The 112,441-nt window shown below is 73.8% G+C and carries 103 protein-coding genes (1 of these 103 cut by a window edge); 42 read left to right on the top strand and 61 right to left on the bottom strand.

Annotation, left to right across the window (positions count from 1 at the left end; all coding sequences use genetic code 11):
* The coding region (locus tag AB0L45_RS28500) for a peptidoglycan recognition family protein (RefSeq protein WP_365844845.1) at window positions 1–1,867 on the top strand (1,867 nt) is incomplete at its 5' end.
* Window positions 1,868–1,910: 43 nt separating this feature from the next.
* Here AB0L45_RS28500 and AB0L45_RS28505 read toward each other — a convergent pair.
* The 5 genes from AB0L45_RS28505 to AB0L45_RS28525 all read right to left on the bottom strand — a co-directional run bounded on the left by AB0L45_RS28505 (window position 1,911) and on the right by AB0L45_RS28525 (window position 9,911).
* Window positions 1,911–2,411 (bottom strand): hypothetical protein, encoded by a 501-nt coding sequence (locus AB0L45_RS28505; protein WP_365844847.1) that lies wholly within the window; start codon window positions 2,409–2,411, stop codon window positions 1,911–1,913.
* A 42-nt stretch (window positions 2,412–2,453) separates the two neighbouring features.
* Window positions 2,454–5,384, bottom strand: coding sequence for an AAA family ATPase (locus tag AB0L45_RS28510; RefSeq protein ID WP_365844849.1), 2,931 nt, complete (start codon window positions 5,382–5,384; stop codon window positions 2,454–2,456).
* A gap of 265 nt (window positions 5,385–5,649) precedes the next feature.
* Complete coding sequence (locus AB0L45_RS28515; RefSeq protein ID WP_365844851.1) at window positions 5,650–7,026, bottom strand: FAD-dependent oxidoreductase; 1,377 nt, start codon at window positions 7,024–7,026, stop codon at window positions 5,650–5,652.
* Window positions 7,027–7,182: 156 nt separating this feature from the next.
* A complete protein-coding gene (locus tag AB0L45_RS28520) occupies window positions 7,183–8,373 on the bottom strand; it encodes a terpene synthase family protein (protein WP_365844853.1) in 1,191 nt (396 codons plus the stop codon).
* A gap of 14 nt (window positions 8,374–8,387) precedes the next feature.
* On the bottom strand, window positions 8,388–9,911 hold the full coding sequence (locus AB0L45_RS28525) for a cytochrome P450 (protein WP_365844855.1): 1,524 nt from the start codon (window positions 9,909–9,911) through the stop codon (window positions 8,388–8,390).
* A gap of 548 nt (window positions 9,912–10,459) precedes the next feature.
* Here AB0L45_RS28525 and AB0L45_RS28530 point away from each other — a divergent pair.
* The 5 genes from AB0L45_RS28530 to AB0L45_RS28550 all read left to right on the top strand — a co-directional run bounded on the left by AB0L45_RS28530 (window position 10,460) and on the right by AB0L45_RS28550 (window position 14,974).
* The gene (locus tag AB0L45_RS28530) at window positions 10,460–10,693 is read left to right on the top strand and encodes a hypothetical protein (protein ID WP_365844857.1); all 234 of its coding nucleotides are present in this window, start codon (window positions 10,460–10,462) and stop codon (window positions 10,691–10,693) included.
* A 65-nt stretch (window positions 10,694–10,758) separates the two neighbouring features.
* Window positions 10,759–11,553, top strand: coding sequence for a DUF2637 domain-containing protein (locus AB0L45_RS28535; protein ID WP_365844859.1), 795 nt, complete (start codon window positions 10,759–10,761; stop codon window positions 11,551–11,553).
* Window positions 11,554–11,982: 429 nt separating this feature from the next.
* Window positions 11,983–12,666 carry a hypothetical protein gene (locus AB0L45_RS28540; protein WP_365844861.1) on the top strand — a complete coding sequence of 228 codons (684 nt, stop codon included), beginning with the start codon at window positions 11,983–11,985 and terminating at the stop codon, window positions 12,664–12,666.
* A gap of 258 nt (window positions 12,667–12,924) precedes the next feature.
* Window positions 12,925–14,139, top strand: coding sequence for an RICIN domain-containing protein (locus AB0L45_RS28545; protein ID WP_365844863.1), 1,215 nt, complete (start codon window positions 12,925–12,927; stop codon window positions 14,137–14,139).
* Window positions 14,140–14,236: 97 nt separating this feature from the next.
* Complete coding sequence (locus tag AB0L45_RS28550) at window positions 14,237–14,974, top strand: leucine-rich repeat domain-containing protein (RefSeq protein ID WP_365844865.1); 738 nt, start codon at window positions 14,237–14,239, stop codon at window positions 14,972–14,974.
* A 17-nt stretch (window positions 14,975–14,991) separates the two neighbouring features.
* Here the strand turns inward: AB0L45_RS28550 and AB0L45_RS28555 are convergent, their stop codons facing one another.
* The 5 genes from AB0L45_RS28555 to AB0L45_RS28575 all read right to left on the bottom strand — a co-directional run bounded on the left by AB0L45_RS28555 (window position 14,992) and on the right by AB0L45_RS28575 (window position 19,452).
* Entirely contained in the window at window positions 14,992–15,231 is a 240-nt protein-coding gene (locus AB0L45_RS28555) for a DUF397 domain-containing protein (protein WP_365844867.1), read from the bottom strand.
* A gap of 70 nt (window positions 15,232–15,301) precedes the next feature.
* Complete coding sequence (locus AB0L45_RS28560; RefSeq protein ID WP_365844869.1) at window positions 15,302–16,498, bottom strand: thiolase domain-containing protein; 1,197 nt, start codon at window positions 16,496–16,498, stop codon at window positions 15,302–15,304.
* Window positions 16,495–17,571, bottom strand: coding sequence for a thiolase domain-containing protein (locus tag AB0L45_RS28565; protein WP_365844871.1), 1,077 nt, complete (start codon window positions 17,569–17,571; stop codon window positions 16,495–16,497). Before AB0L45_RS28565 ends, AB0L45_RS28560 begins: the two co-directional genes overlap by 4 nt.
* Window positions 17,571–18,563, bottom strand: coding sequence for an OB-fold domain-containing protein (locus tag AB0L45_RS28570; RefSeq protein ID WP_365844873.1), 993 nt, complete (start codon window positions 18,561–18,563; stop codon window positions 17,571–17,573). The genes AB0L45_RS28565 and AB0L45_RS28570 overlap by 1 nt, the downstream gene beginning before the upstream one ends.
* An 88-nt stretch (window positions 18,564–18,651) precedes the next feature.
* Window positions 18,652–19,452, bottom strand: coding sequence for a crotonase/enoyl-CoA hydratase family protein (locus AB0L45_RS28575; RefSeq protein WP_365844875.1), 801 nt, complete (start codon window positions 19,450–19,452; stop codon window positions 18,652–18,654).
* A gap of 247 nt (window positions 19,453–19,699) precedes the next feature.
* Between AB0L45_RS28575 and AB0L45_RS28580 the strand changes: the two genes are divergently transcribed.
* Both AB0L45_RS28580 and AB0L45_RS28585 read left to right on the top strand, forming a co-directional pair.
* The gene (locus tag AB0L45_RS28580) at window positions 19,700–21,418 is read left to right on the top strand and encodes an acyl-CoA synthetase (protein ID WP_365844877.1); all 1,719 of its coding nucleotides are present in this window, start codon (window positions 19,700–19,702) and stop codon (window positions 21,416–21,418) included.
* 352 nt (window positions 21,419–21,770) lie between these two features.
* Window positions 21,771–23,036, top strand: coding sequence for a cytochrome P450 (locus AB0L45_RS28585; protein ID WP_365844879.1), 1,266 nt, complete (start codon window positions 21,771–21,773; stop codon window positions 23,034–23,036).
* A 46-nt stretch (window positions 23,037–23,082) separates the two neighbouring features.
* Here AB0L45_RS28585 and AB0L45_RS28590 read toward each other — a convergent pair whose 3' ends face one another.
* From AB0L45_RS28590 to AB0L45_RS28615, 6 genes are all read right to left on the bottom strand, one after another.
* Window positions 23,083–23,679, bottom strand: coding sequence for a chorismate mutase (locus AB0L45_RS28590; protein WP_365845119.1), 597 nt, complete (start codon window positions 23,677–23,679; stop codon window positions 23,083–23,085).
* A gap of 100 nt (window positions 23,680–23,779) precedes the next feature.
* Window positions 23,780–25,408, bottom strand: coding sequence for an adenosine deaminase (locus AB0L45_RS28595; protein WP_365845121.1), 1,629 nt, complete (start codon window positions 25,406–25,408; stop codon window positions 23,780–23,782).
* Between the two features lie 195 nt (window positions 25,409–25,603).
* Entirely contained in the window at window positions 25,604–26,053 is a 450-nt protein-coding gene (locus AB0L45_RS28600; RefSeq protein ID WP_365844881.1) for a hypothetical protein, read from the bottom strand.
* Window positions 26,054–26,334: 281 nt separating this feature from the next.
* A complete protein-coding gene (locus tag AB0L45_RS28605) occupies window positions 26,335–27,441 on the bottom strand; it encodes an RNA polymerase subunit sigma-70 (protein WP_365844883.1) in 1,107 nt (368 codons plus the stop codon).
* Between the two features lie 112 nt (window positions 27,442–27,553).
* The gene (locus AB0L45_RS28610; RefSeq protein WP_365844885.1) at window positions 27,554–27,775 is read right to left on the bottom strand and encodes a hypothetical protein; all 222 of its coding nucleotides are present in this window, start codon (window positions 27,773–27,775) and stop codon (window positions 27,554–27,556) included.
* Between the two features lie 223 nt (window positions 27,776–27,998).
* On the bottom strand, window positions 27,999–28,697 hold the full coding sequence (locus AB0L45_RS28615; protein WP_365844887.1) for an alpha/beta hydrolase: 699 nt from the start codon (window positions 28,695–28,697) through the stop codon (window positions 27,999–28,001).
* A 119-nt stretch (window positions 28,698–28,816) separates the two neighbouring features.
* Between AB0L45_RS28615 and paaK the strand changes: the two genes are divergently transcribed.
* Window positions 28,817–30,172, top strand: coding sequence for a phenylacetate--CoA ligase PaaK (gene paaK / locus AB0L45_RS28620; protein ID WP_365844889.1), 1,356 nt, complete (start codon window positions 28,817–28,819; stop codon window positions 30,170–30,172).
* A 173-nt stretch (window positions 30,173–30,345) separates the two neighbouring features.
* On the opposite strand, the gene AB0L45_RS28625 is transcribed toward paaK, so the two are convergent.
* From AB0L45_RS28625 to AB0L45_RS28645, 5 genes are all read right to left on the bottom strand, one after another.
* Window positions 30,346–31,140 (bottom strand): VOC family protein, encoded by a 795-nt coding sequence (locus AB0L45_RS28625; RefSeq protein ID WP_365844891.1) that lies wholly within the window; start codon window positions 31,138–31,140, stop codon window positions 30,346–30,348.
* A gap of 181 nt (window positions 31,141–31,321) precedes the next feature.
* Entirely contained in the window at window positions 31,322–32,869 is a 1,548-nt protein-coding gene (locus AB0L45_RS28630) for an acyl-CoA synthetase (protein ID WP_365844893.1), read from the bottom strand.
* A 240-nt stretch (window positions 32,870–33,109) separates the two neighbouring features.
* Window positions 33,110–34,663, bottom strand: coding sequence for an acyl-CoA synthetase (locus AB0L45_RS28635; protein WP_365845123.1), 1,554 nt, complete (start codon window positions 34,661–34,663; stop codon window positions 33,110–33,112).
* 44 nt (window positions 34,664–34,707) lie between these two features.
* Entirely contained in the window at window positions 34,708–35,820 is a 1,113-nt protein-coding gene (locus AB0L45_RS28640) for a nitronate monooxygenase family protein (RefSeq protein WP_365844895.1), read from the bottom strand.
* 260 nt (window positions 35,821–36,080) lie between these two features.
* Window positions 36,081–37,673: an NAD(P)/FAD-dependent oxidoreductase gene (locus AB0L45_RS28645; RefSeq protein WP_365844897.1), complete on the bottom strand. Its 1,593-nt coding sequence runs from the start codon at window positions 37,671–37,673 to the stop codon at window positions 36,081–36,083.
* A 153-nt stretch (window positions 37,674–37,826) separates the two neighbouring features.
* Here AB0L45_RS28645 and AB0L45_RS28650 point away from each other — a divergent pair, with 153 nt between their 5' ends.
* On the top strand, window positions 37,827–39,152 hold the full coding sequence (locus AB0L45_RS28650) for a glycoside hydrolase family 27 protein (RefSeq protein WP_365844899.1): 1,326 nt from the start codon (window positions 37,827–37,829) through the stop codon (window positions 39,150–39,152).
* A 191-nt stretch (window positions 39,153–39,343) separates the two neighbouring features.
* Here the strand turns inward: AB0L45_RS28650 and AB0L45_RS28655 are convergent, their stop codons facing one another.
* The 11 genes from AB0L45_RS28655 to AB0L45_RS28705 form a co-directional block, all read right to left on the bottom strand.
* Window positions 39,344–41,587 carry a serine/threonine-protein kinase gene (locus tag AB0L45_RS28655; RefSeq protein WP_365844901.1) on the bottom strand — a complete coding sequence of 748 codons (2,244 nt, stop codon included), beginning with the start codon at window positions 41,585–41,587 and terminating at the stop codon, window positions 39,344–39,346.
* Between the two features lie 136 nt (window positions 41,588–41,723).
* Window positions 41,724–42,977: an acyl-CoA dehydrogenase family protein gene (locus AB0L45_RS28660; protein WP_365844903.1), complete on the bottom strand. Its 1,254-nt coding sequence runs from the start codon at window positions 42,975–42,977 to the stop codon at window positions 41,724–41,726.
* A 224-nt stretch (window positions 42,978–43,201) separates the two neighbouring features.
* Window positions 43,202–43,552 (bottom strand): hypothetical protein, encoded by a 351-nt coding sequence (locus AB0L45_RS28665; RefSeq protein WP_365844904.1) that lies wholly within the window; start codon window positions 43,550–43,552, stop codon window positions 43,202–43,204.
* A 395-nt stretch (window positions 43,553–43,947) separates the two neighbouring features.
* Complete coding sequence (locus AB0L45_RS28670; protein WP_365844906.1) at window positions 43,948–44,373, bottom strand: MarR family transcriptional regulator; 426 nt, start codon at window positions 44,371–44,373, stop codon at window positions 43,948–43,950.
* 30 nt (window positions 44,374–44,403) lie between these two features.
* On the bottom strand, window positions 44,404–46,248 hold the full coding sequence (gene asnB / locus AB0L45_RS28675; RefSeq protein ID WP_365844908.1) for an asparagine synthase (glutamine-hydrolyzing): 1,845 nt from the start codon (window positions 46,246–46,248) through the stop codon (window positions 44,404–44,406).
* 666 nt (window positions 46,249–46,914) lie between these two features.
* Window positions 46,915–47,670: a hypothetical protein gene (locus tag AB0L45_RS28680; RefSeq protein WP_365844910.1), complete on the bottom strand. Its 756-nt coding sequence runs from the start codon at window positions 47,668–47,670 to the stop codon at window positions 46,915–46,917.
* Window positions 47,671–48,054: 384 nt separating this feature from the next.
* Window positions 48,055–48,567: a DinB family protein gene (locus tag AB0L45_RS28685; RefSeq protein ID WP_365844912.1), complete on the bottom strand. Its 513-nt coding sequence runs from the start codon at window positions 48,565–48,567 to the stop codon at window positions 48,055–48,057.
* Entirely contained in the window at window positions 48,554–48,946 is a 393-nt protein-coding gene (locus AB0L45_RS28690) for a transcriptional regulator (protein ID WP_365844914.1), read from the bottom strand. Before AB0L45_RS28690 ends, AB0L45_RS28685 begins: the two co-directional genes overlap by 14 nt.
* Window positions 48,947–49,221: 275 nt before the next feature.
* Complete coding sequence (locus AB0L45_RS28695) at window positions 49,222–51,663, bottom strand: SpoIIE family protein phosphatase (protein WP_365844916.1); 2,442 nt, start codon at window positions 51,661–51,663, stop codon at window positions 49,222–49,224.
* 285 nt (window positions 51,664–51,948) lie between these two features.
* On the bottom strand, window positions 51,949–52,233 hold the full coding sequence (locus tag AB0L45_RS28700; RefSeq protein ID WP_365844918.1) for a CGNR zinc finger domain-containing protein: 285 nt from the start codon (window positions 52,231–52,233) through the stop codon (window positions 51,949–51,951).
* Between the two features lie 244 nt (window positions 52,234–52,477).
* Window positions 52,478–55,096: an alpha-L-arabinofuranosidase C-terminal domain-containing protein gene (locus AB0L45_RS28705; protein WP_365844920.1), complete on the bottom strand. Its 2,619-nt coding sequence runs from the start codon at window positions 55,094–55,096 to the stop codon at window positions 52,478–52,480.
* Window positions 55,097–55,345: 249 nt separating this feature from the next.
* Here AB0L45_RS28705 and AB0L45_RS28710 point away from each other — a divergent pair, with 249 nt between their 5' ends.
* From AB0L45_RS28710 to mmsB, 6 genes are all read left to right on the top strand, one after another.
* On the top strand, window positions 55,346–56,506 hold the full coding sequence (locus tag AB0L45_RS28710) for a mandelate racemase/muconate lactonizing enzyme family protein (RefSeq protein WP_365844923.1): 1,161 nt from the start codon (window positions 55,346–55,348) through the stop codon (window positions 56,504–56,506).
* Window positions 56,503–57,534, top strand: coding sequence for an alcohol dehydrogenase catalytic domain-containing protein (locus tag AB0L45_RS28715; RefSeq protein ID WP_365844925.1), 1,032 nt, complete (start codon window positions 56,503–56,505; stop codon window positions 57,532–57,534). Before AB0L45_RS28710 ends, AB0L45_RS28715 begins: the two co-directional genes overlap by 4 nt.
* 142 nt (window positions 57,535–57,676) lie before the next feature.
* On the top strand, window positions 57,677–58,690 hold the full coding sequence (locus AB0L45_RS28720; protein WP_365844927.1) for a hypothetical protein: 1,014 nt from the start codon (window positions 57,677–57,679) through the stop codon (window positions 58,688–58,690).
* A complete protein-coding gene (gene chvE / locus AB0L45_RS28725) occupies window positions 58,687–59,805 on the top strand; it encodes a multiple monosaccharide ABC transporter substrate-binding protein (RefSeq protein ID WP_365844929.1) in 1,119 nt (372 codons plus the stop codon). Before AB0L45_RS28720 ends, chvE begins: the two co-directional genes overlap by 4 nt.
* A 41-nt stretch (window positions 59,806–59,846) precedes the next feature.
* Window positions 59,847–61,436: a sugar ABC transporter ATP-binding protein gene (locus AB0L45_RS28730; protein WP_365845125.1), complete on the top strand. Its 1,590-nt coding sequence runs from the start codon at window positions 59,847–59,849 to the stop codon at window positions 61,434–61,436.
* A 7-nt stretch (window positions 61,437–61,443) separates the two neighbouring features.
* On the top strand, window positions 61,444–62,685 hold the full coding sequence (mmsB, locus tag AB0L45_RS28735; RefSeq protein WP_365844931.1) for a multiple monosaccharide ABC transporter permease: 1,242 nt from the start codon (window positions 61,444–61,446) through the stop codon (window positions 62,683–62,685).
* Between the two features lie 94 nt (window positions 62,686–62,779).
* Here mmsB and AB0L45_RS28740 read toward each other — a convergent pair whose 3' ends face one another.
* The 4 genes from AB0L45_RS28740 to AB0L45_RS28755 form a co-directional block, all read right to left on the bottom strand.
* On the bottom strand, window positions 62,780–63,043 hold the full coding sequence (locus AB0L45_RS28740) for a DUF5133 domain-containing protein (RefSeq protein WP_365844933.1): 264 nt from the start codon (window positions 63,041–63,043) through the stop codon (window positions 62,780–62,782).
* A gap of 91 nt (window positions 63,044–63,134) precedes the next feature.
* On the bottom strand, window positions 63,135–63,992 hold the full coding sequence (locus tag AB0L45_RS28745) for an SMP-30/gluconolactonase/LRE family protein (protein WP_365844935.1): 858 nt from the start codon (window positions 63,990–63,992) through the stop codon (window positions 63,135–63,137).
* Window positions 63,989–64,762 carry an IclR family transcriptional regulator gene (locus tag AB0L45_RS28750; protein ID WP_365844937.1) on the bottom strand — a complete coding sequence of 258 codons (774 nt, stop codon included), beginning with the start codon at window positions 64,760–64,762 and terminating at the stop codon, window positions 63,989–63,991. The genes AB0L45_RS28745 and AB0L45_RS28750 overlap by 4 nt, the downstream gene beginning before the upstream one ends.
* Before the next feature lie 559 nt (window positions 64,763–65,321).
* Window positions 65,322–66,776, bottom strand: coding sequence for an MFS transporter (locus tag AB0L45_RS28755; protein WP_365844939.1), 1,455 nt, complete (start codon window positions 66,774–66,776; stop codon window positions 65,322–65,324).
* 126 nt (window positions 66,777–66,902) lie between these two features.
* On the opposite strand from AB0L45_RS28755, the gene AB0L45_RS28760 reads away from it, so the two are divergent.
* The 4 genes from AB0L45_RS28760 (at window position 66,903) to AB0L45_RS28775 (ending at window position 69,790) form a co-directional block, all read left to right on the top strand.
* Complete coding sequence (locus AB0L45_RS28760) at window positions 66,903–67,481, top strand: TetR/AcrR family transcriptional regulator (RefSeq protein ID WP_365844941.1); 579 nt, start codon at window positions 66,903–66,905, stop codon at window positions 67,479–67,481.
* A 191-nt stretch (window positions 67,482–67,672) separates the two neighbouring features.
* On the top strand, window positions 67,673–68,665 hold the full coding sequence (gene dhaK / locus AB0L45_RS28765; RefSeq protein ID WP_365844943.1) for a dihydroxyacetone kinase subunit DhaK: 993 nt from the start codon (window positions 67,673–67,675) through the stop codon (window positions 68,663–68,665).
* 130 nt (window positions 68,666–68,795) lie between these two features.
* Complete coding sequence (gene dhaL / locus AB0L45_RS28770; RefSeq protein ID WP_365845127.1) at window positions 68,796–69,377, top strand: dihydroxyacetone kinase subunit DhaL; 582 nt, start codon at window positions 68,796–68,798, stop codon at window positions 69,375–69,377.
* On the top strand, window positions 69,374–69,790 hold the full coding sequence (locus AB0L45_RS28775) for a PTS fructose transporter subunit IIA (protein ID WP_365844945.1): 417 nt from the start codon (window positions 69,374–69,376) through the stop codon (window positions 69,788–69,790). Before dhaL ends, AB0L45_RS28775 begins: the two co-directional genes overlap by 4 nt.
* Window positions 69,791–69,837: 47 nt before the next feature.
* Here AB0L45_RS28775 and AB0L45_RS28780 read toward each other — a convergent pair whose 3' ends face one another.
* From AB0L45_RS28780 to AB0L45_RS28810, 7 genes are all read right to left on the bottom strand, one after another.
* Window positions 69,838–71,625 (bottom strand): complex I subunit 5 family protein, encoded by a 1,788-nt coding sequence (locus tag AB0L45_RS28780; protein ID WP_365845129.1) that lies wholly within the window; start codon window positions 71,623–71,625, stop codon window positions 69,838–69,840.
* A 143-nt stretch (window positions 71,626–71,768) separates the two neighbouring features.
* Window positions 71,769–72,116: a sodium:proton antiporter gene (locus AB0L45_RS28785; protein ID WP_150241198.1), complete on the bottom strand. Its 348-nt coding sequence runs from the start codon at window positions 72,114–72,116 to the stop codon at window positions 71,769–71,771.
* Window positions 72,113–72,889: an MnhB domain-containing protein gene (locus AB0L45_RS28790; RefSeq protein ID WP_365844948.1), complete on the bottom strand. Its 777-nt coding sequence runs from the start codon at window positions 72,887–72,889 to the stop codon at window positions 72,113–72,115. Before AB0L45_RS28790 ends, AB0L45_RS28785 begins: the two co-directional genes overlap by 4 nt.
* Window positions 72,886–73,323, bottom strand: coding sequence for a DUF4040 domain-containing protein (locus AB0L45_RS28795; protein ID WP_365845132.1), 438 nt, complete (start codon window positions 73,321–73,323; stop codon window positions 72,886–72,888). The genes AB0L45_RS28790 and AB0L45_RS28795 overlap by 4 nt, the downstream gene beginning before the upstream one ends.
* Window positions 73,316–73,807, bottom strand: coding sequence for a monovalent cation/H+ antiporter complex subunit F (locus AB0L45_RS28800; protein WP_365844950.1), 492 nt, complete (start codon window positions 73,805–73,807; stop codon window positions 73,316–73,318). The genes AB0L45_RS28795 and AB0L45_RS28800 overlap by 8 nt, the downstream gene beginning before the upstream one ends.
* Window positions 73,804–74,004, bottom strand: a complete 201-nt coding sequence (locus AB0L45_RS28805; protein ID WP_365844952.1) for a hypothetical protein — start codon at window positions 74,002–74,004, stop codon at window positions 73,804–73,806. The genes AB0L45_RS28800 and AB0L45_RS28805 overlap by 4 nt, the downstream gene beginning before the upstream one ends.
* 219 nt (window positions 74,005–74,223) lie before the next feature.
* Window positions 74,224–74,583 (bottom strand): metalloregulator ArsR/SmtB family transcription factor, encoded by a 360-nt coding sequence (locus AB0L45_RS28810; protein WP_365844954.1) that lies wholly within the window; start codon window positions 74,581–74,583, stop codon window positions 74,224–74,226.
* Window positions 74,584–74,745: 162 nt separating this feature from the next.
* Here AB0L45_RS28810 and AB0L45_RS28815 point away from each other — a divergent pair, with 162 nt between their 5' ends.
* The gene (locus tag AB0L45_RS28815; RefSeq protein ID WP_365844956.1) at window positions 74,746–75,132 is read left to right on the top strand and encodes a nuclear transport factor 2 family protein; all 387 of its coding nucleotides are present in this window, start codon (window positions 74,746–74,748) and stop codon (window positions 75,130–75,132) included.
* On the opposite strand, the gene AB0L45_RS28820 is transcribed toward AB0L45_RS28815, so the two are convergent.
* A complete protein-coding gene (locus AB0L45_RS28820) occupies window positions 75,090–76,901 on the bottom strand; it encodes a CocE/NonD family hydrolase (RefSeq protein ID WP_365845134.1) in 1,812 nt (603 codons plus the stop codon). The genes AB0L45_RS28815 and AB0L45_RS28820 overlap by 43 nt on opposite strands.
* Before the next feature lie 210 nt (window positions 76,902–77,111).
* Here AB0L45_RS28820 and AB0L45_RS28825 point away from each other — a divergent pair, with 210 nt between their 5' ends.
* The 3 genes from AB0L45_RS28825 (at window position 77,112) to AB0L45_RS28835 (ending at window position 79,223) form a co-directional block, all read left to right on the top strand.
* The gene (locus AB0L45_RS28825; protein ID WP_365845136.1) at window positions 77,112–77,804 is read left to right on the top strand and encodes a TetR/AcrR family transcriptional regulator; all 693 of its coding nucleotides are present in this window, start codon (window positions 77,112–77,114) and stop codon (window positions 77,802–77,804) included.
* 115 nt (window positions 77,805–77,919) lie between these two features.
* Window positions 77,920–78,462 carry a putative immunity protein gene (locus tag AB0L45_RS28830; RefSeq protein WP_365844958.1) on the top strand — a complete coding sequence of 181 codons (543 nt, stop codon included), beginning with the start codon at window positions 77,920–77,922 and terminating at the stop codon, window positions 78,460–78,462.
* A gap of 173 nt (window positions 78,463–78,635) precedes the next feature.
* On the top strand, window positions 78,636–79,223 hold the full coding sequence (locus AB0L45_RS28835; RefSeq protein WP_365844960.1) for an AAA family ATPase: 588 nt from the start codon (window positions 78,636–78,638) through the stop codon (window positions 79,221–79,223).
* Between the two features lie 62 nt (window positions 79,224–79,285).
* Here the strand turns inward: AB0L45_RS28835 and AB0L45_RS28840 are convergent, their stop codons facing one another.
* Entirely contained in the window at window positions 79,286–79,726 is a 441-nt protein-coding gene (locus AB0L45_RS28840) for a hypothetical protein (protein WP_365844962.1), read from the bottom strand.
* Window positions 79,727–80,014: 288 nt separating this feature from the next.
* On the opposite strand from AB0L45_RS28840, the gene AB0L45_RS28845 reads away from it, so the two are divergent.
* The 3 genes from AB0L45_RS28845 (at window position 80,015) to AB0L45_RS28855 (ending at window position 81,440) form a co-directional block, all read left to right on the top strand.
* On the top strand, window positions 80,015–80,527 hold the full coding sequence (locus AB0L45_RS28845; protein WP_365844964.1) for a DUF5949 family protein: 513 nt from the start codon (window positions 80,015–80,017) through the stop codon (window positions 80,525–80,527).
* Between the two features lie 122 nt (window positions 80,528–80,649).
* Window positions 80,650–80,844: an antitoxin gene (locus tag AB0L45_RS28850; protein ID WP_365844966.1), complete on the top strand. Its 195-nt coding sequence runs from the start codon at window positions 80,650–80,652 to the stop codon at window positions 80,842–80,844.
* 242 nt (window positions 80,845–81,086) lie between these two features.
* Window positions 81,087–81,440, top strand: coding sequence for an STAS domain-containing protein (locus AB0L45_RS28855; protein ID WP_365844968.1), 354 nt, complete (start codon window positions 81,087–81,089; stop codon window positions 81,438–81,440).
* 72 nt (window positions 81,441–81,512) lie between these two features.
* On the opposite strand, the gene AB0L45_RS28860 is transcribed toward AB0L45_RS28855, so the two are convergent.
* On the bottom strand, window positions 81,513–82,466 hold the full coding sequence (locus AB0L45_RS28860) for an aldo/keto reductase (RefSeq protein ID WP_365844970.1): 954 nt from the start codon (window positions 82,464–82,466) through the stop codon (window positions 81,513–81,515).
* Window positions 82,467–82,613: 147 nt separating this feature from the next.
* Between AB0L45_RS28860 and AB0L45_RS28865 the strand changes: the two genes are divergently transcribed.
* The gene (locus AB0L45_RS28865; protein WP_365844972.1) at window positions 82,614–83,561 is read left to right on the top strand and encodes a helix-turn-helix transcriptional regulator; all 948 of its coding nucleotides are present in this window, start codon (window positions 82,614–82,616) and stop codon (window positions 83,559–83,561) included.
* Here the strand turns inward: AB0L45_RS28865 and AB0L45_RS28870 are convergent.
* The 5 genes from AB0L45_RS28870 to AB0L45_RS28890 form a co-directional block, all read right to left on the bottom strand.
* Window positions 83,516–85,051 (bottom strand): aldehyde dehydrogenase family protein, encoded by a 1,536-nt coding sequence (locus AB0L45_RS28870; protein ID WP_365844974.1) that lies wholly within the window; start codon window positions 85,049–85,051, stop codon window positions 83,516–83,518. The two genes, AB0L45_RS28865 and AB0L45_RS28870, sit on opposite strands and share 46 nt — an antisense overlap.
* Window positions 85,052–85,107: 56 nt before the next feature.
* Window positions 85,108–86,520, bottom strand: coding sequence for a DUF1338 family protein (locus AB0L45_RS28875; RefSeq protein ID WP_365844976.1), 1,413 nt, complete (start codon window positions 86,518–86,520; stop codon window positions 85,108–85,110).
* A gap of 24 nt (window positions 86,521–86,544) precedes the next feature.
* The gene (locus tag AB0L45_RS28880) at window positions 86,545–87,783 is read right to left on the bottom strand and encodes an FAD-binding oxidoreductase (protein ID WP_365844978.1); all 1,239 of its coding nucleotides are present in this window, start codon (window positions 87,781–87,783) and stop codon (window positions 86,545–86,547) included.
* Between the two features lie 169 nt (window positions 87,784–87,952).
* Complete coding sequence (locus AB0L45_RS28885; RefSeq protein ID WP_365844980.1) at window positions 87,953–88,669, bottom strand: hypothetical protein; 717 nt, start codon at window positions 88,667–88,669, stop codon at window positions 87,953–87,955.
* A gap of 3 nt (window positions 88,670–88,672) precedes the next feature.
* The gene (locus AB0L45_RS28890) at window positions 88,673–89,254 is read right to left on the bottom strand and encodes an RNA polymerase sigma factor (protein WP_365844982.1); all 582 of its coding nucleotides are present in this window, start codon (window positions 89,252–89,254) and stop codon (window positions 88,673–88,675) included.
* Between the two features lie 345 nt (window positions 89,255–89,599).
* Between AB0L45_RS28890 and AB0L45_RS28895 the strand changes: the two genes are divergently transcribed.
* A complete protein-coding gene (locus AB0L45_RS28895) occupies window positions 89,600–90,424 on the top strand; it encodes an SAM-dependent methyltransferase (protein WP_365844984.1) in 825 nt (274 codons plus the stop codon).
* Window positions 90,425–90,480: 56 nt separating this feature from the next.
* Here the strand turns inward: AB0L45_RS28895 and AB0L45_RS28900 are convergent, their stop codons facing one another.
* Both AB0L45_RS28900 and AB0L45_RS28905 read right to left on the bottom strand, forming a co-directional pair.
* Window positions 90,481–90,681 carry a hypothetical protein gene (locus AB0L45_RS28900; RefSeq protein WP_365844986.1) on the bottom strand — a complete coding sequence of 67 codons (201 nt, stop codon included), beginning with the start codon at window positions 90,679–90,681 and terminating at the stop codon, window positions 90,481–90,483.
* A gap of 124 nt (window positions 90,682–90,805) precedes the next feature.
* Window positions 90,806–91,003: a CsbD family protein gene (locus AB0L45_RS28905; RefSeq protein ID WP_365844988.1), complete on the bottom strand. Its 198-nt coding sequence runs from the start codon at window positions 91,001–91,003 to the stop codon at window positions 90,806–90,808.
* A gap of 231 nt (window positions 91,004–91,234) precedes the next feature.
* Here AB0L45_RS28905 and AB0L45_RS28910 point away from each other — a divergent pair, with 231 nt between their 5' ends.
* Together AB0L45_RS28910 and AB0L45_RS28915 are read left to right on the top strand one after the other, a co-directional pair.
* A complete protein-coding gene (locus AB0L45_RS28910; RefSeq protein ID WP_365844990.1) occupies window positions 91,235–92,350 on the top strand; it encodes a hypothetical protein in 1,116 nt (371 codons plus the stop codon).
* Between the two features lie 213 nt (window positions 92,351–92,563).
* Complete coding sequence (locus AB0L45_RS28915; RefSeq protein WP_365844992.1) at window positions 92,564–93,169, top strand: hypothetical protein; 606 nt, start codon at window positions 92,564–92,566, stop codon at window positions 93,167–93,169.
* Between the two features lie 36 nt (window positions 93,170–93,205).
* Here the strand turns inward: AB0L45_RS28915 and AB0L45_RS28920 are convergent, their stop codons facing one another.
* The 3 genes from AB0L45_RS28920 to AB0L45_RS28930 all read right to left on the bottom strand — a co-directional run bounded on the left by AB0L45_RS28920 (window position 93,206) and on the right by AB0L45_RS28930 (window position 95,248).
* Window positions 93,206–93,688 (bottom strand): NUDIX domain-containing protein, encoded by a 483-nt coding sequence (locus tag AB0L45_RS28920; RefSeq protein ID WP_365844994.1) that lies wholly within the window; start codon window positions 93,686–93,688, stop codon window positions 93,206–93,208.
* 87 nt (window positions 93,689–93,775) lie between these two features.
* Window positions 93,776–94,387, bottom strand: a complete 612-nt coding sequence (locus AB0L45_RS28925; protein ID WP_365844996.1) for a hypothetical protein — start codon at window positions 94,385–94,387, stop codon at window positions 93,776–93,778.
* Window positions 94,388–94,447: 60 nt separating this feature from the next.
* Window positions 94,448–95,248, bottom strand: a complete 801-nt coding sequence (locus tag AB0L45_RS28930; RefSeq protein WP_365844998.1) for an aspartate/glutamate racemase family protein — start codon at window positions 95,246–95,248, stop codon at window positions 94,448–94,450.
* A gap of 129 nt (window positions 95,249–95,377) precedes the next feature.
* On the opposite strand from AB0L45_RS28930, the gene AB0L45_RS28935 reads away from it, so the two are divergent.
* Window positions 95,378–96,535 carry a glycosyltransferase gene (locus AB0L45_RS28935; RefSeq protein WP_365845138.1) on the top strand — a complete coding sequence of 386 codons (1,158 nt, stop codon included), beginning with the start codon at window positions 95,378–95,380 and terminating at the stop codon, window positions 96,533–96,535.
* A 58-nt stretch (window positions 96,536–96,593) separates the two neighbouring features.
* Here AB0L45_RS28935 and AB0L45_RS28940 read toward each other — a convergent pair whose 3' ends face one another.
* Window positions 96,594–97,898: a TerD family protein gene (locus AB0L45_RS28940; RefSeq protein ID WP_365845000.1), complete on the bottom strand. Its 1,305-nt coding sequence runs from the start codon at window positions 97,896–97,898 to the stop codon at window positions 96,594–96,596.
* 258 nt (window positions 97,899–98,156) lie between these two features.
* On the opposite strand from AB0L45_RS28940, the gene AB0L45_RS28945 reads away from it, so the two are divergent.
* From AB0L45_RS28945 to AB0L45_RS28960, 4 genes are all read left to right on the top strand, one after another.
* Window positions 98,157–98,618, top strand: a complete 462-nt coding sequence (locus tag AB0L45_RS28945) for a DUF6643 family protein (protein ID WP_365845002.1) — start codon at window positions 98,157–98,159, stop codon at window positions 98,616–98,618.
* A gap of 112 nt (window positions 98,619–98,730) precedes the next feature.
* Window positions 98,731–99,570 (top strand): MOSC N-terminal beta barrel domain-containing protein, encoded by an 840-nt coding sequence (locus AB0L45_RS28950; protein ID WP_365845004.1) that lies wholly within the window; start codon window positions 98,731–98,733, stop codon window positions 99,568–99,570.
* Between the two features lie 245 nt (window positions 99,571–99,815).
* Window positions 99,816–100,658 carry an MEDS domain-containing protein gene (locus AB0L45_RS28955; protein WP_365845006.1) on the top strand — a complete coding sequence of 281 codons (843 nt, stop codon included), beginning with the start codon at window positions 99,816–99,818 and terminating at the stop codon, window positions 100,656–100,658.
* A gap of 38 nt (window positions 100,659–100,696) precedes the next feature.
* Complete coding sequence (locus AB0L45_RS28960; RefSeq protein WP_365845140.1) at window positions 100,697–101,110, top strand: ATP-binding protein; 414 nt, start codon at window positions 100,697–100,699, stop codon at window positions 101,108–101,110.
* A 45-nt stretch (window positions 101,111–101,155) separates the two neighbouring features.
* On the opposite strand, the gene AB0L45_RS28965 is transcribed toward AB0L45_RS28960, so the two are convergent.
* The gene (locus AB0L45_RS28965) at window positions 101,156–101,896 is read right to left on the bottom strand and encodes a CBS domain-containing protein (RefSeq protein ID WP_365845008.1); all 741 of its coding nucleotides are present in this window, start codon (window positions 101,894–101,896) and stop codon (window positions 101,156–101,158) included.
* 248 nt (window positions 101,897–102,144) lie between these two features.
* Here AB0L45_RS28965 and AB0L45_RS28970 point away from each other — a divergent pair, with 248 nt between their 5' ends.
* Both AB0L45_RS28970 and AB0L45_RS28975 read left to right on the top strand, forming a co-directional pair.
* Window positions 102,145–102,750 (top strand): hypothetical protein, encoded by a 606-nt coding sequence (locus AB0L45_RS28970; RefSeq protein ID WP_365845010.1) that lies wholly within the window; start codon window positions 102,145–102,147, stop codon window positions 102,748–102,750.
* 245 nt (window positions 102,751–102,995) lie between these two features.
* Window positions 102,996–105,455, top strand: coding sequence for a right-handed parallel beta-helix repeat-containing protein (locus tag AB0L45_RS28975; protein ID WP_365845012.1), 2,460 nt, complete (start codon window positions 102,996–102,998; stop codon window positions 105,453–105,455).
* Between the two features lie 7 nt (window positions 105,456–105,462).
* Here AB0L45_RS28975 and AB0L45_RS28980 read toward each other — a convergent pair whose 3' ends face one another.
* The gene (locus AB0L45_RS28980) at window positions 105,463–107,886 is read right to left on the bottom strand and encodes a hypothetical protein (RefSeq protein ID WP_365845014.1); all 2,424 of its coding nucleotides are present in this window, start codon (window positions 107,884–107,886) and stop codon (window positions 105,463–105,465) included.
* Window positions 107,887–108,115: 229 nt separating this feature from the next.
* On the opposite strand from AB0L45_RS28980, the gene AB0L45_RS28985 reads away from it, so the two are divergent.
* A complete protein-coding gene (locus AB0L45_RS28985) occupies window positions 108,116–108,961 on the top strand; it encodes a DeoR/GlpR family DNA-binding transcription regulator (protein ID WP_365845016.1) in 846 nt (281 codons plus the stop codon).
* A gap of 73 nt (window positions 108,962–109,034) precedes the next feature.
* Window positions 109,035–109,526: an SRPBCC family protein gene (locus AB0L45_RS28990; protein WP_365845018.1), complete on the top strand. Its 492-nt coding sequence runs from the start codon at window positions 109,035–109,037 to the stop codon at window positions 109,524–109,526.
* A gap of 91 nt (window positions 109,527–109,617) precedes the next feature.
* Here the strand turns inward: AB0L45_RS28990 and AB0L45_RS28995 are convergent, their stop codons facing one another.
* Window positions 109,618–110,715 (bottom strand): PLP-dependent cysteine synthase family protein, encoded by a 1,098-nt coding sequence (locus AB0L45_RS28995; protein ID WP_365845142.1) that lies wholly within the window; start codon window positions 110,713–110,715, stop codon window positions 109,618–109,620.
* A gap of 304 nt (window positions 110,716–111,019) precedes the next feature.
* Between AB0L45_RS28995 and AB0L45_RS29000 the strand changes: the two genes are divergently transcribed.
* Together AB0L45_RS29000 and AB0L45_RS29005 are read left to right on the top strand one after the other, a co-directional pair.
* Complete coding sequence (locus AB0L45_RS29000) at window positions 111,020–111,310, top strand: hypothetical protein (protein WP_365845020.1); 291 nt, start codon at window positions 111,020–111,022, stop codon at window positions 111,308–111,310.
* A 172-nt stretch (window positions 111,311–111,482) separates the two neighbouring features.
* A complete protein-coding gene (locus tag AB0L45_RS29005; RefSeq protein WP_365845022.1) occupies window positions 111,483–112,031 on the top strand; it encodes an ATP-binding protein in 549 nt (182 codons plus the stop codon).
* Between the two features lie 133 nt (window positions 112,032–112,164).
* Here AB0L45_RS29005 and AB0L45_RS29010 read toward each other — a convergent pair whose 3' ends face one another.
* On the bottom strand, window positions 112,165–112,441 hold the 3' portion of the coding sequence (locus AB0L45_RS29010; protein ID WP_365845145.1) for an SHOCT domain-containing protein. Its footprint extends 29 nt past the window's final position; 277 of the gene's 306 nt are visible here — the last part of the coding sequence; the start codon falls outside the window, past its right edge — the gene reads right to left on this strand; its stop codon occupies window positions 112,165–112,167.

Raw genomic sequence — 112,441 nt, forward strand, 5'->3', positions numbered from 1 at the left:
CGCGGCGGCGCAGCCCGGCGCCGGCTCCCTCCAGCAGGCGTTCGCCGACGCCGCCGCGCGGTACGGCGTGCCCCAGGACGTGCTGCTGGCCGTCGCGTACCTGGAGTCGCGCTGGGACGGGCACGGCGGCGCGCCCAGCGTGTCCGGCGGTTACGGCCCGATGCACCTGACCGACGCCCGTACGGCGCTGGCCGGGCGGCCGCACCACAGCGACGGCGACGAGGACCCGCGCGGTGACGGCTCCCGGGCCCGCAAGCGGGTGCGCGCGGCGCTCCCGGCCGCCGGTGAGCTGCCCGCCAGGCTGCGCACCCTGGAGCGGGCGGCGCGGCTGACCGGGCTGCCCGCCGAACGGCTGCGGCGCGACCCGGCGGCCAACATCCGCGGCGGTGCGGCGCTGCTGGCCGCGGAGCAGCGCCGTCTCGGGCTGCGGACCGCCGATCCGGCCCGCTGGTACGGGGCCGTCGCCCGCTATTCGGGGGCCGACGACGTGCGGACGGCGGCGCGCTTCGCCGACGACGTGTACGACGTGCTGCGGGAGGGCCAGTCCCGTACGACCGATTCGGGCCGGCGGGTGACGCTGCCCGCCTCGCCGGGGCTGCGGGCCGACCGTGCGCAGCTCGGGCGCCTGGGGCTGCGGTCAGCGGCGGCGCCGGCCGGGGCCCGGCTCGAATGCCCGCGTACGGTCTCCTGTGTGTCCGTCCCGGCGCCGTACGAGGAGTTCGGCGACGGTGACTACGGGAACCACGACAAGGCGGACCGGCCGCGGGACCAGAGCGTCGACGCCATCGTCATCCACGACACCGAGGGGTCGTGGGAGACGACGCTGAAGCTCATCAAGGACCCGACGTACGTCTCCTGGCACTACACGATCCGGTCGGCGGACGGGCTGATCGCCCAGCACGTGCCGACGAAGGACGTCGCCTGGCACGCGGGCAACTGGTACGTCAACGCGCACTCCGTGGGCATCGAGCACGAGGGTTTTCTCGCGGCTCCGGACGCGTGGTACACCGAGGCGATGTACCGGGCCTCGGCGCGGCTGGTGCGCTACCTGGCGCACCGGTACGGCCTGCCGCTGGACCGGCAGCACATCATCGGCCACGACAACGTGCCCGGCACGACCCCCGCCACGATCAAGGGCATGCACACCGACCCCGGCCCGTACTGGGACTGGGCGCACTACTTCCGGCTGCTGGGCAAGCCGTTCGCCCGTACGGCGGGCCCCAGGGGCGGCCTGGTCACCATCCGTCCCGATTACGACCGGCACCGGCCCGCCTACACGGACTGCGGGAAGCCGGGGCAGCCGTGCGCGCCGCACGGTTCGACGGCGGTCCGCCTGCACACGGAGCCGAGCGAGAGCGCCCCGCTGGTCAGGGACATCGGTCTGCGGCCGGACGGCAGTCCCTCGACGACCGGGGTGAACGACACCGGCGCCCGGGCCACCACCGGCCAGCGGTACGCGGTGGCGGACCGCCGGGGCGAGTGGACCGCGATCTGGTACCTCGGGCAGAAGGCGTGGTTCCGCAACCCGGCGGAGCAGCCCACCGCGGTCGACGCCAAGGGCCTGGTGATCACGCCGAAGGCCGGCCGGGCGGACATCCCGGTCTACGGCCGGGCGTATCCGGAGGCGGCGGCCTACCCGCCGGGCGTGCCCGTACAGGCCGTCACCCCGCTCCCGTACCAGCTGCTGTCCGGCCAGCGCTACACCGTCGGGAACCGGGTGCGCGGCGAGTACTTCTACGCCCCGACGTACGACGTGTCCCGGCACGCGGTCGTCCGCGGCCAGGACGTGTACTACGAGATCCAGGTGGGGCACCGGGTGGGGTACGTACGGGCGGCGGACGTCGACGTACGGATGTCGAACAAGTAGCACGCGGGAGGCGCCGTGCCCGGAGGGGCGCCGGGCACGGTGCTCAGCCCTGCTGGAACATCTCCGCCGGCAGCGGCTTCAGGAGGGCGTACAGGTCGTCGGTGATCGGGCGGTCCCAGCTGGCGATGGTGACCAGGACGCCGTCGCTGCGGTCGAACTGGGCGCAGGAGATCCGGCCCTCCGAGCACTTGATGCGCTTGACGATCAGCAGGTTGTCGTCGTGCATGACCGGGGTGTCCTCGGTCTCGACGACGGTGACCGGCTCGTCGTTGCCGAGCGCGGCGAGCAGCTGGGCCACCTCGAACGGCACCTGGCCGTCGGCCAGGTCGCGGGCCGGGGAGCCCTCCGGGAGGTTGCCGATGATCATCGCGGGGCCGCGGCCGCCGAACAGGTCGTAGCGCAGGAAGACCCCCTGGCAGCTGCCGTCGGGAGCGGGCAGCAGCCCCGCTCCGAGATTGCCGGGCCAGTCCCCGGGGTCCATGGCGAGGACGTCGAAGTCAGGCCCGGCGGGCGTGGCTGCGCTGCGGCGGCGGAGGAAGGACATACCGCCATCGTACGTGGCCGCCGGCGGCCGGCGGGCCCGGCGTCAACCCGGCGGCGGCCCGTCCGGGGCGGTGCCGTGGGCGGACAACTCCAGCAGCCGGGGCAGGCCCGCGTAGTCCGTGCCCATCTTGCGGCAGACGTTGGACAGCAGGCGGGTGACGACCGGCTCCGGGGTGGCCAGTTCCTCGGCGATGCGGCGGGTGGGCCAGCCCAGGGCGAGCCGTTCGGCGGCCGCCCGTTCCTGGGCGGTGAGTGCTTCGGTGCCGGTGCTGTGGAGCTGGAGCGGGCGCAGTCCGGCCGCGGACAGCTCGTCGCGGGCGCGTTCCGCCAGGCCGTCGGCTCCGCAGTGCACCGCGCCCTCCAGCCCGCGGTAGAGCCGCTCGGCGGCGTCCTGGGGCAGGCCGGCCCGGCGCAGGGCGGCGCCGTGGTCGACCAGGGCCTCGGCCAGCGCGTACCCGGCGGGTGAGTGCTCCAGCTCGCGTACGGCTTCGGCGAGCAGCTTCAGGGCCCGGCCGCCGCCGATCACGGTGGCGGCGCAGTGCAGCGCCTCGCCGACCGCCGTCGCGGTGCCGAACCTGCGGGCGCGCCGTACGCCTTCCTCGGCCAGTGCGACGGCGCGCGGGCTGTCGGTCAGGGCCGTGGCGCGGGCGAGGTGCAGCTGCCAGGGGCACCAGGCGGGGTTGCGCATGCCGCGGGCCTCCAGCCGCCTGCCGACCGCCTTGAGGTGGTGTTCGGCGTGCCGGTGCAGTCCGCGGGCCAGCAGCAGTTCGCTGTAGACGGTGCGGGAGTCGGGGTAGACGACGGCGTTGGGCACGATGTCGCCGTAGCTGAAGTGGTCGGCGAGTTCCTGGGCGTCCTGGATACGGCCGCGGGCGAGCAGGATCTCGATGAGGATGCCGATGGCGTACCACCGGGCGGGCACCGCGCCGCCGACCCGCTCGGCGATCCGCAGTCCCTCGCGGACCAGCGTCTCGGCCTCGGCCAGCGCGCCGCGGCGGTAGCGGATGTAGCCGAGCAGGGCGTGGCCGAAGGCCAGGTGGGCGCCGCGCCAGCCCTTGCGCTCGCATTCGGCCATGCCGCGGGTGAACAGTTCCTCGGCCCGGCCGGGCTGGTCGCAGTACATGAACGTCATGGCGACGGCGACCGGGACCTCGAACCCCCGGTTGTCCTCGGTCCAGCTCAGCCCGCCGATCAGTGCCGCCTCGGCGTAGCGCAGGGCGGTGGCGGCGGGCTCGCCGTGCACCACGCAGTCCCAGGCGCGCAGGCCCAGGACGTAGCGCTCGGCGAGGCCGTCGCCGGCGAGGTGGTCGGCGAGCCGGGCCAGCCTGCGGGAGCGGGCGGCGGAGTCCGGTTCGTCGGCGCGGAAGGCGCTCCAGACGAAGTTCTCGGCCTGCATGCGCAGCCGAGTGGCGGGGATGCTGGTGCGCCGGGCCTCCTCGGCGGCCAGCGCCGCGGCCTCGGCGACCTGGTCGGTGTGGGCGAGTGCCTGGGCCAGCCGGTAGGTGATGGCCTCGCGCAGTTCGGGGTCGACGTCCGGTTCCTCCAGGGCTTCGCGCAGGTAGTTGACGGTGACCTCGGGGGCGGAGAGGAAGGTGGCGGCGCCCAGTTCGAACAGGACGGCGGCGCGGTTCTCGGGTGAGGGCGGTTCCCGCAGGGCGCGGGCCAGGACGCGGCGGGCGGCGTCGGGCGCTCCGGCCCGTACGTACTCCCGCGCGGCCTGGCGCAGCCGGTGCACGACCCAGTCGTCTCCCTGGCAGGGCACCTCCAGCAGGTGCCGGGCGGCGACCGTGGGCCCCAGTCCGGCTTCCACGACGGCTTCGGCGGCCATGTTGTGCATACCGACGCGCAGCGCGGCCGGTACCGCCCGGTGGACGGCGGTGGCGATCAGCGGGTGGGCGAACTGCAGGATGCCGTCGGGGGCCTCGTCCTGGGCCAGGACGCGTGCCTCGCGCAGCTGGGCGACGGCCTGGACCGCGGACTCGGTGCCGAGCGCGGCGACGCCCGCGGTGATGTCGGGGGTGGCGGAGGTGCCCAGGACGGCGACGGCCCAGGCGAGGCGGACGGCGGCGCCGTCGAGCCGGTCCAGCCGGTCGATCAGTCCCTTGCCCTTGACGGCGGAGGCGAGTTCGCGCAGGGCGGTCAGGTCGTCCCGGCCGCCTTCGACGCCGCGGTCGCGGAGTCCGGCGGCGAGTTCGACGGCTTCGAAGGGGTTGCCGTCGGTGACCGCCCAGCATTCGGTGCAGAACTTGTCCTCGGCGCTCTCGCCGATCGCCTCGCGGATGATGCTGGCGATCGCGTCGCAGGTGAGCGGGGTGAGGGTGAAGGGGCGGGTGGCGTGGCGTTCGGCGAGTTTGCGGAAGGGGGCCGCGTCGCGGGGCAGTTCCTCGGGCCGGTAGGCGACCACCACGAGCATCGGGAGGTCCTCGGCCCGGGGCGCGAAGGCGGTGAGCCAGCTCAGGGACTCCTGGTCGGCCCAGTGGGCGTCGTCCAGGATCAGCACGGTGGGCGCCTGCTGCACGGCGAGGCGGGTCACCAGCCAGTCCAGGCCGTCGCGCACACCGGTCGGGTCGGGCACGCTGCCGCCCGCGTCGGCCACCAGGCCGAGGGCCGGGGCGACGATGTCGTACCAGCTGCCCAGGACGGTGCGGGAGGCGGCCTCGTCGTACGCGGCCAGGACCGGCTGCATGAGCTGGCGTACGACGTGGAAGGCCATGCCGTGTTCCTGCTCGCCGCCGCGTGCGGACAGGATGGTGCAGCCGTGCGCGGCGGCGCGGGCGCGGACCTCGGCGAGCAGCGCGGTCTTGCCCAGGCCGGCCGGTGCGGCGAAGGAGAGCAGACCACCGCGCGGTGCGGCGGCGGGGCCGCCGCCAGGGGCGCAGAGCCGGGTCAGCGCCGTCTCCAGGGCTTCGAGTTCGGCGTTCCGTTCGAGCAGGGCACGGCGTGCGTCGCGCACCTGCTCCCATCCGTTGGACATGACTGAATCCGTTCGCCGCGTGGGTGCTCCCGCCCGCCGCGAGTGCGGGCCCGTACCGGCCGCACTCTGCCTGCGATAGCGCAGAGCGTACGCCCATACGGACCCGCGGTAACCAGGATGAGTGACATGCTGCACACCGGCGGCCGGGGCGTGCTATAAGCGCCCGCGCACGGCCGTTCCGGCCCGTCCGGGACACTCGCGAGCAGCCACTCCTGCGGACGCGTCAGGCCTGTTCCGAGCAGGGTCGGGCCGCCCGGCACGCAGGTCAGCGGCGGACCGGCGTGAGCGCTCCTTCGGTACGCAGCCGGGTCACGAGGTTGCGGGCGGCCCGCTCCCCGGAGCAGACGCTGCTGTTGGTGGTGGAGTGGCCCAGCATGTCGCCGCCCGCGAGCTGGACGCGGCCGTGTGCGTCGCATCCGGCCGCGAAGCGGGCGATGGCGCGGTAGTCCCCCGGCCGCCGGCCGATCAGGCACGGGGAGACGCGCCAGATGTGCGTCATCGTGGTGTGCCGTTCCAGTTCGGGCAGGACGCCCATCCGCCGGACGCCGGCCAGGACGTGGTCCACCACCTTGTCGTCCCCCAGGTCCCAGTTGCGGTCCGACCAGGCGCCGCGCAGGTGGGTCATGACCAGTCCGGTCCCGGCGGGTACGCGCTGCGGCGAGAGGTTGTGCTCCAGTACGAAGGCGCAGAGGTCGGGGTGTTCGACACGGGAGGCCTGCACCAGCATCGCCCGTTCCGCCGTCGGGCGGTCCAGCCCGAAGGCGACGTGGATGCTGCGCGCGTACGGCGCGTCGTCCAGGAACTCCCGCTGGTCGGGCGTCAGTTGCCCGTACAGGGGTGGTACCTGCGGTGGCGGTACGGCCAGCACGCAGGCGGCGGCGGTCTCCAGGTGCTCGGGCTCGCCCGGCCGGTGCCAGGTGACCGCCACCTCGTCCCCGCGGTCCTCGACCGAGGTGACCTGGGCGCGGTGTTCGACGGTGAGCTGCCGGGCCAGCCCCTTGGGCAGGAAGCCGACGCCTTCCTTGGAGGTGAAGAAGCCGCCGCCGCAGAGGATGACGTCGATGAAGACGAACGGCATCGCGGCCGAGACCTCTTCCGGCTCGCCCAGGCACAGGCCGGAGACGAGCGGGTCGAGCAGGTACTCCAGGGTCTCGGGCCGCAGGCCGCGGCGGGTGGCGTACTGGTGGACGGACTCGAAGTCGGCCGCCGCCATCGGGGACATGTCGTGCGGCGTCAGCAGCGGGCGCACGCGGCGGTAGTCGCGCAGCAGCTTGGCGACGTCGCCGAGGGGGAAGCTGGTCAGCAGTCCGCCGGTGGCCAGCTGCCGGCGGGAGCCGAGGCGGACCCGGTCCACCCGGCCGCCGCGGACCAGGCCGAACAGGTCGCTGCCGGGGACCACCTCGCCGGCCAGGCCGGCCGCGGCGGTCAGGCGGATCAGTTCGCGGTAGCTGTGGATGAGGATGGTCGCCGCGCGGTTGACGGCGAATCCGGAGACGTCGACGGTGGCCATCCGGCCGCCGATCAGCTCCGGCGGGCCGCTCTCCAGGACGACGGTCTCGCAGCCGGCCTGCTGGAGCCGGAAGGCCGCGGACAGGCCGGCGATACCGCCGCCCACCACGACGGCACGGGGCTGTGCACTCACAACGGTTCACCCTTCCTGCCGGTGCCCGGCCGCGCCCGCGGGGCGCCGGCCCGGGTGCCGGGACGTGGGGACAAGGCCGAAGGGTCCGAGGGGGCCGCCGGGAACGGGCCGGCCCCCGTGGACCGCGGAGCCGGAGGGGCGCGGGCGCCCCGGGGCTCACATCACGGGGCTCAGCTGGTCCCACCACCACGCGACCGGGCGCAGCGGCAGCGCTTCGAGACTCCCATCGCTGGGCGAGTCCGCCCAGACGCCGAACGCGGGTGCCGGATCGGGGGCGGCGCCCGGGTCGGACCGGTAGCGCGGGGTCACGGCGCTGTAGTCCAGGTTTCCCCGGATGAAGTGGTCCAGTTGTCCGAGGTAGCACCGCACCTCGGGAGCGGCCCGCACGGCGGTCCGGTCGCGCAGGGTGACGTACAGGCACATCAGGCGGTCGTGCAGGGCGGCCGCCCGGACCATGGCTTCCTGGGGCGGTACGCGCAGTTCGTGCTCCAGGACGCCGACGAGGTTGGATTCCAGGGACTGCTCCTTGACCTCACGGTGGTACGAGTACACGTCGTTGGCGAAGGTGACCAGTGCCGACGCGATCTGTGTCAGCGCTCGTATTCGGGGTGTCTCGGCCTCCTCGGTGGGCAGTGAGGTGCCCTCCGCCATCTCGATGACGGCGATGGACGCCTTGGTGCCGCGGTCGCGCGGGCCGATGACGAAGTAGTCCTCCAGGCTCGGTACGGTGCCCGAGGCCCGCTGGCCCATGCCGACGCAGGCGGCCAGAAACCATTCGGCGACGCCGTCGACCCAGCGCCGTACGACCGTGCCGGAGGCGTGCCGCCGGTAGCGGTGCGAGACCTCGCCGAAGGCCGCGGTGTAGGGGTCGGCCTTCTTGTCGTCGGTGGTCTCGGGGTGGTCGGCCCCGTGGATGACCTGGACGGCCATCGGGAGGAAACGTTCCGGGTTCCGGCTGAAGAGCCCGCCGTCCAGGTAGACGTCGTCCAGCAGCAGGCCCAGGCAGGACCAGTCGGCCCCGATCTGCAGCGGGTCGGTGGCGCCGTCGGGCGCGATCCGGCAGGCCCACTCGGCGGTGCGGTTGGCCAGTACCTGTGCGTGGTGGAAGTCGTCGTCGCAGAAGCCGAACTGCGCCATCCAGTCCACCACCCGCCGCTCGATGACGGCGGTCTCGTGGTGCGGCGCCGCCGGGATGGGGCAGAAGAGCTGGGGGACGACGACGGAGGCGGCTGCCGCTGCCGCTGCCGGGTCCGGGCCGGTCTCCGGCCGGTCCCCGGACAACGGGACCGCGGACGGGCGGGCGGCGGGAATCTCGTGATGCGGGGCGCCGTAGCCTGTTGCCTGCATGGTTCTCTCCATGTTCACGGTGCTTGAGGTGGCACTGCCGGCGCTGCGCCGCCGTCCGGCCTGCCGCGGGGCTCGCAGACCATGGGCAGCGGGCCCGGGCTCAGCACGGCCGCCGGGACCGGTCGTACGGTCCTGGGGGACGGCGGGCGCAGGCGCCAGCGCGCGGCGATGGCGGCAAGGGCGAGCACGGCTTCGGTCATCGCGAAGTGGTCGCCGATGCACTTGCGGTTGCCGGCGGCGAACGGGAGCATCGCACCGCTCGGAACGCTTCCCGCGCGTTCCGGCAACCATCGGTCGGGGTCGAACCGCTGGGGGTCGGGGAAGGCCTTCGGGTCCTGGTGCAGGACGTACGCGCTGTACAGGACGGTGCTTCCCGGTGCCAGCCGGTGGCCGGCCAGGGTGGTCTCGGTGGTGGTGACGCGGGTCAGCGCCCAGCCGGGCGGGTACATGCGCAGGGCTTCGGTGACCACGCGCCGGGCGTGGCCGAGCCGGGGCAGGTCTTCGGGGCCGGGCGGGCGGCCGGCGAGCACGGTGTCGACTTCGGCGTGCAGCCGGCGTTCCTCCTCGGGGTGGGCCGACAGCAGGTGGAGGGTCCAGGCGAGGGCCAGCGCGGTGGTCTCGATGCCGGCCACCAGGAAGGTCATCAGCTGGTCGTGGGCCTCTCGGTCGGTGAGCGGTTCCTCGGCGTGGGGTGCCTCCCGGGTGGCGGGGCGGCCGGGTGCCGGGGCGTGGGTGCCGTCCGGTGCCGCGTCGCCGCCGGTCGCGGGGCCGCCGTCGTCCGTGGCTTCGAGGAGTGTGGCCAGCAGGTCGTCGTGTCCGGTGGGGTGGGCGCGGCGTTCGGCGATGATGCCGTCGATGATGTGGTGCAGCCGGGACAGGGCCCGGTCGAAGCGGCGGTTGCCGGGGGTGGGGAGCTTGTAGAGGGGGCCGAGCGGGGCGACCGCGCGCAGCAGCACGCCGCGCATGGCGGTCGCCAGGCAGGCGCGGACCTCGGCCGCGATGCCCTGGTCGAGGGAGGTGGACATCAGCACGCCGGTGGTCACCCGGGCCGAGAGGTCCAGCATCGTGTCGGTGACGTCCAGGATCTGGCCCGGCCGCCACTCCCGTACGGCGGCGCCGATCTCGGCGCTCATCACGGTCGCGTAATCGGCGATCCGGGACGGCCGGAAGCAGGGCTGGGCCAGCCGGCGCTGCCGGCGGTGCGCGCCCTGGGGGCAGGTGACCAGGCCGTTGCCGAGCACCATGCGCATCGTGTCGTACAGCGGCCCGCCTTTGTCGTACGTGCGCGGGTCCATGAGGATCTGCTGCACCAGGGCCGGGTCGCAGGCCAGCCACACGCGCTGCGGTCCGAGCCGGATCGCGACCAGGTCGCCGTGGGCGGGCAGCGAGGCGAGGAATTCGAGCGGGCGCCGCCACAGCGGGAGCGCGTGTCCCAGCAGCGGGACGCCGCCGGGTGCCGTCGAGACGATCCAGGTGTCCGGCGCGGCGGCCGCGGGGCCGTGCGGTGCGCGGACGCCCGCCTCTCCAGGTATTCCCATCGGGGACCACCTCGTTGTTCGGCCGGTGTCCCGGGCCGTCGTCGAACGGGCCCGGGAGCGGCGGGGACAGGGAGATGTGACGCACCATTACCTACCCGGGCCGCCCTGCTGGTCCCATGGACATACTTTCTGGAGGGGGCGCGTCGGAGTGGGGGTCAGCTCACCGGAGCGGCCTACGCTGAAACGGTACGGCGCGCGCCGGAGCCGCTCCGACGTCGGCAGTAACGTTTCGCTCCCGAGGTGGGCGCCGTTGGGCGCACAACCGTTCGCGCAGCAGCGGCCGTGCGCCGGGGCCGTCCGCCCCCACACACCGTTCCACGCCGTGGTGGCGTACGGCGGGAGCGGATGGTATAGGGGCGCCCGCTCCGGTGGCCGCCGGCCGGCCCGGCGTACGGTGCCGGCGCCGGCCCGGAGGTGAATCATCCACCTTTCCGATCACCTCCTCTTCGTACCCTCCACGTCTGCTTGAGTTCACTTGGACCCGCCGGACCCGGAAACCCGTCCCTTTGTCCCGGCATTTTCGTTCCGCATGTATGCCTGACACTCCTGTGGATCAGCCGGTACGACGTCTCGGCCGGCGCTTCTTCAAGCCCGTTGGCATCTCCGACTCCCCCGCAACCGACCGGCCGCAGGCCGAAGCGGAATGCGAAAGGGAATACTTCCGCCCGGAACTCTCCGCCGATCTGCTGGACCGCCTCGGCGCGGAACTCGACCGGATCAAGGCGACGCTGTGGTCGCAGCAGACCGAAGCCGAGTACGGCGCCGGGCCCCGGCGGTGCTGAGGGCGGCCCGCGCCGCCTGACAGCCCGGGCCTCGACGCCGCCGCCCAGCCCGCAGGGAAGTTGCCGTGTACGATCCCCCCACCCTCCACCTGCTGATGCCGTCCACCGCCGACGGGTACCGGATCCCCGCCCAAGTCACCTCCGAGCCCGACCTGACGGCCGCGTTCGGCCTCGCGGACGGTCCCCTCTTCCGCGACCAGCCGGCCCACGAGAGCCTGGCCGACGCCTACGACGCCTACGCGGCGGCACCGATGGTCGTGCCCGACGACCTCGACGCCGAACTGGCGCAGCTGCTGGACACCGCCGAACAGCCGCCCGTCGCCGCCGACCTGCCGGTCTCCGAGCGGCACAGCCACCGCAAGCCGTCCCTCCTGCGCGCCGCCCGCGAGGGCCGGGAGGGCGGCACCCGGTCCTGGCGGCGCACGCTGAGCCTGGTCACCGTCACCCTGACGTCCGTGATCGTGGTGGCGGTCGCCCTGCTCGCCGCGGTGGCGTCCTATCCGCCGCTGCGGGCCCTGGCCGGCGAGGCCACGTCGCCGCGCATCGCCCAGCTGTGGCCGCTGCTGGTCTACGGGCCGTGGATGGCCGCCATCCTGTCCATCCTGCGGGCCCGCACCCACCGGCGCCGCACCGCCCACTCGTGGTGCGTCGTGATCTTCTTCGCGGCGGTGGCCACGGTGCTGTGCATCGCCAAGGCGCCCACCACCCCGGCGGGCATCACCGTGGCGGGGCTGCCGCCGGTGACCGTGCTCCTCTGCTTCCACCAGCTCATCCGCCAGCTCGACCCCGGACCGCCGGCGGCGGCCACCCGGCACGCGTACTCCCACCGCGGCGCCCACCGGCACCGTTCCGGCCGCTGACCCCGGCAGCCGTCCGCGGCCCCGGCGTCCTCCACGTGGAGGACGCCGGGGCACGGCGGTCCTCGCCTTCTGTTTTTCCGGTCCTTGTCCTTTCACCGTGCCGCGGCTCCGAACGGCCACGGAACAACGCGTCGCGGCGATTTTCCTCGCGCTGCCGGATTTCCGTCACCGGCCGGTCGGCTGATATTCAGATCAGCCTTCCGGGCGGGTCTGCTGCGCCGTGTCCGGGAATTCCGGCGGCGTTTCGGACGGCCGTACGCGGGTGCCCCGGCAGCACTGACCGCCTACGCCCCCCATGCGCCCGGCTGTCCGGAGGAAACTCCACCGCAGAAACGTTGTTTGAGCCGGCCGAGCGTATCCGGTAATTCCGTTGTTCGTTGGTGGAGGCGTGAACCCGTGCGTCCGTGCCCGACGAAGGAGTGAGCAGCGATGGCAGTGAGTTGGGCGAAGAGAATCGCTGTCACGGAGCCCGCCCCGAAGCCCGTCCGCTACGCCCGGTACCTGGCGCCGCACTGGCAGGGTCTGCTCCGGGTGGACAGTGAGAACGGGATCGGCATCGTGCCGGCCGTCGCGTTCTTCGGCGTGCTCGCCTCGGTCCTTTTCGGCGCGGGCGGCGCGGGGGTGGCCCTGCTGGTCGGCGCGGCCATGGAGCGCGACCACATGGCGCGGGCGTGGGTGACGTTCGACCTGGTGGCGGCCGCGGCGCTGTCCCTCTCGTACTGGCTCGTCGGCCGGTACGGCCTGCGGTTCTACGACATCGACCCGGCCACCAACGACCTGTGGCGGCTGATCACCGTCGCCAACACCGCCTGGCGGTCGCTGCCCCGGGCGCACCGTACGGCCCAGAAGCCGCGGCTGCGCGCCGTGAACACCGCCGCCCGCATCCTGCTGGCCGACCCCGAGGACACCCGTACGCACCAGATGCTGCACGCCCACGCGGACGTGCTGCGGCACCTGGCCACCACGGTCCTGGCGGATCCCCAGCAGGGCCAGCCGCCGGAGCCCCCCGCCGGGTACGCGTCGCGGGCCGTCGACCCGGCTCCGCGCGCCGAGCACGGCCCCGCCCAGGCGAACTCGCTGGAGCGCGCCCGCTCCATTCCCCACCAGCACTGAGGTCACGGTCCCCAGGGCGCCGCCGCGCGGGTGGCGGGCGTCTTTCCTGCGTGCTGTTCCGGCCGTTGCTGAGGTGCCGACCGGAGCGGTGGAGCGGGGCTGCCGCGAATCGCGCCTTGTGGGCGGTGCGCACCCGGCCGGGGACCGGGATCTGACCTTGGCCGGGTCCGTGGCCGCACCGTCGCGCCCCGGGGAGCGGGCTCCTAGGGTGGGACGCCGGAACCGGAACTCTTTTCCGTCCGCTCCCAGGAGGTCCCCGTGAGCGTCAGCGCCAAGGGCACGTACCTGATCAAGAACGTGAGCAGCGGCCTGTACCTGACCGTCAAGGGCCACACCAAACAGTCCCCAGCGGACATCGTCCAGGAGCGGCTGTACGACTGGCCGCAGCGGGCCGCCCAGGCATGGCGGCTGGAGTCCGCGCCGGGCGGCGAGCGCACCTTCCGGATACAGAACCAGCACAGCGGCGGGTACCTCCAGGTCCGCAGGTGCGGCAAGGACAAGGGCACGCCCCTGGTCCAGGAGCACCTGGAGGAGAACACCCCGGCGTACCGCAGCCAGTCGTGGCAGCTCGTCGACGAGGACCCGTACCGCATCGCCAACCTGCACAGCGGCCTGTGGGTCAACGTCCGCGACAACGCCGCGGGGCCGGGCGCGGTGATCGACCAGTCGACGGAGAACACCGGCGCCTACCGCACCGCCGAGCAGTGGACCTTCGAGCCGGTCGAGGCGCGCGGCAGCGACCCGGTCTTCGACGCGCTGTCCGGGCTGCTGGTGGAGCCGGGCGGCGGCATCATCTCGACCGTCACGCACGTCTTCAAGGCGTCGCTGGAGGCCGCCGGGGGTGTCTTCGGGACCGTCGCCAAGTACGTGCCGGGCGACACCACGCCCTACGTACGGTTCGAGGGGTTCCGCGGTGACGAGGTGATCCGCTTCTCCTCGCGCAACCGGGTCGAGGAGGCACCGCGCAAGATCAGTACGCGGTTCCCGCACCTGCCCAAGGAGTTCCACGGCGGCTTCGACTTCGTCACGCGGGCCCCGCGGCACAGCGGCCGGACGTACCTGGGGATCAAGGGTGACCTGACGGTCGCCTTCTCCGACAAGGGCGACGACGGCATCGACCGGACCGAGGAGTACTTCCCGTCCCGCGAGCTGGAGCCGTACGGCCGGGTGCTGGAGGCGGCGCCGGCCCGGCCCGACGACTCGCAGTACCTGCTGTTCTGCGAGCAGGCCACGGTGCTGATCGACGGCCGGTTCCGCGCGCCGGACCTCCGCGAGGTGCAGCCGGTGCCGCTGGACCAGCTGCCCAAGGGCTGGCAGGCCCCGGACGCGCTGGCCTCCGCCACCGTGGGCGACGAGGTGCACTTCTTCGCCACCAAGGGCACCGAGTACACCGTCTTCACCCTGCGCGACCTCGTCCAGGGGCCCGCGCCGGTCCTGCACGCCTACCCGTTCCTGCTGGGGCTGTGGGCGTGACGCAGCGGCCCCGTGCGGCCGGGTGACCGGCGGCCGTCTCCGTCCGGTCATCCGGTCCGCCCGCTCCGGCGGGCGGGCGGGCGCCTAGTCTGCGGGCATGACCTACACTCAAGGCTCCGCGCAGGTGCTCAACCACTGGAAGGCGGGGCTGCGTTCGGTGCCTGCCGAGGTCTGGGCGCGTACCGGGCTGCGGGTGCTGATCCTCGCGGACAACGGGCTGACCGTACTGCCGCCCGAGATCGGCGGGATGCGCGCGCTGCACACGCTCGACCTCGGCCACAACGCGCTCACGGACCTGCCCGAGCAGATCGGGAACCTGACCGGCCTCACCCGCTTCCTGTACCTGCACGACAACCGGCTCACCGGGCTCCCGGCGGCCCTCGGCAAGCTGGACCGGCTCGGCTACCTCAACATCGGGGAGAATCCGCTCGGCCGGCTTCCCGAGTCGCTCGGCGGCATGGCCTCGCTGCACGAACTCCGCGCACAGCACGCGGCTCTCACGGACCTCCCGGCCTCCCTCGGCCGGCTCGCACACCTGCGGGAGCTGTGGCTGCGCGGCAACCGTCTGGCGGGGCTGCCCGCCGCCATGAGCCGCCTCCGGGCCCTACGGGAACTGGAGCTGCGGGAGAACGCGCTCGCTCAGGTCCCGGAGGCCCTGCGCGGGCTCCCGTCGCTGCGCCGGCTCGACCTGCGCGGCAACCGCCTGCACGGCGTACCGCACTGGCTGGCCGAGCTGCCGTGCCTGGAGAAGCTGGACCTGCGCTGGAACTCCGTGGACCACGACGCACCGCCGCTGCGCGCGCTGCGCGAGCGCGGCTGTGTCGTCCTGGCCTGAGAGCGCCTCCACAGACGTCAGGTGAGGTCGAACTCCCCCTCCCGGGCGCCGAGGACGAAGCCGCGCCACTCGGCCGGTGTGAAGACCAGCGCGGGCACTTCCGGGGTGCGCCGGTTGCGCATCGCGATCCAGCCCTCGACGAAGGCCACCTGCACGTCCCCCATCCCCTGGCTGCTGGACTGCCACGCGGCGCCGGTCAGGTCGAGCTCCGGCCTGCTCCCGTCCGCGAGCCGCTGTTCCATGATGCCCTCGGCCACGTCGCTGCTCCTCCCGGTTCGGCGTCGCGGTCAGCCTAGTCACCCCGCCCGGTGTCGGACAGGGCGCGCTTCAGGTGGCGGGCGGCTCGGCGCCGACCAGCCACATCGAGAAGAACTGGGAGCCGCCTCCGTACGCGTGGCCCAGGGCCCGGCGCGCGCCGGGGACCTGGTGTTCCCCTGCCTGTCCGCGTACCTGGAGCGCCGCCTCGGCGAAGCGGATCATGCCGGAGGCGCCGATGGGGTTGGCGGAGAGCACCCCTCCGGAGGGGTTGACGGGCAGGTCGCCGTCGAGTTCCGTCACGCCCGACTCGGTGAGTTTCCAGCCCTCACCCGGCGCGGCGAAGCCCAGGTTCTCCAGCCACATCGGCTCGTACCAGCTGAAGGGCACGTACATCTCGACCGCGTCGATCTCCCGGCGCGGGTCGGTGATCCCGGCCTGCCGGTACACCGCCGCCGCGCAGTCCTTGCCGGCCTGTGGGGAGACGAAGTCCTTGCCGGCGAAGAGGGTCGGCTCGCTGCGCATCGCCCCGCCGTGCACCCAGGCGGCGGGCCGGGGTGCCCGCCGCGCGCCCGCCCGGTCGGTCAGGACCATCGCGCAGGCACCGTCCGAGGACGGGCAGGTCTCGGAGTAGCGGACCGGATCCCAGAGCATCGGGGACGCCTGGACCTTGGCGAGCGTGATGTCGTGTTCGTGGAGGTGCGCGTACGGGTTCTTCAGCGCGTTGCGGCGGTCCTTGTACGCGACCAGGGAGCCGACCGTGGCGGGCGCGCCCGTACGCCGCATGTACGCGCGTACGTGCGGGGCGAAGAATCCGCCCGCGCCGGCCAGCAGCGGCTGCTGGAACGGTACCGGCAGCGACAGCCCCCACATCGCGTTGGACTCGGACTGCTTCTCGAAGGCCAGGGTCAGCACGGTGCGGTGCACGCGGGCGGCGACGAGGTCGGCCGCGACCAGCGCGGTGGAGCCGCCGACCGAGCCGGCGGTGTGCACGCGCAGCATCGGCTTGCCCACCGCGCCGAGCGCGTCGGCCAGGTACAGCTCGGGCATCATGACGCCCTCGAAGAAGTCGGGGGCCTTGCCGATGACCACGGCGTCGATGTCCTGCCAGGTCAGTTCGGCGTCGTCGAGGGCGCGTCGGGCCGCCTCGCGCACGAGCCCGGCCAGGGAGACGTCGCGGCGCGCGGCGACGTGCCGGGTCTGGCCGATGCCGATGACGGCGACCGGTTCCTTGCGGGCGGTGGTCCGGGACGCTCCGGCCTCGCTCATCGCGGTTCCCCTTCGAGTACGGCGACCAGGTTCTGCTGGAGGCAGGGCCCCGAGGTGGCGTGGGCCAGGGCCCGCCGCGACGCGCCGTCGCGGATGCGCGCCGCGGCCTCGCCGATCCGGATCAGGCCGGTGGCCATCATGGGGTTCGCGGCGAGGGCGCCGCCGGACGGGTTGATCCGTACCGCGTCGTCCAGCCGCAGCGCCGTGCGGAGCACCACCTCCTGCGAGGTGAAGGGCGCGTGCAGTTCGGCGGTGTCCACCGGCCGTTCGAAGGCTCCGGCGCGTTCCGCGGCGAGCCGGGTGGAGGGCGAGTCGGTGAGGTCCCGTACGCCGAGTCCGTGGGCCTCGACGCGGTGGTCCATGCCGTGGATCCAGGCGGGCCGGTCGCACAGCCGCCGCGCGGTGTCACCGGCCGCGAGGACCACGGCGGCGGCGCCGTCGGTGACCGGCGGGCAGTCACCGGTGCGCAGGGGCCGGACGGCGTACGGGCCGTGCCGTACGGTGCCGCTGAGCCGGGCGTGCGGAGGGGCCGCGGCGTCGGCGCGGCGGCGGGCCGCGATCCCGGCCAGCGCCGCCTCGTCCGTGTCGCCCGCGTCGATGAGGGCCTGGGCCTGGAGGGCGGCCAGGGAGACGGAGTCGGGCCACAGGGGCGCGAGGTAGTACGGGTCGAGCTGGCGGGTGAGCACGTCGCGGACCTCGCCGGACGAGGACTTGCCGTACGCGTACACGAGCGCCGTCTCCGCGTCGCCGGTCAGCAGCTTGACCCACGCCTCGTACAGCGCCCAGGCGCCGTCCGTCTCGACGTGCGACTCGGCGATGGGCGGCCAGGCACCGACGCTGTCCAGCGCCATGGTGAACGAGAAGGCCCGCCCGGCCAGGTAGTCCGACGACCCGGAGCAGGTGAAGTCGATCTCCGCGGCCCGCAGCCCGGCCTGGCCCAGGGCGTCCTGGAGCACCGGCAGCAGCAGTTCGGCCTCGGAGATCTCGGCGGTGTCACGGGTGGGGTCGCTCTGCGCGAAGGCGACGACCGCGATCTCGCGGGGCGGCCCGGCCGTTGTGTGGCTCGCGGGCATCAGACCAGCTCCTTGTAGCTGTCATAGGCGGCGTCCGGTTCGCCGGTGGGCCGGTAGTGGTCCGGGTAGCGGCCGTCGTCGCGCCACACCGGTTCCACTCGCAGGCCCATGCGGACCTCGTCGTACGGGATGCCGCCGATCCGGGCGTGCAGGGCCAGGTCGGCGCCGTCCAGGGCGATGTGCGCGTAGACGTACGGCACGTCGATGTCGAGGTTCTTCGCCTTGATGTTGACGATGCAGAAGGTGGTGACGGTGCCCCTGGGACCGACCTCGACCTGGTCGCGGGTGGCCACGCCGCAGGTGGGGCAGGCGCCGCGGGGTGGTACGTACACCTTCCGGCAGGAAGGGCAGCGCTCGCCGACGGTGCGGTGCCCGGCGAGGGCGGCGAGGTAGCGGGACTGGGCGCGGCCGGGCGAGTAGGTGTAGTCGAGGCGGGCGGGGGCGACGATGCCGGTGACGGGGTCGGGGAACTCGCCGCTGTGCGGGACGGGTTCGGTGGCTGCGTCACTGTGCGGGGTAGGTTCAGCGGCCGTCGCGGTCTCGTACGGCTCGAAGCACGCGATGTCGGTGATGGCGCCGGTGCGCTCGGGCGCCCAGCGGACGCGTACCCGCATCCCGGTGTGCACGGCTTGCGGCCCGGGTGCGTCCAGGGCGTGCAGCAGCGCGGTGTCCGCTCCGTCGAGGCGGACCAGCGCCCAGGCGAACGGCGTCTCCAGCGGCTGGTTGCGGCGCGGTGCCGGGTTCCAGGCCCAGGTGGTGACGGTGCCGGTGGCGCCGACCTCGACGAGGTCGCGCAGTTCCTCGGCCGTGGCCGGATCGTACTCGACGGGCGGCACCAGCACCCGCCCGTCCCCGGTCCGCACACCCAGCACGACCCGCTCGCGCAGCCCGGTGAGGAAGGCGCTCTGTACGGGCCCGAGGGACCGGGTGAAGGGGAACTCGACGACGAGCGGGGCCGACAGCACATCGGGGGTGCGGGAGGTCGGGGTCATGCGGGGCTCCTCGCTTCCGTACGGGGTCGGGCGCGGCGGGGCGGAGCGGCAGGCCGGCGGGGCGGACCGGCAGGCCGGCCGGCCAGGGTCAGGCGCGCCGGAAGACGGGCGGGCGCTTCTCGGCGAAGGCGCGGGCGCCTTCCTTGGCGTCGGCCGTGTCGAAGACCGGCCAGCCGCGTTCCAGCTCGGCCTTGAGCCCGTCCTCCTCGGTCATCGCCGCGGTCTCGTGGACGGACGCCTTGACCGCCTCCACGGCGAGCGGGCCGCACGCGTTGATCTGCGCGGCGATCTCCAGGGCCGTGCCGAGCGCGTCGCCGTCCGGCACGACGCGCCCGATCAGCCCGATGCGTGCGGCCTCCTCCGCGCTGTACGGGCGCCCGGTGAGCAGCATCTCCAGGGCGTGGGTGCGCGGAATCTGGCGGGGCAGCCGGACCGTCGACCCGCCGATGGGGAACAGTCCGCGCCGTACCTCGAAGAGCCCGAACGTGGCGCTCCGCCCGGCCACCCGGATGTCGGTGCCCTGGAGGATCTCCGTACCGCCGGCGACGCACGGCCCTTCGACGGCGGCGATGACCGGCTTGCGCGGGCGGTGGTGGCGCAGCATGGCCTTCCAGTGCAGGTCCGGGTCGGCCTTCAGGCGCTCGCGGTACGGCTCGCCGTCCATGCCCCGCCCGGCCAGCGCCTTGAGGTCCATGCCGGCGCAGAAGGCGCCGCCCGCGCCGGTGAGGACGACCGAGCGCACGCTGTCGTCCTCGTCGGCGGTGACCCAGCCGTCGTACAGGCCCACCAGCATCGGCAGGGAGAGCGCGTTCTTCGCCTCCGGCCGGTCGAGGGTGAGCACCAGGGTCGCGCCGTCGCGTGCCACGGTGAGGTGTTCGGTCCCGCCCATGCGTCCTCCTGTCCGTACGGTCGTACGGTCGCGAGCCGTGCGGTACCGGCCGGGCCGCCTGCGGGCCGTACGCGCCCGCCGCCGGCCGGCGGCCGTCCGCCCGGAACGTAGAACAGGTTGCAGTAGCCCGGAGCCGACTTCAAGAGATTCCTGACAGTCAGTCAGTTTCCGTCGCCCGGCCCCTTCCCCCGTGCGGCGCGCGGCGCTCTAATGACCGCGAGCCGACGCCGCCCGTTCTGGAGGAGACGTGGAATACAACCTCGCCGATCTGTTCGAGTCGGTCGTCGACACGGTTCCCGGACGCGAGGCGCTGGTCTTCCTCGACCATCCGGGTACGGGCGCGGAGCGCCGGCTCACGTACGCGGAGCTGGACCGCGCCGCCAACCGCCTCGCCCACCACCTGCACGACCACGGCGTCACCCCCGGCGCGCACGTCGGCCTGCACCTCTACAACGGCGTCGAATACCTCCAGACCCTGTACGCCTGCCTGAAGATCCGCGCCGTCCCGGTCAATGTGAACTACCGCTACGTCGAGGACGAACTGGCCTACCTCTACCGGGACGCCGACCTCGTGGCCCTGGTCTTCGACGCCGAGTTCACCGGCCGGGTCGCCGCCGCCCTGCCGCACGCGGAGCGACTGCGCCACCTGGTGCGGGTGGGCACGCCGCCCGCGGACGCCCCGGAGCCCGCCGTCGCACCGGTGCCGTTCACGGACGCCGAGGCCTCCGGGGCGCCGGACCACGACTTCGCCCCGCGCTCCGGCGACGACCGGCTCGTCATCTACACCGGCGGCACCACCGGGATGCCCAAGGGCGTCCTCTGGCGGCACGAGGACATCTTCTTCTCCGGCATGGGCGGCGGCGCGCCGACCGGCGAACCCGTACGGCGCCCCGAGGAACTGGCCGAACGCGTCGCCGCCGGCGGCGACGGGCTCGTCTTCTTCCCCACGCCCCCGCTGATGCACGGCACCTCCACCCTCACCGCCTTCATCGCCTTCCACTTCGGGCAGAAGGTGGTCCTGCACCGCAAGTTCGTACCGGAAGAGGTGCTGCGCACCATCGAACGCGAGAAGGTGACCAGCGTCTCGCTGGTCGGCGACGCGATGCTGCGCCCGCTCGCGGACGCGCTGGCGGGTCCGCTCAAGGGCACCGACTGTTCCTCGCTGTTCAGCGTCAGCAGCTCCGGGGCGGTCCTCTCGGAGACCGTACGGGCCCAGTTCGCCGCCCTGGTGCCGGGCGCCCTGCTGCTCAACAACTTCGGCTCCTCCGAGTCCGGCTTCAACGGCACCGCCACCGAGGACTCGGGCCCCGGCCGGGGCTTCCGGTTACGCGTCAACGCGCACACGGCGGTGGTCGACCCCGCCTCCCCGGTCCCCGTGCGGGTGGCGGCGGGCGAGGTGGGGCGGCTCGCGCTCCGCGGGCACGTACCGCTCGGTTACTACAACGACCCGCGCAAGACCGCCGAGACGTTCTTCGAGGCGGACGGCGAGCGGTGGGTGCTGCTGGGCGACATGGCGACCGTCGACGAGGCGGGTGTCGTCACCGTCCTCGGCCGGGGCTCGCAGTGCATCAACTCGGGCGGCGAGAAGGTGTACCCGGAGGAGGTGGAGCAGGCGCTGAAGGCGCATCCGGACGTGTACGACGCGCTGGTGGCCGGGGTGCCGGACGAGCGGTGGGGCAGCCGGGTGGCCGCCGTCGTACAGCTCCGGGACGGGGCCGCGCCGCTGGGCCTGGAGGCCGTGCAGCGCCACTGCCGTGCACGGCTGGCCGGCTACAAGATCCCGCGGTCGGTCGTCTTCACCGAGCACATCCAGCGCTCCCCGAGCGGGAAGGCGGACTACCGGTGGGCCAAGGCGGTGGCTTCGGAGGAGGCTTCGGGGGCGAGGGCTCCGAAGGAGGAGCCTTCGGGGGCGAGGGCTCCGGAGGAGGGGGCTTCTGAGGCGGACGGTCGTGAGGCGCGGGGTTGACGAGACCCGGCGCCACCCCGCACGGACCGGGCTCCGGCCGCCGCCCCGACGGCGGCCGGAGCCCCTGACCGGCTGGTTCAGGCGGTACGGCAGTGGTGACGGCGCGGCCCACACACCCGCGAAGTGGTGTGCGCCGCGCCAGGCCAGGGTATGACAGCAAAAATTTTCGACATGAGGACGTTCTCCTGAGTGGGAGGAAGGGGACATCCGCACGGTTGCCCGTACCCCGCGCCGGGACGACAACCGGCCCCGTCCCTTCACCCGCTTGGCACACGCCGCTCCCCCCGAATGCAGCAAGCCGGGGCCCGCACCAAGGGTGGGAAGGGGACCGGCGGGGGTTCTAACCTGAAGCATGGACTTCGACGGCGTGGCGCTCGGCAGCGCCCCCTCCGGTACGTCCGGTGTTCCGGTACGGCTCGACCCGGCCGCGCACGACCCCCGCTCCGGCACGGCCTCGCTGTGTGCGGCGGGTCCGCTGGTGCCCGTCCTCCTGCCCGGCGGCGTGTCGGCCTGGCTGGTGACCCACCATCAGGCGGGGCGCGAGGTGCTGGCCGACAGCCGCTTCGTCAAGGACATCGGCGCCTGGCGCGCCTGGCGCAGCGGTGAGGTCCCGCGTTCCTGGCCGCTGGCGCCGCTGCTGACCGTGGCCAACATGACCACCGCGACGGCGGGCGACCACACCCGGCTGCGCGCCCCGCTGGCCCGCGCGTTCACCGCGCGCCGCGTGGAGCGGCTCAGGCCGCGCGTCGCGGAGCTGGCCGGCGAGCTGCTGGACGGGCTCGCCGCGGACCGGTCCGGGGAGCCGGTCGAGTTGCGCGCCCGTTACGCCCATCCGCTGCCGATTCGGGTCATCTGCGAGCTGTTCGGCGTACCCGACAGCCGTCGCGAACGGCTGCGGTCACTGTGCGGGGCGCTGTTCGCCACCCCGTCGGACCCGTCCGAGGCGCCGGCGGTCCACCGTGAGCTGCGCGCCGTGCTCGCCGGTCTCCTCGGCGAGAAGCGGGAGCGGCCCGGGGACGACCTGACGAGTGCGCTGGTGGCCTCCGGCACGGAACAGCTCAGCGAGACCGAGCTGGTCGACACGCTCGTGCTGATGATCGTGGCCGGACACGAGACCACGGTGAACCTGCTGGGCAACGCCGTGCACGCGCTGCTCACCCACCCCGGCCAGCTCGCCCTGGCGCGCAGCGGGCAGGTGCCCTGGAGCGCGGTGGTCGAAGAGGCGCTGCGCTGGGATCCGCCGGTCGCGCACTTCCCGTTCCGCTACGCGCTGTGTGACGTGGACGTGGCCGGCCGGACCGTACGCGCGGGCGACGCGGTGATGCTCTCGTACACCGCGTTCGGCCGCGATCCGCGGCAGCACGGGCCGGCGGCCGAGCGCTTCGACATCACCCGCTCCCCCATCCGCCACCTCACCTTCGGGCACGGCATCCACCACTGCCTCGGCGCGCCGCTCGCCCGGCTGGAGGCGGCCGTCGCCCTGCCCGCGCTCTTCGACCGTTTCCCGGGCCTCGCCCTGCACGACCCGGAGCACCCGCCCGCCCGCCGCCCGTCCCTGGTCTTCAACGGGTTCGGCGAACTGCCGGTGGTGCTTGCGGGGGCGCGGGGCGGGTCCTGACGTCGGGAGGGGGTCCGTCGGCTCTTCGGGGCGCCAGGGCCTGCTGCTACCGGCCGCAGACGGACCGTACGGACCGGGCCAGCGCCGGCGAGTGCAGGACGTCCAGGTGCTGTTCACGACGTACGTGCGCGGCGGCGCCCGCCAGCGACGGGACACAGCCCGGTGACGTCCGCGCTTCCCCGGACGCGGCGATCGCCCGTACCAGCGCGTCGTTGACGCGGTTGATCTCCTTGCGCACCTCACCGAGGTCCGGCCGCTCGGCCGGCGCCTGCGCGGGGTCCAGGGTCCACCGGCGGTGGAGGCCGCGCTGCACGGTCTTGTTGGCCTCGATCTGGTCCCGGAAGATCCGCGCGGTCCACTGCGGATCGGTGCCGAGTCCGGCCGCCTGCCGCGCGACCGCGTCCAGGACCTGCTGCTCGCGCGCCGGATCGTCGACGGGACTGCCGGTGCCCCACTTGGCGGCGGCCACCAGGTCTGCGGTGGCGAGGCGCCGGGCGGACAGATCGGCGAGCGGGCGCAGCGCGGCCGTGTCCCGGGCGGCGGGGTGTGCTGTCGCCGGCGTCGGGGCGGCGGTCAGGAGGACGGCCGTGGCGGCGGCCGCGGTCAGCAGCCGCCGCAGGGGAGTTCGCGCGTTCCGTATCACCAGTGCCACCCCGCCACCTTCGTTCACGTGTCACGCGTGCCGCCCGTCCGCCCGATCGTACGGCCCCGCCCCTCCCGCCGCCCCCCTCAAGCCCTCCCTTTCAGTGCCGCGCGTGCAGGACGCGGTGCTCGAAGCGGGCGAACGCCACCTCCTGCCGCCACTCCAGGGCCGCCTTCAGGTTCTTGGCGAGGAACCGCGTGCAGGCCGCGCGCGGCTCACGCGCTCCCGGGCGTTCCATACGGCACGGGCGCGCCAGTTCGTACGCGCGCTGCCCGTCGCTCCGGTCGGCCCACAGACCGCGCCCCGGGAGGAAGGCGTGTTCCAGGGAAGCGCGCGCCAGGTCCTTCAGTTCCCGGTAGCGCAGTCCGTACGTGACAGCCGCGTACCGGTACTCGTTGCTGATGTTGCTGCGGGAGATCCCGGGGTCGTCGGTGGAGAGCACGACGGGTACGCCGTAGCGCCGGTAGAGCGGGAACGGGTGGTCGGCGCCGGAGACGCCGAGGATCTGCCGGTTGCTCGTGAACGGCACCTCCACCGCGATGCCGCGCCGGGCCATGGTGCGCAGGAGCGCGGGCGCGTCGTCCTCGTGCGCCACGTCGACGCCGTGGCCGATGCGCTCCGCGTGCCCGGTGCGTACCGCCTCGTTGATGTGGAAGCGCAGGTCCTCGGGCTTGACCAGGCCGGGGACGAGTTCACCGGCGTGCAGGGTGATGTGGGCGCGCGGGTAGACGCCGTGCAGGAAGTCCAGCATCCGCATGTGGAGCCGGTAGTTGCGCAGCGCGTTCCGCTCGTCCTCCGGCTGAACGAGGTTCACCGCGACGTACCGGTGGTCGCGTTCGGCCAGGCGCATGGCGAGCGCCATCTGGGTGAAGACGCGCTCGGACTTGCCACTGCGCGACACCTGGGAGATGTAGCGGACGGTCGTCCGGCAGCCGGGGGCGGGCTTGCGTGTGTCACAGCCCGCCGCCTTGCGGAACTCCGCGGTGCCCTTGTCGATCTCCCGGCCCGCGTCGCGTACGAGCTGGTCCAGCTTGCCGCCGGCCACCAGCAGTTGGTGCATCCGGCGCAGGTCCGCGTGGTAGCCGACCTGGTCGGCCAGTTTCTTGCTGCCGCCGGAGGCGGGCGTCAGCATCGTCTCCAGGTAGAACTGGTTCTGCCGGGCAGCGGTGTTGGCGACGTCGGCCAGCAGCCTGCCGCCGTGGCGCCAGGTGACCTCACCGAACTTCCCGAAGGCCGCGAAGAAGTGGTCGTGCCCGGACTCACCGGACGCGGACGAGAAGTCCTGCATCGACCAGGCCCGCAGAATCTGCCGGTAGAACGCGCGGTCCTTACGGGCCTGTACCGCCGGACGCGTCCCCGGCCCGCACGGGGCGGGGCGAGCGGTCATCGTCCTGGTCTCGATGCAGAGACCGTCGTCCCCCGCCAGTTTGATCAGCAGGTCGGTGGAGGCCGCGCCGGACAGGTGGTTGTGCAGGTCGGCGCCCTTGGGCAGGTCGTGGAAGAAGGCGCGCAGCGCCGCCGGCCGCTTCCTGATCCCGTCGAGGTAGGCGGAGACCCGGCGTTCGGCGCCGGTGGGGACGGCGACCGCGCGCGGGGCTGCCGGGTCCGGGGCGGCCATGTCCTGGGCTGCCGGGTCCGGGGCTGCCGGATCCGAGGCGGCCGGGGCCGGTGGCGCGGCGAGTGCGGAGGTCGGCAGCAGGGAGAGCACGGCCAGGGCGCCCGCCCCCATGACGAGGGGAACGGACCGGCGGTGCCGTCGGCGATGACGAGGGGGAGTGATCACCGGCTCATCCTGGCGATTTCGGCGGGCCCCGAGGGCAACGGCATGCGGGCCTGCGTCCCCTTGGGTGAACAAGATCCCGCCAAGGTGCGGACCGGAAACGCCCGGTACGGCACGGTCCGCTGCCTCGGCCCCGGCGAACGGTCAGCCGATCCGGGTCATCGTGGACTCGTAGCCTCCGCCGCCCGGATAGACCCAGGCGCCGGCCAAGGTGTCGCCGTCCGCGGTGAAGGTGCCCCGGTAGTACGCGGGCGAGCCCTTCTCACCGGCCCAGATGGTCAGGGTGTCACCCGCCAACTCGTACACGTAGTCGAAGGTGTGGCCCTCGCTGTCGTAGAAACGGGAGGTGATGTCGTCCCCCGGGGCCTCCGCCCCGTAGGGCTTCTCCCTGCCGATCACCTCCATGCCGGTGACCCGCTGTCCGTGCTGCTCCAGGTCGACGTCCTGCACCAGGAAGAAGCCCCCGTCGAGCGGGCGGAAGGCGACCGTGCCGGCCGCCCCGCCGTCGACCCGCCACCGGCCCACGAGCCGCCCCAGCTCCCGGATCCCCTCGTCCAACCGCACCACTGCGCCACCCTCGGTCCGCTCCGTCACGTCCGTTCCTCCCTGTCACGCGCATCCGTCGCGCATCCGTCGCGCCGCCACCGGTTCGCGTCGTACGTGTCCGTACGACCCGCACGTGTCCGTACGACCTGCACGTGTCCGTACGACCCGTACGTGTCCGTACGCGCCTGTACGCGTCCGTACGACCCGCACGCGTCCGTACGCGCCTGTACACGTCCATGTCCCTACGCACCCGCATGGGCAGCGGCGCCCTACGGCTCATACGACCGGCGGGCTCCCGGAAAGGAATCGGCGGCCGGGAGTGACCCGCGTCACAGCCCGGCGCTGCCGCCCCGGACCTCCTCGGGCGCCAGGGCGGTGGCGAGGCCGAGGGCGGGCAGCAGGTCCGGCGCGAAGGTGGTGATCTCGGCGATCCGGCCGTCTTCGACGCGCAGCACGTCGATGTTGACCGCGGTGTACGACGGCGCCCCGGGCAGCCGTACGTAGTTCGCGGCGGCCGGCTGGCGGTTCACGGCGAGCGGTACGGCGTGCCAGTCGCCCCAGGCCTGCTCGCCCTCCAGAACCGCACGCCACATGCCGAGGACGGCCGCACGCCCGTCGAACACCAGGTGGGCGGGCGGCATGGTCTGCCGGACGTCCTCGCGCAGCAGGGCGGCCAGCGCGGTGATGTCGGCCGCCTGCGAGGCCGCGACGAACCGCCGGAGGAGGGCGCGTTCGGCCTCGGTGGGCCCGGTGGCCCCTCGCCCCCAGTCGGCGCGCCGCTCGGGCAGCTGCTCGCGCAGTGTGGCGCGGGCACGTTGCAGCGCGCTCTTGACCGCGGCGACGCTCAGCTCGAGCATCCCGGCCGTCTCCGCGGCGGGCAGGCCCACGACGTCGCGGAGGATCAGTACCGCACGCTGCCGTGGCGGCAGGTGCTGGATGGCCGCCAAGAAGGCCAGTTCGACGGTCTCCCTGGCGATCGCCGCGGCTTCCGGCCCGTTGCCGGCCGGTGCGGCCCGGTCCAGCAGGGCGTCCGGGTAGGGCTGCAGCCAGGTGATCTCGGCCGGCGCCGAACGCGTGGGAACGCCCGCGCCGTCGACCGCCACCGCGATCTCCCGGCTGCGGGCGGGGCCGGCCAGCGCGTCCAGGCAGACGTTGGTGGCGATGCGGTACAGCCAGGCCCGGAACGTCGCCCGTCCCTCGAAACCCGCCCTCTTGCGCCAGGCCCGCAGCAGCGCCTCCTGTACGAGGTCCTCCGCGTCGGTGAAGGAACCGAGCATCCGGTAACAGTGCACGCGCAGTTCGTGCCGGTAGCGCTCGGCGAGGCGCGCGAACGCCTCCTCGTCCCCCGCACGGACCGCGGCTTCCACCTGCTCGTCCGTCCGCCCGTCCGCCTGCCCGCCCACCCCTGGTGTCCCTTCGGCCCCCGGCCCCCGCACGCCGCCCCTCCTCGTACCGCACCGTGTCCGTACGGCGGCTGCCTGCCCGCCCGGTCCGTCACGATACGGCCGGGCAGGCAGCGGCGTCGGAGCGGGGCCCGGTCAGGCCCGGTCAGTCACGGTCCGACACGCTGGTGACGCCCACGTTGGCGTTCTTGGCGAGGCCGTCGACCGGGGACAGGAACCCGCCCTTCGAGGGCAGTTCGACCCGGCCGTGGCTCCCGGCGGGGCGCTCGCCCCGCCCGTCGTCCGAGTCGGCGTGCGCCACCGCGGGCAGCACCGCACCGGACAGGGCCACGGCGGCCAGGAGACCGAGCGTCGCACGGATGGTCATACGAAGTGATGTACGCATGATGTTCCTTTCGAGGGTTGCGCGGTCAGCGCACCACGGGAAAGCAGCACCACTGCGGCATTGGGCCGTCCGTGGGCGCGCCCACACCCTCCGTACGGACCGGAGGCCGGACCGGAGGCCGGACCGGAACCTCCGGAACCTGCGTCGAGACCGGACCGGAGACCCGGCCACGCACGCACAGGACCGCCGGTCCGGCCGGAAAGCCTCAAGGCTGGGGCACGAGGAACGTCCGCACCGCGTCGAGGAACTCCAACGGCCGCTCCTCGTGCACGAGGTGGCCCGCGCCCTCCACCGTGACCAGGCGGCAGTCCGGGATGCGCTCGGCCAGGTCCTGGAGCTGCTGCTGCGGGATGTGACTGGTGGAGCCGCCGGCGATCACCAGGGCGGGGGCGGTGATCTTCGCCAGGCTGTCCCACCACACCGGGTCCGGCGCGTTGCGCTGCGCCACCACGGCCACCTTGGCCTGCCAGTCGAAGGCCGGCGGCCCGGGCGGCGGGTCCGGGATCTCCTGCGGCGGTGACGCCGGGACGGGCGGGGCGGCCTCCTCCAGCACCAGACGTTCCACCAGCTCCGGCCGGTCGGCGGCCAGCAGCAGCGCTACGAGCGCACCCAGGGAGTGGCCGATGAGCGCCACGGGGCCCAGCCGCAGCTCCTGGAGGAAACCGGCCACATCGTCGCGCCACCGCTCGAAGCCGTACTCCCCCGGCCAGTCGCTGTGGCCGTGCCCCCGGAGATCCAGCGCGTACACCCGGTGGGTGGTGGCGAGCTGACCGACCACGCCGCGCCAGTCCTCCCCGTCCTCACCGAGGCAGTGCAGCAGCACCGCCGGGGGCGCGTCCGCGTCACCCCAGCACCGGTATGCCAGGCGGACGTCACCGACCTGCACTTTCTGAACGTCACTCATGCGCTCGAAGCTACCCGCGCAGGACTGCGTCACGCCCCTTGACGCGTTCGCCGCCCGCTGATTACTTGGACCGCAGCCAGCTACCGAATGATCGGTCGGGACACGGAACGGTGACACACATGCCGGATGCGCGCAGCGGGAGTACGGAGACAGGTACGGAAACGGCCACGGCGGCCGGCGTGACGGGCGCGGCCGAAGCGATCGACACGGTACGGCGGCTGTCCACCGACGAGCTGCGGGCCCGGCAGCTGGAGCGGCTGCGCGCCTCGCTGCGGCACGCGTACGAGAACGTCCCCTTCTACCGGCAGTCCTTCGACCAGGCCGGAGTCCACCCCGAGGACTGCCGGTCACTCGCGGACCTGCCCCGCTTCCCCTTCACCGTCAAGGACGACCTGCGAGCCCATTACCCCTTCGGCATGTTCGCCGTGCCGCAGGACCGGATTCGCCGCATCCACGCCTCCAGCGGCACCACCGGCCGCCCCACCGTCGTCGGCTACACCGAGCACGACCTGTCCGTCTGGGCCGACGTCGTCGCCCGCTCGATCCACGCGGCGGGCGGCCGGCCCGGCCACACGGTCCATGTCGCGTACGGGTACGGCCTGTTCACCGGCGGCCTCGGCGCGCACTACGGCGCCGAACGGCTCGGCTGTACGGTCGTCCCGGCCTCCGGAGGCATGACCGCCCGGCAGGTGCAGATCATCCGGGACTTCCGGCCCGAGATCATCATGGTGACGCCGTCCTACCTGCTCACCCTCCTCGACGAGTTCGAACGGCAGGGCGTCGATCCGCGGACCACCTCCCTGCGGACGGGCATATTCGGCGCGGAGCCGTGGACGGAGGAGATGCGCCGCGAGATCGAGGAGCGCTTCGCGATCGACGCGGTCGACATTTACGGTCTGTCGGAGGTCATGGGCCCCGGCGTGGCCCAGGAGTGCGTGGAGACCAAGGACGGGCTGCACATCTGGGAGGACCACTTCTACCCGGAGGTGGTGGACCCGGTCACCGGCGAGCCGCTGCCGGACGGCGAGCACGGCGAACTGGTCTTCACCTCGCTGACCAAGGAGGCCCTGCCGGTGGTCCGTTACCGCACCCGGGACCTGACCCGGCTGCTGCCCGGCACCGCCTGCCCCGCCTTCCGCCGGATGGAGAAGGTCACCGGCCGCTGCGACGACATGATCATCCTGCGCGGCGTCAACCTCTTCCCCGCCCAGGTCGAGGAGATCGTGCTGCGCACACCGGGTGTCGCGCCGCACTTCCAGCTCCGCCTGACCCGCGAAGGCCGCATGGACCACCTGACCGTACGCGCGGAAGCCCGCCCGGACGCCACCCCGGAGGAACGCACCGCCGCCGTCGCCGACATCGCCCGCGGCATCAAGGACACCATCGGTGTCTCCGTCGCCGTGGACATCGTCCCCCCGGAAACCCTGGAACGCTCCCTGGGCAAACTGAAACGCATCGTCGACGCCCGCGACTGAAGCACGCCGGACCAGCTCCCGGGCCGCGCCCGCTCCCCTCCCCCGCACCAAAGAACCGGGCTCCCGCCCCGCTTCCCCTCTTCCTCCTCCCCCCTGGCCCTCCCCCCCCCGCCCCCGCCCCTCCCCTCCCTTTTCCTCGCTCCCCTCCCCTCCTTCTTCCTCGCTCCCCTCCCCTACCGAGAACGCGGCGTGATCAGCGCATACGGCGCCCCGAACGGATCCCGCAGCATGGCCAGCCTGCCTATGCCCTCGGCGTCCGACGGCGGGACGACGACGGTCGCGCCGCGTTCGGTGGAGGCGGCGGCCGTCGCGTCGCAGTCGTCGACGCCGAAGTACGGGTGCCACTCCGACGCCGCGCCCGCCGCGACGTGTTCGGGGGCCAGCTGCATGATGCCCGAGTGGCCGGCGTCGCCGGCCGGGTCGGTGCCGGCGGGCGAGGCGACCGTGTAGATCATGTTCTCGCCCATCTCGTTGTCCCGCGTCTCCCATCCGAAGACCGTGCGGTAGAAGTCCTTCGCGGCGGCCGCGTCGGTCGTGTACAGCTCGGTCCAGCACGCCGCGTTCGAGACGCTGACCGCCTCCATCCCCTGGACGTCGCCCGGCTGCCAGGCCGCGAACTCGGCGCCGGCCGGGTCAGTGAACCCGGCCAGCCGGCCGGCGGTGAACACGTCGCACGGGCCGAAGCGGACCCGGCCGCCGGCCTGCTCGACCGTCTTGGCCAGCGCGTCCACGTCCGGGCTGTGGAAGTGGACGGTCCAGGCCGGGCTCGCGCCCTCCTCGGTCAGCGGTCCGGCCCCGGCGACGGTCCTGCCGTCGAGCTGGAAGAAGCCGTACCCGCCGGCGTCGGGGCCGGCCGACCGGAACGTCCAGCCGAAGACGCCGCCGTAGAACGCGACCGCCGTATCGATGTCGGGAGCCCCGAGGTCGAGCCAGTTCGGCGCGCCCGGGACGTACTGAGTGGTGAGCATGATGATCTCCTCCGGCGTCCTGTCGTCTCGTCGCGGCGCGACGCGGGCGGCCGCCGAGCGAGCACGTACGCCCTCGTCACCGGGGATCACGCGGTGTCGGTCGGTGCCTTTCCCCCGGCACTTCTCAGCATGGCAGGGGGGTCTGACAATCGCCCCTCGCAGCCTCCCGGAACAAGATCGTTCAGGCGTCGCCGGAGCGGAACCGGTCCCGGAGTTCGCGCTTGAGGATCTTGCCGCTGGCGTTGCGCGGCAGTTCCTCGACGAACAGCACCCGCTTGGGCACCTGGAACCCGGCCAGCCGTTCCCGCGCGGTCTCGATCAGCTCGGCCTCGTCCGGCGCCCCGGCCCCCGCGCGGAGCACGACGACCGCGGTCACCGCCTCGATCCAGCGCTCGTCCGGCAGCCCGATCACCGCCGCTTCGGCGACCGCCGGGTGCGCGTACAGCGCGTCCTCGACCTGCCGCGAGGCGACCAGCACGCCACCGGAGTTGATGACGTCCTTGACCCGGTCGACGACGGTGAAGTAGCCCGCCGCGTCCCGCACCGCCAGGTCCCCGGAGCGGAACCAGCCGCCGCGGAACGCCACCGCGGTCTCCGCCGGCTTGTCCCAGTAGCCCGAGCACAGCTGCGGCGAGCGGTAGACGATCTCGCCGGGCGTGCCGTCCGGCACCTCGATGCCGCGCTCGTCCACCACCCGCGCCTCCACGAACAGCACCGGCCGGCCGCAGGAGTCCAGCCGGCCCTCGTGCTCGTCCGGCCCCAGCACGGTGGCCAGCGGGCCGATCTCGCTCTGCCCGAAGCAGTTGTAGAAGGCGAGGCCGGGCAGCCGGGCGCGCAGCCGCTCCAGGACGGGCACCGGCATGGCGGACGCGCCGTAGTACGCCTTACGGAGGCCGCCGAGGTCGCGGGAGGCGAATCCGGGGTGCCGGGTGAGACCGATCCACACGGTGGGCGGCGCGAACAGGCTGTCGGCGCGCCCCGCCTCCACCAGTTCGAAGATCCGGTACGGGTCCGGGGCGTCGAGGATGGTGTTCTCCGCGCCCACGGCGAGGTAGGGCATCAGGAACACGTGCAGCTGCGCCGAGTGGTAGAGCGGCAGGCTGTGCACGGGCCGGTCGGTGGCCTTGAGGTCCAGGGCGGCGATCGCGGACGCGTACGCGTGCACCAGGGCGCCGTGCGTCATCATCGCGCCCTTGGGCAGCCCGGTCGTACCGGACGTGTAGAGGAGCTGCACCAGTTCGTCGGCGCCCGATCCGTACGGGCCGTCCGTACCGCCCGTCTGGACGACCGCCGTCCCCATGGGCAGCCCGTCCCGCGCACGGTCCAGCAGCGACCCGGTGGCGTCCCGCAGCGGCATGGTGCGGACGCCGGGCGGCAGCCGGTGTTCCAGCGCGGGGTCGGTGAGGACGAGGGAACTGCCCGACTGTCCGAGGATGTAGCGCAGTTCGTCGCCGGTGAGGTGGTGGTTGACGGGTACGTGCACCAGGCCCGCGCGGGCGCAGGCCAGGAAACCGATCACGTACGCGTCGGAGTTGTGGCCGTACGCCGCGACCCGGTCACCGGGCTCCGCGCCGCCGTCCAGCAGGGCGCACATGGCGGCCGTCACCGCGTCGTCCAGTTCGCGGTAGGGCCAGGACCGGTCGCCGTGGCGCACCGCCGTGCGGTCGGGGGTCCGCTGCGCGCTGCGCCGCAGGATGCCGTCGACCGTGTTCGCCCGCACTGCCGTCATGGCGCGATCCTGTGCCCCGGCCCGGCACGGGTCAAGAGCACGATCGACCACCGTCCCCCCTCTCTCCCCGAGCCGACCCGGTACGCCACACCGACCTCGTACGCCGAACCGGCCCGGTACGCCGAACCGGCCCCGTACGCCGGACCACCCCGGTACGCCGAACCAACCCCGTACGCCGGACCACCCCGGTACGCCGAACCAACCCCGTACGCCAGACCACCCCAGTACGCCCAACCAACCTCACACGGCCCGCTCCCGCCCCGCCCAGTACGGATCGCGGAGCCGCCGCTTGTAGAGCTTGCCGTTCGGGTCGCGTGGCATGGCCGCGACGAAGTCGAGGGATCTGGGGCGCTTGTAGCCCGCCAGCCGCTCCGCGCAGTGGGCCAGGATCGCGTCGGCGAGCTCCGGGCCCGCCGGGTACCCGTCGGCGGGCTCGACGACGGCCTTGACCTGCTCGCCCCAGTCGTCGTGCGGGATGCCGAAGGCCGCCGCGTCGGCGACGGCGGGGTGGGTGAGCAGGGCGGCCTCGATCTCGGCGGGGTAGATGTTGACCCCGCCCGAGATGATCATGTCGATCTTGCGGTCCCGGAGGAAGAGGTAGCCGTCCTCGTCCAGGTGACCGAGGTCGCCGACGGTGAAGAAGTCGCCGATGCGGTTCTTGCGGGTCTTGCCCTCGTCCTTGTGGTAGCTGAAGCCGCCGGTGGTCATCTTCAGGTAGACGGTGCCGAGTTCGCCGGGCGGCAGGCGGTTGCCGTCGTCGTCGAAGACCGCCAGTTCGCTGATGGGCCAGGCCTTGCCGACCGTACCGGGCTTCTTGAGCCAGTCCTCGGCCGTGGCGAACGCGCCGCCGCCCTCGCTCGCCGCGTAGTACTCCTCCACGCAGCTCCCCCACCAGTCGATCATGGCCCGTTTGACGTGCTCGGGGCAGGGTGCGGCGCCGTGGATCGCGTGCCGCATCGAGGTCACGTCGTAGCGCGCCCGTACCTCCTCCGGGAGGGCCAGCAGCCGGTGGAACTGGGTCGGCACCATGTGCGTGTGGGTGCAGCGGTACGTGTCGATCAGGCGCAGCATCTCCTCGGGCGTCCACTTGTCCATCAGGACGACCCGGTGCCCGATGTGCAGGGACGCGCCCGCGAACTGGAGTACGGCCGTGTGGTAGAGCGGCGAGCAGACCAGGTGCACGTTGCCGCCGAAGGGCCGGATGCCGAAGATGCCGAGGAAGCCGCCGAGCGGGGACTCCTCGGGCAGTCTCCCGGAGAGCGGGCGGCGGATGCCGCGGGGGCGGCCGGTGGTGCCGGAGGTGTAGTTCATGACCCAGCCGAGGGTGCGGTCCTGCGGCGGGGTCTCCGGCTGTCCGTCCAGGAGCGCGGCGTACGGCCGGAATCCGGGCACCTCGCCGACGGCGTAGCGGTGGCCGGGCGGCAGTCCCGCCTCGTCGGCGGCGGCGCGGGCGGCATCGGCGAACCGTTCGTGCGCGATCAGTGCCTTGGCCTCCGAGTCGCCGACGATCCAGGCGATCTCCGGGCCGACCAGGTGGTGGTTGACCGGTACGAGGTAGAAGCCCGCCTGGGTGGCGGCGAGGTAGGCGGTGAAGAGTTCCACGCCGTTGGGCAGCACCACGGCGAAGGCGTCGCCCCGCTCCAGGCCCGCGGCGCGCAGCCCGTGCACCAGGCGGTTGCAGGCGGCGTGCAGCCGGGCGGCGGTCCACTCCTCGCCGTCCGGGGCGATCAGGACCGTACGCCCCGGGTCGGCGGCGGCCTGCGCCCAGAAGCCGTTGGGGGTGGGTGACGCCATGGATGCCGACATGCGTGTCCTCCTCGGCTGGGAGCCGGTGGTGTCTAGAGCCCGCCCGTACGCCCGGCGATGCGGTCGATACGGTCGACGGCCCGCTCGAACCCGCGGGTCAGGTCGTCGAAGACCGCCTGCACACTGCGTTCGGAGGTCATCTGCCCGACGATCTGGCCGACCGGGGTGCCCAGCAGCGGCTCGACCTCGTACTTCTGGATACGGGAGACGGCCTCGGCGACCAGCAGCCCCTGGAGGGGCATCGGCAGTGGTGCCGGACTGGACGGGTCGTCCCAGGCGTCCGTCCAGGCCGTACGGAGCTGGCGGGCGGGCTTGCCGGTCAGCGCGCGCGAGCGGACGGTGTCGCCGGAGCCCGCGGCGAGCAGCTTCTCGGTGAGCCGCCGGGAGTGCAGCCCGGCCTCCTCGGTCGTCAGCCAGACGGAGCCGAGCCAGACGCCCTGGGCGCCCAGCGCCAGCCCGGCGGCGATCTGCTCGCCCGTACCGATGCCGCCGGCCGCGAGCACCGGCAGCGGGTCGACGGCGCGGACCACCTCGGGTGTCAGCACCATGGTGGCGATCTCTCCGGTGTGGCCGCCGGCCTCGTAGCCCTGCGCGACGACGATGTCGATGCCGGCGTCCTGATGGTGGCGCGCGTGCCGGGGGCTGCCCGCGAGGGCGGCGACGAGGATGCCGTGCGCGTGGGCGCGTTCGACGACATCGGCGGGCGGTGAGCCGAGCGCGTTGGCCAGCAGTTTGATCGGGTACGCGAAGGCCACGTCGAGCTGGGAGCGGGCCACCTGTTCCAGCCAGCCGGTGATGCGCCAGCCGGACGCCTCGCCCGCGGGCAGTTCGGGCACCTGGTGCTCGGCCAGGGTCTCTTCGACGAAGCGGCGGTGCTCGGGCGGGATCATCGCCTCGATGTCCGCTTCCGAGACGCCCTCCACCTTCTTCGCGGGCATCACGACGTCGAGGCCGTACGGTTTGCCGTCGGTGTGCCGCTCGATCCAGTCCAGGTCGCGGGCCAGGTCGTCGGCGGCCGCGTAGCGGACCGCGCCGAGCACGCCGAAGCCCCCGGCGCGGGTGATCGCGGCGGCCACCGCCGGGAACGGCGTGAACCCGAAGACGGCGTGCTCGACTCCCAGCCGGTTGCTCAGCTCCGTCTGCATGGCCGCAGGATGCCGCAGGGAGGCGGAGGAGGGAAGAGGGTTTCTGATGGTTCGTCAGTCCGCAGCTGGATGACGCGTCAGCCCGTTACTCGGCGGTACGCCAGCCAGCAGCTTGGCGGTACGCCAGCCCGTGGCTCGCCGGTACGTCGGCCCGTGGCTCGCCGGTACGCCAGCCAGCAGCTTGGTGGCACGTCAGCCGGCAGCTTGGCGGCGCGCCAGTCGGCACACCTTGACGGCACGTCAGCGACCCTCGCCGGCCGTCACCCCTGCCCCATGACGGCCATCGCGGCATTGTGGCCCGGAATGCCGCTCACCCCGCCGCCCCTGACCGCGCCCGCCCCGCAGAGCAGCACGTTGGCGTGCGTGGTCCGCACACCCCAGCGGGCCGCCGCGTCATCCCCGTCGGACGCTGTCCCGTACTCCGGTCCAGCCCCTGTCCCGTCCCCGGTGCTGTACGGGAACGCCAGCTCCCGGTGGAAGATGTTGCCGCCCGGCAGGCCGAGGTCGCGTTCCAGGTCGAGCGGGCTGCGGGCCTCGATGCACGGGCGGCCGTCCGCGTCGGTGGCCAGGCAGTCGGTGAGCGGTTCGGCCAGTACCGCGTCGAGCTGGGCGAGGGTCGCCGCGAGCAGGCGCTCCCGGGTGGCGTCGTGGTTCCCGGTGAAGAGGCGGGCCGGGGTGTGCAGGCCGAAGAGGGTCAGCGTCTGGTAGCCCTGGCGTACCAGGTCGGCGCCGAGGATGGAGGGGTCCGTCAGGGAGTGGCAGTAGATCTCCGAGGGCGGCGCGGCGGGCAGTTCGCCGGCCGCTGCCTGCCGGTAGGCGGTCTCCAACTGCTCGTACCCCTCGGCGACGTGGAAGGTCCCGGAGAAGGCCAGCCGCGGGTCGACGCCGGTGTCGCGCAGCCGGGGCAGCCGGGTGAGCAGCATGTTGACCTTGAGCTGGGCGCCTTCGACGGGCTCGGGAGGCCGCTCGCCGAGCAAGCCTGCGAGGGTGTGCGGGGCGGCGTTGACCAGGACGTGGCGCGCGCCGACCGTGCCGTACGCGGAGGTGACCTCGGCCGTGTCGCCGTCGGTGGCGATCCCGGTCACCGGGCAGTCGGTGACGATCTCCGCGCCGGCCTTGCGGGCGGCGTCGGCGAGTGCGTCGGTCAGCGCGCCCATGCCGCCGATCGGCACGTCCCAGTCGCCGGTGCCGCCGCCGATGACGTGGTAGAGGAAGCAACGATTCTGCGCCAGGCCCGGGTCGTGGGCGTGCGCGAACGTGCCGATCAGCCCGTCCGTGAGCACCACGCCCCGCACCAGGTCGTCGGCGAACACCTCCTCGACCGTCTCGCCGAGCGGCCGCTCGAACAGCGCCTCCCAGGCCGCGTCGTCGTCGATCCGGGCGCGCAGCGCGGCGCGCGTCGGCAGCGGTTCCGTGAGGGTGGGGAAGACGCGTTCGGCGACCCGCCGGGTCATGCCGTAGAAGCGCTGCCAGGCCGCGTACTCCCGGTCCGAGCCGGTGAGCCGGGCGAACGAGGCGCGGGTGGCGCCCTCGTCGGTGCTGACGTACAGGCCGGTGGGGCGGCCGCCGCGGACCGCCGGCGTGTAGGAGGAGACCGAGCGCCTGCGGACCGCGAAGCGCAGGCCCAGATCGCGCACGATCTTCGGCGGCAGCAGGCTGACGAGGTAGGAGTAGCGGGACAGCCGCGCGTCCACGCCGCGGAAGGCGTGGGTGGAGACCGCGGCGCCGCCGGTGTGGCCGAGCCGCTCCAGGAGGAGCACCCGGCGCCCGGCCCGTGCGAGATAGGCGGCGGCGACCAGGCCGTTGTGCCCGCCGCCGACGATGACCACGTCGTACGAAGTCCGTTCCGGCATGTCTCTTGGTAGCACGCGGTGATCGCCGCCGCCAGGTACGGACGGCTGAATTCCGGGAGCCGCCCAGCGCGGCGCCTTGCCCGCCCACTCCTACGTTCCTAACGTCCGACGATGCGTTGTATCGGCCTGCTCCGTCCCCCTGTGAGGTGACCTGTGCACATTTCGTCGGCAACGCGTCCCCCGAGGCGCACCCTGACCCGCCTGAGCGCCGCCGCCCTGAGCGCGGCGGGTGTCCTGTCCGCTGCCGCCGCCTTCCCGGCGGCGGCCACCCCCACCGCACCCGGCCCGGCCGGGCCCCCGACCGGCACACGCACCGCCACGGCCTACCCGAACCTCACGCCCAGACCCCCGATGGGCTGGAACAACTGGTCGTACTACATGTGCGACATCGACGAGAAGGTCGTCCTCGGCAACGCACGGGCCCTGGTGAAGTCCGGCCTCGCGGCCAAGGGGTACGACACGGTCACCGTCGACGACTGCTGGATGCGCCGGCAGCGCGACGCCCGGGGCAACCTCGTCCCGGACCCGGCCCGCTTCCCGCGCGGCATGGCGTACGTGGGCCGCGAACTGCACCGGATGGGCCTGAAGTTCGGCATCTACGAGGACGTCGGCAAGCTGACCTGCGAGAAGTACCCGGGCAGCTTCGGCCACTACCAGCAGGACGCCGACCTCTTCGCGAAGTGGAAGGTCGACTACCTGAAGATGGACGGGTGCAACCTGCCCACCGCCCCCGGCAAGACCAAGGAGCGGACCTACCACGACGCGTACCGGGCGGTCAGCCAGGCCCTGCGCCGGACCGGCCGCGACATCGTCTTCTCGGTGTCGGCGCCCGCCTACTTCCAGTACGACGGCGACCAGGTCTGGCACCAGGTCATCCGCTGGTCGTCGCAGGCCGGCAACCTGTGGCGGGAGGGCCGCGACATCGCGGTGGAGAAGCACAGCGGCGCCAGGAAGTGGTCGTCGATCAAGTACAACTACGCGTACAACGCCAAGCTGGCGCACTTCCAGCGGCCGGGCCGCTGGAACGACCCCGACTTCCTGCTCGCGGGCGACTCCGGGCTGACCACCCGGCAGATCCAGAGCCAGATGTCGCTGTGGGCCATGATGGCCGCACCCCTGATCTCCAGCACGGACCTGACGAAGATCTCACCGGCCGCGCTGCGGGTCCTGGGCAACCGGGACGTGATCGCCGTCGACCAGGACCCGAAGGGCGTACAGGGGCGCGTGGTGCAGCAGGGGCCCGGATACGACGTCCTGGCCAAGCCGCTGCAGAACGGTGACCAGGCGGTCGCGCTCTTCAACTCGGGCGACGCGCCGCGCACGCTGTCCACCACCACCGCGACGGCCGGCCTGCGGAAAGCGGGCTCGTACGAGCTGCGCGACCTGGTCACCCGGCGCGCCACCCGCACCGCAGGAAAGATCTCCGTACGGGTGCCGGCGCACGCGACGGTGCTCTACCGGGTGCGTGCGGTGCGCTGAGCGGCCGCGGCGCCGGGCCGGGTGCGGAAGGCGCAGCCCTCCTTCAGCCCCGGCCCGGCCGGCCCTCCACGGGCCTGACGCCTCACTCCCACCCGGCCGTCCCGCCACCGGCCACGCCGCAACTCCCCTCCTTCGACCTCGACCTCGACCTCCATATCGACCTCCATATCGACCTCGACCTCGACCTGCTCTCAGCCCCGCCCCGGCCCCCGCCGCTGCCGCAGCTCGGCGACCCGGCGGTACAGCGCCACCGCCTCGGTGGAGCGTCCGAGCTGCTCCAGGCACTGGGCCTCGTCACCACGGCTCGCGAGCGCGTCGGGATGGTCGGCACCCAGCACCCGTTCGCGGGCCGCGGCGACCTGCCGGTAGACCGCCAGCGCGTCGGGCCAGCGGCCCAGCCACCCGAGGGCGACGGCGATCTCCCGGCGGCTGACGAGGGTGTCCGGGTGGTCGGCGCCCAGTACCTGCTCACGGAGCGCGGCCACCGACCGGGCCTCGGTGAGCGCCTCCTCCCACCGCCCGAGGCGGCCGAGGTTGACGCCGAGCCCGTGCCGGGCCCGCAGCGTCTCGGAATCGGCCGGGCCCTGCGCGGCCGTACGGGCGTCGACGAGGTCCCGGTACAGCTCCAGCGCCTCCGCGCTGCGCCCCAGGCGCCCCAGGCTTATGCCGACCTCGTAGCGGGCGGCGAGCGTGTCCGGGTGGCCGGGCCCCAGCGCCTGGGCCCGGTCGGCGGCCACTTCCCGGTACGTCCGCAACGCCTCCGTCCACCTCCCCAACTGCCCCTGCAAGTACGCCACCTCGTAGCGCGTCACGAGCGTGTCCGGATGCTGCGCCCCCAGCACCCTGGCGCGCGCCGACGCCACGTCGCGCGCCATCCGGTACGCGTCCTCCAGCCGGCCCAGGCGGCTGAGGTTGAAGGCGAGGTTGTGCCGGCAGCGCAGCGCGTCGGGGTGCTCGGGGCCCATCGTGCGCTCGCGGGCCGCGAGGACGGACACGTACACCTGGTGCGCCTCGAAGTGCCGCCCGAGCCGGCCCAGCGCGTACGCCGTCTCCTGGCGGGCGGCCAGTGTGTCCACGTGGTCGGCGCCGAGACTCCGTTCGCGCCCGGCGGCCACCCGCTCGTACTCGCGCAGCGCGTCGGCGGGCCGGCCGGACCGGGCGAGGGTGAAGGCCACCTCGAACCGGCTGGCGAGGGTGTCGGGGTGGTCCGGCCCGAGCGCGTGCTCCCGCTCGGCGGCGACCGCGCGGTGCACCTCCCCCGCCTCCGCCCACCGGCCGAGCCGGCCGAGGCTGAGCCCCGCGTTGTGGCGGGCGGCCAGCGCGGCGAGGTGTTCGGGCGAGGGCGCGGGGCGCTCGGTGACGTACGGCGCCGGGGTGTCGCGGCTGAGCGGCGGCAGACCGCTGGTCCACGAGCCGGTGAGCCCGGCGGCGCCCGCGGTGCCGGACACCCGCGGCGCACGGGGACCGGCCGGGGATCCACTGCTCATGCCCTGCGTCCAGGCCGGCAGGCGGTGCCCGGCGCGCGTCGGCGCGCGGCCGCCGGGCCGCTCCGGGAGCGTCGCCTCCACGGTGGGGTACTCCGGCGGCCTGCGGGCCGAGACGAGTCGTTTCACCAGCTCCGCGGCGTCCCGGGGCCGGTCCTCCGGGTCCTTCGCCAGCAGGTCCAGGACGATGCGCTCGTACGCTTCGGGCAGGTCGGGACGGTGCCCGCGCGGCGGCTCCGGTGCCGTGTCCCGGTGGCCGACGAGCACCGCCCACGCGTCGTCGAGGTCGAACGGCGGCACCCCCGTCGCCAGCTCGTACAGCACGCACCCCAGCGAATACAGATCGCTGCGGTGGTCGACCGTCCCGGCGCCGATCTGCTCGGGCGACATGTAGTGCGGCGTGCCCATCGCCACGCCCGTACCGGTCAGCCGGGCGGTGAACCCGATGTCGTGCCCCAGCCGGGCGATGCCGAAATCGCAGATCTTGACCGTCCCGTCGGCGATCCGCACGATGTTCGCGGGCTTGAGGTCGCGGTGCACGATGGACTGCTCGTGGGTGTAGGCGAGGGCGGCCGCGACCTGCTCGGCGATGTCGGCGAAGTCCGGTACGGGCAGCGGGTCGTGCCGGTTGTCCTCCAGCAGCTGACTGAGATTGCGCCCGTCGAGCAGCTCCATCACGAGGAACAGGATCCCGTCGGCCTCCCCGAAGTCGTGCACGACCGTGATCCCGCGGTGCTGCAGCGCCGCCGCCACCCGCGCCTCCCGCCGGAAGCGCTCCCGCAGCACCCGCATGAACGACGGATCGTGCTGCGGTCCGAGCGGCTTGAGGCACTTGACCGCGACCTGCCGCCCCAGCGACTCGTCCCGCGCCCGCCACACCTCCCCCATCCCGCCGCGCCCGATCAGGTCGAGCAACCGGTACCGCCCCTGAACCAGCCTGCTCTCCACCATCGCCCGCCCGCGCCCCCGTCCCCACCGCGTTGAGCCGCCGCGATTCCCCCTTGGATGCCCCGCCCGGTCAGTATGGCGGGGCGGGGGCGCGGGGTGTAGGGCGCTGAGAGGCGTCCCGGGGGGCGGCGCCCGCGCGCTACCGCCGCACCCGCGGCATCCCCAGGCCGATCCACGCGATGATCTCGCGCTGGATCTCGTTGTTGCCGCCGCCGAACGTGAAGATGACGGCGGAGCGGTAGCCGCGTTCCAGTTCGCCGTTGAGGACGGCGCCGGCCGAGCCGTCCTTCAGGGGGCCGGCCGCGCCCACGACCTCCATCAGCCAGGCGTACGCGTCGCGGCGCGCCTCCGAGCCGTAGACCTTGACGGCGGAGGCGTCCTGCGGGGTGAGCGTGTTGCGCTGGAGGGCGTCCACCATCTGCCAGTTCAGCAGTTTCATGGCGTCCAGCCTGGTGTGCGTACGGGCCAGCCGGCCGCGTACCCAGCCGAGGTCGATGACGCGCCGGCCGTCGGCCAGCTTGGTCGCGGCGGCCCAGCGCTGCACGTCGTGCAGGGCGCGGACGGCCATCGTGCCGTGGGCGGCGAGGGTGACGCGTTCGTGGTTGAGCTGGTTGGTGATGATGCGCCAGCCCTGGTTCTCCTCGCCGACGCGGCGGGTGAAGGGGACGCGGATGTTCTCGTAGTGGCTGGCGGTGGTGTCGTGCGAGGCGAGGGTGTTGATGCGGGTGCAGGAGTAGCCCGGGTCGGAGGTCGGTACGAGGAGCAGGCTGATGCCTTTGTGCGGCGGCACGCCGTCCTCGACGGGGGCGGTGCGCACGGCCAGCCAGACCCAGTCGGCCGTGTCGCCGTTGGTGGTCCAGATCTTCTGCCCGTTGACGAGGTAGCCGTCACCGTCGCGGACGGCCCGGGTCCGGAGCGAAGCGAGGTCCGTACCGGCGTCCGGTTCGCTGTAGCCGATCGCGAAGTCGATCTCTCCGGAGAGGATCCTGGGCAGGAAGTACGCCTTCTGTTCGGCGGTGCCGTACCGCATGATCGTCGGTCCGACGGTGTTCAGCGCCATCAGCGGCAGCGGCACGCCCGCCTGCGCGGCCTCGTCGAAGAAGATGAACTGCTCCATCGGCGTCATGCCCCGGCCGCCGTACTCCTCGGGCCAGCCGACGCCCAGCCAGCCGTCCGCGCCGAGCCGGCGGACGGTCGCGCGGTAGAAGCGTTTCTGCGCGGTGGGGCCCGGCGGGGCGGAGCCCGGCGACGAGGTTCCGGGCCCCGGCGCGTCCGGTGCGGCGGCGCCGGAGCCGTGGAAGCGCGCGTACGCGCCGTCGGGGACCAAGGCGGCGAAGTACTCCCGCAGCTCGGACCGCAGCCGCTGCTGTTCCGGGGTGTATTCGAGGTGCACGGCCCCTCCTGGTCTGACCGGCCCGGTCGTGCGGTGGTGCGTACGTGCCCCGGCGCACGGCGGGCGCGGTACGGCGCTGCGCGGCTGCGCGGTGGACGCGTTCCTGACGGGCCGTCGGGTAATGGGTCGTGGGCACAGTAGAACGTGTTCCATTGATACGGAAGGGTGCGGGCCCCGGCCGGAGGCTGCCTGTCCGGAGGCTGCCCCGGGCCGCTTCGCGGCGGTCACCTCAGCAGCTTGAGGAAGTCCGTCTGTCCCGCGCCGGGGTACCTGGTGTCGGAGGGCGGCTGGTTCGCCATGTACTCGACGCCGGGATCGTCGTCCGGCGCTTCGTTGCCCTGCTTGTTGCCGGGCAGGTCCGCGTCGCCGCAGTGATTGAGCGGGCTGCGGAAAGGGACCTGGCCGAGGAGGCCGGCGGCGTTTCCGGTGGTGTGCGTGGCGGCCCCGCGCGCAGCGCTGAACCGGCCGTTGAGACAGGTGTTGTCGTGGGACGGCGACCCGATGACGATGATGCCGCCGGCCGACGCGGGTTCCGCACCGCCGAGTGCGACCGCTGCGGCTGCCGCTGCGGCCATGACCGCGAAAGCTGTGAGTGTCCTTCTCCGTGCCATGATCCAGGAACGACGATCTTCCCGGTAAGTCATCTTCGGTACTCCGACTGGCCTCCCGCCAGGGTCCTCCCGTCACTACAGCGGCTGTGAGAGGCGATGCAGGGCCAGGTCCGGGGCGAGGGGACTGTGGGACCGCCGGACCGTGGCGCGGTGGACCCGTACGACGGCGCGGTCGGCGGGCAGGAACGGGTGTTGCGTACGGCGGGCCTGATCGGCGCCCGAGGAGGCGGACGCCGACCGCGGCGGCTGCCTGCTGGGCGGTGGAGACCACGCCGGACGCCGAACCCGCGCAACGTGGTCCCGCCCTCCTGCCTTCCGGTCCTCCCGCCTCCTGCCCTGCCGCCCGCCTCCCCCGCCCCTCAGTCCCCCGCCTCCGCCAGGCGCCGCAGCAGCGGTTCGATCTCGGTGAGTCGGCGGATCTCGTCGGGCCGCAGCGAGACGAGGCGCTTGGCCAGCACCTCGGCCTCGCCGCGGGCGACGTCGGCGAGCGCGGTCGCACCGCGTTCGGTGGCCAGGACGCGGCTGGCCCGTCCGTCCGTGGGGTCGGGTTCGCGGCGGATCAGGCCGGCGGTCTCCAGTCCCAGTACGGCCGCGGTGGCGGTCGGCTGGGAGCAGGGAACCCAGGCGGCGATCTCGCCGATCCGGGAGGGGCCCCGCTGCGTCAGCATGGCCAGGACGGCGAGCTGGGTCGGCTGGATGCCGCCCGCGGCGGCCCTGCTCAGGCTGCGCGTCAGCCGGCGCAGGGAGATCACCAGCTGGAGTGCCGCGTCGTCAGCGATTGTCATCGTTCAGCCCATCGCGCCGCCCGGTTCGGGTCAGGAAAGGGTAAGGCGGGGCTGGTAGATGTCCAACCACAGGGCCAGGTCCAGGGTCTTTTCGAGGCCCTTCCGGGACGCCTGGGTGCTCTGCGGCGCGGCGTGGTCGACGGCCCGCTTGAGCCATTCGCGGTCGACGATCTCGAAGACCGGGTGCGAGGAGCGCGACAGGAGGTCCTTGGCGTGCTGCTGGAGCGCGACCGCGTACGTGGGGTCCTGCGTCGACGGGTACGGGCTCTTGACCCGGTCGTACACCGATGTCGGCAGTACGTCGGCGGTGGCCTCGCGCAGCAGGCTCTTCTCGCGGCCGTCGAACGACTTCAGCGCCCACGGCGTGTTGTAGACGTACTCCACCAGCCGGTGGTCGCAGAACGGCACCCGCACCTCCAGGCCGACGGCCATGCTCGCGCGGTCCTTGCGGTCGAGCAGGATGCGTACGAACCGGGTCAGGTGCAGGTAGCTGATCGTGCGCATCCGGTACTCGAAGTCGCTCTCCCCGTCGAGGCGCTGTACGTCCTTGATCGCGGTCCGGTATCCGTCCCGCACGTAGGAGCGCAGGTCGAGGGTGTCGGCGAGTTCGGGGATGAGGACGTCGGCGTCGTCGCCGAAGTGCTCGGCGAAGTGGACCAGCCAGGGGAACGTTTCCGCGCGCCGGGCCTCCTCGTCGAAGAACTGCTTGTAGCCGCCGAACACCTCGTCGGCCGACTCGCCGGAGAGGGCGACGGTCGAGTGCTGCCGGATCGCCTTGAAGAGCAGGTAGAGCGAGGCGTCCATGTCACCGAAGCCCATGGGTATGTCGCGCGCCCGGATGACCTTCGCGCGCACCTCGGGGTCGGCGAGGGCGTCCGAGTCCAGGACGATGTCCTGGTGGTCGGTGCCGGCGAGGCGGGCCACGTCGTGGACGTACGGCGTGTCGGGGGTGGCGCGCAGGTCGTCGGCCACGAAGTGTTCGGTCTGGCCGACGAAGTCGACGGCGAAGCTGCGTACGGTCTCCCCCGTCTCGCCCAGTTGGCGGGCGGCCAGCGCGGTCATGGCGGAGGAGTCGAGACCGCCGGAGAGCAGGGTGCACCGCGGCACGTCGGAGACGAGCTGGCGGCGGACGATGTCGTCGAGCAGCGTACGGACGTGGGCGACGGAGGTGTCCCGGTCGTCCTCGTGGGCGCGGGTCTCCAGCGACCAGTACACGTGCCGGCGCAGGCCGCCGCGGTCGACGGTGACGACCGTGCCGGGTTCGACCTCGTACATGCCGTCCCATACGGCGTGCCCTGGCGTCTTGACGAAGGCGAAGAGTTCACGGACGCCGTCGAGGCCGACGCTGCGCTCGGCGAGCGGATTGGCGAGGATCGCCTTGGGCTCTGAGCCGAACAGCACGCCGTCGGGCGTCTCGTAGTAGTAGAACGGCTTGATGCCCATCCGGTCGCGGATCATGACGAGCCGCCGGCGCTGCTCGTCCCAGACGGCGAACGCGTACATGCCGTTCAGCCGCTCGGCGACCGCCTCGCCCCACTCCAGGTAGCCGCGCAGTACGACCTCGGTGTCGGATGCGGTGCGGAACCGGTGTCCCCGGGCGGCGAGTTCCTCGCGCAGCTCGCGGAAGTTGTACGCCTCGCCGGAGTAGACGATGACCACCGGGCTGCCGTCCGCCCTCTGCGCGGTCATCGGCTGGCGGCCGCCCGGCAGGTCGATGATCGCGAGGCGGCGGTGGCCGAGGGCGGCCGGCCCCTGCACCCACGTACCACGGTCGTCGGGCCCGCGGCAGGACATCGTCTCCGTCATCGCGTCGACGGTCTCCTGCTCGGAACGCAGATCACGATCGAAGGAAATCCAGCCGGTGATGCCACACATGCCATGCCCTCCTCTGTCCGTGTCCGACCCGGGAGGGGGGCGCCCGGATGCCGGTTGCCGGTCGTCCGGATGCCGGTCGTCCGGATGCCGGTCGTCCGGATGCCGGTCGTCCGGATGCCGGTCGTCCGGATGCCGGTCGTCCGGATGCCGGTCGTCCGGATGCCCGGTTGCCCGGATGCCGATCGCCCGGTTGTCCGGATGCCCGGCCAGTCGGTTGCCGGTCGCCTGGTTGTTCGGTCCGGTCCGGTCGCCAGTAGCCCGGCTGCCAGTTCGCCAGTTCGCCCGGCTGCCAGTTTGCCCGGCAGTGGGGAACCGTGCGCGGGCAGGGCGGGACGCGGCGGCGCGACGCCCTCGCGGGTCAGTTGTATCGAGCACCTATATACCGAGGGTGTTCCTCGCGGTGCCGCACCGTCAACCTGGCCGTAACACAGGGCCGGTCACTCAACGAGGCCGGGCGCGCCACGACTTGAGGCCCCGCCATACCCCTGAACTGCGGATTCGGCGAGCAGCGGCAGACCGGGCATGCCCCCGGAGGATGGCCCGCCCCTTACGACAACCTGGGAAAGGCTTTACCCGGGAAACACAGCAGCAGCCGACACGCAGTGCCCAGGTCCACCACCTCCCGCCGCTCCCGCTATCCCCCGCTGCCTCCCCATACCTCCTCCCCTACCTGCGGAAGACATGCAGTGCCCTGCCCAGCGCACCTCCCACCCGGCGGATGAAACCGCGCCGGCGCCGGGGCAGGGTGATGTCGCCCGCGGCCCGCCAGTCCGCTGCCTGCGCCACCATCGCGGTCAGGCTCCGGTAGAAGGCCGAGGAACGGTCGGCCCCGTCCAGGTCGGCCCACGTCAGGATGTGCGAGAGGACGCCGTCGTACTCGTGGTACGGGCGGGCCCGCATGTGATCGGTGAGCTTGGTACGTATCGCCCGCTGCCGCTCGGGCGTCAGCCGGGACGCGGGCAGCTCGTCCAGCAACCGCTGCACATTGCCGACGACCAGGTCCACGAAGGCGTCACGGCGCCGTGCGTCCACCCGGCCCAGCCGGGCGTTCTGGTAGTCCTCCTCGCGCCCTGGTGTCTCGGTCCGCACCCGGGCGTCCTCCGCCGGGGACAGCTGCGGCGCCCGGAAGTTCAGCATCCGGGAGTCGTACGCCTGGTTGACCGCGACATGGGTCAGCTCATGAACCATCACCGCGAGGTGATCGCTGCGCGGCATGCCCGGCGGGTGGGCGTAGGAAATGGCGTAGCGCCCGTGACCGAGGTCGCGGGTGTTGCCGCCGCCCGCACCCGTCGTCCGCTCGAAGTCCGCCCGGTTGACGTGGCCGAGCAGTTCCCCGAGCAGCCGCTGGACATACGGGTCGCGGGTCTCCCGGGAGTAGTCGTGCAGCAGTTGCCGGTCCTGTGCCGTCGAGTCGTCCGCCACGATGCCCTCCGCTCGGTGTGGCCCGGGGTGCGGTGGGCGGCCGCGCCGGTGTACGGGGCCGCCGCCGTCGCACCGCACCGGTGGCGCGGTGACGCGTGCTCACGCGCCAGTCTGCTGAGCCCCGGCCGCCCCGCGGAATACGTAAACCCGCCTCACCCCCCGCCCCTGCCCCACCCCCGACCCCAGCTCCCCCGTCGCTCCGTCCCCCCGGCCCGGGCCCCATGACCTGACCGGCGTCGACCGAACGCCCGTGACCCGGCGTCGGCCGAACGCCCATGACCCGACATCGACCGAACGTCCCTGACCCGACGTCGGCCAGACGCCCGCGCTACCGTCGGTCAGACGCCCGCGCTGCCGTCGGTCAGGTGCCCGCGCTGCCGTCGGTCAGACGCCCGTGCTGCCGTCGATGCGCTCCCGTATGAGGTCGGCGTGACCGCAGTGCCGGGCGTACTCGGCGATCATGTGGGAGTAGATCCAGCGCAGGCTGACCTCATTGCCCCGCCACAGGCCGGTGTCCTCCAGCGCGTGGGCGGCGCAGTTCTCCCGGGCGCGCTCCACCTCGGCCTGCCATATGCGGCGGGACTTCTCGTACGTGTCGTCCTCGTCGAGCCCGAACCCGCGGTCAGCGGGCTGGACATCGGCGTCGGAGCTGAAGATGGCCGGGGCGTCCTCCCCGGTCAGGACCCTGCGGAACCAGGTCCGCTCGACCTCCGCCAGGTGCCGGACGAGGCCGAGCAGGGTGAGCGTCGAGGGCTCTGCCGACTCCTTGCGCAGCTGCTCCTCCGTCAGACCGTCGCACTTCTGGGCGAGGGTGACGCGGTAGAAGTCCAGCCAGCTCTCCAAGGTGGCCCGCTCGTCGGCGACCATGGGCGGGAACGTGCGTTCAGGTGTGCTCATGTCCGTCATGGTGACACGAGGGACTGACAAAGCCGCTGAGCTGGGCTTCTTCGCACCCTGCCGCGATCGCCCGCAGTGCCGCCAGGTGCCGCTGGTACACGGCCCGGCCCTCGGCGGTCAGCGCCAGCCAGGTCAGGGGGCGGCGGCCGGCCCGGCCCTTGGCCACGGCCACCCAGCCCGCCGCCTCCAGCGCCGCGGTCTGCTTGGACAAGGCGGAGTCGGGGACCTCGACCAGGTCACGCACCACGGCGAACTCCGCCCGGTCCACCGGCGCCAGGGCCGCCACCACGGACAGCCGTACGGGAGAGTTGAGCAGCGGCACCAGGGCATGCCGGGGGTGACTGCCGCGCGGACCGGCCGGACCCGCCTCCGCCGTCACGACACCCTCCGCCTTTCGAGGACGGCCCCCACGGCGAGCGGAAGCGCGCACACCGACGCCGCGACCACCACGAACGTCCGACTGCCCGGAAACACCAGGTGCCCGAGCAGGAGCACGGCGGTATAGGCCACTCCCCAGCAGCCGATCAGCACACCGTGCCGCACCCCGAACCCGCGGCGCACGATCCGCTGCCGGGCCACGTACGCCGAAAGGCATCTTCCACAGCGGCAAGTAGGCCCCATCGTCCCCCCACCCCCACAAACCACAGACACTTTTCAGTCGCTGCCCGGCACCGGCAGCGGCAGCTCCGTCCACACGGTTTTGCCCTCCCGGGTGTGGCGGGCGCCCCAGCGGTCGGTGAGTTGGGCCACCAGGAGGAGGCCGCGGCCGCCCTCGTCCGTGCTGTGGGCGCGTCTGAGGTGGGGGGCGGTGCTGCTGGGGTCGGAGACCTCGCAGATCAGGGAACGGTCGCGGATGAGCCGGAGGGTGATGGGGGTGCCGCCGTACCGGTAGGCGTTGGTGACCAGTTCGCTCACCACCAGCTCGGCGGTGAAGGCCAGTTCCTCCAGGCCCCATGCCGTGAGCTTGGCGGCCGTGACCTCGCGCGCCTCCGCCGCGGCGGTCGGTTCGGCGGGCAGTTCCCAGGAGGCGACGCTTTCCGGTGGCAGCGCGCGCGTACGGGCGACGAGCAGGGCGACGTCGTCCCGCGGATGGACGGGCAGCAGCGCGTCGACCGCCGCCTTGCAGCACTCCTCCAGGCGGCGGGCAGGCCGCTCCAGCGCTCCGCGCAGCAGCGCCAGCCCTTCGTCGAGGTCCCTGCTGCGTACCTCCAGCAAGCCGTCGGTGTAGAGGGCCAGCAGGCTGCCCTCGGCGAGTTCGAGTTCGACGGATTCGAACGGCAGGCCGCCCAGTCCGAGCGGCGGTCCCGCGGGCAGGTCGGGCAGGGTCATGTGCCCGTCGGGGTCGACCACGGCGGGCGGTACGTGGCCCGCGCGGGCGATGTTGCAGCGGCGGGAGACCGGGTCGTACACCGCGTAGAGGCAGGTCGCGCCGATGACCTGCGGACTCTCCGGGCCCCCGCCGGCCGACTCCTGCTCCTCGGCGAGGCGGTGCACGAGATCGTCCAGATGGGAGAGCACTTCGTCGGGTGCGAGGTCGAGGTTGGCCAGCGTGTGCACCGCCGTGCGCAGCCGCCCCATCGTGGCGGCGGCGTGCAGTCCGTGTCCGACGACGTCGCCGACGACCAGGGCGACGCGAGCGCTGGAGACCGGGATGACGTCGAACCAGTCGCCTCCGACGCCCGCCGCGGGGTCGGCGGGGAGGTAGCGGTGGGCGACCTCGACGGCCAGCTGTTCGGGCAGTTCGCGCGGCAGCAGACTGCGTTGCAGGGTCAGTGCGCCGAAGTGCTCCTGGGTGTAGCGGCGGGCGTTGTCGATGCAGATGGCGGCGCGGGAGACGAACTCCTGGGCCAGTACGAGGTCGTCCTGTTCGAACGCCTGCGGCCGCTCGGCCCGCCAGAAGCTCACCAGGCCCAGCACCAGGCCCCGGGCGGCCAGCGGCACCACGATCAGCGAGTGGGCGCCCAGACTCAGGGCCCGCTGCGAGCGTTCGGGGTCCTGGATGTACCAGCCGGTGCTGTGGGCGAGGTCCGGTTCGAGGATCGGCTGCTGCGCGGTGAGGCACTGGGCCTGGGGCGTCCCGGGAGCGAAGCGGAACACCTCGCCCACCGGGTACATCACGTCCAGCCCTTCCGGTACGACGGACCGTACGGCCGTACGGTGCACCGGTACGTACGTCCCACGGGTGGGGTCCTGGCCACGGGTGACCGGCTCCAGCAGGTCCACGGAGACCGCGTCGGCGAGGTCGGGGACCGCGACCTCGGCGAGTTCCCGGGCGGTCTGCGAGACGTCCAGGGTGGTCCCGATGCGCGCGCTGGCCCGGTTGAGCACCGCCAGCCGGTGCTGGGCCCGGTGCCGGTCGGTGACGTCTTCCACCATTTGGGTGACGCCGAGCACCGTGCCGGAGGCGTTGCGCATGCGGAACGCGGACACGGAGACCACCCGTTCATGGGCGGGGTCGGCCCGCAGGCGGCACGACTGCTCGGTGAAGATCAGCGGCTCGCCCGTCTCCAGCACCCTGCGCAGCCGCTCCTCGATGGTGGCCACGTCCTGGCTGATCAGGAAGTCCTCCATGCGCAGGCCCCGGTGCGCCGCGGCGGGGCGCCGGCTGATGCCCGCGATGGCGCGGTTGATGCGCAGGATGCTCAGGTCGGGGGCGTGCACGGCCAGGCCGATCGGTGAGCGCCGGAACAGGCCGTCCAGGACCGAGCGGTCGATCTCCCACTGGGCGACCTCCGCCGCGGGCGCGGCCACGACGAACCACTCGTACCGGGAGTCGCCTCGCTCGACGGGGCGCACCCGCAGGCCCAGCTCGACGCGCTGCCCGTCGCGGTGCCGGACGGCCAGGAGGCCGGACCAGCCGCCCTCGCGCCGTGCCACCGCGACGGCCTCCGCGGCGGCGGGCCGGCCGTCCTCGTGGAGCAGGAACGCGTCCGCCCGCTGCCCGAGCGCCTCCCGCGCCGGATGGCCGAGCAGGGCCTCGGCGCGCTCGCTCCAGCCCACGACGGTGCCCTCGTCGTCGAGCACCGCCGAAGCGGCCCGGCTCAGCACAAACGGGTCCTCCGGCCGCTCGGTGAACTCCGGCACCGGTGCGTCCATCGCTTCGCCCCTTCGACTCGCCGACCGGGCCCTGCGCCGTCGTCCCTACGGCGACTCCCCAGGGTGACCCCGAGATCATGGATTGAGCAGCTGAGCCCAGTATCGTTTCGCCCCGCCCGCCCCGCGCCCCGGGCGGCGAGCGGGGTGCCCGGTTCACTCGGCCGGGTGGGTGGGGCGGGTGGGGGAACGGGAGCTGTGCGCCACGCCGGGGGAGGGTAGACGGGGCGCGGACGCGGGTGCCGGGGTTGGAGCCGGGCCGGGGCCGGAGCCGGAGCCACCCTGGGGTTACCCGGAAACCGCGCCCTGACGCGCACGATGAGCCGCGGCATCGAGGCGGTTGCCGCACAGCGCGGGCGTGCAGTACCGGCGCCGGCCCGCCTTGCCCGTGCCGACGCACATGCCGTCGCACGTGGGCGAAGCACAGGGGCGGATGCGGTCGTGGGACAGGGCGCGCAGGACGCCGAGCAGGCCCGCACCGGTCACCGCAGCCAGTTCGTCGGCCGGTGAGGCGTGCGGTCCGGTACGGCATACCACCGTCGGCCGGCGAGGCGGGCGGCCCGGTACTGGCATACCACCCCCGGCGGCCGTCCGCGTCGCGCTCCACGGACATCTGCACGGCCGCCCGTTTGAGCAGGGCGTCGGTGCCGTCGGCGACGCGGTCCTCGCTGCCGGACTCCAGGAGGGCCCGCAGGTCCCGGCGCAGTGCGAGAACGTGTTCCAGGTCCGCCCCGGTCGGGCGGCGCCCGGTGCCGTGTCGGCGAGGGGAAGCCAGTGTGCGACGAGGGAGCGGCCGCGTTCCCGGCCGGGGTGGCGGTCAGCGGTGCCGGCTGCCCGTCAGCCGCAGCACCGTGACCGAGTACGCCGGGAACGTGTGGGTGAAGTGCGCGCCGAAGCCGTTCAGGGGGACGGAGCGGGGTGCTACGGCGGTGGGGGCGGTGAGTGTGTTGGTGGCCTCCGGGCCTGGGCCAGTGAGGATGTCGGCCTGGCCGGTGGACGCGATGCCGGGTATGCCGTCGATCCGTACGGGGACGGTACGCGGCGTGCCGCCGGTGTTGACGACGGCGATGCAGAGCCGTCCGGTGCGGTGTGCGTACGTGGTGACGGTGCTCAGACCCGGCAGGGCGCGGGCCCGGGTGGGCAGTACGGTGTCGCCCCGGTGGGTGCGCAGCAGTTGCTGTGCGTAGGAGCTGGGTGAGTGGTAACTGGTCAGGCCGTCGTACGCGATGAGGTTGGTGGCCCAGGTGTTGTCGCGGACGTGGCTGAACAGGGGCGCGTAGCACTCCATCACCACGTGGTCGCTGTTGCGGATGATGCCGGTGAGCCAGGCGGCGTCGCCGAGGGCGGCCCGGAGGTTGGGGGTGGGGCGGCCTTCCTGGGCGGCCCATTCGCCCACGAAGACCTTGGGGGTGGTGCGGTCGCGCCGGTCGTAGAGGTGGGAGCCGGCCGCGAAGGCTGCGGGTGAGCGGTAGTAGTGCTCGTCGATGAGGTCGTAGGGGCGGCTGTGGACGGGGGTGGTCGCGATGAGTTTCAGGTGCGGGTACGCGCGGGTGAGGGCGTCGTGGAAGGCCGCGTAGCGCTCCTCGTAGGAGCCGGAGGTGTCGAACCAGTCCTCGTTGCCGATCTCCACGTACGTGAGCGGGTACGGCGCGGGGTGGCCGTCGGCGGCGCGCCGGGCGCCCCAGGGGGAGGTGGCGGGTCCGGTGATGTACGCGATCTGGTCGAGCGCGTCCTGGACGAAGGGCCGCAGGGCCTCGCCGGTGACGTGCTCGCCCTGGAGCGAGTAGCCCGCGTACACGCACAGCACCGGCTCGCAGTCCAGGTCCTCGGCCATCTGGAGGTATTCGGGCAGGCCGAGTCCGTCGGTGGACCAGTAGCCCCAGGCGGAGTTGCGGTGGCCGGGGCGCTGTTCGACGGGGCCGATGGTCTGCTTCCAGTCGAAGCGGTCGGCGATCACGTTGCCTTCGAGGTAGTTGCCGCCGGGGAAGCGCAGGAAGGCGGGGCGCAGCGCGGCGAGGGCGGCCATCAGGTCGGGGCGCAGGCCGTTGGGGCGGTCGCGGTGGGTGGGCGGGAAGAGGGAGACCTGGGAGAGCCAGAGGGTGCCCGTGGTGCCGGTGGTGCCTGCCGTGGTCAGCGTCAGGCGCGCGTCGGTGGTGTGCGGGGCGGTGGGCGGGGTGCGCAGGGCCAGGTCGTAGCGGCGCCAGTCGCGGCCGGGGGCCGGGGCGGCGGCGCGGGCGTACACGGTGCCGTCGGTGCCGGTGAGGGCGAGGGTGAGCGGTCCGGTGGCGCCGTCGGCCTTGGCGAAGTACGAGGCGCGGTAGGTGGTGGCGGGGCGTACGGGGATGCCCCAGAAGCCGCTGTTGGCCGTGCCGGAGCCGGGGCCGCGCACGGTGATCCGCAGGGACCGGGTGAGGGCTTCGTTGAGGGGCGCGGTGGGGTCCAGGGCGATCGTGGCGCCGCCGAGGGCGCTCCAGTGCAGCGGGGTGCGGGGGTCGGCCATGAAGCTGCGGTTGTTGACCAGTTCGGCGTACAGGCCGCCTTCGCCGCTGTGGTTGATGTCCTCGAAGAAGATGCCGCCGAGCCGGGGCGGGACGGCGGGGCCGGGGCGGCGGGCGTCGATGGTGAGCAGCGGCGTGGTGTCCCGTTCCGGTACGCCGGCCAGCCGGGCGGCCTGTGCGCCGGTCAGCGCGGTGTCGTAGCAGCGTACGTCGTCGATGTCCCCCTGGAAGTGGTCCGCTTCGGCGCCGGCGAACAGGCCGCGTCCGACGGTGGTGGCGCCGGTGGCCCGCCAGCCTCCGGGGGCGGGCGCTTCGCCTTCGAGTACGCCGTCGACGTACAGCCGTAAGAGGCCCGCCGCCGCGTCGGCGACGCCCGCGAGGTGGTACCAGCGCCCTGTCTCGGGGGCGGAGCCCGCGCCGGCGATGGCGGCGGCGCCGTTGGCGTCGGTGGCGTCCTTGGGCAGGCGGGTGAAGGCGAACGTCTGGGTGTCGTCGCGGAATTGCAGGTAGCAGGCGCTGACGGCGTTGCCGTCGAGGGCGACGGCGGTGCGGTGGCCGCTGGTGGTGGTGAGGCGGACCCGGGCGGTGAGGGTGAAACCGTGCGCGGTGTCGACGGCGGGTCCGGCGGCGGTGGCGCAGGCGCGTCCGGTCAGGGCGAGGCCGTGGCCGGTGTGGCCGTCGCCCCAGGCGGCTCCGCCGCGCAGGGTGAGGGTGCGGCCGTGGCCCGAGCGGTCGGCGGCGGTGGTGCCGCGGCCTTCCTCGAAGGCCCAGTGGGCGACGGGGGTGGGCAGGCCGGGTCCGGCGGCCGCGGCGGCGGGCGGTGCGGCGCCGGTGCGCAGCGCTTCGGTCAGGGCCGTTGCGCCCAGTGCGGCGATCACGGTTCTTCGTCCGGGCCCGCCCGGGACCGTTCCCGGGCGCTGGTCGTCGTCGCTCGCCATGAGGTACCCCTCCACTCCACTGTGTACGGGATATCGAACGCCGTGCGGCATACCGCCCGGCCTGCGAGGGAGGATGCGCCCCGCGGGCCGCCGCGTCAACACCCGTCACACGGACCGCGCGTGAACCGCTCCGGCCGAACGCAGCAGTCCGCCGCGCCCCCATTGACACCGGCCGGCAGTGCTCACTACGGTCACGCCACCATTTCGGACGCGTGACGAAATATCGAACACGATGGAGGGTCAGCTCCCGTGCGCATCACCGGTATCAGCACGCACGTCGTCGGCACCCCGTGGCGCAACCTCACCTACGTACAGGTGCACACCGACGAAGGCCTCACCGGCGTCGGCGAGACCCGGATGCTGGGCCGCACCGACGCCCTGCTCGGCTATCTGCGCGAGGCGGCGGAGCACCACGTCACCGGCTCCGACCCGTTCGCCGTCGAAGACCTGGTGCGGCGCATGAAGTACGGCGATTACGGGCGCGCCGGGGAGATCGTCATGTCCGGCATCGCCTGCGTGGAGACGGCGTGCTGGGACATCAAGGGCAAGGCGCTCGGCGTGCCGGTGTGGCAGCTCCTCGGCGGCCGGGTGCGCGAGCGCGTCAAGGCGTACGCCAACGGCTGGTACACCACCGAACGCACGCCGGAGGGGTACCACGCCGCCGCCCGCGCGGTGGTGGAGCGCGGGTACCAGGCGCTGAAGATCGACCCGTTCGGCACCGGGCACCTCGAACTCGGCCCGGCCGAGACCCGTTACGCCGTCTCGCTCATCGAGGCGGTACGGGACGCGATCGGCCCGGACCGGGAGCTGATGGTGGAGATGCACGGACGGTTCAGCCCGGCCACCGCCGTACGGCTCGCCCGCGAACTGGCGCCCTTCGGCCCGGCGTGGCTGGAGGAACCCGTACCGCCGGAGAACCTCAAAGCGCTGGCCAAGGTCGCCGGGAAGGTGGACACGCCGATCGCGACCGGGGAACGCATCCACGACCGGGCCGAGTTCCGCGAGCTGTTCGAGACGCAGGCGGCCGACATCATCCAGCCGGACGTGGGCCACCTCGGCGGCATCCTGGAGACCCGCAAGCTCGCCGCGACCGCCGAGACGCACTACCTGCTGCTCGCCCCGCACAACGTGGGCGGCGGGGTGCTGACCGCGGCCTCCCTCCAGCTCGCGGGCTGCACCCCCAACTTCAAGATCCTGGAGCACTTCAACGACTTCGCCGACGCGGGCATCAAGCAGGTGGTCAAGGGCGCCCCGGAGGTGGTGGACGGTTACTTCACCCTGCCCGACACGCCTGGTCTCGGCGTCGAACTGGACACCGAGGCGGCCGCCGAGTTCCCGCAGCGGCCGGCCCGCTTCGACCTGTGGGCCGAGGGGTGGGAGCGGCGCGATCCGGACGCCGGGCGCCGGTGACCGCCGTCACCGCGCCCGCCCGTACCCGTTCGGTCCTCGTCGAACGGCCCGGCAGCCACCGCCTGGTGAGCGCTCCCACCCCCTCCCCCGGCCCCGGCGAGGCCCTGGTGCGGGTGGCGGCGGCGGGGCTGTGCGGCAGCGACCGCGAGGTGTACGACGGCGGGCGGCCCGCACCGTACGTCCGCTATCCGCTCGTGCCCGGACACGAGTGGTCGGGGACGGTCGCGGCGGTCGGCGACGGCGTGCCGCCCGGCCTGGTGGGCCGTAAGGTCGTCGGCGAGAACTTCCGTACCTGCCTGACGTGCGAACGCTGCCGGGCCGGTGACACCTCACTGTGCGCGGCCGCTTACGACGAGACGGGCTTCACCCGGCCCGGCGCGTTCGCGGACACCCTGGTGGTGCCCGCCCGGCTGCTGCACCCGCTGCCCGACGACGCCGACCTCGCGGCCGCCGCGCTGCTGGAGCCGGCCGCGGTGGCCGCCGCTGCGGCGCTGGCCGCCCACGCGGTGCCCGGCGACCGGGTGGCGGTCCTGGGCGCGGGCACCCTCGGGCTGCTGGCCGTACGGTTCCTCGCCGCCGTCTCCCCCGTCGAACTGATCGCCGTGGACCCGCGCCGGGCACGCGCCGAACAGGCCCTGGCCATGGGCGCCACCGGCACCCGCTCCCCCGGCGAAGCAGCCGGCGGATTCGATGTGGTGGTCGAGACCGCGGGCGCCCCCGGCACCGCGGCAGCGGCGGCGGAACTCACCCGCCGGGGCGGCCGGGTGGTCCTGGTCGGCCTGCCGGGGACGGCCGCCCGGGGGCTCGATCCGGTACGGCTGATGACCGGCCACCTCACCGTACGCGGCGTCTTCGGCGCGCCGTCCGCCGCCTGGACCCATGCGGTACGGGCGTTCGCCACGGGCCTCCTGGACCCGGCGCCCCTGATCACGCACGCCTTTCCGCTGGAGCGCTGGGGCGAGGCCGTCGCGCTCGTGGGCGGCGGCGATCCGACGGTGGGGAAGGTCCTGGTGCGCCCGGCGGCGTGAAGGCCTGCGCGTCCCGACGGTACGTCCGGCACGCCGAACATCCCCCAGCCGTCCCCGACCGTCCGGCACAGCGAACAGCCCCCGGCCATCCCCGACCGTCCGGCATTCCGAACATCCCCCGGCATCCCGAACGAGGAGCCCCATGCCCAAACCCATATCCACGCCCGAGTCCATATCCACGCCCGAGTCCGAGTCCGTCCCCCTCTCCCTCCCCCTCCCCGTCCGCCACCCGGCGGACAGCGCCCTCGCCCCGCTCGGCCACGCCGCCCCCGCCGACGACCCCGCCGACGCCTCCCCGTACGCGTTCCCCGACGGCGGCACCTGGCGCACCGAAGTGCCCTCCGTGGAGGGGCCGGAGGTGCTGGCCGCGGTCCTCGCGGAGGCCGGGCGGCTCGGCGTGCCCGTCCACCGTGTCAGCCAGGGCAGCGGCGTCTGGATGCTGACCGACACCGAGATCACCGACATGCTCGACGCCTGCGCCGCGCACGGTACGGAGCTGTGCCTGTTCACCGGGCCGCGCGGCACCTGGGACGTCGGCGGCGGCGCCGGGCCGCGCGCCCGGGGGCAGGAGGCGGTGGCCGGCTGCGTCGAGGACGCGCTGCGCGCCACCGGTCTGGGCGTGCGCTGTCTGCTCGTCGCCGACGAGGGCGTGCTGTGGCTGCTGCACCGGCTGCGCGCGGCCGGCACCCTGCCCGCCGGGACCACCTTCAAGGTCTCCGCGCTGATCGGGCCGGCCAACCCGGCGTCGTACGAGATATACGAGCGGCTCGGCGCCGACTCCCTGAACGTGCCCAGCGACCTCACCCTGGCCCAGCTCACCCAGATCCGCCGTGTCTCCCGCGCCCCGATGGACTTCTACGTCGAGTCCCCCGACGACCTGGGCGGCTACGTACGGATGTACGACGTGGCGCAGCTGGTGCGGCGCGGCGCGCCCCTGTACCTGAAGTTCGGGCTCAGCCGCTCCCCCGCCCTCTACCCGTACGGGGCACAGCTGCGCGCCGCCGCCCTGGACTGCGCGCGCGAACGGGTGCGGCGCGGGCGGCTGGTGCTGGACCTGCTGACCCGGCTCGGTGCCGACGGCCGCATGTCGCCGCCCGGCTCCCGCCTGCCGGGCGAGTTGCGCCGCTTCCCCCTACCCGGGGAGGACGCGCGATGACCTCCCCCTCGCACGTCCCCCGCCGGACCGCGGTGGCCGCGGCGCTCGCGCTGGGCCTCGGGCTGGCCGGCTGCGGGCAGGAGGCCGAGGGCGGCAGCCGCTACCGGCCGAAGGGCACCGGCAGCACCGTCGGCATCGCGATGCCGACCAAGTCCTCCGAACGGTGGCTGGCCGACGGCCGCCACATGGCCAGGGAGTTCGCGGCCCGGGGCTACCGGACGGACCTCCAGTACGGCGACGACCGGGTGGAGAACCAGGTCGCGCAGGTGGAGAACATGGTCGCCAAAGGGCACCGGCTGCTGGTCGTGGCGGCGATCGACGGGTCCGCGCTCACCGACGTACTGAGCCGCGCCAAGGAGTCCGGGGCCGCGGTGATCTCGTACGACCGTCTGGTGCTCGGCACCCCGGACGTCGATTACTACGCCTCCTTCGACAACGCCCGCGTCGGCCGCCTCCAGGGCCGCTACATCGCCGACAAGCTGCGGCTCGACGCGCGCGAGGGCGAGCGGTTCACCATCGAGCTGTTCGCCGGGTCGCCCGACGACAACAACACCACGTACTTCTGGAACGGCGCGCTGAGCGTCCTGCGCCCGTACCTGGACCGCGGCCGGCTCGTGGTGCGCAGCGGCCAGACCGCGCTGAACCAGGCGACGACCCTGCGCTGGGACGGCGGCACGGCGCAGAAGCGGATGGACGACCTCCTCAGCAAGCACTACGGCGCCACCCGGCTGGACGCGGTGCTGTCCCCGTACGACGGCATCTCCATCGGCGTCATCTCGGCCCTGAAGAGCGTCGGTTACGGGACCGCCGGCCGGCCGTACCCCGTCGTGACCGGGCAGGACGCGGAGCTGGCGTCCGTGAAGTCCATCCTGGCGGGGCAGCAGACGCAGACCGTCTACAAGGACACGCGCAAGCTCGCACGGCAGGCGGTGCTGATGGGCGACGCCGTGCTGCACGGCAGGAAGCCGCGGGTCAACGACGCGAAGACGTACCACAACGGCGCCCGGGTGGTGCCCGCCTACCTCCTGGACCCGGTCAGCGTGGACCGGCGCAACGTCCGCATCCTCGTCGAGGAGGGGTACCTGAAGGCCGCCGACCTGGGCGGTGCCCTGTGAGCGGGCGCGGGGCCGGTGCCGGGGACGCGCCGGTGCTGGAGATGCGCGGCATCACCAAGACGTTCGGCGGCGTCACCGCGCTGGACGACGTACGGCTGACCGTACGCGCCGGGGAGATCCACGCCGTCTGCGGGGAAAACGGTGCGGGCAAGTCGACCCTGATGAAGATACTCAGCGGGGTGTACCCGCACGGCAGTTACGCGGGGGAGAGCCGCTTCGACGGGGTGCGGTGCGCGTTCCGCGACATCCGGGCCGGCGAGCGCCGCGGCATCGTCATCGTCCACCAGGAACTGGCGCTCGTGCCCTGCCTGTCGGTGGCCGAGAACATCTTCCTCGGCAACGAACGGGCCCGGCGCGGCATCGTCGGCCGGTACGAGACGCTGCGGCAGGCGTCCGTGCTCCTGGAGCGGGTGGGCCTGACCGAGGACCCGCGCGCCCGCGTCGCCGGTCTCGGCGTCGGCAAGCAGCAGTTGGTGGAGATCGCCAAGGCGCTGGCCAAGGACGTCCGGCTGCTGATCCTCGACGAGCCGACCGCCGCGCTCGACGACACCGACAGCGACCACCTGCTGGACCTGGTGTGCCGACTGCGTGACCAGGGCGTGGCGTGCGTGCTGATCTCGCACAAGCTGGGCGAGATCCGGCGGGTCGCGGACACCGTGACGGTGCTGCGCGACGGGCGCACCGTGGAGACGCTGACCGTACGGGAGCGGCCCGGCGCCCCGCCGGCCGTCCCCGAGGAGCGCATCATCCGCGCCATGGTCGGCCGGGACCTGGACCGGCGCTTCCCGCCGCGCGCCCGCTACACGGGGCCGGACGCGGGCGAAGCGGCGCTCGCTGTCCGGGGCTGGACCGTGCACCACCCCGTCGACCAGCGGCGCAAGGTGGTGGACGGCGCGTCCCTGCACGTACGGCGCGGGGAGATCGTCGGCCTGGCCGGGCTGGTGGGCGCGGGCCGTACCGAGCTGGCGATGAGCGTCTTCGGCCGCTCCTACGGGCGGTACGCGGGCGGCACGGTGTGCCTGGGCGGCCGGCCGGTCGTGCTGCGTACGGTGCCGCAGGCGGTGGCGCGCGGCCTCGCCTACGTCACGGAGGACCGCAAGACCTACGGCCTGAACCTCCTGGACACCGTGCACCGCAACATCTCGCTGGCCGCGCTGGACCGGCTGGCCCGGCGCGGCGTGGTCGACCGGCACGCGGAACGGCGGGCGGCCGAGGACTTCCGTACGTCGCTGGGCATCAGGACCCGCACGGTCTTCGAGCGCGTGGGCCGGCTCAGCGGCGGCAACCAGCAGAAGGTCGTACTGGGCAGGTGGCTGCTGGCGGATCCGGACGTGCTGATCCTCGACGAGCCGACGCGTGGCGTGGACGTGGGCGCCAAGTACGAGATCCACGCGCTGATCGGGCAGCTGGCGGCCCGCGGCAAGGCGGTCCTGCTGATCTCCTCCGAGCTGCCCGAACTGCTGGGCCTGTGCGACCGCTGCTACACGATGGCGGCCGGCCGGGTGACCGGCGAACTGACGCGCGCGCAGGCGTCGCAGGAGGCGCTGATGCGCCTGATGACCGTCGAGCCGCCGCTTCCGGCTTCCCGGGAGCCGCTGGCCATCCGCCCCTTCCCCACGGACGAGAGCTGAGGCGCCCATGACCACCGCAGTCCGACCGTCCGCCGAGCATCCGGCAGGCCCGCCGTCCGGCGCGGGGCCCGGTCCGTCGGCCGGCGCCCTGCTGCTGCGGGCGCTGCGCGGCAACGTCCGGCAGTACGGCATGATCATCGCGCTGGCGGCCATCGTCCTGCTCTTCCAGGTGTGGACCGGCAACGCGCTGCTGCTGCCCAACAACGTCTCCAACATCGTCCAGCAGAACAGCTACATCCTCATCCTCGCCATGGGCATGATGATCGTGATCGTGTCCGGGCACATCGACCTGTCCGTCGGATCGCTGGCCGCGTTCGTGGGCGCCGTCGCCGCCGTCCTGATGGTGCAGCACCAGGTCCACTGGGCGGCCGCGCTGCTGCTGTGCCTGCTCATCGGCGCGGCGGCCGGCGCCTGGCAGGGGTTCTGGACCGCCTACGTCGGCATACCGTCCTTCATCGTCACCCTCGCCGGCATGCTGCTGTTCCGCGGCGCGACCCAGATCGTCCTGGCCGGGCAGTCGCTGTCCCCGTTCCCCGGCGCCTTCCAGGACCTCGCGCAGGGCTTCCTGCCCGAGATGGGGCCGTACACCCGCTACCACAACCCCACCCTGGTGATCGGGCTGCTCGTGGTGGCCGCGTTCCTGCTGCGCGAGCGGCGTGACCGGCGGCGACGGGCCGCGCACGGGCTGGAGGTGCTGCCGCGCTCCCTGTGGCTGCTCAAGTGCGCGGCCGGCACGGCGGCCGTGGCGGCCTGCACGCTGACGCTGGCCAGTTACCACGGCGTACCGGTGGTGCTGCTGATCATGTGCGCGCTGCTGCTCGGGCTGGGCTTCGTGATGCGGGACGCGGTGGTCGGCCGCCATGTGTACGCCCTGGGCGGCAACCGGGCGGCGGCCCGCCTGTCCGGCGTCAAGGACGCCCGGGTCACGTTCCTGGTCTTCGTCACGATGGGCGTGCTCGCCGCCCTGGCCGGCTGCGTCTACGCGGCCCGCCTCAACGCGGGCACCCCGCAGGCGGGCATCAACTTCGAACTGGAGGCCATCGCGGCGGCGTTCATCGGCGGCGCCTCCATGAGCGGCGGCATCGGCACCGTCTTCGGCGCGGTCGTGGGGGCGCTGGTGCTGGGCGTACTGAACAACGGCATGTCCCTGGTCGGCATCGGCACCGACTACCAGCAGCTCATCAAGGGCCTGGTCCTGCTGGCCGCGGTCGGCTTCGACGTGTGGAACAAGCGGCGGACCGGTACGTAGGGCCGCCGGCACGACCTGCCCGCGGAAGCGCGCCGGGGCCCTGCCGTCGTACGGCGGGGCCCCGGTGTGGCGGGTGGGTCGTCCCGTGGGCAGGTTACGCGGCGGGCAGCGCCGCCTCGTCCTGGACCGGCATCTCGGAGAGCACGGAATCATCCTCCACCCGGGCGCCCGGCAGCCGGTGCCGGGCCGCGATCAGCGCGGTGTCGACGTCGCGGGTGCCGGTGGAGACACACAGGGTGTAGGCGACGTCGTCCATCCGCTGCCGGACCTCCGGGCTCCCGTCGGCCGCGTTCAGCAGGCGCAGCGTCTCGTACTGCTCGACCAGGTCACGCAGTACAGCAGGGTGAGCCAGCAACATCAGGGGCCTCCTCGTTCGCCACCGTCATCAACAACTGCGCTCCGTGTACCCGGCCGTCCCACCCGTACGCCCCTGACTTTCCTGACCCGTCTCACCCGGCGAACTCAGGCTGCGCCGATCCCCGCCCCGCGTCCGGCACCACCAGCAGCGAGCCGCCGAGCGGTGAGCTGCCCGGCCCGCCGCGCGCCGTGGTCACGTACAGGTCCGTACCCGCGGCGCCGCCGAACGCGCAGGCCGTGGGACGGCCGACCGGCATCGGTACGACGCGTTCCAGCGCCCCGCCGGCGCTGTAGTGCCGCACCTGCGCGCCCTCGAACATCGCCACCCACACCCCGCCGTCGGCGTCCACCGTCAGCCCGTCCGGGTAGCCCGCCGTGTCCGCCGGCTCCTCGATCTCCACGAACGGGCGGCGGCCGGTCACCAGCCCGTCGTCCGTGACGTCGAAGACGTCGACGCGCCGGGTCGGGGTGTCGATGTAGTACATCAGGCGGCCGTCCGGGCTCCACCCGGTGCCGTTGCTCACCGTGACGTCCGACAGGACACGGGTGGCGTGGCCGTCCGGCGCGATCCGGGTCAGCGTGCCGCGGCCCGGTGCCTCGTCGTACGCCATGGTGCCGGCCCACAAGGAGCCGTCGGGCGCCACGGCGGCGTCGTTGCCCCGGCACCCTGCCACCGGATCGCGGTACAACCAGGTGAAGGCGCCCGCCGCGTCGTACGCGCCGACGCCGTCGCGCAGGTTGACCACCAGCCCGCCTCCGGCCCGGGGCTTGGCCGCGCCGACGTGCTCTTCGGTGGCCAGGACCGTACGGCGGCCGGTGACCGGGTCGAAGGTGTGGACGCGGGCGGAGAGGATGTCCACCCAGATCAGCCGGCCGGCCCGGGCGTCCCACGTGGGCCCCTCGCCGAGCCGGGCCGGCGCGGCGACCGCCACCTCCCAGGCCCTGCTCACGGCTGTCCCCGGTGACCGAGCCGCGCGGACAGCTCCCCGGCGCCCTTACGGGCCAGCCCGGCCAGCTCGGCGCACCGCTCCTCGCTCCACCGGATCATCGGCACCGACACACTGAGCGCCGCCACCACCCGCCCCGACCGGTCGCGTACGGGCGCGGCCACACAGCTGACGTCCGGGTTGGACTCGCGCTGCTCCACCGCGACGCCGCGGTCCCGGATCAGCGCGAGCTGGTCGCGCAGTTCCGCCGGTGAGGTGACGCTGTGCTCCGTCATCGCCGTCAGCTCCGCGTCCGCCGGGACGCGTTCGTCCAGCGCCTGCTCCGGCAGCGAGGCGAGCAGCATCTTGCCGACGGCGGTGCAGTGCGCGGGCAGCCGGCGGCCCGCCGCGGACACCATCCGCACGGCGTGCGTACTGTCCACCTTGGCGACGTAGATGACATCGGCCCCTTCGAGCAGTGCGACGTGCACGGTCTCCCCGCACGTCTCGGCGACCGCACGCGCCACCCGCTGCCCCTCGGCGGCCAGGTCGAGCTGTTCGGCGTACCGGCTGCCGAGCTGGTACGCCCGCACCCCGAGCCGAAAGCGCCCCGGCTGCTCCGGCACGTACGCGAGATAGTTGCGCGCCACGAGCGTACTGACCAGCTCGTGCACACTGGTGCGCGGCAGGCCGAGCCTTCGGGTGATGTCGGGGGCCGACAGCGTGCCGTCCCCGTCCAGGAAGAGCTCCAGTATGTCCAGCGCCCGCGTCACCGCGGGCACGAGCCGCCCCATGCGCTTCCGCCCTTCGTCCGCCCGAACCGCCCGGACCCACCGGGCGTTCGACATATCGACCACCTGCCGGTATTACGGACAGAGCCTAGGGGGCACCTCGGTCTTCGGCAACGGGGCGGTCGTCGGGGCTGTGCGGCGCGGTAGTGAGGGTCTATCAGACGGCCGTCCAGCTCGGCAGTGTCGTCGCGCTGCTCCTGGCCGTCGGCCTGATCACAGCGTTCGCCGCTCAGCTGGCGCCTTGACTGGGCCGGCGGGACAACACCCGGAATCTTCTGGGGCCCTCCGGGCACTTCCGGGGGCTACCGAGGGCTACTTGAGGGCTACCGGGTACTTTCGGTGATTTCCCGAGTGCCCGGCGGGTGTCCTCGGACGCCCCGGCGTGCGAGGCGGGCGGCGACGGAGACGCCGAGCAGGTCGTTCAGCTTTCCGCCCTGGAGCATCGTTCCTGATGACCGGGCCGGGCGCCTGCTCCAGCCGAAGGACCGCTCGCCGGCCCCCAGCCCCTGCGCCATGCGCAAGGTGACTTCGGCCGGTTCACGCGCGCACCCGGTGCCGGGCGTCACCCGCGCGCGGCTTCCTGGGGCACTGGAGAAGGGGCCACCAGCGGCCGGCGCCGGCAGAGTGCGGGGAGCATGACGAGCACACCGAGCACGGCGAAGATCAGCGGGACCACGAGCGCGAGGCGCAGGCCGTGCAGGGCCGCGGCGGAACCCTCGCCGGTGTTGGCGGCGTTGACCGCGGTCACGATGCTCAGGCCCAGGGCGGGGCCGACCTGGAAGGACGTGTTCACCAGCCCGCCGGCCACACCCTGGTCCGCGACCGGGACGCTGTCGGCGGCCGCCATCGTGAGCGGGCCGTAGGCCAGCGAGAAGCCCAGGCCGATCAGCAGGAAGGACGGCAGGAGCAACGCGACGTAACCGGTGTCGGCGGCGAGCAACTGCAGCAGCAGGTACGCGACGACGTCCGAGACCAGGCCCGCGAGGATCACCCGTTCCGCTCCGAACCTGCCCACCAGCGGCGCGGCGATGCGCGTCGAGAGGACCGCCGCGACGAGGCCGACCGGGCTGACGGCGAGCCCCGTCTCCATCGCGGACCAGCCGCGCAGCTCCTGGAGGTAGAGCGTCATGACGAAGAGGACGCCGATCCAGGCTCCGATCAGCGACATCGCGCCGATGTTCGCCCGCACCAGAGCGGGAGAGCGCAGCATGTCCAGCCGGACCAGTGGCGTCGTGGCCCGGCGCTGGAGCACGGCGAACAGCACCAGCAGCAGCGCCACGGCCACCAGCGAGACCAGCGTGCGCGCCGATGCCCAGCCCGCGGTCGGTGCCTCGACCAGGGTGAACACCAGGAGAAGCATGGTCGCGGTGACGGTCGCCGCACCGGCGATGTCGAAGTCCCTCGCGCCGCGTCCCGCGGGTGCCGAGCGCGGGATGACCCGTACGCCCCCGAGGAACGCCACCAGTCCGACCACGGCCGGTGCGAAGAACACCCAGCGCCAGTCGAGTTCGGTCAGCAGCCCGCCGATGACGAGCCCGAGCGCCATGCCCGTCGCACCGGTCGCCGTGAAGATCGACAGTGCTTTGTTGCGGGCCGGTCCTTCGGCGAAGCTGGTGGTGATGACGGAGAAGCCGGCGGGGGCGCTGAATGCGGCGGCGACGCCGGCCACGAACCGTGCGACGACGAGCACCGGGCCACCGGGCGCGGCTCCGCCGACCGCGGAGGCCACGACGAAGACCGCGAGCGAGGCGAGCAGCATCCTGCGGCGGCCGAGCACGTCGGCGGCCCGCCCGCCGAGCAGCAGGAACCCTCCGAACCCGACCACGTAACCGGTGATCACCCACTGCAGGGCGCTGGTCGGCATGCCGAACGCGGTGCCGATCGCCGGCAGTGCGACACCCTTCATCGAGACGTCGAGGGCATCGAGGAACAAGGCGCCGCACAGCACGGCCAGGATGCCGTAGGCCCGTGGAGTGAGCGTGGTGAACACCGCGGTCGGCGGGGGCGGAGCGGACATCGAGACCTCCGGAGGATGCCGGACCGATCGGTCCGTTATCGGCTGGAGCACAGCATGGCGGCGCCCCAAGTCGCTGTCAACGCACGGCCCGTTGGTTCGGACCGATCGGTCTGTTAGCTTGGCTCCATGCCTCGCACCCCCATGCCCGACGCTCGTGACCGCATCCTGGACGCGGCGGCCGACCTGTTCGACCGCTATGGGGTGCACGCCGTCGGCATGCGGCAGATCATCGACGAACTCGGCTGCGGCAAGCAGCTGCTGTACCGCGAGTTCGCCGGCAAGGACGCGCTGGTCGTGGCCTACCTCCAGCGCTGCACCGAGGACTGGGACCGGACCCTGGCCGGCGCGCTCGCGGCGGCGAGCACCCCCGAAGAACAGCTGGTCGAACTGATCCGCGCGGTGCAGAAGATGACGCCCGGCACGCGCGGGTGCTCCCTGCGCAACACGCACGCCGAGTTCCCGGACCCGGACCACCCGGCGCACCGGGTCTCACTGGAACACTTCAAGGCCGTCCGCGAGCAGCTGCGCGACCTGGCCCGCCGCACCTCGGCGCCGCATCCCGACCGGCTGGGCGACCGGATCATGCTGATCATCGACGGTCTGTACGCCAACGGCGCGGTCCTCGGGGAGACCGGAGCCGCGGCGGAGGCGGTGGACTTCGCCCGCGACGTGATCCGCGCCGAGACGGTGCCCGCCCCGCGGTAGCCCCGCCGGCGACGGGACTACCAGCGCACCCCGGCCGTGGGACGCCGACCCGCACCCATCAGCTCTTGCGGCCGCTCCAGGGGCTCTGCATATGCTGGGGCCGTCACGCTCAGTGACCTGCCGCCCTCCTGGTAGGTCCGCGAACTGGCCGGTCAGCGACAGATCTTCCACGTCCGCCCGAGGAGCCCCACATGAAGATGCTGATGAACGTCCCCGAGACCGTCGTCGCCGACGCGTTGCGTGGTATGGCGGTGGCCCATCCGGAGCTGGTCGTGGATGTGGAGAACCGGGTGGTGGTGCGGCGGGACGCGCCGGTCGGCGGGAAGGTGGCGCTGGTTTCCGGTGGGGGCAGTGGGCACGAGCCGTTGCACGGGGGGTATGTGGGGCCGGGGATGCTGGATGCCGCCTGCCCCGGGGAGATCTTCACGTCGCCGGTGCCGGATCAGATGGTGCGGGCCGCCGCGGCCGTGGACAGTGGCGCGGGTGTGCTGTTCCTCGTGAAGAACTACACCGGTGACGTGCTGAACTTCCGGATGGCGGCCGAACTGGCGGAGGACGAGGGTGTGCAGGTCGCCAGTGTGCTCGTGAACGACGATGTGGCGGTGACGGATTCGCTGCACACGGCCGGGCGCCGTGGCACCGGTGCCACGCTGTTCGTGGAGAAGATCGCGGGGGCGGCGGCCGAGGAGGGCGCGCCGCTGGACCGGGTGGCGGGGCTGGCGCGGCGGGTGGTGGAGGCGTCGCGCAGTTTCGGTGTGGCGCTCAGCGCGTGCGCGACACCCGCCAAGGGCGGGCCGATGTTCGAGCTCCCCGCCGGTGAGCTGGAGTTGGGTGTGGGCATGCACGGCGAGCCGGGGCGGGAGCGGCGGCCGATGATGACGGCACGGGAGATCGCGGACTACGCGGTGGACGCGGTGCTGGCCGACCTGAACCCCCGGCAGCCGGTGCTGGCACTGGTCAACGGGATGGGCGGCACGCCGCTGCTGGAGCTGTACGGGTTCGCCGCCGAGGTGCACCGGGTGCTCGCCGAGCGGGGTGTGCCGGTCGCTCGTACGCTGGTCGGCAATTACGTCACCGCGCTCGACATGGCCGGCTGCTCGGTGACGCTGTGCCAGGCCGACGAGGAGCTGCTGCGGCTGTGGGACGCGCCGGTGCAGACGCCGGGGCTGCGGTGGGGGCGCTGAGGCGTACACACTGGTGGCGGCGTTCACCCGCACAGGTGAGCCGGTGCAGGTGACGCCGTAGGCGCACGTACGACCAGAGGAGCAGTTCGTGTCCGAAACGGCACTGGATGCCGGGTTCTTCCTGCGCTGGATGGCGGCGGTCGCCGCCTCCGTCGAACGGGAAGCGTCCCGCCTCACCGACCTGGATTCCGCCATCGGCGACGCCGACCACGGCAGCAACCTCCAGCGCGGCTTCGCGGCCGTCGTCAAGACCCTCGAAGCCGAGCCGCCGGTGACGCCCGGTGCCGTGCTGACCACCGCGGGGCGGCAGTTGATCTCCACGGTGGGCGGAGCGTCGGGGCCGCTGTACGGGACACTGCTGCGGCGTACGGGCAAGGCGCTCGGCGAGGCCGGCAGCGTCACCGTCGGCGAGCTGCGTACGGCGCTGCGTGCCGGGGTGGACGCGGTGGCCCAGCTGGGCGGGTCCGCGCCCGGTGACGCGACGATGCTGGACGCGCTGGACCCCGGCGTCGAGGCGCTGGCCACGTCCTTCACCGCCGCTGCCGAGGCGGCCGGGCAGGGCGCGGAGGCGACCGTGCCGCTCCAGGCCCGCAAGGGCAGGGCGAGCTATCTCGGCGAGCGCAGCATCGGGCACCAGGACCCGGGGGCGGCCTCCTCCGCGCTGCTGTTCGCGGCGCTGGCGGACACGGCGGGCGAGGAGGTGGCCGAGTGAGCGGCGCGGAGACGTCGTACGTGGGCATCGTGCTGGTGTCGCACAGCGGGCCGGTGGCCGAATCGGTGGCGCGGCTGGCCGTCGGCCTGGCGGGCGGCAACGCCGAGGCGCCGGTGGCGCCGGCGGGCGGCACCCCGGACGGCGGCCTCGGGACCAGCGCGGAGCTGATCACCGAAGCGGCGCGGAAGGTGGACCGGGGCGCGGGCGTCGCGGTCCTGGTGGACCTCGGGAGCGCCGTACTGACCGTCAAGGCGCTGCTGGCCGAGGGGGACGAACTGCCCGCCGGCACGCGGCTGGTGGACGCGCCGTTCGTGGAGGGCGCGGTGGCCGCCGTGGTCACCGCTTCGACGGGCGCCGGCCTGGACGCGGTGGCGGCGGCGGCCGGGGAGGCGTACGCGTACCGGAAGGACTGAAGGGGCGGGTGGTCCGAGGTCCCGGCCGTTGCGGTCGGGACCTCGCTTCAGTGGAGGGCCGGCAGGAGCAGCGCGGCCACCAGGACCGTGCCCGCCAGCACGAAGGCGACGTAGTCACCGATGTGCCCGGAGTGCAGCCGGCGTACGGGGGCGGCCCAGCGGGACGGCCGGTCCGGGTCCTGTGGGCGGCGTACGGCCCACCAGGCGAGGAGGCAGGCCAGGGCGGCGGACAGCAGGCCGAGCGCCACGCCCGCCACGGACCAGTGCGGGCCGGGCGTCGGTACGGGCGCGGCGGGGAGCGTGTGCAGCACGGCGGCCGCGTAGCCCGCCCGGTCGAGGAAGGCGTCCGCGGCCCGGCCGACCGCCGCGTGCAGTCCCGGTACCAGGCCCACGGCCAGCGCGCCCGTCAGCAGCGCGACCGGGACCGCCAGCATGGTGTCCGGGATGCGGCTGAGCGGACCGGCGGTCTCGGGCTCCTCGTCCTTGCCACTGGTCTCGTCCGTGCGGGATTCCGCCCGGTCGGCGGCGTCGGGCCGTACGCCCAGCCCCAGGAAGACCCGGGCGACGGCGCGCAGCACCGCTCCCCCGGTGACCGCCGACACCAGCACGAACACGGCCGCGGGCCAGCCTCCGGCCGCCTCCTCGGTGACGGCCTTGCCCAGCCCCGTGCCGAAGGGCGGCAGCCCGGCCAGGGCCAGTCCGCCGGCCGCGCAGACCACTCCCACCAGGGGCAGTTCCCGGCCGCGGCCGTGGAGTTCGCGTTCGTCGACGCTGCGGAAGCGGTCGAGGAGGATGCCCATGGCGGCGAACAGTGCGGCCTTGACGCCCGCGTGCCCCAGGACGTACAGGGCGGTGCCGCTCATGCCTTCCGGCGTCATGACCGCGAGTCCGATCAGGAACAGGCCGGTGTGCGCGACGGTGGAGAAGGCCAGCAGCCGCTTGAGGTGGCGCTGCTGCCAGCACATGACCGCGCCGACGACGGCGGTGAGCGTGCCGAGGGTGAGCAGCATCCGGTGCGCGTCGGCGGTGGGGATGCCGCCGGGGCCCGCGAAGACCGTCCAGTAGACGCGTGCCGTGCCGTAGACGCCCAGTTCGACCATGACACCGGACAGCAGCATGCACACGGGGGTGGGTGCCACCGCGTGCGCGTCCGGGAGCCAGAAGTGGAAGGGGACCGCGGCGGCCTTGACGAGCAGGCCGGTCAGGACGAGGACGAAGGCGGTCAGGACGAGGAGGTCGGGGCCGTCGGGGGCGCCGCCGGAGGACCCGCCCGGGTGGTCGGCCAGCCGGGCGCCGATCTGGGCGAAGCCGAGTTCGCCGGTGCGGCCGTACAGCAGGCCGACGCCGAGCAGTGTCGCGTAGCCGCCGAGGGAGTTGACGACGCCGAAGGTGAGGGCGCCCTGGACGGCGCGTTTCTCCTCGACGCGGTATCCGGTGAGCGCGTACGCGACGACGCCCATCAGCTCGAAGGAGACGAACGCGTTGAAGAGGTCGCCGGTGAGCGCGAAGCCGCACATGCCCGCCTGGAAGATCAGCACGAGCGCGGGGAAGGTGCCTGCCTGGCGGTGCGGCGGCTCGTCGAAGTACCGCCAGGAGTACGCGAGGACGGCGACGACCAGCAGCGAGGTGACGGCGGCCAGCCCGACGCCGGCCCGGTCGCCGACCAGGACGATGCCGACGCCCGCGCCACCGTGCGGGCGCCAGCCGCCGAGCCATTCGACGGCGCGTCCCCCGGGCCGGCCGGCGGGCGTGCCGCGCAGCAGGGCGGAGAGGGCGAGGACGGCCGTGCCCGCGGCGAAGACGGTGCCCGCGGTCTCGGCGGCCCGGCGGGGCATCCGGCGGCCGGCCGCGACCAGGAACGCGGCGCCCAGCAGCGGGGTGGCCACGATCAGCGGGAGGGTGGCGGCGGGGGTGAGGGCGGTGGCCGCGGTGTGGGTGAGGCCGGTGGCCGCGGCGGGGAGGAGCGTGCCGGTCGAGGTCACCCGCGCAGCTCCGAGAGTTCGTCCGGGTCGACGGTGCCGTGCCGCTTGCCCACCTGGACGACCAGGGCCAGCAGCAGCGCGGTGACCGTGGCGCCCACCACCACGTCGGTGAGGGTCAGGGCCTGGACGACGGGGTCGACGACCGGGCGCGTGCCGGGCTCCAGGTCGGAGAAGACCGGCGCGGTGCCGCCGTCCCGGTAGCCGACGGCGAGCAGCAGGACGTAGGTGGAGGCCTGGCAGACGGCGAGACAGCCGACGGCGTGGATGAGGTTGCGGCTGGTGGCCAGCCCGTAACAGCCGATCAGGAAGATCCAGCCGGCGACGAGATACGGCAGCACACTCATGTCGGCCCTTTCTCGGACGGGTTCGGGGGGCGTGCGGCCTGCTCGTCCGCGTCGACGATCTCCACCGCCTGGTCGAGGAAGGAGGCCAGCAGCACCACGACGCCGCTGGCGACCTCCACCCCGATGGCGGCGTTGAGCAGCGGGACGGTGCCGCCGGAGGCGAGGGTGTTGAAGGTGCCGTACGGCAGGAAGTTGGTCAGGTAGGCGGTGCCGGCGACCAGGCCGGCGGCGCCCAGCAGCAGGTAGGCCGCCTCCCCCGCCGCGTCCGCCGTCGCGTACAGGCCGACCGGTCTGATCCGCTCCAGCGCGCGGTAGTCCACGGCGATGTAGAGCAGGTGCAGGGCGGTCGCGACGACCACGCCGCCCTGGAAGCCGCCGCCGGGGCTGAGCTGGCCGTGTGCGATGACGTACAGGCCGATGAGCAGGGTGACGGGGAGCGCGACGAGCGCGTACCGGCGTACGGGCGGGGTGACGCGCGCCGGCCGGGGACGTACCCGGTGCTCGTCGCGGGTCTGGCGGAGCAGGACGACGGTGCCGAGCGCCGCGCAGAAGAGGATCGATTCCTCGCCCAGCGTGTCGAACGCCCGCTGGTCGAAGTTGACCGCCGCGACGACGTTGGAGGTGTGCCGGGCGAGGGCGGCCTCGACGGCCCGCGCACCGTACGGATGCCGGTCCCCGCCGAAGTCCGGCAGGCCCAGGCTCGCCGCGGACAACAGGACGGCCAGGCCCAGACCGCCGAGGACCAGCACCCACATCCGCACACGTCTGCTCACCGCCGCCCCTCCTCGTCCGCGGGCCCGGGGGCGTCCGGGCGGTTCTTCCGGTCTGTGGGGCTGGTGTGCGTCGGGTCTGCACGGTCGGTGTACGTCGGGCCTGTACGGTCGGTGCCCGCCGGGCCCGCGGTGCCGGTGTCTTCCGGGCCGCCGATGTCGCCTGCGCTTCCGGTCCCGTGGTCGCTGCCGCCCTCCTGGCCCCTGCGCCGTACCTTCCGTACGGCGAGCAGCAGCATCAGCGGGGTGAGGGCGGAGCCGACCGCGAGCTGGGAGAGGGCGACGTCCGGTGCCTGGAGGACGGCGAAGAGGAGGGCGAGGCTGAGGCCGAGGAGAGCCAGTACGGTCGACTGCCGGACCGGGTCGCGGGCCAGTACGGCGGCGGTCGACGCCGCTGCGACCAGCGCCAGGGCCAGCACGATCAGCGCGTCATGCATCGGCGGCACCGGCCGTCTCCCCGGCCCCGGCGAGCCGCCCGGACAGCACCCGCCCGGACACGATGGTGCCGCCGATCAACAGCACACCGATGACCAGGAGTTTGACCATCGCCCTGCCAGGCCCCGCGGCGACGCACAGCGGCAGTACCACCAGCGGTACAACGAGCGCGGCGATCGGCGTCATGGCGCGGTCGAGGGCGCGGGCGATCCGGTCGCGCGCCGGCCGTTCGGCCAGTTCGTCGGCGAGCAGCCGGGCGTAGACGAGCGTTCCGGCGGGGCCGAGGACCGCGAGGACCAGGCCCAGGTCGACGTACGAGGGCCGGGCGTAGCCCTGGGCGAGCAGCAGCAGGGTCAGGCAGGCGACGAGCGTCGCGAGGTTCTGCGCCATGATCCGGCGCCGTACGGGTCCGCTCGCCGCGCCCCACACGGTGGGGGCGAAGCCGACGAGGAGCAGCAGCCCGGCGGCGAGCAGCCAGCCGTTCACCGGTCGGCACCGGTGACGGCGGCCCTGCGGGCCGCGCGGGCGGCGCACGCCCCGAGCAGCGCGGCCGCCGCGCCGACCAGGCACTCCAGCAGGTCCGGGCTGCTGATGAACACCAGCCACAGGGCGGCCAGTACGGTCCACCAGACGGCCAGTTCGACGGCCGCCGACGCTCCGGACCACCTTCCGGCAGCGGACATGCGCTCACCTCCGGCCTCGCCCGTACCCGGCCGTCAGGCTCTCATGCAGCACACCCCCGACGGACAAACCGCGCTGAACGGACCATCCGGACGGTGCACCGGCCGCACGAAACCCCTGCCGGGCCTCCTGCCGGGCCTCCTGCCGGGCCTCCTGCCGGGCCTCCTGCCGGGTCTCCTGCCGAGCCTTCCACCGGATCTTCCGTCGGATCTTCCGTCGGGTCAGGAGTACAGCGCACCGGCCGCCTCAGCCCCTTCCGCCTCCGTCACCTCAGGATCACCCCCCGCCGCGGCCAGCACCACGTCCAGCAGCCCCGGGAAGCGCGCCTCCAGGTCCTCGCGCCGCAGGTGCATCACCAGACGGCGGCCCTCCCGGCGCTGGTGGAGCACGCCGCTCTCGCGCAGTACGCGCCAGTGGTGGCTGGCGGTGGACTTGGACACTTCGGGCAGCAGCTCGCCGCAGGAGCGCTCGGCTCCATGGGCGAGCCGGTGCACGATGCGCAGCCGGATCGGGTGCGCGAACGCCTCCAGGACATCCGCGATGCGTAGTTCGGCGCGGTCGGGGTGACTCAGTACGGCCATACCCCGAGCGTACGCGGACGGACCGACACGCGGACGCGTCCCCGCCCACCCCCTCTCCCCGGCCCGCCCACAACATTGCTACTGTTCTAGAACATACGAACTGACGGAACGGCAGGTTCGTCCGACCGGCCTGCCGTGCCCCTGACGCGTGAAGGAGTCCTCATGACCGTCTACGAGGAGAACTACACCCTCGGCAAGCAGTTCCACGCCGCACTCGCCACCGGCGACTGGGACGCGATCCGCGCCCTGCTGCACGAGGACGCGGTCTGGGAACTGCCCGGCGACAACACGGTCTCCGGTGCGGCGCACGGCGCGGACGCCGTCGTCGAACGTGCCCGCAAGATCGCCGGGTACGGCCTGAACTTCGCGCTGCTGCACATCCTCGTCAGCCCCCGCAACATGGCGCTGTCCCTGCACAACACCGCCCAGCGCGGCGATCTGGTCCTGGACGAACACCTGTCCACGGTCTGCACCGTGCGCGACGGCAAGATCGCGGCCATCGAGACCTACCTGTCCGACGTGGACGGCATGAACGCCTTCTTCGTCTGAGACTCCGTCCGCTCCACCCCCGGCCCGGTCTGCGGCAGGACCAGTGCCGACGGGTGATGCAGCGAGATCTCGGCGGGCACCAGCCGGGTGGCCGTCGCCAAGGGCTCGCCGGTCCCCGTGTTGCGGGCGAAGCGCGGGTGGGCGCCGCCGCTGACCTGGAGGCGGATGCGGTGCCCGGCGGCGAAGGAGTGGGCGGTGGGGCTCAGCGCCACCGTCACCTCCGCCGGGCCGGAGGCGGCGTCCGGGCCGGAGGCAGCGTCCGAGCCCGTGCCCGAACCCGAACCGGTGCCCGAACCCGAGCCGCCCTCCGGACCACCCCCCGGAGCGGGGTCCAGCCGCCGGATCCCGTCGCAGACATTGACCGACCGCCCCCGCGCGTCGACGTCGCAGAGCCGGGCGAAGACGTCGCCGTACCCGGTGTCGGTGGCGACCCGCAGTGCCACGACGGGCGCGCCGATGACCTCCACCGGTCCGGTGAGCGGCGGGGTGGTGAAGGTCAGTACGTCGTCGCGGGCCTCCAGGGCGGTGTTGTCCCGGGGGCCGGCCGTCCGGCTGAGCAGCGGTCCGCCCACCGAGGGCGTGGGGTCGGCCGGGTCGTAGCGGAAGGACAGCGGCGGCCCGGCCTGGGGCGGCCTGCGGCTCAGCGCGCCGCCGGCGTCGAGGTACCAGCGGTGCCCGGCCGCCGCTGGGGGCCAGTCGGGCAGGTCGCGCCACTCCTGGCGGCCCCCGACGTGGACGCGCACCCGCGTACTGCCCGCACTGGTACCGCCCGCCCTGGTACCGCCGGCTGCCGCACCGTCCGCGCCCGCACCGTCCGCCCCCGCACCGCGCGATCCGGACGGGTCGTCGCACAGGTGCGCCCGCAGCCAGCCGAGGGTTTCGGCGAAGACCTCCGGCCAGCCCCGCTGCATCGCGGAGTTGTGCGTCCAGGGGCCGATGAGGAGGGCGGTGTCGCAGCCGGCGCGGCGCAGCCGGTCGTACTGCTGGAGCGTCTGGTCCAGGAACACGTCGTGCCAGCCGGTGATCAGGCTGGTCGGTACGCCCGCCCGCGCGCCCGCGGCACCGGCGTCCGCGCCTCGCCAGTGGGCGTCGTCCGGGTCGGGCCGGGCCATCGCCTCGTCCAGGAACGGCACCCGGCCGCCGAGCCCGGGCACGTACGTCTCGCCGAGCGGCAGCGTCATGGTGATCTTCCGCAGGTGGCGTTGCAGGCGCAGCGCGGCCCGCACCATGGCCAGGGTGCCCTTGTCGTAGTACAGCCGGCCGACGGTGGAGACCAGGGCACTCTCCAGGGCGAACGGGCCCGCGCCCCCGTGCCCGGAAGGGTGGAAGAAGCCGTGCGGGTCGTGCAGGCCGACCTGGATCACCATGGCGCGCAGTTCCGGCGGCGGGTCGGTGGCGAGGGCCCACTGCGTGTATCCGAGGGCGCTGGGCCCCAGCGTGCCGAGGGCGCCGGTGAACCAGGGCTGCCGGCGCAGCCACGCGACGGCCGCCCGGCCGTCGGCGGCCTCGTGCTGCCACAGGGCGTACTCGCCGCCGGACCCGCCGGTGCCGCGGCTGCTCTGCAGGACGACGTGGAAGCCCTGTTCGGCGAAGAGGATGCCGAACATCGGCGCCCACGGGATGCCGCGGCCGTACGGCGAGCGGACCAGGAGGGTGGGGAAGTCGCCGTCGGCGCGCGGGAAGTAGCGGTCGGTCAGCAGCGGGCTGCCGTCGGCGGCGGGCACCACGAGCCCGGGTTCGTACGCGACGTCGTGGCGCCGGACGGGCATGTCCCGCAGGGTGCGCCGCACCGCCCGGGCCAGGAGGGGCGGTTTCTGCGCGGTGGGGTGGTACGCCGTCGTCGTCACGGTGCCTCGATTCCTGGTGCGGACCGCTCTATTTTCCGTACGACGTACGAGAATAGCGGATGGTTGGATGGCGGCGGACAGCAGAGAGAGGTTGCCGTGACCCGAACAGGCACATCCGGGCGTACCGCCGGCGTGGATCCGGAGGCGCTCTGGACACCGGCCGAACGCCCCCGGCGCGGGCGTCCCCCGGCACACACCCGGGCCGAGATCACCGCCGCGGCGGTCGCCCTCGCCGACACCGAAGGGCTCGGTGCCGTGACGATGCGCGCGGTCGCGGCCCGTATCGGGGCCGGCACGATGTCGCTCTACAGCTATGTCCCCGACAAGGAGACCCTGCTGGAGCTGATGATCGACGAGGTCAGCGGCGGCCACCGGCTGCCGTCCGCGCCGTCCGGCGACTGGCGCGCGGACCTGCGCCACCTCTTCCGCGAACAGCGCGCCCTGATGCGGCGCCACCCGTGGCTGCCCGCGGCGCTGCCCGCACGGCAGACGTTCGGCCCGCACACCCTCGCCGCCCTGGAGTACGCGCTCACCGTCCTGGAGCACGCCGGGCTGGACGGCCAGGCGGGCCTGGAGGTCTTCAGCCTGCTCTCCGGCTTCGTGGCGAGCCACGTCACCCACGAACTCGCCCAGGAGGGCGCGCCCGGGTCCGACAGCCGCGCCGTCCACCAGGCGCAGGCCCGTCACCTGCGCTCCCCCGCCGTCACGGGCGCGTACCCGAAGGCCGCCGAGGCCCTGACGGCGCCCGGCGGCACCCCCTCCCCCGACGCGACCTTCGACCGGCTCCTCACCCGCATGATCGACGGGCTGACGGCGGGCGGGTGACCACGCCCGGCGGCCGGACGAGCACCCGGCAGGACCGTACGGAGGGCCCCGGCGCCCCCGCGGCGGCCACGAACGCCGCCGGGGCAGCGCGCCGAGCGGTGGGAGGATCGGGCCCATGACGACGGTGTCCGGTGATTTCGAGCTGACCATGGCCGAACTGCGGGTGGTGGCGCGCTACGTGGCGGAGAGCGCCCAGGAAGTCCTCCCCGTGTTCGAGGAGGCCGTTCCGGGTGATCCCCGCCCGCGCGCGGCCCTCGACGCCGCATGGGAGTTCATCGAGGGCGCCGACCGGACCAGGCTCCAGCGCGTCACCTCACTGGACGCTCACCGGGCCGCGAAGGAAGCCGGTACCGAAGCGGCACGTCTGGCCGCGCGGTCCGCCGGCGATGCCGCGTCCGCCGCGTACTTGCACCCGATAGCGCGAGCCACCCAGGTGGGACACATCCTGCGCGCCGCCGCCGGCGCCGCGCGCATCGCCGAACTGAGGGCGGGCGACGACCCCGCGGTCGGCAACGCGATGATCGAACAGGCCCGGCGACGTGCCACGCCGGTATTGACCGCCGTGCTGTGCCGGTACCCTCTCGCGCCGGCCGCCAAGAACCGCGTCGGGCAGCTCATGAGCGCCTTGGACGCCGCCCTCCGCGCCTCCGCCCGGTGAACCGGCCGTACGCTGCCGCGACTTCGCCCGGGGACGGGGTGCACGGCCGCGGACCGCGTGCGGTACCCGAGCCGACGGCAGCCGCGCAGCGGCCCGGCGTTACGATGCCCCGGCGGAGCAGCCTTCCAGAGCTCCCGCAAGCCGAAACCCACCACGGAAAGGCAGCCGACCGCATGACGGAACACTCCTCCGACAGCCCGTCCGTCGCGCCCGAAGGGCCCTGGCTCGGCCCGGGTGTCGTCGTCCTGACGGGTATTCAGGCAGCCGGGAAGTCCACCGTCGCCCAGGCACTCGCCGAGCGGCTGGCGCGGTCGGTGCACCTGCGCGGTGACACGTTCCGGCGCATGGTCGTCCGGGGTCGGGCCGAGATGACGCCGGACGCCGGGGACGCCGCCCTGGCCCAGCTGCGGCTGCGGCACCGGCTGACCGCCGCCTGCGCCGACCAGTACGCCCAGGCCGGCTTCACCGTGATCGCCCAGGACATCCTGCTCGGCGAGCACCTGACCGAGATGGCCGAGCACATCAGGACCCGCCCGCTGGCGGTGGTCGTGCTGGCCCCGGACCCCGCGGCGGTCGAGCGGCGGGAGGCGGCCCGGCCCAAGACGGCGTACGGGCCCGACTGGAGCGTGCGCGACCTGGACTCGGCGCTGCGCGAGCACACCCCGCCGATCGGGCTCTGGCTGGACACCACGCACCAGACCGTCGGCCGGACCGTGGACGAGATCCTCGCCCGCGCCTGGACCGAGGGCGCGATCGCCTGAGCACGGGCGGCCGCCCGGCCGGTCGCCGCGCCGCGCCCTGGGCGGTCCGGCGCCGCGGCGGTTCAGTACCCCTTCGGCGGCCGGGTCGGGTCGGCCTGCTGCACCCGTTCCGCGAAGTTGGAGCCGGACTCGTCGACGCCGTACCGGTCGCGGACGTACCCGATGGTGGCGGCCATGCAGGCCACCACGTCGTACGGTGTCCGGGCCGTGCCGCACAGGTGGTACGCGGCGAAGGTCGGCGGGACGCACTGGGTGGCGCCGCGTGAGCAGTTGCGCGGGTGCCCGTCGGACATGACCGGGCCCCAGGCGTTGCCGTCGGTGGTGTTCACCCGCCAGCGCGGGTGGTTGTACGAGGACTCCCGCCGCGCGATCGTGACCAGCGCCGGTACCCCGAACCGCGGGTCCATGCCGGTCAGTTCGCAGGCCAGCCGTGCGTAGTCGGCCATGGCCGCCGCGCCCGACGCGTCGTCGGGGTCGTCATACTCCACCTCGGACAGGTCCACCGGCCCCACTCCCCTCAGGCACCGCGTCCGCCGCCGGGAACACCGCCTCCCGTGCCGCTGCCGGGCCTGCCGTCATGGTGCCCGCGGGCGGGCCGCGCGAACCGGCCGCGGGGCCCGGCCACCACCGCCCCCGTGGCCGTACGGCGCCGTCCGGGTGGCGTACGGGGCCACCGGGATCGCCGGTACGGGTGACCGCCGGGACCTCGTTCGGCTGGGATGCCGGCAAGGCTCCGCCAACCGGGTGAAGCGCGCGAACGACGGCACCCGAAGGTCACTAAGGTGCCCGCCATGACCACATCCCAGGCCACTACCGGCAACCCTCCGTACAGCCAGCTGGGCACGCTCATGATGATCGGCTGGAGCGGCGCGCACCCCGAGGACGGTCACGACGTACCCTTCCTGCTCACCTACTCCCTCGGCGACGGCAAGGACGGCCCGGAGACCGGGACGGAGGTCATGGGCACCATGCTCAGCCAGGCCGGGCTGCTGGTCGGCGGCGAGCTCCAGGACGCCTCCCGCACGCCCTCCCTGCCGCTGACGCTGATCGTCGAGGCCGGCCGGGCGGTGCTGACGATGCCGATCTTCAGCGCGCAGTGCCCGGTGCCGCCGGAGTGGCTGGCGGCGGCGGACCACCGGGGGCAGGTGTACGGCATGTTCGCCACCCGGCCGTGGCCGGAGGCGAAGCCGGGTGGCCCGGTCAGCGAGGACATGCTGCGGGCCTACGCGGGCGACGAGGGCGTGATCAGGAGTTCCGCGCACTGCCTCATCCCCGTGCGCGCACTGCAGGGCCGCCCTTCCTAGGAGCGCCCGGCCCCGGGATCTGCCCGCCGCCGCGTACGGGCCGCGTGGTACCCCGGATGCGGATCCGGCCGGACACGGTGACCCTGGAGGGGTGGGGGCGTCAGTGGTGAGGAGGACGACTCATGTCCGTGATGGACAAGCTCAAGCAGATGCTCAAGGGCCACGAGGACCAGGCCGGCAAGGGCATCGACAAGGCCGGCGACTTCGTCGACGACAAGAGCCAGGGCAAGTACAGCAGCCAGGTCGACACCGCCCAGGACAAGCTCAAAGGCCAGCTCGGCAACGATCAGGGCCAGGACCAGCCGCCGCAGTCCTGATCGCGCGCCGTTCCGGGCCGGGTGCCGCCTGTCGGCGCGCCCGGCCCGGAGCGTGTGCCGCACCCGGTGGCCGCACCCCGGCAGCCGTCAAGAGATTGCACAAGGCTTCACCCGTTCGAGCGATACAACCTTGCCTGATCGATTCTCCCTCTATGCGTCCCGCTACCGTTTTTCCGCACCCCGGCCCCCGGTGCCATCAGCCAGAAGCCGCTCTGCGGCCTGCGCATCCGGTGGGGGGCGCCATGACCGAACGCACCGCCGACACGGCCTTGCTCACGTACGCGGTCGGAGACCAGTTCGTGCTCGCGCTCAAGGGAGAGCTGGACCTCGCCCTGGCGCTGACCTTGCAACCCGTCCTCGGTGAGGCGCTGCCGCCCCGGCCCGGCACGGTGGTCATCGACCTGGGCCAGGTCAGCTTCATGGACTGCAGCGGCCTGGCCCTGCTCTGCCGCCTCCGCGAGCGGGTGACCGCGCGCGGCGGCCGGTTGCTGCTGCTCGGGCCGCGTCCCGTGGTCCGCCGGCTGCTGCGGCTGGCGCCGCTCGACGAACGCTTCGTCGTGGTCGACCGGCTGCTGCCCGCCCGGACCCTCAACTGAGCACCGGACGGGCACCGCGTCCGCTGGCCGGGGCCAGAACGGACGCGGTCCCTTCTCCGGTTCCGGCCACCGCTACATCTCGTGCTCCCACCAGCCGCGCGTGTCGACGTCCGCGGCATCCGCCAGCGCCTCCAGTTCCGCGATCTCCTCGTCGGCGAGCTCGATGCCGCGAGCCCGGACCACGCCGTCGATGTGCCCCGCCTTCGTGATCCCGACGATCGGGGTGGTCCCCTTGGCGACGGCCCAGGCGATGGCGACATCGGCGGCGTACGCGCCCCGGTCCTCGCCGATCTCCGCCATCCGGTCCGTCAGCGCCCGCAGCCGGGGCAGGATGCCGTTGTACACGGCCGCCCGGCTGCTCCCCTCCGGCAGCGGACGCGCCGGACTGTACCTGCCGGTCAGCGCTCCTTGCTCCAGGACCATGTAGGCGAAGAACCGCACGTCGTGCTCGCGGCAGTGGTCGAGGATGCCCGCCCGCTCGGAGCTCCGGTGCAGGAGGCTGTAGTGGTTCTGGACCGCCTCCACGCGGAAGCCGGCCTCGCCGAGGATCTGATCGGCACGAGCGATCTGCTCCATGGTGTGGTTCGAGACGCCGACATGCTGGATCCTGCCGCTCTTGAGCAGCGGGATCAGAGGCGGCGTCCAGCGTGCCACGTCGGCAGGGTTGTGGATCCAGAAGAGGTCCACATGGTCCGTACGCATCCGGTCGAGGCTCTGCTCCAGCATGTCCGCGACCGGATCGTCGCCGTCACCCGCGAGCTGCGGGGTGAACTTCGTCGACAGCTGGTACTCACTGCGGTGACGACCCGTCAGCGCCTGGGCGAGGGCGGTCTCCGAGCGGCCCATGCCGTACGCCACGGCGGTGTCCCACAGGGTGAGCCCGTCCGACAGCGCCTTGTCGACGACCTCTCGCAGGCCGGACTCGCTCAGCTGACTGCCGAAGTGACCGTCGCCTGCCTCGCCGCTGTCTCCCCAGGCCCAGGTGCCCAACGCCACCGCCGGCACCGTCAGCGCCTTGCTCGTCATGTCGTGTCTCCGTTGTTCGTTCTCGGGATCGTGTCGGAACGATCGCCCCCAGGAGACCGTGATCGCCGCCATCGGGGAAGGTCGGGTCCATGGGGGGTACAACCTCGACCCCCCTTCGCGCCGTGACCAGCGGCTACCCTGAACGGCATGGACCAGCAGCCCGGAAACCGCGGCGAGATCCGGGGCTTCCTCGCCGGCCGGCGCGCCAGGATCACCCCGGCCCAGGCCGGACTGCCGACCAGCGCCCGTCGCCGGGTCGCCGGGCTGCGGCGCGAGGAGGTCGCCGTCCTCGCCGGCGTGAGCACGGAGTGGTACACGCGGTTGGAGAAGGGCCACATCGGCGGCGTGTCCGAAGACGTCCTCGACGCGGTCGCCCGTGCCCTGCGGCTGGACGACGACGAACGCACCTACCTGTTCGACCTGGCCCGGTCAGCGCGGCGCGAGAGCCGCGCGCCGTCGCGTCGCGGGGACGTCGAGGTCCCGCCCCGGGTCCAGTGGCTGCTCGACTCCATGACGATGTCCTCGGCGTTCGTACGCAACGGCCGTACGGACATCGTCGCCGGCAATCCCCTGGCCCGGGCCCTGCTCGCGCCGATGTTCGACAGCGCCACCGTCGACCGGCACGGCCGCCCCAACATCGCCCGCTATGTCTTCCTCGACCCTGGCGCGCAGGACTTCTTCGTCGACTGGGGCGCCGCCGGCGCCGCCACCGCCGCCCTGCTGCGCGCCGAGGCCGGGCGCGAGCCCCGTGACCGGGCACTGCGCGCACTCGTCGGCGAGCTGTCCACCCTCAGCCCGGAGTTCCGCAGCCGATGGGCCGCGCACGACGTCCTGATGCGCCACGACGGCGTCAAACGGCTCCAGCACCCCGCCGTCGGCCGCCTGGACCTGACCTTCCAGTCCCTCGGCCTGCCCCTGCCGGGCCGAGCCGTGCACAACCTGGTCGTCTACACCGCCGAACCCGGCAGCGCGTCCGAGGACCGGCTCACACTCCTCGACAGCTGGGCGGCCACGCAGTCCCGCACGGCACGGCCCAGCCGCCCTTCTCCTCAGAGGAAGCTGACGCCCTGGGCCAGCGGCAGGCCGTCCGAATAGTTGACGGTGGTGGTGACCCGGCGCATGTAGGCGCGCCAGGCGTCGGAGCCGGACTCCCGGCCGCCGCCGGTCTCCTTCTCGCCGCCGAACGCGCCGCCGATCTCCGCGCCCGACGTACCGATGTTGACGTTGGCGATGCCGCAGTCGGAGCCGTCGGCGGCCAGGAAGCGTTCGGCCTCCCGCTGGTCGCGGGTGAAGATGCTGGACGACAGGCCCTGCGGCACGCCGTTGTGCAGGGCGACGGCCTCCTCGAAGGTGCGGTAGGTCAGGACGTACAGGATGGGCGCGAAGGTCTCCGTGCGGACGACGGCGGTCTGCGCCGGCATCCGTACGACCGCCGGGCTGACGTACGCGGCGTCCGGCGCCTGGCCGGTGAGGTGCGGCTCGCCGCCGGTGAGCACGGTGCCGCCGTCGTCCCGGGCGGCGTCCAGCGCCTTGGCCATGGCCGCGTGGGCGGCGGGGCTGATCAGCGGTCCGACGAGGGTGGAGGCGTCGAAGGGGTTGCCGACCGGCAGCTGCCCGTACGCGTGCACGATCTTCTCGGTCAGGCGGTCCGCGACGTCCTCGTGCACGATCAGCCGGCGCAGCGTCGTACAGCGCTGGCCCGCGGTGCCGGCGGCGGAGAAGACGATGCCGCGTACGGCGAGGCCGAGGTCGGCGGACGGGGTGACCACGGCGGCGTTGTTGCCGCCGAGTTCGAGCAGGCAGCGGCCGAACCGGGCGGCCACCCGCGGTGCCACCTCGCGCCCCATCCGCACCGAGCCGGTCGCGCTCAGCAGCGCGACGCGCGGATCGTCCACGAGCCGTGAGCCGGCCGCCCGGTCGCCGAGCAGCAGCCGGTGCAGCGCGGCCGGCGCGCCCGTGTCGGCGATCGCGCGGGCCAGCAGGGCGTCGCAGGCCAGGGCGGTCAGCGGGGTCAGCTCGGAGGGCTTCCAGACGACCGGGTCGCCGCAGACCAGGGCGACGGCGGTGTTCCAGGCCCAGACGGCGACGGGGAAGTTGAAGGCGGTCAGCACGCCGGTCACCCCGAGCGGGTGCCAGGTCTCGGCGAGGCGGTGGCCCGGCCGTTCGCAGGCCATCGTGCGCCCGTAGAGCTGCCGGGACAGCCCCACCGCGAAGTCGCAGACGTCGGTCATCTCCCGTACCTCGCCGAGCGCTTCGGAACGGATCTTGCCGGCTTCGACGGTGACCAGGTCGGCGAGCGCGTCCTGGTGCTCGGTGAGCAGCTCGCCGAGTCGCTTGACCAGGGCGCCGCGCCGGGGCGCGGGCACGGTGCGCCACTCGCGGAACGCCGCTTCGGCGGCCGCCACGGCCTCGTCGGTCCGCTGCGCGGTGGCGGCGGGCAGCCGGTACAGGACGCCGCCGGTCAGCGGCGTGCGCGCGGTGATTCCGGTGCCCTCGGGGACGCCGGTGACGCCGCAGCGGCGGAGCCGGTCGGCGGCCAGGTCGCGGAGTTCGTCGGTGCTGGGGAGCTGGGTGCGGGTGTGCACAGCGGGTGGCTCCTTCGGTGCGGTGGGAGCGGGCGGGCCGGTGTCCGGGGCCGGCGTCAGGAGGGGCACAGGTTGCGGCGGGCGTCGTCCGCGCCCAGCGCGTCCAGCGCCTGCCGCAGCGAGGCGTCCTGCTGGGCGGCGTAGAGCTGGAAGGGGTCGCGAACGGGCCTGCCGATCGCTTCGGCGAGCCGGTGTGCGTCGTAGTGGGTGCCGGTACGGGCGGTGTCCCGGGTGCCCTGCCCGCTGAGGTTGGAGGTGAAGATCCCGGCGGCCGAGCGGGGCAGGAAGTCCTCGTAGACGATCGGGCGGGCGGTCAGCCAGCCGTGTTCCAGCAGTCCGGCCAGGTCGGCGGGCGGGCGCCGGCCGTCGCGCGGGCGGGCGGCAGCCGGGGCGTACGTGAAGTAGCCCAGTCCTCCGGCGGCGATGCGCTGTTCCGAGTGCGGGAATCCGGCCTCCCAGAGGGGGCGGGCCACGTCCTGGCGGGTGGCTCCGCCGTCGGCTGCCGCGCCGGCGAGCCGCCGGTCCGTCTCCGCGACGAGCGCGTCGTAGCGGGCACGTCCCGCCCGGCTCAGGGCGATGCCGCGCGCCTCGACCTCGCCGAACCGCACCCGCAGCGTGCCGGTGGTCACGCTGCCGTCCGGTTCGCGGAAGGTGCGGGGTTCGTCCAGGGCGCGGAAGGAGGTCTGGCGCAGCAGGACGTCGGGGCCGTCCCAGCGGGGCGGCCCCTGGATCTCGTCGATCATGGTGATGCCGCGGTCCGCCATCCGCCGGTAGAGCGCGTCGATGTCCAGGACGCGGGGGGTGAGGTGGTTGAGGTGGGTGCTGGTGACGCCGCCGATGTCGGCGGCGACGGCGGAGACCCGGGCGAGTTCGCGGTACCAGGCGCGGTCCACCGGCTCGCGGGACAGTTCGAAGGCGGCGACCGCCAGTGCGAGGAAGCGTTCTGCTTGCTCCGGTACGAGGCCGTGCTCGCGCTCGGCGCGGCCGGCGAGCGTGAGCAGTTCGGGCGGGAAGAGGGTGCGGCGGTCCAGGAAGGCCTCCAGCCGGGCCTGGAGTGCGGCGTCGAAGAACCGGCGGTCGGCGGTGGTGAGCATCGAGGTGAAGACGCGGAAGGGGTTGCGGTCGAGTTCGTCCGGTTCGACGGGCCGGAAGGCGGTGGAGACCACCGGTACCGCGCTGGTGGTGGCGTCCCGCAGGTCGTAGAAGCCCACCGGGTGCATCCCCAGCGCGGCGAACACCTGGGCGGCCTGGCGCAGTTCGCGGGGCGTGCCGACGCGGACGGCGCCGTGCCGTTCGACGGCGACCCGCTCGGTGCCGCCCAGCCGCCCGGCGCCCGGGTCGCGGCGCGCGGCCTCGTCGTTCACCTGCCCCGTCACCTCCAGGAGGGTGGTGTACGCGGGCACTTCGGCACCGTACATGGCGGACAGTCGGCGGGCGAAGGCGGCGCGCAGCCGCCAGGTGGGGATCATGTGTCCTCCCTACGTGACGGGTGTTCAGATGATGTGGGCCTCCGGGCGGGCACCGGTGTGCCCCGCGTTCCCCTCCCCCGCCGGGCCGTCGAACCGGCTCGCCGCCAGCGGGCCGATGTCGAGGAACGGCTCCCGGCCCAGGTAGAGGTCGCGGATCAGCTCCCCCACGGCGGGCGCCTGGAGGAAGCCGTGCCCGGAGAAGCCGGTGGCGTACAGGAAGCGGGGTACGTCCGCGGCCTCGCCGATGAGGGCGTTGTGGTCGGGGGTGGTCTCGTAGAGGCCCGCCCAGCCGTGGCTGACCGGCAGGGTGGCCAGGGCGGGCGCCCGGCGGCCGGCCGCCTCACGGAAGGGCGCCAGCCACTCCCGGCTGAACTCCCGGCCGAAACCCGGCTGCTGGCGCGGGTCCGACATGCCGAGCAGCAGCCCGCCCGCGCCGTCGTTGTGGAAGTAGGCCGTGGAGGCGAAGTCGAGGGTGAAGGGGATGCGGGGCGGCGGGGTGTCCAGCGGCCCGGTGAAGGCGATCTGCCGGCGCAGCGGGGTCACCGGCAGCCGTACGCCGGCCATCGCGCCCACCTCGGCGGACCAGGCGCCGGCGCAGCAGATGACGGTGGTGGTGCGTACGGTGCCGTGCGGTGTCCGTACCGCGTCGAGGGCGCCGTCGCGGATGTCGATCGCGGTGACCGGGCAGTGTGTACGGATGGCCGCGCCGTGCCGCGCCGCCGCGCGCAGATAGCCGGCCACCGCTTCCCGCGGGAGCGCGTACCCGTCGGTCGGGCAGTGTGCGGCGGCGACGATGCTGTCCGGGTCGAGGTACGGGCACAGCGCGGCGGCCTCGGCCGGGCCGATGATCCGGCTGGGCACCCCGAGCGCGTTCTGTGCCGCCACGCCCTCCTCGAACAGGGCGCGTTCGGTGGCGTCGCCGAGCAGGAAGAGGTAGCCCACCTGCGCGAACCCGATGTCGGCGCCGGGCCGTTCGCCGAACGCCCGCCACGCCTCCAGGCTGCGCCGGCCGATGCGGATGTTGAGCGGGTCGGAGAACTGGGCGCGTACGCCGCCGACGGGTTTGCCCGAGGAGCCGGCGGCGGGCGTGTCGCGCTCCAGCAGCAGTACGCCGCGTACGCCGGCCTCCGCCAGGTGGAACGCGACGCTCGCCCCGAGGACGCCCCCGCCCACGATCACGACGGCGGCGCGTCCGGGGAGGGGGGCCGCGGCGGTGTCGCCGTCCGTGCCGGTACCGCGGTCCTCGGCCGTACGTCGCTCCATGCGGACGCCTTCCGTCGGCTCGCTCGGTGCGCTGCGGGGCGCCGCCCACGCGGCGGCGGGTGTGCTGTTCCGTGCCGGTACGTGGGGTGCCGTCGGTTCCGATGGTGACGGCCGCGGTCCGCCCCGTCCATGCGGCGCGCGCCCGGCCGGTGCTTTCCGGTCGGGCCGGTCACCGGCTCAGGTCGTCCACGAGCGTCGGCGACGGGCGGAGGATCTCGCCGAAGTCCTCGTCGTCGCCCGCGACGGTGAGGCGGTTGATGACGTTCTCCAGGGCGGCGGGCAGGGTGGGCGCCAGACCGCTGTGCCACTGCACGAGCAGGGCGTGCCGGGCGGCGTCCGGCAGCAGGCGCCCGGCGTCGAAGGCGACGGACGGCGGCGCTTCCTCGTCCGGGTCGTGGGCGGCCTGGGTGCGCCAGTACGCCGCGTCGCGGAACTCGCCGTACCGGCGGTGCGAGAGGTACAGGCAGTAGGCCGCGGTACGGCTGCCGCCGCCGGCGCCGAACCGCCACCAGAAGTCGGCGGCCTCCGCGCGCCCGGTGATGTGCAGCAGGCAGGCGAAGACCAGGGCGCCTTCGGGGTCGATCCGGTGGTCGTCGACGAGCCGGGCCAGGCTGTCCGCCGCTGCCGCGGCGTTGACCACCAGGGCGCAGGCCAGGTCCAGTTCGTGGGCCGCCTCGTCGTGGGCGCTCGGGTAGACGGTGGGCGCCGGGGCGTCCGGGCGGGGCCCGGTGGGGTACGCGGCCCCGGTGTCCTCGTAGGTGTCGCCGGTGAGCCGGTCGCGGGCGGCCACGGTGTCGTAGGCGCCGTAGGACTCGGCGAGCACGTCGGCGGCGGCGGCGAGCAGGGACTCGATGGTGTCCCGGCCGGCCTGGTGGGTGTGCGGCATGGGTCACTTACCCTTCGTGGTGCCCGGTTCGATGCCCAGGGCGGCGGCGATCCGGCGCTTGCCCCGGCTCGCGTGCGAGCGGACGGTGGCCTCGTCGACGCCGAGCAGGGCGGCGATCTGGCGGTCGGAGTATCCGACGACATGGCGCAGGACGATCACGTCGCACTGCCGCTCGGGCAGCCGCGCGATCGCGTCGTACAGGCCCAGCTGGCTCTCCAGCAGGGCGAACTGCTGCTGGCACTCGCGCAGCAGCGCGCGGGTGACGACGGCGAAGGCGGCGCTCTGGGTCAGGGCCGTGGCGCGCCGGTGCCGGCAGAGCCAGTCGACCACGGACTCCTTGAGGACGGCCCAGGCGTAGGAGTCCACCGAGGACTGTTTGAGCGCGTACGGCCAGCACAGCCGTAATCGCTGGTAGGCGGTGCCGGTCACCTCCAGGGCGGCGTCCTCGCTGCCGGTGTGCAGATAGGCGTAGGCCAGCCATTTGCGGTAGTGCGTCTCGTGGAACGCCTCGAAGGCGAGGGCCAGCCGCCGGCCGGCCTGTCGCAGCGGTTCCCCGGCCGGGCACGGTGGCCGGTCGTGGGTCACGGCCGCTCCCGCCGGCCGTGGCGCCCGGCGCCGGGGCCGCGGCCCGGGGCGCTCGGCGGCAGGGGGCTGTCCCGGTACGTGCTCACGTGAAGTCCTCGTTCCGTTCGCCACTGTCCGGGAGGCCGGCAGGCCCCGGCGTCAGCGGGAGGGCGACGGCCCTCCCTTCCAATGAACCGGAAAACGTGCCCCGTTGTGGCACCGACCCCGAAGAAATATCCCCGGCGCGATGATGTGATGACTCGGTGCGGGGGCGCCCGGCCCCGGCACGCGCCGGTGCACGGCCGTGGGAGCGGGGTAGTGCTCCCGGGACGGCCCGGCAGCACTGCAGGGGAGGCGGAGAGTGCGATGAGTGAGCAGTACGGTGAACCGGTGGTGGACCTGCAACTCGACCGGGCCCACTCGGCGCGCATCTACGACTACTTCCTCGGCGGGCGGACCAACTTCCTCGCCGACCGTACGGCCGCCGCGAGCGTGCTCACCGTCTTCCCGTCGGCGGCGGTCGCCGCGCGGGTCAACCGCGAGTTCACGCACCGCGCGACCCGGGCCCTGACGCGGGCGGGGCTGCGCCAGTTCCTGGACATCGGTACCGGCATTCCCACCTCGCCCAACCTGCACGAGATCGCCCAGGGCATCGCGCCAGAGGCCCGTGTGGTCTACACGGACAACGACCCGATCGTGCTGGCCCACGCCGCCGCGCTGCTGCGCAGCACCCCGCAGGGGCGCACCGCCTACCTCCAGGCGGACGTCACCGACCCGGCCGGCATCGTCGCGGCGCCGCAGGTCCGGGAGACCCTGGACCTCCGCCGCCCGGTCGCGCTGAGCCTGAACGCCCTGATGCACTTCGTGCCGGACGACGGGCGGGAGCAGGCGCACGAGATCGTCGAGTGTCTCAAGGCCGCCCTGCCCAGCGGCAGCACGCTGACCATGACCCATGCCACCGCCGACTTCGCCCCCGAGGCGATGGCCCGGATCTCGGACATCTACGCGGCGGCGGGCACGTCCGTGACGTTCCGTACGGAGGCCGAGTTCGCCCGCTTCTTCGACGGCTGGGACCTGCTGGAGCCCGGCATCACCCTGGCGCACCACTGGCGGCCGGACGACCCGGGCGACGCGTCGCAGGTCCCGGACGCCGTGGCCGCTTCGTACGCCGCCGTGGCGCGCCGGCCCTGACGCGGGGCGGCCGGCGACGGCCGCGGGGGGGCGGCGGCTCCCGGGGGGCGGCCGTCCTACTTCAGGTTTCCCTGCTGGGCCGTGAACGCGGGCGGCGGCTCCACGTCGTGGACGTGCGGCAGCTGGGAGATCAGTTCCGTGGTCAGGGCGGCGGTGGCACCGATGGCCTCGGGGAGTTCCACGGCCTGGGCGGGGGGCTGGGCCGCGGCGGTGACCGAGCCCGCCAGCAGGGCCGCGGCGGCAATCTTCTTGATCATGCCGTGCACAACGAGCGCCCCGGCGCACGGGTCACCCCGCCGCCCGCACCGGTGTGCGGGCGGCGGGGTGCGGGCAGGCCCGGCGGTCCCTCACCCCGGCGGGGGTGCGGCCGCCGCGCCGGGGTCAGGTGCTGCCGCCGCCCTTGTTCCTGAGCGAGTCGCGCATCCCCTGGACGTTGCCCTTGGCGTCCTCCATCGCTCCCTTGGCCTTGCCCTTGGCCTGGTCGGTGCGGCCCTCGCCCTTCGTCCGCTCGTCTCCGGTGACCTTGCCCTTCATCTCCTTGGCCTTGCCCTTGGCCTTGTCCATGGCGCTCTCGCCCATGACCTGCTCCCTCGGTCCGGTTGGTGGGACAGCATCACGCTGCCGCAGCCGGGCACCGGCCGCATCCGGAGGCGCCTACCGGTAGGGGCCCGTTTCCGGCGCCCCCGTACGAGGACCGGCCGGTCCCGGCCTTCCCCCGGGCCTGCCGCCACCGTCTCCATTGACCTCTCCGGCAGCCGGGGCCAAGGTGTCCCCCGCAGTCCCGGATTCCCCCGACTCCAAGGACGCCCCATGCGAAGACGCAGCTTCGTCAGCGGCCTCGCGGGCACGGCCGCGGGCCTCGGCCTGGCCGGCACCGCGCTCCCCGCGACCGCCGCCCCTTCCCCCGCCCCTTCCGCCTCCGTTCCCTCCGCCGCGCCCGGCTGGTCGGCCGTCCCGGTGCCCGACGCGCGGCCGGGCGCCCGGCTGTACGGCGTGGCCGCGGCCGGGCCGGGGCTCGCCTGGGCCGTCGGCGTGGAGGGCCTGAGCAACACCGGTGAAGGCACCGCGGTCGCCCTGCGCTGGGACGGTGCCGCCTGGTCCCGTACGGAGCTGGGGCAGCTCGCCGCGGCCGGCGCCCTGACCGCGGTCACGTCCGCCGGTGCCCGTACCGCCTGGGCGGTGGGCGCGAACGGCCTGCTGCTGGCCTGGGACGGCAGGGCCTGGCAGCAGACGCCGTACCCGGGCCAGGGCGCGAGCGGCACCACCGTCACGGACGTCGCGGCCACTCCCGACGGCCGGGCGTGGGCCAGTGGCCGGCACGACGGCCGCGCCGGGCTGCTGCACTGGGACGGCCGCCGGTGGCGCTGGTGCGCCCCGCTGCCGGACGCGGCGGCGCCCACCCCCGGGCACGTCCATGTGGCGCCCGGCGGCGAGGTCTGGGTGTACGGCGACGTCATCGCGCGCTGGGACGGCGCGTGGACCGTGCTCCCGTACACCGCCGGCATCCGCGCCACCGTCTCCGGGCTGCTGCCGGTCGCCCACGACGACATCTGGCTCACCGGTTACGCCTACGGCATCGGCGGCCCGCCCGGGAAGCCGCCCGGCGTGCGGCTCGAACACTGGGACGGCACCCAGTGGACACAGGTCAAGGGGCCGTACGGCGTCGGCCTGCTCAGTTCCATAAGCGGTGACCGGCTGGGCCGTCCCGACCGGATCACCGGCTGGGACTTCTGGGACCAGAAGCGCTCCCACTACCTGCGGTGGGACGGCGCCACCTGGGTCAGCGAGCGCGGCCCCGAGATGCCCGAGACGGCCCTGATGACGGACCTGACCCGGATTCCCGGCACGGCCGGGTACTGGTCCGTGGGCACCACGTCCTTCTACCCGGGCAGCACCGCCCGGCTGCACGTCGAACGCTTCGGGTGAGAGGCGGTGGCCCCTGACCCGGGGCCACTCGCCTGCGACGAGGACGCCGCCGAGGGTGCGGCGCAGCGCCCGGCCGCGGGCGCGGCACGGGGCCGGGCCAGGTCCGCCGTTCACCCGTTCGCCCGTTCCGGATCGCCGCCCGCACGCCGGACTTCTAGCGTCCGTACGGCGGAGCGTCCCCGCCTGCGTGACCCGCGGCCGAAGGAGTTCGACATGCGCCGGCTCATCGCCGTACCGACCGTCCTGCTGGCCCTCACCGTCGCCGCGTGCGCCGGCGGCGGACCGGACGACACCGCGGCGTCGCCCGCCGCCTCCGGCTCCGCACCGGGCGCGAGCCCCACCAAGAGCCTGAAAGGCGGCCCGGAGGGCGGCGCGAGCCCGTCGGAGCCGGGCGGTTCCGGCTCCGCCGTCCCGGGCCAGCCGCTGGACTGCGGCGCGCTGCCCGACGCCATGGGCGAGGGCCTGTCCGCCCAGCTCTTCTCCGGGCCCGGTGCCGGGCCGACCGCGGGCTGTGCCGAGGCGCGCAGCGTGATGGCGGAGTTCTTCCGCAAGGCGGACGCGAACCGGCCGTCGCTGACGGTACGGGGCTGGGAGTGCCAGTACGAGAACGGGCCGACCGGCACCTGGCTGAGCAGTTGCCGCAAGGACGGCGGCCGGCAGCAGATGCACACCGAGGAGGCGGGCCGCTCCGCGGCGCCGGACGCCCCCGGGCAGTCGCCGGGCGACCCGGGCCAGTCCGAGCTGCCGGAAGGTCCTCAGCTGCCCGGCGGGGGCGAGGAGTCGCAGACCTCGATCCGTCTGCCCTGGTTCCGCGTGTGACGGCCGCGGCCCGGCCCGCCCCGGCCGCCTCTCCCGTCACCCCGCCCGCTCGATGCCCGCGAACCAGGCCGGCCCGTCGTCCATGGCCATCTTGATCCGCGCCACCGCGAACTCCTCCAGCTCCGGCAGGGCGTCCAGCGGGAACCAGCCCACCTCCAGCGACTCGTCGTCGTTGACGGCGGCCTCACCGCCGACGGCGCGGCAGCGCAGCGAGATGTCCATGAACTGGCACACGTCGCCGTTCGGGTAGCGCACCGGCTGCAGCGCCTCGACGAGGATCACCCGTTCGGGGACCACGTGCACCGCCGTCTCCTCGAAGACCTCGCGTACCGCGGTCTCGGCCGGCTGCTCCCCCGGCTCCGGGATGCCGCCGATGATCGACCACATGCCGTTGTCCGCTCTGCGGCCGAGCAGCACCCGGCCGCGGCTGTCGAAGACCACGGCGCTCACGCCGGGGAGCCACAGGAGCTGGTGGCCGATGTCGGCCCGGAGGTCACGGATGAAGTCGGGTGTCGCCATACCGCGCACCCTAACGAGAGCCGGGTGACAGGAGCGTCACCCCGACGCGCACCAAACACCCGCCGAACTCCCGTTCGAGGGGCGCGGTCAGGTTCCGGCCCGCTTCTTGTCGATGCCGCACCGGCCGCGGATGCAGCGCACCGCGTTCTCGGCGTCGTCGACCGTGACCGTGAAGCTGCGGCCGTCGCCGAGCCGGAGCACCACGGCCTCACCGCGCCGTACGACCACGGCCGTGCCCTGCTCGGGACGCCAGCGGTAGCCCCAGCCGCCCCAGTGGCGCGGGGTGACACGGGGCGCGAAGTCCGCGCCGACGACGTGGTCGAGGGGGATACGGCGCCGGGGCAGGCCCATGTGGCCGCACCGCACCTCCAGGCAGTCCTGGTCGACGCGTACGGCGACGTGCACGAAGGCGAGGGTGCCGAAGAGCACCAGCAGACCGGCCAGCACACAGCCGACCACCGACATCACCAGCGGCGCCAGGCCGGAGGTCCAGGCGCTGTCGACGGCCAGCTCGATGCCCAGGGCCAGGCAGGCCGCGCCGATGCCCGCCAGGAGCCACTGCGCGCGGTTGGTGGCACGTCCGTGCCACACCTCGGGGGCGGCCGCCGGATCCCGGTGACTGCCGGAACCCCCGCCGTCACCGGCCGGGCCGCCGTGCTCGTCGGGGGCTGCCGCCCCCTCGTGGGCGTGGTCCCTCATGAGACGCAGCGTACGCTTCTTCGCCCCTCCTGGCAGCGTGTCGCGCGTACTGCCGGGGCCTCAGGGGCGGGCGGGTCCACCGGTCCGGGCCGGGCCGGACAGCAGGCGCCCCTCGGCGTAGGCGAGCGCGGCCTCGGGGAGGCTGCCCGGCCGGCCGCTGAGCAGGACCGTGACGGTGCCGGTGGGCTCGGCCCCGGGGGCCGGGTCGGCGCCGGTGCGGCGCAGCGCCTGGGCGGCGACCGCCTCGGCGGAGCCGAGCAGGACGAGCGCGGGGGCGCCGGGCCGCTGGAGGGCGGCGCGGATGCGCTCGGCGACCAGTTCGTAGTGGGTGCAGCCGAGGACGACGGTGCGTACGCCGGGCGGTGTGTTCGCGGCGGCGGCCGCCACGGCGGCGTCGATCGCGGCCTCGTCGGCGGACTCGACCGCGTCGGCGAGTCCGGGGCAGGGCACGCCGGTGACCTCGACGCCGGCGGCGAACTGCTCGATCAGGCCGCGCTGGTACGGGCTGCCGGTGGTGGCCGGGGTGGCCCAGATGGCGACCGGGCCGCCGGTGGCCGCGGCGGGCTTGATGGCCGGGACGGTGCCGATGACCGGCAGTCCGGGCTCCAGCTCGGCCCGCAGGACGGGCAGGGCGTGCACGGAGGCGGTGTTGCAGGCGACGATCAGGGCGTCCGGGCGGTGCGCGGCGGCGGCCCGGGCCACGGCGAGCGCGTGCGCCGCGATGTCGTGCGGCGGGCGGGGGCCCCAGGGCATGCCGTCCGGGTCGCAGGAGAGCACCAGGTCGGCGTCGGGCCGCAGCCGCCGTACCGCGGCGGCCGCCGCGAGCAGGCCGGTTCCGGAGTCCATGAGCGCGATCTTCACCCGGACACTTTACGCCGGGCCGCCCGGTACTTGTCATACCGGTGATCGCCGTCCGCCGCGCCCGTGGGGCCGTCCGGCCAGTTCCGGCCACGGCGGGTGCCGGTGCGGCAGACTGCGGGCGTGGGAGCGATGGAGTGGATCGGTGCCGGGTCGCTGGCGGTCTGGGTGTGGCTGGCGCTGGGGCAGGGCTTCTTCTGGCGTACGGACGTGCGGCTGCCCGCGCGCAGCGATCCGGAACGCTGGCCTCCGGTCGCCGTCGTCGTCCCGGCGCGGGACGAGGCCGGAGTGCTGCCGGTGAGCCTGCCCTCCCTGCTGGCGCAGAAGTACCCGGGGCGGGCCGAGGTGATCCTCGTCGACGACGGCAGTACGGACGGGACGGGGCGGCTGGCCAGGGAACTGGCCGCCGGGCCGGGCGGGCTGCCCCTGACGGTCACCGCGCCCGGCGAGCCGGAGCCGGGCTGGACGGGCAAGCTGTGGGCGGTACGGCACGGCATGGCGCTCGTACGGGAGCGCGGCGACGCGGAGTACGTCCTGCTGACGGACGCGGACATCGCGCATGCCCCGGACAGCCTGCGCGAACTGGTGGCCGCGGCCCGCTCGGCCGGTCTGGACCTGGTGTCCCAGATGGCGCGGCTGCGGGTGGTGTCGCCCTGGGAGCGGCTGATCGTCCCGGCCTTCGTGTACTTCTTCGCCCAGCTGTATCCCTTCCGGTGGGTCAACCGGCCCGGGGCGCGTACCGCCGCGGCGGCCGGCGGCTGTGTGCTGCTGCGGCGCGCGGTGGCCGAGCGCGCGGGCGTGCCCGACAGCATCCGGCACGCGGTGATCGACGACGTGACGCTGGCCGGGGCCGTGCGGCGGGCCGGGGGCCGGATCTGGCTGGGGCTGGGCGACCGGGTGGAGAGCGTGCGCCCGTACGCGGGGCTGGGCCCGCTGTGGCGGATGGTCTCGCGCAGCGCGTACGCGCAGCTGCGGCACAGCCCGCTGCTGCTGGCGGGGACGGTGGCCGGGCTCGCGCTCGTCTACCTGGCGCCGCCCGCCGTGACGGCCGCCGGCCTGGCGTCCGGCGGTACGGCGGGCGCGGTGCTGGGCGGCGCCGCGTGGGCCGTCATGACCGGGACGTACCTTCCGATGCTGCGCTACTACCGGCAGCCGCTGTGGCTCGCACCGCTGCTGCCGTGCACCGCGCTGCTCTACCTGCTGATGACGGTCGACTCCGCCGTCCGGCACTACCGGGGGCGCGGGGCCGCCTGGAAGGGCCGGACGTACGGGGCGCCGGGGGCGTCCTGACGGGGGCTTCCCGAGAAGAGGCGTTCCGGGGCGTCACGAGGGGCTTCGTGACCGACGCTCACTTGCTCGCCGGGGACCAGTTCAGCCCCCAGCCGTACGCCTCGTCGACCGTGCGCTGCGGGCTGACGCCCGGCGCGGGCACCAGGTAGCGGGCCTCGCGCCGGACGACCAGTTCGCTGCCGGTGTTGGTGATCAGGGCGAGGGCGCAGACGTTGGACGGGACGGTGCACTCGTCGAGCGAGAAGTCGACGGGGGCGCTGTGCTGCGGCTGGAGGGTGACCGTCGCGTGCAGCCCGGCGAAGCTCCTGGCGCCCGCGTAGACGGTCACGAAGACCAGGATGCGCCGGATACTGGCCCGGTGGTCCAGATTGACCGTCAGGTTCTCGCCCGCCGCGGCGGCGCCGGTGCGGTCGTCCTGGTCGAGCTGGATGTACGGCGGCGTGTGCAGGGCGCCGAAGTTGCCGCCGATGGGGTGGACCACGCCCGCGCTGCCGTCGGTCAGTTCGTACAGCGCGCACAGGTCGAGGTCCAGGTCGCCGGACTGCGGCAGCAGCGCGCCGCGGGCACCGAGCGCCTCCATGGTCCTGCGGCCCAGCTTCTTGCCGAGGCGCGCGGCGGGCTTGCCGGCCTGCTGCCAGTTCAGGTTGACCCGCAGCGTGCCCGAGGTGCCGCCCTGTTTCGTCAGGGAGACGGCGGGCGCTTCCTTCGTGAGGGTGACCTTCGAGAGGCTGACGGGCGGGGCGGGGGCGGGCACCGGGGCGGCGCCGTACGGCTGCGCGGGCGGCGGGGCGGGGGCGAGCGAGGCGGCGGGGGCGGCGGCCGGGGCGGCCGGCGGCTCCTCCGCCACGCTGATGCCGAAGTCCGTGGCCAGCCCGGCCAGCCCGGTGTCGTACCCCTGCCCGACCGCCCGGAACTTCCAGGCGCCTTGCCGCCGGTACAGCTCCCCGAGGACGAAGGCGGTCTCCGCGGTCGCGTCCTGGCTGTCGAAGCGGGCCAGTTCCGCGCCGCTGCCCGCGTCGAGCACCCGGATGTGCAGCCCGGCCACCCGGCCGAAGGCGCCCCCGTCGGCCGAGGCGGCGAGCACCACCGTGTCCACGGCGGGCTCCAGCCGGGTCAGGTCGACGGCAAGACTGTCGGTCACCGTGTCCCCGGCGGGCCGCTTGCCCTCGTGGCGGACGGCGCCGGAGGCGTGCGCGGGCTGGTTGTAGAAGACGAAGTCGGCGTCGTCGCGGACCTTGCCGGCCGCGGTCAGCAGCAGTGCGGAGGCGTCCACGTCCGGAGTGCCGGGTCCGGTACGCCACCCCAGTTCCAGCCGTACCGACGTGGCCGGTACCGCGACGTTGCTCCCCTTGGGCATCGGCATGGTGGCGCCTTCCTCTCGCTTCGCTCGCCGGGCTCCGGTGCGGTGCCCCTTCTGCACGGTGGCAGGTTCCAACCTACTTGCCGAAAAATGTCCGCCGTTCATCTGATGTGGACACGGCCTTTACACGATCCCTACGGGCGATCGCGACCGATTTTGCCAAGTTCGCTCACATTATGGATCGGAGACTGCACACGACACGTGAAACAACCCTCTTTTCAGGCTCCCCAACCGGCACATCGTGGGCTTAACTTAAGAGGTATGACCTCCCCCCGCTCTACCTACGGCGGCGGCTACTACGCTTCGCCGTCCTTCCCGGACACCCCGATCTACGACTCCCTCGTCGCCGAGCGCGGCACTCCGCAGATCGCCCCGATCCGGGTCGAGTTGCCCTACGACTCGGGCTCGTCCTACATGCCGGCCCTGCCGTCGGCGCTGCCCGCACTCCCCGCCGCGCCTTCCCAGCCGTATTCCGGCCAGGGATATCAGGGCGCCGCGGCCCAGCCGGTCGCCCCGCTGCAGAGCACCCCGGCGCCGTACATCCCCCAGCAGGCGGCGGGCCCCCGCGGCTACCCCGCCCAGCACCAACAGCCCCAGCGCCCCGCCGGGAACGGGGGCACGGGGTACGACGCGATGCGCCCGGCCGGTCCGGTCGCCCCGCGCCCCGCGCCGTCCCCGTACGACGATCAGTACGGCCGCCAGCAGTACCCCCGCGGGTACTGACGGAGCGCCGACGGAGTACCGACGGTGCTCCGTACGCGGGCGGAGAGCCGGTCCCGCACGACCGGGCGGCACCGGTGACCGGGCCGCCGCGGGGGCCTGGCAGGATGAGGGTGTGCTGAACCCTTTCCTCCAGGCCATCCACCGGTATCCGGTCAAATCCGTGGCGGGGTCAGGCCCCGGCGAGGCGGTCGTGGAACCGTGGGGGCTCGCCGGGGACCGCCGCTGGATGCTCGTCGACGGCGGGCACCGGTTCGTCACCCAGCGCGCCCGGCCCCGGCTGGCCACGGTGACCGCGACGGAACTCCCGGGCGGCGCCCTGCGGCTGACGGCGCCGGACCTGCCGCCGCTGACCGTCGAGGTGCCGGTGCCCGGGGCGACGGTCCCGGTCGAGGTGTGGGGGGACAAGGTCGAGGCGGTGCCCGCGTCCGGCGCCGCCGCCGAGTGGTTCAGCACCTGCCTGGGCGTGCCCGTGACCCTGGTGCACCTGGACGAGCCGGCCCGCCGGCGGCCCGTCGACCCGGCCTACGCGCGGCCGGGCGAGACCGTCAGCTTCGCCGACGGCTTCCCCCTCCTCCTCACCACCACCGGCTCGCTCGCCGCCCTCAACGCCCTCGTCGCCCAGGGGGACCACGCCCACGAGGGCCCGCTGCCGATGGACCGCTTCCGGCCGAACGTCGTGGTGGACGGGACCGCGCCCTGGGACGAGGACACATGGCAGCGGATACGTATCGGCGAGGTCACCTTCCGTGTGGTGAAACCGTGCGGCCGGTGCGTGATGACCACCACCGACCAGCGCACCGGGCAGCGCGGCAAGGAGCCGCTGCGCATCCTGGCCCGCCACCGCCGCGTCGGTGACCAGCTCCTCTTCGGCCAGAACCTGATCCCGGAGGGCACCGGCACCCTCCGCGTCGGCGACCCCTTCGAGGTGCTCGACCGCCGTCCGCCCGCCTGAGCCCCGGCAGCCCCGCGCCCCGGACGCGTACGACGGGCGCCCGGCCCCCTGTACGGCGGGCGCCTGACGCCCCGTCCGCACCGGCGCGCACCTCCGGCCGCGGAGCGCCCGGCCGCATTGCGGGCGCGTGTCCGGCTGCCTACAGTGAGCGCACGGCGTTACCGACTGCGGGAGCCGTGGGGAGTGTCCAGTTGCCGATGCCTGCCTGGGAACCGCCCGGAGACCACCTCATTCCGGTGCAGCACATGCGTCCCGGGGACCACGCCTTCGTGAGCTACGCGGACGACGAGGTGCGCTGGGAGGTCATGACCGCCTTCGTACGGCTCGGACTCGCCCGGGGCGAGAAGGTCATGCTCTTCCCCGACCCGTGGCTACCGGAGGCCGAGGTGCTGGCCCGGCTCGACTTCACCGGCCGCAGCACCGTGACGGCCCGCGAACGGGGGCAGTTGGTGCTGACCAGCATGCGTGGGCTGATCCGCCCGGACCTGCGGTTCACCCCCGAGCGGCAGCTCGGGCGGCTGCACGCGGAGACGGCCCGGGCCGCCGCCGAGGGCTTCGCCGGACTGCGGGCCTTCATCGACATGCGGTGGGTGCCCGACCTGAACGCCGACGTACGGGTGATGATGCACCGCGAGACGCACGCGGACGCGCTGTTCGACGACCGTCCGTACAGCGAGATCTGTGCCTACGACCGCCGCTGGTTCAGCCGCGAGGTGCTGCACGCGATGGACCGGGCGCACCCGCGCAGCCTCCTGGAGCGGCTCGGCAGCCTGCGGTCGGTACGCGGCGGGGACGGCAGCGTGCGCTTCATCGGCGACGCGGACGCCCCCGCGCGCCGCTCCTTCGCCACCGCGCTGGAGCTGGCACTGTCCGGCAGCGCGGGCGCGCGCCGGCTCACCGTCGACCTGACGCGGCTGCACCTGCTGTCGGTGGGCTGCGCCACCGCGCTGATCGCGCTGGCCGACCGGGCCACCGGACACGACCTGGTCGAGGTCCGCTGCGACCGCGTACACGCCCGCACGCTGCACCGGCTCGGCGCGGGCACGGTGGCCCGGCTGGCCATGACGGAGGTGATACGGCCGTGCTGACCCCGGACCCGGCCACGTCCGAGGACGGGCCGGTCGACATGCGGGCCGTCACCTGCCTGCTGCGGCGCCGCTTCACCGCGCGGCTGCTGCCGCAGCTGCGGCTGCTGGTGGAGGAGTGTGCCCTGCGCGAGGGCCTGGCGGAACCGCGGCGCGGTGAGTTCGTCCTGGCCGTGGACGAGATCGCGGGCAATGCCGTGGAGCACGCGGGCGGCTCGGGACGGCTGGTGCTGCGCCGCATCGGTGACGAACTGGAGTGCCGTATCACCGACTCGGGCCCCGGCTTCAGCGAAACGGTGATCCCGGAACTGCTGCCGGGGCTCGACGGAGCACACCACGGGCGCGGGCTGTGGCTCGCGCGCCTGGTGGCGGACCGGTTCGCGGTGCGGCCGGGCGACGCGGGGGCGCCAGGAAGCCGGGGGGCCGAGGTCACGCTGGCGGTACGGGTGCAGTGACGCGCGCCCGGATGTGCCGGCGGCAGCGGTCCGCGCCCCGCCGCCTCAGTGCGGCCGGCCCTCCGGGCCCCGCAGCCACTCCTGCGCTCGGTCGCGCACGGTCTGCTCGCCGTGCTGTTCCGCGGCGTCGTCGTGCTCGTACTCCAGCTGGTCGACCACCGCGACCACCCCGTCGATACGCCCCGCCAGCCGCAGCGCCACCGGTACCTCGCTGCTGCGCCCCAGCCGTCCCGACAGCGTGACCACACCCGCCCGTACGGACACCCCCAGCGCGCCGGGCTTGAGGCCGAGGGTGCGCACGAGGACCTCGGTGATCAGCTCCTCGCGGATCTCCTCGTCCGGGCGCAGGAAGACCTTCAGCAGGTCGCTGCGGGTCACCAGCCCGCACAGCCGGCCCTCCGCGTCGACGACCGGCAGCCGGTCCAGCTTCCCGGTCACCATCAGCCGGGCCGCCTCGGTGACGGTCTGGTGCGGGCCGATCGTCACCGGCGGCGAGGTCATCAGCCGGCCCGCCCGCAGGTTGCGCTTCCTGGCCCGGGCCGCACGGGCTCTGCCGGTCAGCCGGCGGCGGTTGTACCAGCGGTTCTGCAGGATGTCCTGCGCCGCCTGGCGGAACATCAGGTCGGTCTCGGAGATGACGCCCACGACCTTGTCGTCGCCGTCGACGACGGGCAGCCCCGTCTTGCGGTGCCGGCTCAGCAGACTGACCACTTCCCTGAACGGCGTCGTCTGCCGGGCCTTGACGACCTCGGTGTTCATGAGCCGGCCGACCTGTCGGTGCTCCATCGCGGGCCTCCCTGGCGCAGGGATACAGTGTCGGCCGCCGCCGGGACCGGCTGAAGGGGCGCACGCGGCGATACGGCGCGCGCCCCGCAGGTGAGGGAGCGCCGTGCGGGCTCAGCGCCGTACGCGGCCCGGCTCCCCCGTCCACCCGGCCGCGCGCGGCGCCGCCGAAGAATTCGCCTCCGTTTCGCCCGGGGCGTGCATGACGCGCGCCGGACGAGGTACCTGCGGACGCGGAGAGGGGGCACGACGTGGGACAGGTCATCGCGGGACTGTGGCGCTGGCGGCGCAACCCGCTGCGCCGGACGACCGACCTTCTGGAGGCGTGGCTGGCGCTGGCCACCGCCCTGCTGATCGTGCTGGGCGGCGGCTTCGCGGGCCTGGCCGCGGGCCGCGCCGCCCACGACGCGCTGCAGCGGTCCGTGCGGATCCAGACGCAGCAGCGGCACCAGGTCTGGGCGACGCCGGAGCGGACCGCTTCGCGCCCTTCCCCGGACTCCGCCCCCGAGGCGGCCGCCGGCCGTGAGATGCACCGCCGGGTGGACGCCCGCTGGACCGCGCCGGACGGCAGCGAGCACAGCGGCCCGGTCGCCGCGCCGGGTGCCGTGCGGCCGGGCGAGCGGTTCCGGATCTGGACCGACGCGCAGGGCCGGCTGGTGGCGCGGCCGATGGACGCGAGTACGGCCAGGGCGCACGCGGTGCTCGCGGGGCTCGGCGTGGGGGGCGTCGCGGCGACGGTGGCCATGGGCGGCCGGCAGCTGGTGACACGCCGGATGCTGAACCGCCGTTACCGGCACTGGGAGCAGGAGTGGGAGCGCGCGGGCCAGGACTGGGGGCGGGCCGGGGCGGGGAGCTGAACGGCTGCCGCGGGCCGCGCGACGTCCCTCGGCACGGCCCCGGCGCAGGTGCCCTGACCCCCGTGCGGCGCCCTCCGTGAACTCCCGCGCATACAGGCTGACCATGTCATCCGGCGCCCGCCGGGCGCGCTACGGTGGAGCGGCCAGCCTCCCGGCTGGGGTCGCGGGCACACGTACGCGGACATACGCGGACGTACAACTGCCGGGCCGGTAACAGCCGCACGAGGTGGGGACACGACAGCGCCATGGCACAGGGCTCGGTCCAGGTGACGCACACGGGCACATCGCGGTGGCGGCGCCGCACGGGCGAGTACAGCTCGCTGGCCGCGGCCCTCGAAGCCGCCGGGGACGGCGACGTCCTGACCGTGGGCGCCGGTACGTACCGCGAGAACCTGGTGCTGCTGCGCGCGGTGACGCTGCGCGGGCCCGAAGGCGCCCGCGGGTCGGTGCGGATCGCGCCCGCCGACGGTGTCGCGCTGACCGTGCGGGCCTCGGCGTCGGTCCAGGACCTCCAGGTGGAGGGGCAGGACTCCACGGCGCCCGCGGTGCTGGTGGAGGACGGGGCCCCGGAGCTGGACGGGCTGCGGGTGGTGACCCGTTCGGCGTCCGGCATCGAGGTGCGCGGCGGCGCGCGCCCGACCGTACGCCGCTGCACGGTCGACAATCCGGGCGGTGTGGGCATCAGCGTGCTGGACGGCGCGGGCGGCATCTTCGAGGAGTGCGAGGTGGTGGCCGCCGGGCAGTCCGGGATCGCGGTGCGCGGCGGCGCGCATCCGCGGCTGGAGAACTGTCGGGTGCGGCATGCCTCCGGGGCGGGCCTCTCGGTCGACGGCGAGGGCAGCGGCGTGGAGGCGGTCGGCTGCGAGCTGTACGAGATCAAGGGCGCGGGGGTGCAGGTGGCCGCGCGGGCGAGCGGCCAGCTGACCGACTGCTCGGTGCACCGGACCTCCGCCGACGGCATCACCCTGGACACCGACGCGGTGCTCACCCTCGCCGACTGCGACATCCACGACATCCCGGAGAACGCGGTCGACCTGCGGTCCCGTTCGGTGCTGACGCTGACCCGCAGCACGGTGCGGCGCTTCGGCCGCAACGGGCTGTCCGTGTGGGATCCGGGCACCCGGGTGGACGCCAACCAGTGCGAGATCCACGACAGTACGGGCGACTATCCGGCGGTGTGGGTCAGCGACGGCGCCACGGCCGTGCTGGACTCGACGCGGGTGCACGACGTGCCGGACGCGCTGTTCGTGCTGGACCGGGGCTCGCGCGCGGACGTGGTGGACTCCGACCTGTCCCAGGTGCGCAACACGGCGGTGTCGGTGAGCGACGGGGCGACCGTGCAGCTCGACGACTGCCGGATCCGGGAGGCGGCGACCGGCGCCTGGTTCCGTGACCACGGCAGCGGCGGCACGCTCGCCAACTGCACCATCGACGGCGTGCAGACCGGTGTGATCGTGACCAAGGGCGCCGATCCCACGGTGGAGGGCTGTGTGGTCGCCGCCCCGGCCGAGGCGGGGTTCTACGTCTCGGCGGAGGGGCGCGGCACGTTCACCGGCTGCCGGGTCACCGGCAGTTCGGGGTACGGCTTCCACATCATCGACGGCTGCCGTACGACGCTGACGCGGTGCCGCACCGAGCGGTGCGCGCGCGGCGGGTACGAGTTCGCGGACAGCGCCGCGGCGCAGGGCGAGGGGTACACGGGCGGGCCGAGCGTGCACGACTGCACCAGCGACGAGAGCCGGGCAGCCGGGGAACCGGCGGTACCGGCGCCCGCGGTGCGGACTCCGGCGGCCGTACCGGCGACGCAGACGGCCGGGCTGCTCGGCGGCGTACCGGCACAGGCCGCGCAGCCCGCGCAGCCCGCGGCGGCTCCCGCGCAGACCGCCGCGGCGCGCCGGCCCTCCGAGGAGGTGCTCGGCGAACTGGACCGGCTGGTCGGCCTGGAGAGCGTCAAGCGCGAGGTCCGCAGCCTGATCAACATGATCGAGGTGGGGCGCCGGCGGCAGGAGGCCGGCCTCAAGGCCGCCTCGGTCCGCCGCCACCTGGTCTTCACCGGCTCCCCCGGCACCGGCAAGACCACGGTCGCGCGGCTCTACGGCGAGATCCTGGCCGCGCTGGACGTGCTGGAGCGCGGGCACCTGGTGGAGGTGTCCCGGGTGGACCTGGTCGGCGAGCACATCGGGTCCACGGCGATCCGTACGCAGGAGGCGTTCGACCGGGCGCGCGGCGGGGTGCTGTTCATCGACGAGGCGTACGCGCTGTCGCCGGAGGACTCCGGGCGGGACTTCGGGCGCGAGGCGATCGACACGCTGGTGAAGCTGATGGAGGATCACCGCGAGGCGGTGGTGGTGATCGTGGCCGGGTACACGGCCGAGATGGAGCGCTTCCTCGCCGTCAACCCGGGCGTGGCGTCCCGTTTCTCCCGCACCATCACCTTCGGTGACTACGCGCCGGAGGACTTGCTGCGCATCGTCGAACAGCAGGGCGAGGAGCATGAGTACCGGCTGGCCGAGGGCGCGGGCGAGGCGCTGCTGAAGTACTTCACCGCGCTGCCCAAGGGCCCGTCGTTCGGCAACGGGCGGACCGCCCGGCAGACGTTCGAGTCGATGGTCGAGCGGCACGCGGGCCGGGTCGCCCTGCTGACCGACCCGGACACCGACGACCTCACCCTGCTGTACGCCGAGGACCTGCCCGACCTGCCCTGACCGCCCCTCAGCAGCCGCCGCCGGTCCCGGTGGTGTCGCGCGGACGCGGTACGCCCGCACCGAGCCGGGCGATCAGTACGGCCCGGGTCTCCTCGAACACCGGGTCGGACTGGTAGTCCCCGTGGCCGAGGATCTGCGCGGGCAGCGGGTGGCGCAGGGTGCGCCCGAAGGCGAGCGGATCCCGCAGCGGGCCGAGGTCGATGTCGGGGCCGTCCTCGCAGGTGAGCCGCACGGGCCCGCCGATAGGGTCGGTCAGCCGCCACAGGTTGCGCCAGTCGTCCATCTCCCGGTGCAGTCCGGTCAGCGCCTCGGGGCCGAAGCAGGCGGGGAACCACCGCCCGTACAGGCGCTCCAGCGGCGACCCGTAGGTGAGCAGCGCGACCCGGCTGCGGGTGACCAGGTCCAGCTGCCAGACGGCGGCCGCCGCCAGCACACTGCCCTGGGAGTGGCCGGAGATGACCAGGCGGCCGTCGTTGTTCTCGGTCCAGGTCGCCATCCGCCACGTCAGGTCGGGGACGGCGCGCTCGGCGTAACAGGGCGGCGCGAACGGGTGCGCGGCGCGCGGCCAGAACGTGCCGACGTCCCACAGGATGCCGACGGTACGGCGGGTGGAGCGGTCCCGGTAGGCGCGCCAGCCCATGAAGCCGAGCAGCAGCACACCGGCGCCCATCAGCCAGGACCCGAGCGACTCCGCCGTCGCGGCGGCCGTGTGCACCAGCAGCGGAGCCTGCTCCGTGGCGCGGCCGGGGGCGCGGTCGGTGAGCCAGGCGCCGGCCACGGCACCCGCTCCCAGCACCAGGGTGACCAGGCAGACGGCGCCGACCAGGACCGGGGCGGAATCCGTGAGTCCGGCCCGCGCGATGGTGCCGGCGATCCGGCGCGCCCGCTGCTCGTCGGGCCGCTCCTGTTTGTCGTACAGGCCGGGGATGTCCGGTTCCACCTTGCGGCGCACCAGCAGCATCTGGACGCCGGCCAGGACGGCGAAGGCCGCGACCACCACCAGGAGCACCGGGAGCACCGACGCCTGCCAGGACAGCAGGACGGGCGGCCCGGCGATCGGGGCGCCCGGCCGGCCGGGCGCCGAACCGCCGTCCAGCCAGTCCCCCAGCCGCTGGGCCGCTCCCCCGGTCAGCACGCCGCCCAGCGCGCACCCCAGCAGGGCGACGGCCGCGCCGTGGAACCCTTTCAGCGCGGCGCGCCCGTCGCCGTGCCCGTGGCGGCGCGCGGCGTTCTGGAGGAAGCCGGCGGTGACGACGAGGCCGAGGACCACCAGGCCCTGGAAGACGGCGATGCCGCCGAAGGCGCCGCTGCCGGGCAGCCGGTCGCCGCTGACCCAGCCGGGCCGGGCCCAGGCCGTGTGGACGGCCGTCAGGACCAGCGCGGCGAGCGCGCCCGACGGCAGCGCCCTGACCAGGAACCGGTCGCGGTGTTCGTCCGGCTCGGCCTCGCAGCGCGCGGTGCGGCAGACGACCCATACGGTGAGCACCGCCAGCAGCAGGACCAGCGCGAGCAGGGCCCGGCCGAGGACGGACAGCACGCCGCCGTTCTCCGTACGGCGGTCGAAGTCCAGCCCGGCCAGGAGCAGCGCGGCGGTGACGGTCAGCAGTCCGGCCGCGGTGTGCGCGGCGCGCAGCCGGGCCACCACCCGGCGGCCGTACCAGAAGCCGCGGCGGGTCAGCGCGGGGCGCTGGGCGGGCGGCACGTCACGGGAGGTGCCGGGGCGCCGCGGCGGCGGCGAGGCGGACTCGTACGCGCTCCACGTACGGCGGGAGAGCCACCACAGGAAGCCGACCAGCAGCAGCGGGAGGACGGCGCACAGCACGACGCGGCGGCCGGGTCCGCTCCAGGTGCCGCCCTGCCCGGGGCTCATGAAGCCCATCCAGGACTTGCCCGCCGCGCAGGCGGCGCTGCCCGCGCACTGCCAGGCCGTCAGGTCCAGGGCCACTTCGCAGGCCGCGGCGACCAGCAGGACGGTGAGGCTGAGGGCGAGGAGGCGGACGAGGATGTCGTAGACGCGGTGGCCCCTGTGGTGGGAGGGGGCGGCGGGGCGCATCCAGTGGGCGAGGTTGGCGACCATGAACGGGAGCAGGATCAGCCACAGGGCGCGGGCGCCGTTGCCGGAGGTGAGGTTGCACCAGCAGTACGCCTCGCGGATCGGCTCGGTGCGGTAGTCGCCGGGGCGCTGCTCGGCGTCGGCGTCGACGGCCCTGCGGTACACGGCGGCGGTGTCGTCGCCGGTGATCAGGACGGTGCGCGGGTCGCCGAGCATCCGCTCGGGGGTCGTACCGCCGACGCCGTGGACGAGGAGTTCCAGGGCGAGTTGCGGCTCGTCGGCGGGTGGGGTGTCGGGGTCCGTGTCCGTCCCGTCCCCGTCCGGGGCGGTGCCCGGCCCTTCCGGTGCCGCTCGGTGCGTGCTGCTTCCGCTGTTCACTGCTCGTTCCCCCGATGCCGTACGTGCCGGTCGGCGCCGCACGGTACCCGGCGACGCCCACCACTGTCATGTCATGCTCAACCAGCGCCCGCGGCCCCGGGCACCCGGCTCGCGCCTGCCTTCTTCCCGCTTCCACGGGCGCACACCCCACCCGGGCGGGGCGGATGCGCCCGCTGCCGCGTGCGAGGATGTGGGCGCAACGGCAGCCGGGCGGAAGGGACAGGCCGGGGTGAGCGACAACCAGAACCTGCTCGCGGAGCAGCGGCGCGCTCTGATCCTCGACGAGGTCAGACGGCGCGGCGGCGTCCGCGTGAACGAGCTGACCCGCAGGCTCAACGTCTCCGACATGACGGTCCGGCGCGACCTGGACGCCCTGGCCAGGCAGGGCATGGTGGAGAAGGTGCACGGCGGCGCGGTGCCGGTCAGCGAGCCGAGCAGCCACGAACCGGGCTTCGAGGCCAAGTCGGGGCTGGAGCTGAGCGCCAAGGAGGACATCGCCAAGGCGGCGGCCCGGATGGCGGCACCGGGCGGCGCGATCGCCCTGGCGGGCGGCACCACCGCGTTCGCGCTGGCCCAGCAGCTGCTGGAGGTGCCGGACCTGACGGTCGTCACCAACTCGGTACGGGTCGCCGACGTGTTCTACAACGCGCAGCGCGCGGCGGCCGGCGGCAGCCAGGCGCCCCGCGCGGGCGCGGCGACGGTGGTCCTGACCGGCGGCGTCCGTACGCCCTCGGACACCCTGGTGGGGCCGGTGGCGGACGCGGCGATCCGCTCCCTCCACTTCGACGTGCTCTTCCTCGGCGTGCACGGCATATCGGTGGAGGCCGGGCTGTCCACGCCCAACCTCGCCGAGGCGGAGACCAACCGGCACTTCGTCCGCTCCGCCCGCCGCGTCGTGGTGGTGGCCGACCACACCAAGTGGGGCACGGTGGGACTCAGTTCCTTCGCCTCCCTGGAGGACGTGGACGTCCTGGTGACCGACCGCGGCCTGCCGGCCCAGGCCCGCGAGGAGATCGCGGAACTGCCGCCGGAGCTGGTCGTCGCGGGCGAACCGGGCGACGGCGCAGACATCTGAGGCGCCGGAGGCTAGGGTGACGCCCAACCGCAGGGGGTGACCCTGGGAGCCCGATCCGACCGGGGGTGCCACCTTGCCTCGCCGTGTACGCCGGCTGCGCCGGCTCCGTCCCGTCGGCCTCGCCTACGCCGACCACGCCCCGGTGCGCCTGGTGTTCGCCGCCGAGATCGCGTCCCCGCCCGCTGCCGTGTACGCGGCGCTGGCCGAGGACGTCGAAGGGGCGAGCCGGTGGGTCACCGGCGTCTCGCGCGCCAGGTCCACCGCGGGCGGCAAGGGCCGCGAGGTGACGCTGTCCGGCGGCTTCCGCCTGGTGGAGACGGTGCTGGCCGCCGAGCCGGACGAGCAGTACGCGTACCGGGTCGACGGCACGAACCTGCCGGGGCCGCGCACCCTCCTGGAGGACTGGCGGCTGACCCCGGCCGGCGGCGGCACCCGCATCCGGTGGACGTTCGCCACGGACGGCCCGGTGGCGTACCGCTTCCTGATGCTGCTGGCCCGCCCCGGGATGGGCCGGGCCTTCCGGGCGTCGGTACGGGCACTGGACCGCCGGCTGGCCGGGCGGTAGCGGGCGGTCGAGCAGCGGTGACGGGCCCGGCTCCGGCAGGTCCGTCACCGGTCTCCGAGCATCAGGCAGACCGGCTGCCGACCTCCAGCGGTCAGGCAGACCAGTGGCCGGTCGCCAGGAAGCTGTCGATCGTCGCCGCGTACGGCGCGATGTCCAGGCCCTGCTCCGCCAGCCAGCGGTCCGAGTAGTACTTGTCCAGGTACCGGTCGCCCGGATCGCACAGCAGCGTCACGACGGAGCCGGTGCGCCCGTCCGCGACCATCTCCCCGACGATCTTCAGCGCGCTCCACAGGCCGGTGCCCGTCGAGCCGCCCGCCTTGCGCCCGATGGCCCGCTCCAGGGCCCGTACGGCCGCCACGCTCGCCGCGTCCGGGACCTTCATCATCCGGTCGACGGCGCCGGGCACGAAGCTGGGCTCCATGCGCGGCCGCCCGATGCCCTCGATGCGGGAGGCGGTGGCGCAGTCCGTCTTCGCGTCGCCGGTGCGCCAGCCGTCGAAGAAGCAGGAGTTCTCCGGGTCGGGTACGCAGATGCGGGTGTCGTACTGCATGTAGTGCACATAGCGGGCGATGGTCGCCGAGGTGCCGCCGGTGCCGGCCGTGGCGACGATCCAGGCGGGTTCCGGGTACCGCTCCAGCCGCAGCTGCTGGAAGATCGACTCGGCGATGTTGTTGTTGCCCCGCCAGTCCGTCGCCCGTTCGGCGTAAGTGAACTGGTCCATGTAGTGCCCGCCGGACTCGGCGGCGAGCCGGGCGGAGACCGCGTAGACGGTCCGCGGATCGTCCACGAGGTGGCAGGTGCCGCCGTGGAACTCGATCAGCCGGGTCTTCTCCCGGCTGGTGGTGGCGGGCATCACGGCGATGAACGGCACGCCGATCAGGCTCGCGAAGTACGCCTCGGAGACCGCGGTCGAGCCGCTGGAGGACTCGATGACGGGCTTGCCCGGCCGGATCCAGCCGTTGCACAGCCCGTAGAGGAACAGCGAACGGGCCAGCCGGTGCTTGAGGCTGCCGGTGGGGTGGGTCGACTCGTCCTTCAGGTACAGGTCGATGCCCCACTCCTCCGGCAGCGGGAACCGCAGCACATGGGTGTCCGCCGTCCGGTTGGCGTCCGCCTGGACCTTGCGGACGGCTTCTTTCAGCCAGCCGCGGTAGTCCGGATCGCTGCGGTCGACGTCCACGGTCGGCATCGGGCAGCCGCTGCTGGGCACCCGGTCGGCGGGGTCGAGTGGTGACTGTGCGGTGCTCATCGGCGCGCTCCCCGACGTCGTTCCAGGCCCGCGCGGAACGCCGGGCCGGTTCCGACTATAACCATCCGCCACACCCTTCTCACCTGCATAAACAACCCTTTGAGCACCTCCAAGCACCACTGGGGCAGAACCAGGGGCGAGCTTTGGCCAAGGGGTACTGGTGCCCGCGGCACGACGCAGGCAGACTGCGCACCAAGGGGGCGGGTGGAGAGCGCACGCCCGACGTGCTGAGGAGGTGATCGCCATGGCGGAGCCGGAGTTCAACGCCACCGGGGTACGCATAGAAAGATGGCTGCTCCGGTCGCTCACCCGGGCGGGCCAGGTCGTGATCAAGGACGGCAGGCTGGCGCTGCTGACGAGTTACGGCACCGAGATAGACAGTGCGCCGGTGCAGGCCGTACAGGCGCACAAACCACTGTTCGCGGCCCGTGACCGGGCGCTCGCGACCCTGAACGGACACCGTTACTCGCTGACGCTGGGCACTCCGGACCGGTTCCTGGATGCCGTACGCGCGGCGCGCTCCGCTCGCGCTTGACAGGGTCCTTTCGGGGGACGGTGCGGTTGCGGGAGCGCACTGGTGGGACGACCCTGGACTCGTATCACTGAGGGTTCACCAGCGGTGACACTGTGGTGGAAGGCGGCATCGCTGGATCCGATCTTCGCCCCCGACGTACGAGGGCGCCCGACCTCATCAGGGAGTCGCGGTCGTGATCAGGCAGCCCAGCAGACACTGCACGGTGGAGCTCCAGGCCCTTCCGGCCCGGATCGGCCAGGTGCGCAGAATCGTATCGGCACAGCTCCGGTACTGGCGTCTCGACGCCTTGATAGACCCGGCGGCGCTCGGCGTGACCGAGCTGCTGGCCAACGTGCACCAGCACGCGGTGCCCAGCAAGCAGTGCACCGTGGAACTGCTCGTCCTCCTGGACCAGCTGACGGTCTCGGTGCGCGACCTGGACCCACGACTGCCCCGGGTACGGACCGCCGGCACCCTCGACACCGAAGGCCGCGGCCTGTCGCTGATCGCAGCCCTGAGCGAGAGCTGGGGCGTGCGGCCCGACGGCGGCGGCAAGGTCGTCTGGTTCACGCTCCCCGCGCTCTCGGCGGCCCCGGAGGAAGCGGTCCGCCGTACGTCCGTGGGGCGCTCGTCGTGCGCCCGCGGCAAGGCGGCGCGCGAACCGGCGCTCACACCGGCCGAACCGCCCCTGCGGGCACCGGTGGACACGCGGCCGCGGGTACGGGGGGCCGGGGTCGGTTGAAGGGAGCGGTACGGGTCGCCGTGCGCCGAGGAGGGTGCGGCGGGTGAGGCCTGGCGTGCGGACGTGAGCCTTCACCCGGTGGCGGCGCGTGGTGTGTGCGGGCGCGCGGTCATGCATGTCCGCGCGCCCTCGTTCACGCCGTGCCGCCCTTGGTGCCGAAGCGCTCGTCCAGGACGGAGAGCCGGCGCCAGTACTCCTCCTCGTCGATCTCCCCGGCCGCGAAGCGCCGGGCGAGCAGGGAGATGGGCGACGGGTCGGCACCGTCCGCCGGTACGGGACCGGGGCCCCGGAGGCCGCCGAACGGCCGGCGGCGGCCCCGCCACACGGTGCGCCGCAGCAGGGTGACCACCGCGAACGCGACGGCCGCCCAGATCAGCGGGACGAGGAGGAACCAGGGGCCGGGGCCGCCG

Origin of the sequence: Streptomyces sp. NPDC052496, from assembly GCF_040679095.1 — a bacterium.
In the GTDB taxonomy this organism is placed as follows: Bacteria; Actinomycetota; Actinomycetes; order Streptomycetales; family Streptomycetaceae; genus Streptomyces.

What these genes read in the sequence shown, in the direction of transcription:
- AB0L45_RS28505 (WP_365844847.1), bottom strand. Translation starts at nt 2,411, where the DNA reads ATGTCCTTCCTCCGCCGCCGCAGCGCAGCCACGCCCGCCGGGCCTGAC.
- AB0L45_RS28510 (WP_365844849.1), bottom strand. Translation starts at nt 5,384, where the DNA reads ATGTCCAACGGATGGGAGCAGGTGCGCGACGCACGCCGTGCCCTGCTC.
- AB0L45_RS28520 (WP_365844853.1), bottom strand. Translation starts at nt 8,373, where the DNA reads ATGCAGGCAACAGGCTACGGCGCCCCGCATCACGAGATTCCCGCCGCC.
- AB0L45_RS28525 (WP_365844855.1), bottom strand. Translation starts at nt 9,911, where the DNA reads ATGGGAATACCTGGAGAGGCGGGCGTCCGCGCACCGCACGGCCCCGCG.
- AB0L45_RS28540 (WP_365844861.1), top strand. Translation starts at nt 11,983, where the DNA reads ATGGCAGTGAGTTGGGCGAAGAGAATCGCTGTCACGGAGCCCGCCCCG.
- AB0L45_RS28550 (WP_365844865.1), top strand. Translation starts at nt 14,237, where the DNA reads ATGACCTACACTCAAGGCTCCGCGCAGGTGCTCAACCACTGGAAGGCG.
- AB0L45_RS28560 (WP_365844869.1), bottom strand. Translation starts at nt 16,498, where the DNA reads ATGAGCGAGGCCGGAGCGTCCCGGACCACCGCCCGCAAGGAACCGGTC.
- AB0L45_RS28565 (WP_365844871.1), bottom strand. Translation starts at nt 17,571, where the DNA reads ATGCCCGCGAGCCACACAACGGCCGGGCCGCCCCGCGAGATCGCGGTC.
- AB0L45_RS28570 (WP_365844873.1), bottom strand. Translation starts at nt 18,563, where the DNA reads ATGACCCCGACCTCCCGCACCCCCGATGTGCTGTCGGCCCCGCTCGTC.
- AB0L45_RS28575 (WP_365844875.1), bottom strand. Translation starts at nt 19,452, where the DNA reads ATGGGCGGGACCGAACACCTCACCGTGGCACGCGACGGCGCGACCCTG.
- AB0L45_RS28585 (WP_365844879.1), top strand. Translation starts at nt 21,771, where the DNA reads ATGGACTTCGACGGCGTGGCGCTCGGCAGCGCCCCCTCCGGTACGTCC.
- AB0L45_RS28595 (WP_365845121.1), bottom strand. Translation starts at nt 25,408, where the DNA reads ATGGGGGCGGGCGCCCTGGCCGTGCTCTCCCTGCTGCCGACCTCCGCA.
- AB0L45_RS28610 (WP_365844885.1), bottom strand. Translation starts at nt 27,775, where the DNA reads ATGACCATCCGTGCGACGCTCGGTCTCCTGGCCGCCGTGGCCCTGTCC.
- AB0L45_RS28615 (WP_365844887.1), bottom strand. Translation starts at nt 28,697, where the DNA reads ATGAGTGACGTTCAGAAAGTGCAGGTCGGTGACGTCCGCCTGGCATAC.
- paaK (WP_365844889.1), top strand. Translation starts at nt 28,817, where the DNA reads ATGCCGGATGCGCGCAGCGGGAGTACGGAGACAGGTACGGAAACGGCC.
- AB0L45_RS28625 (WP_365844891.1), bottom strand. Translation starts at nt 31,140, where the DNA reads ATGCTCACCACTCAGTACGTCCCGGGCGCGCCGAACTGGCTCGACCTC.
- AB0L45_RS28630 (WP_365844893.1), bottom strand. Translation starts at nt 32,869, where the DNA reads ATGACGGCAGTGCGGGCGAACACGGTCGACGGCATCCTGCGGCGCAGC.
- AB0L45_RS28635 (WP_365845123.1), bottom strand. Translation starts at nt 34,663, where the DNA reads ATGGCGTCACCCACCCCCAACGGCTTCTGGGCGCAGGCCGCCGCCGAC.
- AB0L45_RS28640 (WP_365844895.1), bottom strand. Translation starts at nt 35,820, where the DNA reads ATGCAGACGGAGCTGAGCAACCGGCTGGGAGTCGAGCACGCCGTCTTC.
- AB0L45_RS28645 (WP_365844897.1), bottom strand. Translation starts at nt 37,673, where the DNA reads ATGCCGGAACGGACTTCGTACGACGTGGTCATCGTCGGCGGCGGGCAC.
- AB0L45_RS28655 (WP_365844901.1), bottom strand. Translation starts at nt 41,587, where the DNA reads ATGGTGGAGAGCAGGCTGGTTCAGGGGCGGTACCGGTTGCTCGACCTG.
- AB0L45_RS28665 (WP_365844904.1), bottom strand. Translation starts at nt 43,552, where the DNA reads ATGGCCGCAGCGGCAGCCGCAGCGGTCGCACTCGGCGGTGCGGAACCC.
- AB0L45_RS28670 (WP_365844906.1), bottom strand. Translation starts at nt 44,373, where the DNA reads ATGACAATCGCTGACGACGCGGCACTCCAGCTGGTGATCTCCCTGCGC.
- asnB (WP_365844908.1), bottom strand. Translation starts at nt 46,248, where the DNA reads ATGTGTGGCATCACCGGCTGGATTTCCTTCGATCGTGATCTGCGTTCC.
- AB0L45_RS28685 (WP_365844912.1), bottom strand. Translation starts at nt 48,567, where the DNA reads ATGAGCACACCTGAACGCACGTTCCCGCCCATGGTCGCCGACGAGCGG.
- AB0L45_RS28695 (WP_365844916.1), bottom strand. Translation starts at nt 51,663, where the DNA reads ATGGACGCACCGGTGCCGGAGTTCACCGAGCGGCCGGAGGACCCGTTT.
- AB0L45_RS28700 (WP_365844918.1), bottom strand. Translation starts at nt 52,233, where the DNA reads ATGCCAGTACCGGGCCGCCCGCCTCGCCGGCCGACGGTGGTATGCCGT.
- AB0L45_RS28705 (WP_365844920.1), bottom strand. Translation starts at nt 55,096, where the DNA reads ATGGCGAGCGACGACGACCAGCGCCCGGGAACGGTCCCGGGCGGGCCC.
- AB0L45_RS28720 (WP_365844927.1), top strand. Translation starts at nt 57,677, where the DNA reads ATGCCCAAACCCATATCCACGCCCGAGTCCATATCCACGCCCGAGTCC.
- chvE (WP_365844929.1), top strand. Translation starts at nt 58,687, where the DNA reads ATGACCTCCCCCTCGCACGTCCCCCGCCGGACCGCGGTGGCCGCGGCG.
- AB0L45_RS28730 (WP_365845125.1), top strand. Translation starts at nt 59,847, where the DNA reads ATGCGCGGCATCACCAAGACGTTCGGCGGCGTCACCGCGCTGGACGAC.
- mmsB (WP_365844931.1), top strand. Translation starts at nt 61,444, where the DNA reads ATGACCACCGCAGTCCGACCGTCCGCCGAGCATCCGGCAGGCCCGCCG.
- AB0L45_RS28740 (WP_365844933.1), bottom strand. Translation starts at nt 63,043, where the DNA reads ATGTTGCTGGCTCACCCTGCTGTACTGCGTGACCTGGTCGAGCAGTAC.
- AB0L45_RS28750 (WP_365844937.1), bottom strand. Translation starts at nt 64,762, where the DNA reads ATGGGGCGGCTCGTGCCCGCGGTGACGCGGGCGCTGGACATACTGGAG.
- AB0L45_RS28755 (WP_365844939.1), bottom strand. Translation starts at nt 66,776, where the DNA reads ATGTCCGCTCCGCCCCCGCCGACCGCGGTGTTCACCACGCTCACTCCA.
- AB0L45_RS28760 (WP_365844941.1), top strand. Translation starts at nt 66,903, where the DNA reads ATGCCTCGCACCCCCATGCCCGACGCTCGTGACCGCATCCTGGACGCG.
- dhaK (WP_365844943.1), top strand. Translation starts at nt 67,673, where the DNA reads ATGAAGATGCTGATGAACGTCCCCGAGACCGTCGTCGCCGACGCGTTG.
- dhaL (WP_365845127.1), top strand. Translation starts at nt 68,796, where the DNA reads ATGGCGGCGGTCGCCGCCTCCGTCGAACGGGAAGCGTCCCGCCTCACC.
- AB0L45_RS28780 (WP_365845129.1), bottom strand. Translation starts at nt 71,625, where the DNA reads ATGCCCCGCCGGGCCGCCGAGACCGCGGGCACCGTCTTCGCCGCGGGC.
- AB0L45_RS28785 (WP_150241198.1), bottom strand. Translation starts at nt 72,116, where the DNA reads ATGAGTGTGCTGCCGTATCTCGTCGCCGGCTGGATCTTCCTGATCGGC.
- AB0L45_RS28795 (WP_365845132.1), bottom strand. Translation starts at nt 73,323, where the DNA reads ATGCATGACGCGCTGATCGTGCTGGCCCTGGCGCTGGTCGCAGCGGCG.
- AB0L45_RS28805 (WP_365844952.1), bottom strand. Translation starts at nt 74,004, where the DNA reads ATGTCCGCTGCCGGAAGGTGGTCCGGAGCGTCGGCGGCCGTCGAACTG.
- AB0L45_RS28810 (WP_365844954.1), bottom strand. Translation starts at nt 74,583, where the DNA reads ATGGCCGTACTGAGTCACCCCGACCGCGCCGAACTACGCATCGCGGAT.
- AB0L45_RS28815 (WP_365844956.1), top strand. Translation starts at nt 74,746, where the DNA reads ATGACCGTCTACGAGGAGAACTACACCCTCGGCAAGCAGTTCCACGCC.
- AB0L45_RS28820 (WP_365845134.1), bottom strand. Translation starts at nt 76,901, where the DNA reads ATGCCCGTCCGGCGCCACGACGTCGCGTACGAACCCGGGCTCGTGGTG.
- AB0L45_RS28830 (WP_365844958.1), top strand. Translation starts at nt 77,920, where the DNA reads ATGACGACGGTGTCCGGTGATTTCGAGCTGACCATGGCCGAACTGCGG.
- AB0L45_RS28835 (WP_365844960.1), top strand. Translation starts at nt 78,636, where the DNA reads ATGACGGAACACTCCTCCGACAGCCCGTCCGTCGCGCCCGAAGGGCCC.
- AB0L45_RS28845 (WP_365844964.1), top strand. Translation starts at nt 80,015, where the DNA reads ATGACCACATCCCAGGCCACTACCGGCAACCCTCCGTACAGCCAGCTG.
- AB0L45_RS28850 (WP_365844966.1), top strand. Translation starts at nt 80,650, where the DNA reads ATGTCCGTGATGGACAAGCTCAAGCAGATGCTCAAGGGCCACGAGGAC.
- AB0L45_RS28855 (WP_365844968.1), top strand. Translation starts at nt 81,087, where the DNA reads ATGACCGAACGCACCGCCGACACGGCCTTGCTCACGTACGCGGTCGGA.
- AB0L45_RS28860 (WP_365844970.1), bottom strand. Translation starts at nt 82,466, where the DNA reads ATGACGAGCAAGGCGCTGACGGTGCCGGCGGTGGCGTTGGGCACCTGG.
- AB0L45_RS28865 (WP_365844972.1), top strand. Translation starts at nt 82,614, where the DNA reads ATGGACCAGCAGCCCGGAAACCGCGGCGAGATCCGGGGCTTCCTCGCC.
- AB0L45_RS28875 (WP_365844976.1), bottom strand. Translation starts at nt 86,520, where the DNA reads ATGATCCCCACCTGGCGGCTGCGCGCCGCCTTCGCCCGCCGACTGTCC.
- AB0L45_RS28880 (WP_365844978.1), bottom strand. Translation starts at nt 87,783, where the DNA reads ATGGAGCGACGTACGGCCGAGGACCGCGGTACCGGCACGGACGGCGAC.
- AB0L45_RS28885 (WP_365844980.1), bottom strand. Translation starts at nt 88,669, where the DNA reads ATGCCGCACACCCACCAGGCCGGCCGGGACACCATCGAGTCCCTGCTC.
- AB0L45_RS28895 (WP_365844984.1), top strand. Translation starts at nt 89,600, where the DNA reads ATGAGTGAGCAGTACGGTGAACCGGTGGTGGACCTGCAACTCGACCGG.
- AB0L45_RS28900 (WP_365844986.1), bottom strand. Translation starts at nt 90,681, where the DNA reads ATGATCAAGAAGATTGCCGCCGCGGCCCTGCTGGCGGGCTCGGTCACC.
- AB0L45_RS28905 (WP_365844988.1), bottom strand. Translation starts at nt 91,003, where the DNA reads ATGGGCGAGAGCGCCATGGACAAGGCCAAGGGCAAGGCCAAGGAGATG.
- AB0L45_RS28910 (WP_365844990.1), top strand. Translation starts at nt 91,235, where the DNA reads ATGCGAAGACGCAGCTTCGTCAGCGGCCTCGCGGGCACGGCCGCGGGC.
- AB0L45_RS28915 (WP_365844992.1), top strand. Translation starts at nt 92,564, where the DNA reads ATGCGCCGGCTCATCGCCGTACCGACCGTCCTGCTGGCCCTCACCGTC.
- AB0L45_RS28920 (WP_365844994.1), bottom strand. Translation starts at nt 93,688, where the DNA reads ATGGCGACACCCGACTTCATCCGTGACCTCCGGGCCGACATCGGCCAC.
- AB0L45_RS28925 (WP_365844996.1), bottom strand. Translation starts at nt 94,387, where the DNA reads ATGAGGGACCACGCCCACGAGGGGGCGGCAGCCCCCGACGAGCACGGC.
- AB0L45_RS28935 (WP_365845138.1), top strand. Translation starts at nt 95,378, where the DNA reads ATGGAGTGGATCGGTGCCGGGTCGCTGGCGGTCTGGGTGTGGCTGGCG.
- AB0L45_RS28940 (WP_365845000.1), bottom strand. Translation starts at nt 97,898, where the DNA reads ATGCCGATGCCCAAGGGGAGCAACGTCGCGGTACCGGCCACGTCGGTA.
- AB0L45_RS28945 (WP_365845002.1), top strand. Translation starts at nt 98,157, where the DNA reads ATGACCTCCCCCCGCTCTACCTACGGCGGCGGCTACTACGCTTCGCCG.
- AB0L45_RS28955 (WP_365845006.1), top strand. Translation starts at nt 99,816, where the DNA reads ATGCGTCCCGGGGACCACGCCTTCGTGAGCTACGCGGACGACGAGGTG.
- AB0L45_RS28960 (WP_365845140.1), top strand. Translation starts at nt 100,697, where the DNA reads ATGCGGGCCGTCACCTGCCTGCTGCGGCGCCGCTTCACCGCGCGGCTG.
- AB0L45_RS28965 (WP_365845008.1), bottom strand. Translation starts at nt 101,896, where the DNA reads ATGGAGCACCGACAGGTCGGCCGGCTCATGAACACCGAGGTCGTCAAG.
- AB0L45_RS28975 (WP_365845012.1), top strand. Translation starts at nt 102,996, where the DNA reads ATGGCACAGGGCTCGGTCCAGGTGACGCACACGGGCACATCGCGGTGG.
- AB0L45_RS28995 (WP_365845142.1), bottom strand. Translation starts at nt 110,715, where the DNA reads ATGCCGACCGTGGACGTCGACCGCAGCGATCCGGACTACCGCGGCTGG.
- AB0L45_RS29000 (WP_365845020.1), top strand. Translation starts at nt 111,020, where the DNA reads ATGGCGGAGCCGGAGTTCAACGCCACCGGGGTACGCATAGAAAGATGG.